General features: G+C 41.4%; 76 protein-coding genes and 18 tRNA genes (1 of these 94 running past the window's edge). 49 read left to right on the forward strand and 45 right to left on the reverse strand.

The annotated features are described in order from the left end of the window. From ACROAE_RS11150 to gltX, 11 genes are all read right to left on the reverse strand, one after another. Positions 1–930, reverse strand: the 5' portion of a protein-coding gene (locus tag ACROAE_RS11150) for a TRAP transporter large permease (protein WP_432401723.1). Its footprint begins 468 nt before the window's first position; the window shows 930 of its 1,398 coding nt (coding positions 1–930); the start codon lies at positions 928–930; its stop codon lies off the left edge, out of view. Beyond that, on the reverse strand, positions 930–1,583 hold the full coding sequence (locus tag ACROAE_RS11155; RefSeq protein WP_432401725.1) for a TRAP transporter small permease: 654 nt from the start codon (positions 1,581–1,583) through the stop codon (positions 930–932). The genes ACROAE_RS11150 and ACROAE_RS11155 overlap by 1 nt, the downstream gene beginning before the upstream one ends. Before the next feature lie 72 nt (positions 1,584–1,655). Beyond that, positions 1,656–2,675 carry a TRAP transporter substrate-binding protein gene (locus ACROAE_RS11160; protein WP_432401727.1) on the reverse strand — a complete coding sequence of 340 codons (1,020 nt, stop codon included), beginning with the start codon at positions 2,673–2,675 and terminating at the stop codon, positions 1,656–1,658. A gap of 373 nt (positions 2,676–3,048) precedes the next feature. Further along, positions 3,049–3,124 (reverse strand) — tRNA-Ala (locus tag ACROAE_RS11165). Positions 3,125–3,160: 36 nt separating this feature from the next. After that, positions 3,161–3,236: transfer RNA gene (locus ACROAE_RS11170), tRNA-Glu, on the reverse strand. 134 nt (positions 3,237–3,370) lie between these two features. Beyond that, positions 3,371–3,446 (reverse strand) — tRNA-Glu (locus ACROAE_RS11175). 309 nt (positions 3,447–3,755) lie between these two features. Further along, positions 3,756–3,831: transfer RNA gene (locus ACROAE_RS11180), tRNA-Glu, on the reverse strand. A gap of 284 nt (positions 3,832–4,115) precedes the next feature. Next, positions 4,116–4,191, reverse strand: a tRNA-Glu gene (locus tag ACROAE_RS11185). A 489-nt stretch (positions 4,192–4,680) separates the two neighbouring features. After that, positions 4,681–4,756: transfer RNA gene (locus tag ACROAE_RS11190), tRNA-Glu, on the reverse strand. A gap of 621 nt (positions 4,757–5,377) precedes the next feature. Continuing rightward, positions 5,378–5,453, reverse strand: a tRNA-Ala gene (locus ACROAE_RS11195). A 104-nt stretch (positions 5,454–5,557) separates the two neighbouring features. Continuing rightward, positions 5,558–6,967, reverse strand: coding sequence for a glutamate--tRNA ligase (gltX, locus tag ACROAE_RS11200; protein ID WP_432401729.1), 1,410 nt, complete (start codon positions 6,965–6,967; stop codon positions 5,558–5,560). Positions 6,968–7,352: 385 nt separating this feature from the next. Between gltX and ACROAE_RS11205 the strand changes: the two genes are divergently transcribed. The 6 genes from ACROAE_RS11205 to ACROAE_RS11230 all read left to right on the forward strand — a co-directional run bounded on the left by ACROAE_RS11205 (position 7,353) and on the right by ACROAE_RS11230 (position 7,986). Continuing rightward, positions 7,353–7,428: transfer RNA gene (locus tag ACROAE_RS11205), tRNA-Val, on the forward strand. Positions 7,429–7,470: 42 nt separating this feature from the next. Further along, positions 7,471–7,546: transfer RNA gene (locus ACROAE_RS11210), tRNA-Val, on the forward strand. 32 nt (positions 7,547–7,578) lie between these two features. Then, positions 7,579–7,654: transfer RNA gene (locus tag ACROAE_RS11215), tRNA-Val, on the forward strand. Positions 7,655–7,696: 42 nt separating this feature from the next. Beyond that, positions 7,697–7,772 (forward strand) — tRNA-Val (locus tag ACROAE_RS11220). Between the two features lie 31 nt (positions 7,773–7,803). Then, positions 7,804–7,879 (forward strand) — tRNA-Val (locus ACROAE_RS11225). Between the two features lie 31 nt (positions 7,880–7,910). Next, positions 7,911–7,986: transfer RNA gene (locus ACROAE_RS11230), tRNA-Val, on the forward strand. A 206-nt stretch (positions 7,987–8,192) separates the two neighbouring features. Here the strand turns inward: ACROAE_RS11230 and ACROAE_RS11235 are convergent. After that, positions 8,193–10,022: an ABC transporter ATP-binding protein gene (locus ACROAE_RS11235; RefSeq protein WP_432401731.1), complete on the reverse strand. Its 1,830-nt coding sequence runs from the start codon at positions 10,020–10,022 to the stop codon at positions 8,193–8,195. Positions 10,023–10,280: 258 nt separating this feature from the next. On the opposite strand from ACROAE_RS11235, the gene ACROAE_RS11240 reads away from it, so the two are divergent. The 6 genes from ACROAE_RS11240 (at position 10,281) to sstT (ending at position 16,986) form a co-directional block, all read left to right on the forward strand. Continuing rightward, entirely contained in the window at positions 10,281–11,780 is a 1,500-nt protein-coding gene (locus tag ACROAE_RS11240) for a DNA-3-methyladenine glycosylase 2 family protein (RefSeq protein WP_432401733.1), read from the forward strand. Positions 11,781–11,817: 37 nt separating this feature from the next. Beyond that, entirely contained in the window at positions 11,818–12,321 is a 504-nt protein-coding gene (locus tag ACROAE_RS11245; protein WP_432401735.1) for a methylated-DNA--[protein]-cysteine S-methyltransferase, read from the forward strand. A 77-nt stretch (positions 12,322–12,398) separates the two neighbouring features. Next, positions 12,399–13,685, forward strand: a complete 1,287-nt coding sequence (locus ACROAE_RS11250) for a DEAD/DEAH box helicase (protein ID WP_432401737.1) — start codon at positions 12,399–12,401, stop codon at positions 13,683–13,685. Between the two features lie 11 nt (positions 13,686–13,696). After that, the gene (locus ACROAE_RS11255) at positions 13,697–14,176 is read left to right on the forward strand and encodes a protein-tyrosine phosphatase family protein (protein WP_432401739.1); all 480 of its coding nucleotides are present in this window, start codon (positions 13,697–13,699) and stop codon (positions 14,174–14,176) included. 237 nt (positions 14,177–14,413) lie between these two features. Further along, entirely contained in the window at positions 14,414–15,316 is a 903-nt protein-coding gene (locus ACROAE_RS11260) for a chemotaxis protein (RefSeq protein WP_432401741.1), read from the forward strand. A 437-nt stretch (positions 15,317–15,753) separates the two neighbouring features. Further along, complete coding sequence (gene sstT, locus ACROAE_RS11265; protein WP_432401743.1) at positions 15,754–16,986, forward strand: serine/threonine transporter SstT; 1,233 nt, start codon at positions 15,754–15,756, stop codon at positions 16,984–16,986. A gap of 98 nt (positions 16,987–17,084) precedes the next feature. Here the strand turns inward: sstT and ACROAE_RS11270 are convergent, their stop codons facing one another. From ACROAE_RS11270 to ACROAE_RS11280, 3 genes are all read right to left on the reverse strand, one after another. After that, positions 17,085–17,738, reverse strand: a complete 654-nt coding sequence (locus ACROAE_RS11270) for an RluA family pseudouridine synthase (protein WP_432401745.1) — start codon at positions 17,736–17,738, stop codon at positions 17,085–17,087. A gap of 169 nt (positions 17,739–17,907) precedes the next feature. Beyond that, positions 17,908–18,516: a protein disulfide oxidoreductase gene (locus tag ACROAE_RS11275; protein ID WP_432401747.1), complete on the reverse strand. Its 609-nt coding sequence runs from the start codon at positions 18,514–18,516 to the stop codon at positions 17,908–17,910. 19 nt (positions 18,517–18,535) lie between these two features. Further along, positions 18,536–19,132, reverse strand: a complete 597-nt coding sequence (locus tag ACROAE_RS11280) for an ACP phosphodiesterase (RefSeq protein WP_432401749.1) — start codon at positions 19,130–19,132, stop codon at positions 18,536–18,538. 204 nt (positions 19,133–19,336) lie between these two features. Here ACROAE_RS11280 and ACROAE_RS11285 point away from each other — a divergent pair, with 204 nt between their 5' ends. From ACROAE_RS11285 to secF, 6 genes are all read left to right on the forward strand, one after another. Further along, the gene (locus ACROAE_RS11285; RefSeq protein WP_432401751.1) at positions 19,337–19,525 is read left to right on the forward strand and encodes a hypothetical protein; all 189 of its coding nucleotides are present in this window, start codon (positions 19,337–19,339) and stop codon (positions 19,523–19,525) included. Positions 19,526–19,593: 68 nt separating this feature from the next. Beyond that, positions 19,594–20,634 (forward strand): tRNA preQ1(34) S-adenosylmethionine ribosyltransferase-isomerase QueA, encoded by a 1,041-nt coding sequence (gene queA, locus ACROAE_RS11290; protein WP_432401753.1) that lies wholly within the window; start codon positions 19,594–19,596, stop codon positions 20,632–20,634. A gap of 153 nt (positions 20,635–20,787) precedes the next feature. Continuing rightward, entirely contained in the window at positions 20,788–21,912 is a 1,125-nt protein-coding gene (tgt, locus tag ACROAE_RS11295; RefSeq protein ID WP_432401755.1) for a tRNA guanosine(34) transglycosylase Tgt, read from the forward strand. Between the two features lie 25 nt (positions 21,913–21,937). After that, entirely contained in the window at positions 21,938–22,270 is a 333-nt protein-coding gene (yajC, locus tag ACROAE_RS11300) for a preprotein translocase subunit YajC (RefSeq protein ID WP_432401757.1), read from the forward strand. A gap of 17 nt (positions 22,271–22,287) precedes the next feature. Continuing rightward, on the forward strand, positions 22,288–24,138 hold the full coding sequence (secD, locus tag ACROAE_RS11305; RefSeq protein ID WP_432401759.1) for a protein translocase subunit SecD: 1,851 nt from the start codon (positions 22,288–22,290) through the stop codon (positions 24,136–24,138). Positions 24,139–24,152: 14 nt separating this feature from the next. Beyond that, positions 24,153–25,100, forward strand: a complete 948-nt coding sequence (gene secF / locus ACROAE_RS11310) for a protein translocase subunit SecF (RefSeq protein WP_160055624.1) — start codon at positions 24,153–24,155, stop codon at positions 25,098–25,100. Positions 25,101–25,382: 282 nt separating this feature from the next. Here secF and ACROAE_RS11315 read toward each other — a convergent pair whose 3' ends face one another. The 3 genes from ACROAE_RS11315 to ACROAE_RS11325 form a co-directional block, all read right to left on the reverse strand. Then, a complete protein-coding gene (locus ACROAE_RS11315; RefSeq protein WP_432401761.1) occupies positions 25,383–25,622 on the reverse strand; it encodes a hypothetical protein in 240 nt (79 codons plus the stop codon). Positions 25,623–25,671: 49 nt separating this feature from the next. Next, on the reverse strand, positions 25,672–27,612 hold the full coding sequence (locus ACROAE_RS11320) for a putative bifunctional diguanylate cyclase/phosphodiesterase (RefSeq protein WP_432401763.1): 1,941 nt from the start codon (positions 27,610–27,612) through the stop codon (positions 25,672–25,674). Between the two features lie 560 nt (positions 27,613–28,172). Next, entirely contained in the window at positions 28,173–28,574 is a 402-nt protein-coding gene (locus tag ACROAE_RS11325; RefSeq protein WP_432401765.1) for a DUF3224 domain-containing protein, read from the reverse strand. Between the two features lie 424 nt (positions 28,575–28,998). Between ACROAE_RS11325 and ACROAE_RS11330 the strand changes: the two genes are divergently transcribed. The 5 genes from ACROAE_RS11330 (at position 28,999) to ACROAE_RS11350 (ending at position 32,597) form a co-directional block, all read left to right on the forward strand. Next, the gene (locus ACROAE_RS11330; protein ID WP_432401767.1) at positions 28,999–29,316 is read left to right on the forward strand and encodes a DUF2007 domain-containing protein; all 318 of its coding nucleotides are present in this window, start codon (positions 28,999–29,001) and stop codon (positions 29,314–29,316) included. Positions 29,317–29,575: 259 nt separating this feature from the next. After that, positions 29,576–29,935 carry a rhodanese-like domain-containing protein gene (locus tag ACROAE_RS11335; RefSeq protein ID WP_432401769.1) on the forward strand — a complete coding sequence of 120 codons (360 nt, stop codon included), beginning with the start codon at positions 29,576–29,578 and terminating at the stop codon, positions 29,933–29,935. Between the two features lie 7 nt (positions 29,936–29,942). Then, positions 29,943–30,854, forward strand: a complete 912-nt coding sequence (locus ACROAE_RS11340) for a precorrin-2 dehydrogenase/sirohydrochlorin ferrochelatase family protein (protein WP_432401771.1) — start codon at positions 29,943–29,945, stop codon at positions 30,852–30,854. A 79-nt stretch (positions 30,855–30,933) separates the two neighbouring features. Further along, positions 30,934–31,470 (forward strand): YaeQ family protein, encoded by a 537-nt coding sequence (locus ACROAE_RS11345; protein ID WP_432401773.1) that lies wholly within the window; start codon positions 30,934–30,936, stop codon positions 31,468–31,470. A gap of 524 nt (positions 31,471–31,994) precedes the next feature. After that, positions 31,995–32,597 carry a CBS domain-containing protein gene (locus tag ACROAE_RS11350; RefSeq protein WP_432401775.1) on the forward strand — a complete coding sequence of 201 codons (603 nt, stop codon included), beginning with the start codon at positions 31,995–31,997 and terminating at the stop codon, positions 32,595–32,597. Positions 32,598–32,664: 67 nt separating this feature from the next. Here the strand turns inward: ACROAE_RS11350 and ACROAE_RS11355 are convergent, their stop codons facing one another. The 15 genes from ACROAE_RS11355 to ACROAE_RS11425 all read right to left on the reverse strand — a co-directional run bounded on the left by ACROAE_RS11355 (position 32,665) and on the right by ACROAE_RS11425 (position 52,650). Continuing rightward, positions 32,665–35,109: a S8 family serine peptidase gene (locus tag ACROAE_RS11355; protein ID WP_432401777.1), complete on the reverse strand. Its 2,445-nt coding sequence runs from the start codon at positions 35,107–35,109 to the stop codon at positions 32,665–32,667. 446 nt (positions 35,110–35,555) lie between these two features. Continuing rightward, on the reverse strand, positions 35,556–35,936 hold the full coding sequence (locus tag ACROAE_RS11360) for a rhodanese-like domain-containing protein (protein WP_432401779.1): 381 nt from the start codon (positions 35,934–35,936) through the stop codon (positions 35,556–35,558). A gap of 30 nt (positions 35,937–35,966) precedes the next feature. Next, positions 35,967–36,179 carry a YgaP family membrane protein gene (locus ACROAE_RS11365; protein WP_432401781.1) on the reverse strand — a complete coding sequence of 71 codons (213 nt, stop codon included), beginning with the start codon at positions 36,177–36,179 and terminating at the stop codon, positions 35,967–35,969. A 39-nt stretch (positions 36,180–36,218) separates the two neighbouring features. Beyond that, positions 36,219–39,461 (reverse strand): efflux RND transporter permease subunit, encoded by a 3,243-nt coding sequence (locus ACROAE_RS11370; protein ID WP_432401783.1) that lies wholly within the window; start codon positions 39,459–39,461, stop codon positions 36,219–36,221. Between the two features lie 3 nt (positions 39,462–39,464). Beyond that, positions 39,465–40,517, reverse strand: coding sequence for an efflux RND transporter periplasmic adaptor subunit (locus tag ACROAE_RS11375; protein ID WP_432401785.1), 1,053 nt, complete (start codon positions 40,515–40,517; stop codon positions 39,465–39,467). A gap of 208 nt (positions 40,518–40,725) precedes the next feature. Beyond that, entirely contained in the window at positions 40,726–42,009 is a 1,284-nt protein-coding gene (locus ACROAE_RS11380; protein WP_432401787.1) for an OmpP1/FadL family transporter, read from the reverse strand. 413 nt (positions 42,010–42,422) lie between these two features. After that, entirely contained in the window at positions 42,423–43,880 is a 1,458-nt protein-coding gene (gene putP / locus ACROAE_RS11385) for a sodium/proline symporter PutP (RefSeq protein WP_432401789.1), read from the reverse strand. Positions 43,881–44,014: 134 nt separating this feature from the next. Continuing rightward, positions 44,015–44,722, reverse strand: coding sequence for a DUF3379 domain-containing protein (locus tag ACROAE_RS11390; RefSeq protein WP_160055596.1), 708 nt, complete (start codon positions 44,720–44,722; stop codon positions 44,015–44,017). Then, positions 44,715–45,278 (reverse strand): sigma-70 family RNA polymerase sigma factor, encoded by a 564-nt coding sequence (locus ACROAE_RS11395; protein WP_432401792.1) that lies wholly within the window; start codon positions 45,276–45,278, stop codon positions 44,715–44,717. The genes ACROAE_RS11390 and ACROAE_RS11395 overlap by 8 nt, the downstream gene beginning before the upstream one ends. 134 nt (positions 45,279–45,412) lie before the next feature. After that, complete coding sequence (locus tag ACROAE_RS11400; protein ID WP_432401794.1) at positions 45,413–47,044, reverse strand: BatD family protein; 1,632 nt, start codon at positions 47,042–47,044, stop codon at positions 45,413–45,415. After that, on the reverse strand, positions 47,038–49,182 hold the full coding sequence (locus ACROAE_RS11405) for a vWA domain-containing protein (RefSeq protein WP_432401871.1): 2,145 nt from the start codon (positions 49,180–49,182) through the stop codon (positions 47,038–47,040). The genes ACROAE_RS11400 and ACROAE_RS11405 overlap by 7 nt, the downstream gene beginning before the upstream one ends. Further along, the gene (locus ACROAE_RS11410; RefSeq protein WP_432401796.1) at positions 49,182–50,174 is read right to left on the reverse strand and encodes a vWA domain-containing protein; all 993 of its coding nucleotides are present in this window, start codon (positions 50,172–50,174) and stop codon (positions 49,182–49,184) included. The genes ACROAE_RS11405 and ACROAE_RS11410 overlap by 1 nt, the downstream gene beginning before the upstream one ends. After that, positions 50,174–50,716 (reverse strand): DUF4381 domain-containing protein, encoded by a 543-nt coding sequence (locus ACROAE_RS11415; RefSeq protein WP_432401798.1) that lies wholly within the window; start codon positions 50,714–50,716, stop codon positions 50,174–50,176. The genes ACROAE_RS11410 and ACROAE_RS11415 overlap by 1 nt, the downstream gene beginning before the upstream one ends. Then, a complete protein-coding gene (locus ACROAE_RS11420) occupies positions 50,717–51,652 on the reverse strand; it encodes a DUF58 domain-containing protein (protein ID WP_432401800.1) in 936 nt (311 codons plus the stop codon). It abuts the gene before it with no gap. A gap of 41 nt (positions 51,653–51,693) precedes the next feature. Then, the gene (locus tag ACROAE_RS11425; RefSeq protein WP_432401802.1) at positions 51,694–52,650 is read right to left on the reverse strand and encodes an AAA family ATPase; all 957 of its coding nucleotides are present in this window, start codon (positions 52,648–52,650) and stop codon (positions 51,694–51,696) included. Positions 52,651–52,899: 249 nt separating this feature from the next. Here ACROAE_RS11425 and fadI point away from each other — a divergent pair, with 249 nt between their 5' ends. From fadI to ACROAE_RS11440, 3 genes are all read left to right on the forward strand, one after another. After that, entirely contained in the window at positions 52,900–54,210 is a 1,311-nt protein-coding gene (gene fadI / locus ACROAE_RS11430) for an acetyl-CoA C-acyltransferase FadI (RefSeq protein WP_432401804.1), read from the forward strand. A gap of 5 nt (positions 54,211–54,215) precedes the next feature. Then, on the forward strand, positions 54,216–56,342 hold the full coding sequence (gene fadJ / locus ACROAE_RS11435; RefSeq protein ID WP_432401806.1) for a fatty acid oxidation complex subunit alpha FadJ: 2,127 nt from the start codon (positions 54,216–54,218) through the stop codon (positions 56,340–56,342). A 508-nt stretch (positions 56,343–56,850) separates the two neighbouring features. After that, the gene (locus ACROAE_RS11440) at positions 56,851–57,084 is read left to right on the forward strand and encodes a hypothetical protein (protein ID WP_432401808.1); all 234 of its coding nucleotides are present in this window, start codon (positions 56,851–56,853) and stop codon (positions 57,082–57,084) included. Positions 57,085–57,318: 234 nt separating this feature from the next. Here the strand turns inward: ACROAE_RS11440 and ACROAE_RS11445 are convergent, their stop codons facing one another. The 3 genes from ACROAE_RS11445 to ACROAE_RS11455 all read right to left on the reverse strand — a co-directional run bounded on the left by ACROAE_RS11445 (position 57,319) and on the right by ACROAE_RS11455 (position 65,494). Beyond that, a complete protein-coding gene (locus ACROAE_RS11445) occupies positions 57,319–57,762 on the reverse strand; it encodes a hypothetical protein (protein ID WP_432401810.1) in 444 nt (147 codons plus the stop codon). A 105-nt stretch (positions 57,763–57,867) separates the two neighbouring features. After that, positions 57,868–62,184: an EAL domain-containing protein gene (locus tag ACROAE_RS11450; protein ID WP_432401812.1), complete on the reverse strand. Its 4,317-nt coding sequence runs from the start codon at positions 62,182–62,184 to the stop codon at positions 57,868–57,870. 520 nt (positions 62,185–62,704) lie between these two features. After that, complete coding sequence (locus ACROAE_RS11455) at positions 62,705–65,494, reverse strand: insulinase family protein (protein ID WP_432401814.1); 2,790 nt, start codon at positions 65,492–65,494, stop codon at positions 62,705–62,707. Positions 65,495–65,683: 189 nt separating this feature from the next. Between ACROAE_RS11455 and sixA the strand changes: the two genes are divergently transcribed. Then, entirely contained in the window at positions 65,684–66,157 is a 474-nt protein-coding gene (gene sixA, locus ACROAE_RS11460) for a phosphohistidine phosphatase SixA (RefSeq protein ID WP_160055573.1), read from the forward strand. Between the two features lie 149 nt (positions 66,158–66,306). On the opposite strand, the gene smrB is transcribed toward sixA, so the two are convergent. Beyond that, the gene (gene smrB, locus ACROAE_RS11465) at positions 66,307–66,834 is read right to left on the reverse strand and encodes an endonuclease SmrB (RefSeq protein WP_432401817.1); all 528 of its coding nucleotides are present in this window, start codon (positions 66,832–66,834) and stop codon (positions 66,307–66,309) included. A 79-nt stretch (positions 66,835–66,913) separates the two neighbouring features. Here smrB and prmB point away from each other — a divergent pair, with 79 nt between their 5' ends. The 8 genes from prmB to ACROAE_RS11505 all read left to right on the forward strand — a co-directional run bounded on the left by prmB (position 66,914) and on the right by ACROAE_RS11505 (position 73,426). After that, entirely contained in the window at positions 66,914–67,858 is a 945-nt protein-coding gene (gene prmB, locus ACROAE_RS11470) for a 50S ribosomal protein L3 N(5)-glutamine methyltransferase (RefSeq protein ID WP_432401819.1), read from the forward strand. A gap of 51 nt (positions 67,859–67,909) precedes the next feature. Then, the gene (gene aroC, locus ACROAE_RS11475) at positions 67,910–69,004 is read left to right on the forward strand and encodes a chorismate synthase (RefSeq protein WP_432401821.1); all 1,095 of its coding nucleotides are present in this window, start codon (positions 67,910–67,912) and stop codon (positions 69,002–69,004) included. Beyond that, positions 69,004–70,185, forward strand: coding sequence for an MFS transporter (locus ACROAE_RS11480; protein WP_432401823.1), 1,182 nt, complete (start codon positions 69,004–69,006; stop codon positions 70,183–70,185). The genes aroC and ACROAE_RS11480 overlap by 1 nt, the downstream gene beginning before the upstream one ends. A 28-nt stretch (positions 70,186–70,213) precedes the next feature. After that, positions 70,214–71,350: an ATP-NAD kinase family protein gene (locus tag ACROAE_RS11485; protein WP_432401825.1), complete on the forward strand. Its 1,137-nt coding sequence runs from the start codon at positions 70,214–70,216 to the stop codon at positions 71,348–71,350. Between the two features lie 3 nt (positions 71,351–71,353). After that, positions 71,354–71,632 (forward strand): YfcL family protein, encoded by a 279-nt coding sequence (locus tag ACROAE_RS11490; protein WP_432401827.1) that lies wholly within the window; start codon positions 71,354–71,356, stop codon positions 71,630–71,632. Between the two features lie 23 nt (positions 71,633–71,655). Beyond that, the gene (locus ACROAE_RS11495; protein ID WP_432401830.1) at positions 71,656–72,195 is read left to right on the forward strand and encodes an RNA methyltransferase; all 540 of its coding nucleotides are present in this window, start codon (positions 71,656–71,658) and stop codon (positions 72,193–72,195) included. 145 nt (positions 72,196–72,340) lie between these two features. Next, positions 72,341–72,712 (forward strand): rhodanese-like domain-containing protein, encoded by a 372-nt coding sequence (locus tag ACROAE_RS11500; protein WP_432401832.1) that lies wholly within the window; start codon positions 72,341–72,343, stop codon positions 72,710–72,712. 18 nt (positions 72,713–72,730) lie between these two features. Next, positions 72,731–73,426 carry an alpha/beta fold hydrolase gene (locus ACROAE_RS11505; protein WP_432401834.1) on the forward strand — a complete coding sequence of 232 codons (696 nt, stop codon included), beginning with the start codon at positions 72,731–72,733 and terminating at the stop codon, positions 73,424–73,426. 474 nt (positions 73,427–73,900) lie between these two features. On the opposite strand, the gene ACROAE_RS11510 is transcribed toward ACROAE_RS11505, so the two are convergent. From ACROAE_RS11510 to ACROAE_RS11525, 4 genes are all read right to left on the reverse strand, one after another. Next, positions 73,901–73,976: transfer RNA gene (locus ACROAE_RS11510), tRNA-Met, on the reverse strand. Positions 73,977–74,162: 186 nt separating this feature from the next. Beyond that, a tRNA-Met gene (locus ACROAE_RS11515) sits at positions 74,163–74,238 on the reverse strand. Between the two features lie 86 nt (positions 74,239–74,324). Next, positions 74,325–74,400, reverse strand: a tRNA-Met gene (locus ACROAE_RS11520). A gap of 84 nt (positions 74,401–74,484) precedes the next feature. After that, positions 74,485–74,560, reverse strand: a tRNA-Met gene (locus ACROAE_RS11525). A gap of 292 nt (positions 74,561–74,852) precedes the next feature. On the opposite strand from ACROAE_RS11525, the gene rlmKL reads away from it, so the two are divergent. From rlmKL to rmf, 5 genes are all read left to right on the forward strand, one after another. Beyond that, positions 74,853–76,988, forward strand: coding sequence for a bifunctional 23S rRNA (guanine(2069)-N(7))-methyltransferase RlmK/23S rRNA (guanine(2445)-N(2))-methyltransferase RlmL (rlmKL, locus tag ACROAE_RS11530; RefSeq protein WP_432401836.1), 2,136 nt, complete (start codon positions 74,853–74,855; stop codon positions 76,986–76,988). Then, positions 76,978–77,211, forward strand: coding sequence for a glutaredoxin family protein (locus ACROAE_RS11535; RefSeq protein WP_432401839.1), 234 nt, complete (start codon positions 76,978–76,980; stop codon positions 77,209–77,211). Before rlmKL ends, ACROAE_RS11535 begins: the two co-directional genes overlap by 11 nt. 1 nt (position 77,212) lies before the next feature. Continuing rightward, on the forward strand, positions 77,213–79,129 hold the full coding sequence (locus ACROAE_RS11540; RefSeq protein WP_432401841.1) for an ABC transporter ATP-binding protein: 1,917 nt from the start codon (positions 77,213–77,215) through the stop codon (positions 79,127–79,129). A gap of 25 nt (positions 79,130–79,154) precedes the next feature. Further along, positions 79,155–81,050 (forward strand): DUF3466 family protein, encoded by a 1,896-nt coding sequence (locus tag ACROAE_RS11545; RefSeq protein ID WP_432401843.1) that lies wholly within the window; start codon positions 79,155–79,157, stop codon positions 81,048–81,050. 229 nt (positions 81,051–81,279) lie between these two features. Next, positions 81,280–81,456 carry a ribosome modulation factor gene (gene rmf, locus ACROAE_RS11550; RefSeq protein WP_160053401.1) on the forward strand — a complete coding sequence of 59 codons (177 nt, stop codon included), beginning with the start codon at positions 81,280–81,282 and terminating at the stop codon, positions 81,454–81,456. 62 nt (positions 81,457–81,518) lie between these two features. Here the strand turns inward: rmf and fabA are convergent, their stop codons facing one another. Both fabA and ACROAE_RS11560 read right to left on the reverse strand, forming a co-directional pair. Then, entirely contained in the window at positions 81,519–82,034 is a 516-nt protein-coding gene (gene fabA / locus ACROAE_RS11555) for a bifunctional 3-hydroxydecanoyl-ACP dehydratase/trans-2-decenoyl-ACP isomerase (RefSeq protein ID WP_432401845.1), read from the reverse strand. Positions 82,035–82,109: 75 nt separating this feature from the next. Next, positions 82,110–83,849 carry a S16 family serine protease gene (locus tag ACROAE_RS11560; protein ID WP_432401873.1) on the reverse strand — a complete coding sequence of 580 codons (1,740 nt, stop codon included), beginning with the start codon at positions 83,847–83,849 and terminating at the stop codon, positions 82,110–82,112. 249 nt (positions 83,850–84,098) lie between these two features. Here ACROAE_RS11560 and ACROAE_RS11565 point away from each other — a divergent pair. The 5 genes from ACROAE_RS11565 to ACROAE_RS11585 all read left to right on the forward strand — a co-directional run bounded on the left by ACROAE_RS11565 (position 84,099) and on the right by ACROAE_RS11585 (position 89,958). After that, positions 84,099–84,188 (forward strand) — tRNA-Ser (locus ACROAE_RS11565). A gap of 87 nt (positions 84,189–84,275) precedes the next feature. Next, positions 84,276–85,607, forward strand: coding sequence for a site-specific integrase (locus tag ACROAE_RS11570; RefSeq protein WP_432401847.1), 1,332 nt, complete (start codon positions 84,276–84,278; stop codon positions 85,605–85,607). Between the two features lie 998 nt (positions 85,608–86,605). Further along, complete coding sequence (locus ACROAE_RS11575; RefSeq protein ID WP_432401849.1) at positions 86,606–87,937, forward strand: hypothetical protein; 1,332 nt, start codon at positions 86,606–86,608, stop codon at positions 87,935–87,937. A 328-nt stretch (positions 87,938–88,265) separates the two neighbouring features. Next, positions 88,266–88,604 carry a hypothetical protein gene (locus tag ACROAE_RS11580; RefSeq protein WP_432401851.1) on the forward strand — a complete coding sequence of 113 codons (339 nt, stop codon included), beginning with the start codon at positions 88,266–88,268 and terminating at the stop codon, positions 88,602–88,604. A gap of 34 nt (positions 88,605–88,638) precedes the next feature. Then, a complete protein-coding gene (locus ACROAE_RS11585; RefSeq protein WP_432401853.1) occupies positions 88,639–89,958 on the forward strand; it encodes a hypothetical protein in 1,320 nt (439 codons plus the stop codon). Between the two features lie 100 nt (positions 89,959–90,058). Here the strand turns inward: ACROAE_RS11585 and ACROAE_RS11590 are convergent, their stop codons facing one another. Further along, positions 90,059–90,667, reverse strand: coding sequence for a sigma-70 family RNA polymerase sigma factor (locus ACROAE_RS11590; RefSeq protein WP_432401855.1), 609 nt, complete (start codon positions 90,665–90,667; stop codon positions 90,059–90,061). A gap of 23 nt (positions 90,668–90,690) precedes the next feature. Next, positions 90,691–93,543 carry a protein kinase domain-containing protein gene (locus tag ACROAE_RS11595; RefSeq protein WP_432401857.1) on the reverse strand — a complete coding sequence of 951 codons (2,853 nt, stop codon included), beginning with the start codon at positions 93,541–93,543 and terminating at the stop codon, positions 90,691–90,693. Between the two features lie 563 nt (positions 93,544–94,106). Between ACROAE_RS11595 and ACROAE_RS11600 the strand changes: the two genes are divergently transcribed. The 4 genes from ACROAE_RS11600 to ACROAE_RS11615 all read left to right on the forward strand — a co-directional run. Then, on the forward strand, positions 94,107–95,246 hold the full coding sequence (locus tag ACROAE_RS11600; RefSeq protein ID WP_432401859.1) for a hypothetical protein: 1,140 nt from the start codon (positions 94,107–94,109) through the stop codon (positions 95,244–95,246). Between the two features lie 335 nt (positions 95,247–95,581). Continuing rightward, positions 95,582–96,532, forward strand: a complete 951-nt coding sequence (locus tag ACROAE_RS11605; RefSeq protein ID WP_432401861.1) for a hypothetical protein — start codon at positions 95,582–95,584, stop codon at positions 96,530–96,532. A gap of 22 nt (positions 96,533–96,554) precedes the next feature. Then, positions 96,555–98,060: a S8 family serine peptidase gene (locus ACROAE_RS11610; RefSeq protein WP_432401863.1), complete on the forward strand. Its 1,506-nt coding sequence runs from the start codon at positions 96,555–96,557 to the stop codon at positions 98,058–98,060. A gap of 136 nt (positions 98,061–98,196) precedes the next feature. Then, the coding region (locus tag ACROAE_RS11615; RefSeq protein ID WP_432401865.1) for a transposase family protein at positions 98,197–98,382 on the forward strand (186 nt) is incomplete at its 3' end.

Raw genomic sequence — 98,382 nt, forward strand, 5'->3', positions numbered from 1 at the left:
GCTGACTTTAGCGCCATCACGCACTACATGACGGATCTCTTTATCTGCCGGGGTTTTGATTACCGCAAGTAACATATAACCCATATTACGTACCGAAGCGCCAATAATAGATTCACGCGGATTTCGCCATGCCACATTTTTAAGTGGCCCAATATCGCGATAACCAAATACTGCGATAAAGTATGCATATACACAGGCTACCGCGGCCGCTTCAGTAGGACTGGCAACACCACCGTAAATAGAACCAAGCACAATAAGAATGAGCGCTAATCCGCCCATTGCTTTAGCACTTGATATTGCGAGTGCTTTAACACCAGGGAAAGGGCGTGAAGGCAGTTTTTTAATGCGGGCCACAATATAGATGGCGATCATTAAAATACAGCCCATCATTAGCCCTGGAATGAGCCCAGCCATAAACATTCTGGCGGCTGACACTTCAGTTGCTGCGGCGTACACGAGCATCACAATAGAAGGGGGAATTAAAATACCCAATGTGCCTGAGGTTGTGATAACACCCGCAGCAAACTTTTCTGGGTAACCTGCACGCACCATCCCGACAATCACAATAGAACCGATGGCGGCTACGGTTGCAGGAGATGAACCAGACACTGCAGCAAAGAGCATACAAGCCATAACGGATGCCATGGCTAAACCACCACGAATGTGGCCAACACTGTCCATTGCAAAGTCAATGATCCGCCGTGCAACACCACCGGTTGACAGAAACGCTGATGACAAAATAAAGAATGGAATTGCCAGTAAGGTGTAATGCTCAGATGTGGATTCGTAAAGTTTTAAAACAATAGAGGCAAGTGAGTCATTAGAGAATAATAAAATCGTCAGCATGCTTGAGAAGCCTAATGCAATCGCAATAGGCATACCAATCATCATGCAGATAAGCAGAGTGATAAATAACGTTGCGATAGTCATTATGTCGCGTCCTTATCATTTTTTTCTTGTTGTGCTAATGATGCCGAAATCGCTGCTTCGTCGATGAGGTGCATGCTATCTTTTGCTTCATCTGCCAGTTGAAAGCCCACAGCCTGATTTTTCAAAATGGCAATAAATAACTCAACAAAACGCCAGGTTAACATTGAAAAACCAATTAATAAGATGCTTTGAGACAACCAGATTGGCACCGCGCCATCTTCTACATCAATACGCAATGTTTCCCATGCATAATCAGGATCTAATTGATGAATAAACCAAGCTGGAAAATCGATATCTTCCATTGGAATACCAATTTGATACATTTGGCTTAAGTAATCCCACGAGCCCTTTAAAAACATTGCACAATATACAACGCAACATAAGCACGCAAAAATGGCCACAATTTTTTGAGGTTTGCCAGATAGCTTGGAAACAAACGCATCAACCCCAATGTGTGCACCCACTTTTACGCCATAAGACATCCCGAATAACACAAACCAACCGCATAAGGTCAGCGTCAGTTCTTGGATCCATAAAAAACCGGTATTAAAGAAAAAGCGAGCTATCACTTCACCAAATACAAGTAGGGTCATCAAAGTGATGAGCAGGTTGAGAAAACCCTCTTCAAAATAACCAAATAGTCTCGATATCACGGTTATACTCCTCGAATAGAAAAGGATGGTACTGAAACATACTGGATTTCAGTACCACGTTAAGTATTAAGACTATTTCGTGTTTGCAGCTACGGCCGCATCAATCATGTCTTTACCGATTTGGCCTTCAAATTTAGCCCAAACTGGCTTCATAGCATTAACCCATTGCTGACGCTCAGCCTGGGTTAATGTCACTAACTTAGAGCGCTTAGAATCAATGATTGCCTGTCTGTCTTCATTGTCCTTTTCTGCTGCAATTTTATTACCAAGAGCAATTGCTTCATCAAGAGAGGTTTTAAATACAGCTCGTTTATCAGCTGAAAGGCCTTTCCAAAATGTATTTGATGAAACGACCATATAATCGAGTACGGCATGATTACTTTCAGTAATGTGGCTTTGCACTTCATAAAACTTCATTGAATACGTATTTGACCAAGTATTTTCCTGACCATCAATTGCACGAGTTTGTAGTAAGGTAAAGACTTCAGAGAAAGGTTTTTTAACTGGAATGGCACCGACAGCGTCAAACTGAGCGGCAATAACATCGGATGCCATAATGCGGAATTTTTTACCATTAGCATCTTTTGGTAGCGTAAGTGGGTCGTTAGCTGAAAATTGTTTCATACCGTTATGAAGGTAACCTAAGCCAACGACTCCTTTACGGTTCATTGAGTTGAGTAGCTTTTGGCCAGATTCAGATTGTTGAAAACGGTCAACGGCTGCCATGTCTTCAAACAAAAATGGCAAATCAAAGATTTGCAGTTTTTTGGTATAGCGTTCAAATTTAGATAATGAAGGGGCTACAAACTGTACGTCATTCAATAACAACGCGGCTAATTCATTATTGTCACCAAATAACTGTGAGTTAGGGAATACGTTAACAACATATTCACCAGGTAAACGTTGTTCGATTAATTCTTTAAACTTGAGTGCCATTTGCCCTTTAGGCGTATTTTCTGCCACAACATGTGAAAATTTAATTTCTATAGGCTCTGCAAATACATTAAAGCTCGCCGCAAGAATTGAGGCGATAGTTGCCAGTTTTGCTATTGATTTTAATGGGTGTGTAAAAGTACTTGTCGATTTTTTCATGAGGTTTAGCTTCCTTTTTTTAGTGTTATATATTCCTCACGGAGGGCACATGTTCCCAGAACAAGTGAACCATAAACGCGTTATGAGGATGTATAAAACATAGCAAGCAGTGGGCCACAATGTTAATTATTTGTATCTTTATGAATTTGTTAGTTTTAATTTAATGTGAGTTATGCGGAAGCTATTTTGTGTGTGGATTGTCACACAGTAGGCCTATTTTAATGGGTGGAAAGTCACACATTTAATTAGGATGTGATATGCAGATTAGGATTGATATGAGTCATTAAAGTAAGGATATAAATAAAAAAGATAAAAAAACCACCTTTCGGTGGTTAATTTATTATGCACATACATGCATTAGGTACCAATTAAATGGTGGAGCTACACGGGATCGAACCGTGGACCTCTTCACTGCCAGCGAAGCGCTCTCCCAGCTGAGCTATAGCCCCAAATTCTAGTATTACTAAACTAAAATTTGAATAATATGGTATCCCATAGGGGATTCGAACCCCTGTTACCGCCGTGAAAGGGCGGTGTCCTAGGCCTCTAGACGAATGGGACACATTTGATACGTTATACTCTGTATCGAGTGAATACTCACTAATGTCTGTAGGCTAAACATTGGTGCTTTTAGACTGTTAAACGCTTTTTCTAAAACAATAATAGTTTCGAATTATGTTCAACCATCTTAAATATGGTATCCCATAGGGGATTCGAACCCCTGTTACCGCCGTGAAAGGGCGGTGTCCTAGGCCTCTAGACGAATGGGACACATTTGATACGTTATACTCTGTATCGAGTGAATACTCATTGGTGTCTGTAGGCTAAACACCAGTGCTAATCACCTATAATGAAGCACAAAACCCTAAGGATTCGAACCCCTGTTACCGCCGACTCTTTATAAACCAAGTGGGCGATGTCCTAATCTCTATTTCTAGACGAATGGGACACATTTGACACGTTATACTCTGTATCGAGTGAATACTCACTAATGTCTGTAGGCTAAACATTGGTGCTTTTAGATTGTTAAACGCTTTTTCTAAAACAATAGTTTCGAATTATGTTCAACCATCTTAAATATGGTATCCCATAGGGGATTCGAACCCCTGTTACCGCCGTGAAAGGGCGGTGTCCTAGGCCTCTAGACGAATGGGACACATTTGATACGTTATACTCTGTATCGAGTGAATACTCACTAATGTCTGTAGGCTAAACACCAGTGCTAATTACCTATAATGAAGCACAAAATCCTAAGGATTCGAACCCCTGTTACCGCCGACTCTTTATAAACCAAGTGGGCGATGTCCTAATCTCTATTTCTAGACGAATGGGACACATTTGATACGTTATACTCTGTATCGAGTGAATACTCACTAATGTCTGTAGGCTAAACATTGGTGCTATCGAATCGTTAACTTTACAGTCAACCACTCAAGAAAGTGGTATCCCATAGGGGATTCGAACCCCTGTTACCGCCGTGAAAGGGCGGTGTCCTAGGCCTCTAGACGAATGGGACACATTTGATACGTTATACTCAGTATCGAGTGAATACTCATTGATGTCTGTAGGCTAAACACCAGTGCTAATTACCTATAATGAAGCACAAAACCCTAAGGATTCGAACCCCTGTTACCGCCGACTCTTTATAAACCAAGTGGGCGATGTCCTAATCTCTATTTCTAGACGAATGGGACACATTTGATACGTTATACTCTGTATCGAGTGAATACTCACTAATGTCTGTAGGCTAAACACCAGTGCTAATTACCTATAATGAAGCACAAAACCCTAAGGATTCGACCCCCTGTTACCGCCGACTCTTTATAAACCAAAGTGGGCGATGTCCTAAGTTCTATTTCTAGACGAATGGGACACATTTGATACGTTATACTCTGTATCGAGTGAATACTCATTGATGTCTGTAGGCTAAACATCGATGCTATATAGATCATTAAACGCATTTTCTAAAACAAACGTTTCGAATTATGTTCAACCATCTTAAATATGGTATCCCATAGGGGATTCGAACCCCTGTTACCGCCGTGAAAGGGCGGTGTCCTAGGCCTCTAGACGAATGGGACACATTTGATACGTTATACTCTGTATCGAGTGAATACTCATCAATGTCTGTAGGCTAAACATTGGTGCTAATTGCTACAAATCAACAAGGATTCGAACCCCTGTTACCGCCGACTCTTTATAAATCAAAGTGGGCGATGTCCTAAGCTCTATTTCTAGACGAATGGGACACATTTGATACGTTATACTCTGTATCGAGTGAATACTCATTGGTGTCTGTAGGCTAAACACCAGTGCTAATTACCTATAATGAAGAACAAAACCCTAAGGATTCGAACCCCTGTTACCGCCGACTCTTTATAAACCAAGTGGGCGATGTCCTAATCTCTATTTCTAGACGAATGGGACACATTTGATACGTTATACTCTGTATCGAGTGAATACTCACTAGTGTCTGTAGGCTAAACACCAGTGCTAATTACCTATAATGAAGCACAAAATCCTAAGGATTCGAACCCCTGTTACCGCCGACTCTTTATAAACCAAGTGGGCGATGTCCTAATCTCTATTTCTAGACGAATGGGACACAATTGATACGTTATACTCTGTATCGAGTGAATACTCATTAATGTCTGTAGGCTAAACATCAATGCTAATTATCTACTTAAAGACTGTTAAGTAAGTGGTGGAGCTACACGGGATCGAACCGTGGACCTCTTCACTGCCAGCGAAGCGCTCTCCCAGCTGAGCTATAACCCCGTCTTACTTAATGCTTTTGAATATGCTACTAGAAAAAATCTAACATCATGTCTCAACTGCGAGGCGCATTCTATGCAGCATACCCAAAAGTGTCAACTCGTTTTTTAGGAATTTATTCTATCTGCTACAAATTCAATCGCTTTGGATATTCTTTGTGCAGATCTTTCTTTTCCGATTAAGAACAAGGTTAAATCTAACGCAGGAGACTGTCCTGCGCCAGTAACCGCAACGCGTAAAGGCATACCGACTTTACCCATGCCCACATCAAGTTCTGTCGCTGTCGCTTCAATAACGTTGTGAATATTCTCTACACTCCAATCATTTAGTTCAGATAACTTTTGATTGAACAATGTTAAAGGCTCTAGTGCCACGCCGCGTAGATGCTTCTTAGCTTGTGCTTCATCGAAGTTATCAAAATCTTCATAGAAGTAACGGCTTGAAGCGGCTAATTCTTTTAATGTTTTTGCTCGTTCAGATAATGCGGTAACAATTTCAGTTAACGCTGGACCATTACTAGTATCAATTTTCTGATCTTCCATATGCCATTGCAAATGTGATGCGACATAAACAGGATCGAGAGACTTGATATAATGTTGGTTTAACCAAATGAGCTTATCAGTATTAAAAGCTGAAGCAGCTTTATTGATATCATCTAACTTAAACAGCGTTTTCAACTCTTCCATTGAAAATATTTCTTGATCGCCATGAGACCAACCTAAGCGAACAAGATAGTTTAATAGTGCTTCTGGTAGATACCCATCATCACGGTATTGCATAACGCCCACAGCACCATGACGTTTAGATAGCTTGGCGCCATCGTCACCTAGAATCATCGACACATGTGCATATTCAGGGATCGGTGCGCCTAATGCTTTAAGGATATTGATTTGGCGTGGCGTATTATTAATATGATCTTCACCGCGTACAACGCAGGTAATACCCATGTCCCAGTCATCTACTACAACACAGAAATTATAGGTCGGTACGCCATCGGTACGCTTAATGATTAAATCATCAAGCATATCGTTAGAAATTTCGATTCGACCACGAACGTGATCATCAAATATAACACTGCCTTCAATTGGGTTTTTAAAGCGAATGACAAAAGGTTCGTCAGTGTCACGAGGTGCAAGGTTACGACAACAACCGTCATATTTTTGTTGCAAACCTTGCGCAGCCTGATCTTCACGCATGCTCTCAATGCGTTCACGCGAGCAATAGCATTTGTATGCAGTGCCGGTATCTAGCATTTGCTCGATAATTTCGTTGTAACGATCAAAACGTTTAGTTTGGTAATAAGGGCCTTCATCCCATGTTAGTCCTAACCAGTTCATACCATCAAGAATGGCATCACATGCTTCTTGAGTTGAACGTTCAATGTCAGTGTCTTCAATACGAAGCACGAATTCACCATTGTTAGCACGTGCGTGCAACCATGAATAAAGTGCAGTACGAGCACCACCTACATGAAGAAAGCCTGTTGGACTTGGAGCAAAACGCGTCTTAGTAGTCATAATCGGACACTAACCTATTTATAAACGTCTAAATAAAGACAAACAAAAAAATGTGCTGCTATTCTAACAGTCAAATTCAGTAGTTGAAATGGTGAGGGGGGCAAACCTGAGGTAGTTTTTAAATTTACTTAATCTATTGTGAAAAGAATAGGCTTGAATGCTTGACGATAGTAATCCATTTTGGCCATTGAATACAAAGTTTGTTATTGCTATTTATAAGAGCGATTAATCAATTCAAGTTTGATTATGAATATAAATAATCTATAACAATCTATTGATTAACAAAGCATCAAAGCGAACAATTTTAGGTCGACTGACATTTTTTTAATTAAAAAGCGTTGACAGGTTTTACTTGCCCCCTATAATACGGCCCCACACAGCATGAGGTCGCTTAGCTCAGCTGGGAGAGCACCTCCCTTACAAGGAGGGGGTCACTGGTTCGAGCCCAGTAGCGACCACCATATCTTCATTGATGAAGATATTCTTATGTTGATTACATCCCAGGTCGCTTAGCTCAGCTGGGAGAGCACCTCCCTTACAAGGAGGGGGTCACTGGTTCGAGCCCAGTAGCGACCACCATGTAATCTGATAAAATGATGTGTAGAGTCCCAGGTCGCTTAGCTCAGCTGGGAGAGCACCTCCCTTACAAGGAGGGGGTCACTGGTTCGAGCCCAGTAGCGACCACCATTTCTCCAATAGAAAGGTCGGACTCAAACGTAAAATATCCCAGGTCGCTTAGCTCAGCTGGGAGAGCACCTCCCTTACAAGGAGGGGGTCACTGGTTCGAGCCCAGTAGCGACCACCATATTTTATGCTTTTTAAAGTTTGATATCCCAGGTCGCTTAGCTCAGCTGGGAGAGCACCTCCCTTACAAGGAGGGGGTCACTGGTTCGAGCCCAGTAGCGACCACCATATCAAACCATAATATCTACGTTATATCCCAGGTCGCTTAGCTCAGCTGGGAGAGCACCTCCCTTACAAGGAGGGGGTCACTGGTTCGAGCCCAGTAGCGACCACCATATTCTTCGTTATGCCCTCAAATTTAGTCAATATCCTTCCATATTTAAGAAACTCATATCTCATTTTGGTAATTAAATTTTGTTTAGATTATTCTAATCCGATTGTTACAATTCAATTGTACTGATAATTTTCTTCATATTTTGGCCGTAAAAAAGCCACTCAAATAGAATGGCTTTCTGGTGTTACAACGCTGAAAATTATGACATTAATCTAACCCTAAAAAACCACCAGTTTGATGTGACCAGAGTTGTGAATATATTCCATTAGCTTTAATCAGCTCTTGATGAGAGCCTTGTTCTACAATTTTACCTTGGTCCAATACAATCAGACGATCCATTGCTGCAATGGTGGATAACCTATGGGCAATCGCAATAACTGTTTTACCTTCCATTAATTCGTATAAAGACTCTTGAATAGCTGCTTCGACTTCTGAGTCGAGCGCTGAAGTGGCTTCATCGAGTAATAATATCGGGGCGTTTTTAAGTAAGACTCTTGCAATTGCGATACGCTGGCGTTGACCACCAGACAGCTTAACGCCGCGCTCACCAACCTGTGCATCTAAGCCTTTATTACCGAAAGGATCCGTTAACGTATCAATAAAATCAAATGCTTGGGCTTGAGTAATTGCGGCCATCAATTTTTCTTCGCTAGCGTGTGGATCGCCATAAAGAATATTTTCGCGAATCGAGCGATGTAATAGTGATGTATCTTGAGTCACCATGCCAATGTTGGCACGTAATGAATCTTGAGTAATGTCCGTTAATGGTTGGCCGTCAATAATAATTTGTCCCTGCTCGACATCATGAAAACGCATCAGTAAGTTCACTAATGTCGATTTTCCTGCACCTGAACGACCCACTAAACCGACTTTTTCACCTGGTTTAATATGTAAGTCAAGCGCATCGATAACCCCTTTTTTCTCACCGTAATGAAAACTTACCTGGTTAAAATCAATTTGACCGTGGTTAACAACAATGTCCTTTGCATCTAGTTTATCTTGAATCGCAATGGGTTTTGACAAAGTATTCATGCCGTCAGTTACGGTACCAATATTTTCAAATAACGAGCTAATTTCCCACATAATCCATTGAGACATGCCGTTCAAACGCAGCGCTAAGCTCACAGCAATTGCTATTGCGCCAACGGTAATGGCACTGTCTGCCCATAGCCAAATTGAAACAGCAGTGATAGTGAATGCCAATAAATAATTAATGATTTGAACTAACACGTTAATTACTGTGACTAAACGCATTTGGCCATAAACCGTGTTTAAAAAAATGCTCATACTGTCGCGCGCATAATCCGCTTCTTGCTTGGTATGAGAAAACAATTTTACGGTGGAAATATTGGTGTAACTGTCAACAATACGGCCCGTCATTGTTGAACGGGCATCAGCTTGCTCAGTGGCTACAGCTTTTAGTTTAGGCACTAATTTCCATTGAATAGCAACATAGGCGGCTAACCAAATCAGCATAGGTAATACAAGGCGTACATCGGCGCTGGCAATCATGACTAACATCGAGGTGAAATAAATCAAAATGTACATCAGCACATCTAATAATTTCATGACTGTTTCGCGCACAGCTAGCGAGGTTTGCATCACTTTAGTGGCTACGCGGCCAGCAAAATCGTCCTGATAAAACGAAATACTCTGCTTAAGTAAATAACGGTGTGCCTGCCAGCGAATGGCCATTGGGTAGTTGCCGAGCAACGTTTGATAGACAATGGATGCATGCAACCAGACTAAAAAAGGGATAACAAATATTACAATAATGGACATACCAATTAAGGTTACATGTTCATCTTGCCATAATGTCTGTGGGTTCTTAGTGACTAACCAATCAACTAATTTTCCCATAAATCCAAATAACGACACTTCGAGAATGGCAAGCATTGCCGTGAGTACAGACATCACAATTAATGGCCAACCAAACCCGCGAGTATAATGACGACAGAATGCGTACAAGGTATTCGGCGGCTGAGTCGGTTCTTCTGGTGGTAAAGCTTGGGTCAAGGATTCAAAAAATTTAAACATCTATTGCTCTAACATGGTTAGTGAGATTTCTGGTGCATAGGATAACGTAAAAATGACAAATGTAATGGGTTAAATTGTTACCGTATACAAATGCGATTGAGTTCCGTTTTCCGCTAGGTGTGGTACTTTGCCTTAGGTAAAATAACCCAATGGCACGTTATACGAGACTCTTAAGATGAATGTTCAATATGCTTTTTATTTTTATTCAGTTGCAGGTATAGGTTATGCCAATTGATGGGGGCTTCAGTAGATTGCACATTGACAGCACAAGTATGCCAGCAGGCTAGGCTTAGTCGCGACGCACGTTTTGATGGTCAATTCTTTACCGGAGTGCTAACAACAGGGATTTATTGTCGATCAATTTGTCCGGCTCCGCCCCCTCATGAAAAAAACGTCCGCTATTTTGATTCTGCAATAAAAGCCGCTAATGCAGGTTTACGACCTTGCCTTAGATGTCGTCCCGATAGCGCACCCAGTTCGCATGCTTGGCGGGGTACTGACACCACATTAAATCGCGCCATTACATTAATTGAGCAGGGATTTTTAAGTGGTGATAATGCAGGAACGATCACTGAGCTTGCTGATCGGCTTGGGATCACTAGTCGATATTTAAGCCAGCTTTTTAATCAAGGTGTCGGCACCTCGCCTAAACGGTTTGCGATTTATCAGCAATTGATGTTTGCAAAACAACTTATTCATCAAACGTCATTATCTATGACTGATGTCGCTATGGCGGCAGGTTTTAATAGTATTCGACGTTTTAATGAAGTATTTAAACAAGAGCTTATGCTTACACCATCAGATTTACGCAAACAGCATAATACACTGACACTAACGAAAATCCATTCGGATAATGAAGTCATGTCAGTGAACCCTATTCAGATCGCCTTAGCCTATCGACCGCCACTTAATTGGCAAAAAATGAATCGCTTTTATGCTTTTCGCCAAGTCGAACACATGGAGGCCATTGATGGAAACGGCGGTTATGCGAGAAGCTTTTCGTTCTTTGGTGTTAACGGTGTCTTTTCGGTGAGTCCGAATGCCCAAAAATCGCAACTTGATGTGAGCATTTATTTTGTTAACGTAGACGACGTGAAGCATTTGCACAAAATTGTTACCAAAATCAGGTCTATATTCGACTTGGATGCAGATATGCAGGTCATTGAAAAAGCATTCGTTCCTATTTCATCTCTAGGGGCTAAAGTGGATGCTGGTTTACGGATCCCTGGCACAGGTAATGTATTTGAAGCTGCATGTAGGGCGGTTTTAGGGCAGCAAGTCAGTGTGGTGCAAGCGACTAAGTTACTCAATACGTTAGTGCAGTATTATGGTGACGCACTCACCATAAACGGCAAAACGTGGCGACTCTTTCCTTCACCCCAAGTCATCGCCCAAGCCTCACTTGATGAGTTAAAAATGCCTGGCGCACGTAAACTCGCATTGATTGCTTTGGGCCAATTTGTTGAGCAATATCCAGACTCTACACCACAAGATTGGCTAGCGGTTAAAGGTATTGGTCCATGGACGGTGGCTTATGCTCAAATGCGAGGCTTAAGTGACCCCAATGTATTTTTAGCCACAGATTTGGTGATAAAAAATCGCCTTTATGCGTTGCATCAACTCGCTAACAAACCTATTGAATCAACTAAAATATATGCCAAAATAGCCAAAGAAATTAGCCAACTTGCCAGCCCTTGGGGCAGTTATTTAACCTTTCAGTTATGGGATGAAGACCCACTGAACCCAACAGAAGAGTAAAATGATGCCAATAATTGCTCCCCTAAGAATACACGCTATGGTTTCTAGCCCAGTGGGTTTGCTTTCGCTCAAAGCATCCGAGCATGGTTTAACCCATTTACAAGTTGATGATTTAGCGCTGATTTGTGCAGATGTGATGATTCAATCATCGACAACGTTAATGAATCATCACGAAGATGACTCATTAACCGCTGAAGCAAAACGACATATTGAGGTGACAATCCAGCAGTTAGCAGAGTATTTTTCTGGCACAAGGCCGCAGTTTAGTGTCACGCTAGCCGCCAAAGGTACTGAGTTTCAACAACAAGTGTGGCAAGCATTAAGTGAACTGGCTTTTGGTGAAAGCTGCAGTTACAGCGATATAGCCAATATCATAGGTCGGCCCAAAGCGGTAAGGGCCGTTGGTGCGGCTAATGGCGCTAATCCTATCGCTATTATTGTTCCGTGCCACCGTGTGATAGGTAAAGGTGGTAAGTTAACCGGTTATGCTTATGGTCTGGACATGAAGCAATGGTTGCTTAACCTAGAAGCGAGCGAATAAATCGTAATTAATCTGACTGATGCGCCAAAGTGCGGTAAAATGTCCGATTGTTATCCATTGTTGAGCGCATCAGATCCATGACACAAGCTTCATTAGCTACCACCTTTGCAGAATTTGGCCTAAACACTCCGTTGTTGGCTCGATTGGCAGAGCTTCAATATCTTCAGCCTACGCCGATTCAAGCCCACACAATACCCAGTATTTTAGCGGGCAAAGATTTATTAGCAGGCGCTAATACTGGCTCAGGTAAAACCGCAGCGTTTGCATTGCCGATATTGCAGCAGTTAATGAAACGCACCAATGTTAATGCCACCAAAGGAAACTTTGTCAGTGCTTTGGTATTAGTGCCGACACGCGAGCTTGCCAAACAGGTCGCCGACAGTTTTAAATCTTATGCCGTGCACTTAAATGGCGACATCAAAGTGGTTGCTGCGTTTGGTGGTGTATCGGTTAATACTCAAATGCTCGCTTTACGTGGCGGTGCTGATGTTGTTGTGGCAACACCTGGTAGATTATTAGATTTAGTGTCATCCAATGCGATTAAGTTATCTGCAGTGACCACATTAGTGCTTGATGAAGCCGACAGAATGCTCAGTTTGGGCTTTACTGAAGAGTTATCGCAACTTATCGCCTTACTGCCAAAGAAAAAGCAAACACTGCTGTTTTCAGCCACATTTCCTGAAGAAGTGCGCCAGTTAACTCAAGCGTTATTGGTTGAGCCTTTAGAAGTACAGTTACAAAGCGCTGAAGCAAGTACTCTGGTACAACGTGTTATGACGGTTAACCGCGAGAAGAAAACCGCTTTGCTTGCGCATTTATTACTAGAACATCAGTGGCGCCAAGTATTGATTTTTGTCAGTGCTAAAAATAGCTGTAATCACTTAGCGCAAAAGTTGGCTAAACGTGGCATTAGCGCTGAAGTGTTTCACGGTGATAAAGCGCAAGGTGCACGTAGTCGAGTACTCGAAAGCTTTAAAGCTGGAGAGATACAGGTATTGATTGCAACCGACATTGCGGCGCGGGGTTTGGACATTGAAAAACTGCCCGTAGTAATTAATTTTGACTTACCACGCAGTCCAGCAGATTATATGCATCGCATTGGCCGAAGTGGCCGTGCAGGAGAGGTCGGTTTAGCGTTAACCTTGTTATCGCATGATGAGTATCATCATTTCTCAGTTATTGAGAAAAAGAATAAAATTCGTCTTGAACGTGAACAAGTTGGCGGATTCGAAGCCGACGAGAATATGCCTGATGTTGTGTTAGAACAACCTAAACCCGTTGCAAAAGCGGAAGGTACAGGTAAGAAAAAACGCAAAAAGTCACCCCCAATTAATGTTGATATTTGGGCTAAAAAACCAGATTAGTAGTAGGTAATATGAAACATATTTTTTGGTTAGTTGATGATCAAATCGCAGGGCGAAGTGGTCCTAATAAAGATGCATGGGACTTAGCAGAGTTAAAGCAAGCCGGGTTTGGCGCGATTGCATCATTAAACAATGGTGAAGGCTGTGATACTGCTGCCATGGCACAATTAGGTTTAAAGCATAGGGTCTTTAATTTACCAGACAACATTCCACCTAAACCGCAAGATTTAGCGGTATGTGCGGAAATTTTGCCGCAAATTTTGGCCTTTATTCGTCAATGTGAAGCTGAGGGATTACCGGTATTATTGCATTGTCGCTCTGGTATTAACCGCACCGAAATGGTGATGGCGTATTACATGATGGAAAATGGTGCCGCCCCTGTACATGCAGTAAGCCAGGTGCGTAATGCCAGTGGTTTAGCATTTGATGCAGATGGCTGGGATCAATTTGTTTATGATGTGCTTTATGAGTTACAGTCAGCATCAAATTAATAAGTCATTCTGTTTGTTAAGGTACTTGCAAACAGATTGAATACACACTCAACATTGAGTGTAAGGGAAACATCAAGATAGATCGTTAAGATTTATCTCAATGTTTCCCTTTATTTTTTGTGAAATCGTCATCACTGTGAATTTTTTTGTATTGTGATCCGTATGTGTTAAAGGCACGCTAAACTTTGGCGATAAATGCTATAGTGAAAAAGATAAACGTGTGAACAAGGGGAAACGATGAGTCCAAAAATGAGCAAAGCGAATCAATCGCAAGGTCTATTGCTTTTTAGGTTGAACCAAACCCAACAGTTTGCATTGGGAACCTTAAAAATTCGTGAGCTTGTTCCGTATACGCCGTTAACCAAAATTCCTCATTCTCATCCCGCTATTATGGGCGCAGCAACAATCCGTGGCATGACGATTCCTGTTATTGATATGGCTGCTGGCATTGGCTTTAAGCCTGTGACAGATCAAGAACGTCAAGATTGTTACATCATCATTACCGATTGCCAACGCATGGTGATTGGTTTTTTAGTGCGAGCAATCGATAAAATCATTGAGTGTAATTGGCGCAACATTGAGGCACCTTCAGATAATTTAGGCAAAAATGCTTTTTTAACTGGAGTGACTCGGTTTGATGACAAGTTAGTACAGCTTCTTGACGTAGAGTTATTATTATCAAAAATATTTCCTGACGATCCCATCACTAATCGCGCTATTTTGACCGACGTTCAACGAGAGAAACTCAAACCGTTACGCATTCTCTTAGTCGATGATTCAAAAGTGGCTCGTAAGCAGTTATCTGATGCATTAGATTCAATCAACATTGCCTACCAAGTGACATCAGACGGCCACGAAGCATTGCAAATGATGTTGCAAGCTGCAAAAGAGCGTGCGCCGATAGATTTACTTGTCAGTGATATTGAAATGCCTGGCTTAGATGGTTATGAACTCGCGTTCGAAGTTAAAAATAATCCCGATATCGCCAATGCTTATATTATCCTGCACACATCATTATCTAGTGAGATCAGCGTGAGTCAGGCTAAGCAAGTTGGGGCTAATGAAGCATTAACTAAGTTTGATGCCAAAGAGTTGATTGACGCTATGTTGCGCGGCGCTCAAACAAAACAAGTTGTTTGATAAACAGTAAAAACATCAATATTTTCTATAGCCTTGGGCTTGCAACATGTTTAACAACTTGATTGCATTTTATATAGAACAGATAAATTATTGTTCATTTAAACCACAACGATTGATTTTTTTTACTCTTTTGTGCTCAACACTAGACTTCTTATGTTCCATCCTGATATATAGCTACAAGGCTTTTTCGGTGCACCGCGCCTAGTGATAGCCTAAAGCTAAAACCGTTGAGTTATTTCTGAAACACTTATGTTGAGTTAAATTGTTAACATGGATGCCAACAACATAATAATTTTCAGTGATATAGGTTAATTTGTGTATCGCTTTATAGGCTAACAACAGTTGTTTTATAAGGTACTACGCTCTTAACCACGGCATTAGCTTTAGCGACTACTAACGATTAAAAAGCCATTAATATAATAATCATAGGTTAAGCAATGAATCAGAAAAAATCACTGTTAGCTCGAATCGCTAGCGGTAGCTTAGTGCTACAAATTATCAGCGGGATCATTTTGGGAGTGATCTTAGCCAGTGTTTCAACAACCGGTGCCCACAGTGTGGCATTTTTAGGTTCGCTGTTTGTTGGCGCACTAAAAGCCATTGCACCCGTACTGGTATTTGTATTGGTCGCATCATCGATTGCTAATCAAAAGAAAAACAGCCACACCAATATGCGCCCAATCATTGGTTTATACCTTTTAGGGACCTTTGCTGCGGCGTTTACTGCGGTTATTTTCAGTTTTGCATTTCCAACGACATTATTACTGGCAACCGGAATTGAAGGTTCTAACCCACCTCAAGGTATTACCGAGGTGTTAAATACATTATTATTTAAAATTGTCGATAACCCAGTCAATGCATTGTTAACTGGTAACTATATCGGTATTTTAGTGTGGGGCGCAGGGTTAGGTATTACCATGCATCACGCCAATGAAAGCACTAAGCAAATGCTGTCAGATCTAAGCGATGCCGTATCCAATATTGTTCGCTTTGTGATTCGCTTAGCCCCAATCGGTATTTTCGGTTTAGTGGCCGCTACATTTGCTGAAACAGGTTTCGAAGCACTAGCAGGTTATGCTCAGTTATTAGCGGTACTCGTTGGCGCAATGTTATTTATTGCTTTAGTGGTTAATCCACTCATTGTATTTGCTAAAATTAAGCGCAACCCTTATCCATTGGTTTTAAAGTGCTTACGTGAAAGTGGCGTAACGGCCTTCTTTACTCGTTCGAGTGCAGCCAATATTCCAGTTAACATGGCGTTGTGTGAAGAGTTAAAGTTGCATAAAGACACTTACTCTGTATCTATCCCATTAGGCGCGACCATCAACATGGGCGGCGCGGCTATTACCATTACCGTGCTAACCCTTGCTGCAGCGCACACACTTAACATTCCTGTCGACTTTATGACCGCGTTGTTATTGAGTATTGTTGCTTCGGTATCAGCTTGTGGTGCGTCTGGTGTGGCTGGTGGATCGTTATTGTTAATTCCATTAGCTTGTGGCTTATTTGGTATTTCAAATGACGTTGCAATGCAGGTTGTCGCGGTAGGCTTTATTATTGGTGTTATTCAAGACTCAGCAGAAACTGCGTTAAACAGCTCTACTGACGTTATCTTTACGGCTGCGGCATGTGAAGCTGCCGAAGCGAAAGAAGCGGCTCAAGCAAGTTAAATTATAGCGTACAAAAAAATGCCGGCCCATGGGATAACTGTGGCGCCGGCATTTTTGTGCTTAATTTATACCGTTATTCTTATTCTGAATTCAGGCTTTTAGAATGGATGTTGGCTAAAAAAGGTCATTTCAACTTGGGTGTACGGGTGTGTAATGGTTAATGATTGCGCATGTAAATTGAGGCGTTTACTGGCTTGTATGATTTCTGCATCGCCATAAAACTCATCACCTAATATAGGATGACCCAGCGCCAGCATGTGCACCCTTAATTGGTGGGTGCGGCCAGTATGAGGCTTAAGTTCCATTAAAGTTGAATTTTTGCGGAGTTCTAGCACACTAAAATAAGTCAGCGCTGCTTTACCTGACTCGGTTAACATCTGAAAAGGGGGGGTATCAGGGTTTGGCCCGAGTGCAAAATTCACTTTACCTTGTTGTTCCAATACCTGGCCAAATACTTCAGCAATATACACTTTTTTGGCTTGGCGGTTCTGAAACTGAATTTTTAAGTGAGATTCCGCTTTTTTGGTACGCGCAAAAATCATAATGCCAGAAGTATCACAATCTAAACGGTGGATTAAAATCGCTTCTGGGTAACGTTGCTGTAAGCGAGTAATTGCAGTGTCATGAGTGTCTGGTGAGCGCCCCGGATTTGATAACAATCCAGAAGGTTTATTAATCACAATAATATCACGGTCTTTATAACGGATGTCCAACCAAGGAATTGACGGTGGTCGATAAGTAAAGATGTGCATGATGGAATTGTCTCTTTAATAAACTAAAGTTATGCCTGAAAGTAACGCGCGCATACTAACAAAATTTGTTAAGCAACGAAAATAAGATAACGTCAATAGGGGGATATAAGTGGAATGTTTAGGATCAAATGACAACATGCTGCCATTTAATATCTCAAGTAGAGGTTAACTACAAGCTTGCAAACCACAAGCGAAGAGACATGCCCCAACTGCTGGTGACCCCCGATGTCACAAAGCGAATTTGATTGTTACTGTCGACAATATAAATTGCAGGTAGGGCGGTTGCCCCCCATTGTTGGCTATAATCGTTGCCATTGATGTTTTGATTGATGACCGCAAATTGGTAATCATTATGTTGCATAAAAGCGTCAATGTCGGCATTTGAACCAGAAGCGACAGCAACAGAAATAACGGGGTAATCTTGAGCGTTAGCCACATTGTTGACCATCGGCGAGGTGACTTTACACACTGGGCACCATGTTCCCCAAAAATACACTAAGGTTGCTTTATTGGCCCGCGCAGCAGTATTAAAGAGTGACACCTTATCGTTGTTGATAAAATGGTTATTGACCAAGCTACTTTTTATTAAGTCGCCCTTTACTAAGCTGGCATTAATAGGAGGAGCGGTACCTGTTTGCATGTCACGTTGAAGGTAACTGGCAACGGCAAACATCAGCACCGCGAATATTGCGCTGTCTCGTAAGGCCAATAGCCAAAAACGCGGTGAACGAACGTTGCTACCGACAGTCTTTATTACACGGGTTATCCATATTGGCATATTGAGAGCTTACTTCATCTTAGGGTAAATATTGGCTTGGGGTTTTACGACTGTATATCTTGCTGTAAGCCATTAACTGTGGGTAAAAAGTTCGAAACGCTATTTCAATCTCAACGTAAAGTTTATCAACGTCACGTATCGCATGGTCAAATAGTTCCGGTTTTGACAATCTCTGGCTAACCCCTTTTATCGCTTGATTTAACCCTTGCTTCGTTTGATAGCTACTCAACCAATCCTGTTGGATTATTTTAGGTGCGATAGCTTGTAAACTTGCAGGTAATTCAGCGGTGGTATTAAGTTCCTGGTAGGCTTTTTGGCAAAAGACATCAAGTTCTTGATGATGATATTCTTCCCAATAATACGCTAAGTAATGGTCAAAGGTTAAATCGATTAATATCGGGGCGACTCGGCGAGACGTTTTAGGGAATTGTTTCAATAAATCGATAATAATTTCATGGCTATCAGTGACTTGATCTATTTGACGATGCAACCAAATTCCTTGTTGAAGATGTTGAGGGTGATCTTCAATTTTTCCTTTGGCGAAATCACCGCACAAATTAGCGACTAGATGGGTATCGCTTATGTCAGCTAAATGTAAGTGAGCTAAAAAGTTCATATTTTGTGCTTCTAATTTTATTATTTTACAGTATGATACAAGCCGTTTGTAACAAAGCATTACAATAATGACAAGCTGCTTGGTTCAATCATAACGCTTTATACACAAATGTCATGGAGTATTGTGTACTGTGTTGGAATAACGGCGATAAATTAGTGTTGGCTAATTGATTATAAAAATTAAGGCTTTATTTAGGGATCATGGATGATGAAAGACTGGCTTAAAAAAATATTCGGCAGGCCGATTGCGGCTAAAACAAATAAAGTACAGATTGATATGCGTTACGAAGTTCATTCTTTTAAGTCTGATAAAACGACAGCGCAGCCAACAACGGCAACGTTGGAACACAACAGTCTCAACTCTCCCACATCACCACAAAAGCCGACAAAGTAATCAGTAAACTTGATCTTAACTTGCGCTCGCCATAGACTAGCGGCCGTTTTTACTGTTGAGATATTACTATGCGCGTTGCTGACTTTTCTTTTGACCTTCCAGATGAGCTTATTGCTCGCTATCCAACGGCACAACGCAATGCGTCGCGTCTATTAACCCTTAATGGTATAGACGGACAGTTAGCGGATAAGCAATTTACTGATTTACTTGAGTTAATTAACCCAGGTGACTTAATGGTGTTCAATAACACCCGAGTGATCCCAGCACGCTTATTTGGCCAAAAAGCCACAGGTGGCAAGCTTGAAATCCTAGTTGAGCGTATGCTTGATGATAAGCGTATCCTTGCCCATGTTCGTAGTTCAAAATCGCCAAAAGTGGATACATTAATTCACTTAGATGCAGGTTATCAAATGAAGATGCTTGCGCGTCATGATGCTTTATTTGAACTAGAATTATTAGGCGATAACACTATTTTAGCCGTGCTTGAGCAAGTCGGCCATATGCCTCTTCCTCCCTATATCGACCGTCCTGATGAAGATGCGGACAAAGAGCGTTATCAAACTGTTTATAATCAAACACCAGGAGCCGTAGCTGCGCCTACCGCTGGTTTGCATTTTGACGAAGCAATGTTAGCCGCGTTAAAAGAAAAGGGCGTCAATGTTGCCTTTGTTACTTTGCATGTTGGTGCGGGGACATTTCAGCCTGTTCGTGTTGATAATGTGCTTGAACATAAAATGCATTCTGAATGGGCAAATGTTTCGCAAGATGTTGTCGATCTTATTGCACAAACGAAAGCCAATGGTCACCGCGTTGTCGCCGTTGGTACGACGTCAGTACGTTCGCTAGAAAGTGCTGCTCGCGCTTGTGGTGATGCGCCTCTTGAAACGTTTAGCGGCGATACTGATATCTTCATCTATCCTGGTTATCAGTTTAAGATTGTTGATGCGATGGTGACTAACTTCCACTTACCCGAGTCAACGTTAATCATGTTACTCAGTGCATTTGCTGGTTACGATGAGGTCATGGCTGCGTATCAACATGCTATAGCGCAAAAATATCGCTTTTTTAGCTATGGCGATGCCATGTTTGTGACGAAAAAAGCCCCCTAATAGCCGAAATTGATTTACAATAGCCGCCAATAAACGCCCGCAAACAGTGGGCGTTTTGATGTTTTAATGTGTTCTTAACCTTGAAGCATTAAAATTTGCCCTCATTACTATAGAAACTAAACAAGTCAGACTGTTTATCTGGCAAGGTGATTTATGAAATTTGAATTAGACACAACGGATGGACGTGCGCGTCGCGGACGTTTGATATTTGACCGTGGCACAGTAGAAACGCCAGCATTTATGCCTGTAGGTACTTACGGTACCGTTAAAGGTATGACGCCTGAAGAAGTGCGTGCCACTGGTGCAGACATTTTATTGGGTAATACTTTCCATTTATGGCTACGCCCTGGCGAAGAAATCATGCGCAAACATGGTGACTTGCATGACTTTATGAACTGGCAACGTCCAATATTGACTGATTCGGGTGGATTTCAGGTGTTTAGCTTAGGCGACATTCGTAAAATCACCGAAGAAGGCGTGCATTTTCGTTCACCGATTAACGGTGAAAAAATCTTTTTAGATCCAGAAAAATCAATGCAAATTCAAGATTCATTGGGTTCTGATGTTGTGATGATTTTTGACGAATGTACGCCATACCCAGCAACACATGACGAAGCGCGTAAATCAATGCAAATGTCACTACGCTGGGCAAAACGTTCGCGTGATGAGTTTGACCGCTTAGAAAATCCTAACTCACTGTTTGGCATTATCCAGGGCGGTGTTTACGAAGATTTGCGCGATGAAAGTGTCAAAGGATTATTAGACATTGGCTTTGATGGTTATGCCGTTGGTGGCTTAGCGGTTGGTGAGCCTAAAGCAGATATGCACCGCATTTTAGAGCATGTTTGTCCGCAGATCCCTGCTGATAAGCCTCGCTATTTAATGGGTGTAGGTAAACCAGAAGATTTAGTAGAAGGTGTGCGTCGTGGTGTTGACATGTTCGACTGTGTCATGCCAACACGTAATGCCCGTAATGGCCATTTGTTTACCAGTGAAGGGGTAATCAAAATCCGTAATGCGCGTCATCGTGATGATACCGCAACGCTTGACGCTAAATGTGATTGTTATACCTGTAAAAACTATTCACGTGCTTATTTATACCATTTAGATCGTTGTAATGAGATTCTCGGTGCGCGTTTAAACACCATTCACAACCTACGTTACTACCAAATGTTGATGGAAGGTTTGCGCGGCGCAATTCAGACAGGTACATTAGACGCCTTTGTGAAGGAGTTCTATACCAGTCTTGGTCGTGAAGTACCTGAGTTAATCGATTAATTTTAGCTAATAAGAAGAGAGAACTATGTTAATTTCAAATGCTTATGCAAGCCCAATGGGTGGCGCTGCCGGTGGCGAAACCATGCAGTTAATTTTTATGCTTGTGATGTTCGGGTTGATTTTCTACTTCATGATTTTCCGTCCACAGTCAAAGCGCGTTAAAGAACACAAAAACCTAATGGCAGCAATTTCAAAAGGTGATGAAGTGTTAACTAGCGGTGGTATTTTAGGCAAAGTAACCAAAATCAGCGAAGAAAGTGATTACGTGTTATTAGCTATTAACGATAACAACCAAATTACGATTAAAAAGGATTACATCGCAGCGGTATTACCTAAAGGTTCTATCCAGTCGTTATAAGCCAAGAGGGCTATGGTGTGTTAAATAAATACCCAATGTGGAAAAACATCATGGTGGTGCTTGTCATCGCCATTGGTGGTTTTTATGCCATACCGAATCTGTTTGGTGAAGACCATGCAGTTCAGGTAGTGGCAACTCGTGGTGCAGAAGTGACTGCGTCAACTCAAGCCAACGTTGTACAAATGTTAGAAGGTAAAGGCATTGCGATTAAGCGTGCTGAGCTTGAAAACGGACAATTGTTAGTTCGAGTACAAAACCCTGAGCAACAGTTAGTGGCTAAAGAGGCCATTGCTGAGCAACTCGGACAAAAATTTACCGTCGCACTTAACTTAGCGCCAGCAACCCCTGAATGGCTTGAAGCTGTTGGTGGTTCGCCAATGAAGTTAGGTTTGGACTTACGTGGTGGTGTTCACTTCTTAATGGAAGTGGATATGGGCGAAGCGATCCGCAAAATGGAAGAAGCCAAAGTGGCTGATTTCCGTAGCCAACTTCGTGAAGAAAACATCCGTTACGCTGGTGTTCGTAAAACCCCTAAAGGCATTGCAATTAAGTTTCGTGATGCTGATACGGTTAGCAAAGCTGAGAATTATTTAAAAACTCGCAGCAACGATATGGTCTATACCGATGCAAGCACTGATAAAGAGTTTGTATTACTGGCAACGATGAGTGATGTATACCTTAAGCAAATTAAGGAAGAAGCATTACAGCAAAACATCACGACTATTCGTAACCGTGTTAACGAGTTAGGTGTTGCCGAACCGGTAGTACAACGTCAAGGCGCTGAGCGCATTATTGTTGAACTACCTGGTGTGCAAGATACCGCCCGTGCAAAAGAGATTCTAGGTGCAACAGCATCGATTGAGTTTCGTATGGTTGACGACAAAGCTGATGTGAGTGCAGCGGCGAGTGGCCGCGTACCAGCCGGAGCTGAAGTGTATCAGCGCCGTGAAGGTGGCATTGCCGTTCTGAAAAAAGAAGTGATGCTAACGGGTGATCATATTACCGGAGCACAACCGGCATTTGATGAATACAGCCGTCCGCAAGTTGCGATTAATCTTGACGCGAAAGGTGGCTCGATTTTCTCTAACGTGACCAAAGACAACATCGGTAAACCAATGGCAACATTGTTTATTGAGTACAAAGACAGCGGCTTACGTAATCCTGATGGCACCGTTAAAATGACACGTATTGAAGAAGTCATTTCGGTTGCGACGATCCAGGCGCGTTTAGGTCGTAACTTTGTGATTACGGGTCTTGAGCACAGTGAAGCCCAGAGCCTTGCATTACTGCTTCGTGCTGGTGCGCTTATTGCGCCAGTGACAATCGTAGAAGAACGTACAATTGGTCCAAGCCTAGGTGCTGAAAACATCGAGAACGGTGTACAAGCAATGGTATGGGGCATGGTTGTTGTGCTGGTATTTATGATGGTTTACTACCGTGCATTTGGCTTTATCGCCAACCTTGCATTGATGGCTAACTTGATTATGGTTGTGGGCGTAATGTCGATGATCCCTGGTGCGGTATTAACCTTGCCTGGTATTGCTGGCATGGTGCTAACAGTCGGTATGGCTGTTGACGGAAACGTGCTTATTTTTGAACGTATCCGAGAAGAAATTCTAGGCGGTCGTAGCGTACAACAAGCCATTCATGAAGGTTATGGTAATGCGTTTTCAACTATTGCCGATGCTAACATCACCACCTTTATGACAGCACTTATCTTGTTTGCTGTGGGTACCGGTGCGGTCAAAGGCTTTGCTGTTACCTTAATGATAGGTATCGCGACTTCGATGTTTACAGCCATTGTTGGCACACGCTCAATCGTCAATGCGATTTGGGGTGGTAAGCGCGTTAAGTCATTATCTATCTAAAGGAGAAGTTGAATATGTTTCAGATATTTTCAGTAAAAAACACAGTCGACTTTCTTCGTCATGCATTTCCTATCAGTGTTATGTCGCTTATCTTAGTGATTGCTTCTTTTGTGTCGCTAGGCGTGCAGGGCATTAACTGGGGATTAGACTTCACTGGCGGTACTGTTGTTGAGATGGAGTTTTCAGCACCGGTTGACTTAAATGCGTTGCGTGCAACCATGACAACGGATGACGCTGAAGGCGCAGTGGTACAGAACTTTGGTTCTAGCCGCGACGTTTTAGTGCGTTTACCTGTAAGAAGCGAACTGAAAAGTGATGCTCAGGTGGCTGCAGTATTAACGGCAGCTCAATCAATTGATGCTGGTGTAGTGCAAAAACGTGTTGAGTTTGTGGGTCCACAAGTCGGTAAAGAGTTAGCAGAACAAGGCGGCCTCGCGGTTATCGTTGCCTTAATCTGTATTCTTATTTACGTTTCATTTCGTTTTGAGTGGCGCCTAGCAGCAGGTTCTGTTGCGGCACTCGCTCACGACGTGATTGTGACCTTAGGGGTGTTTTCGGTATTACAGCTGGAGTTTGACTTAACGGTATTAGCCGGTTTGTTAACGGTTGTCGGTTACTCACTTAACGATACCATCGTAGTGTATGACCGTATTCGTGAAAACTTCTTGAAAATGCGTAAAGGCACACCTGAAGAAATTGTGAATACCTCAATTACTCAAACCATGAGCCGTACTGTTATTACTACCGGTACGACCTTGATTACGGTTATTGCGCTATTCCTTAAAGGTGGCACCATGATCCACGGCTTTGCAACTGCATTGCTATTGGGTATTTTTGTGGGTACATACTCATCAATTTACGTGGCGAGTTATTTAGCCATTAAATTGGGTATTAACCGCGAACACATGCTACCGGTAGAGATTGAGAAAGAGGGCGCAGATCAGCCTTCAATGGTGCCTTAACACGCATTGTTACAGCTCAATTGCTCACAACAAACCCCAGCTTGCTGGGGTTTGTTGTTTTATCGTTATCAATTATTAAATGTGTTTTAACTCTCGCCTGAAAGCAATGCCCCAGCAGCTTTTTTTTTGCGTACTCGCTATGTGCAAGGGAACAACCATAACTACATTGCGACGTCTTAACCAAACACCACTGAGCACATCCTTAGTGGTCACTTATTAATGCGGATTGGTATAAAACGTTATCGTTGCTAGCATGAAGTATTAGGCTGGATGTTGTTGGTTTTATCGTTGAGCAGATTGTTCACGAAGATGTTGTTCACAGGCGGTAACCAGGGTTTGATACCAAGGCGTGTCAGTTTCGATGAGTAAGGCTTCCCAGCCATCGGTACTCAATATCTCTACGGTAATTAATTTAAGTGAGCGCTCATTGTTTACCGTTAGCCTAAATGTTCCTGCCGCAGTGTTTAATCGACTAATGTTAATCAGTTTGCGGTTAGCGGTTTGAGTATTTATGCTTATCATCGCCTAACGTCCTTTATCACGACGTAATGTCGTTGATATCATAAAACATCTAACCCGCTTTTATTTGTACTACAGGAGCTTTAGTGGCTTGCGGCGCATATACACCAGTGCCTGTCATTGCAATATGATTAAAATTTTTGCTAATCATTTTACTGCCGACATCTTTAGATGTTTCTGGACGGCTAATTAAATAGCCTTGAATGCAATCAATGCCGAGCTTTTTCACTAATTCAAACTGTGGCGCGGTTTCAACACCTTCTGCAACAATTTTTAAATCAAGGGTTTTACCCAAGCCACTAATTGAATTTAAAATCTTTTCATATTTTGGGTTAATGTTAGCTTGGTCAATAAACAGTTTATCAATTTTAATTACATCCACAGGTAAATTAGCCAAGGTGGACAGCGAACTAAAGCCAGTACCAAAGTCATCAATGGCAATTAACACTCCGGCTTGACGCAGTTTTTCTAAATCTGATATCACGTTTTCAGAAGCATCAATAAAGCAAGACTCGGTGATTTCCAATAATAGTGCTTTAGGCGGTAATCCGACCTTATTAATGATTTCCATCACCCAATCATGAAGCGGGATATGGGCTAATTGCACCCCAGAAATATTGACAGATATTCTTACCTTATTCATACCTGCATTATACCAAGCCGCCATTTGGCGACAGGCTTCAATCATGATCCAATTACCCAGTTCTAAGATTAAGTTAGAGTCTTCTGCAATGGGAATAAATTCAGCAGGCGAAATAGAGCCTTCTGTTGGATGGTGCCAGCGTACGAGACATTCAAAGTAATCGATGCTGAAATCGTTCACATTCACAATGGGTTGAAAGGATAAACTAAAGTTTTGGCTCGCCATAGCCAGGCGCATTTCTTCAAGTAAATAGTGATAACGACGCATTTTATTGCCCATTTCAGGCGAATAAACACGGTAAATACCTCGTCCATCCGTTTTAGCGCGATACATTGCAACATCGGCCATTTGTAATAAGGTGTTGGGATTTGCCGCACTGTCGGGATAAACCGCAATCCCAATGCTTGCACCAATTTTAATTAATTTATTGCCTAATACAAAATCGCCTTCTATTTCTTGTAATACATTTTGAGCGACTTCTATAGCGATGTTTTCATCTTGTAAGTCTTCAATAAATATCGAGAACTCATCACCACCTAATCGCGATAAACTTAACTCCAAGCCTAATGTTGGTGCAAAATGACTGAGTTTGCGGTTTCGCACCACAGTCGCAAGTCGTTGGGCTACCTGAATTAATACTTCATCACCAAAACTGTGGCCAAACGAGTCATTCACCTGTTTAAAGCCATCAAGGTCGATAAACAATAATGCCTGTTTTATCTTTAGGGTTTGGGCTTTTTCAAGTTGAGTTTGCAGGTGTTGTAAATAGGCATGACGGTCAATCAGTCCTGTCAATTTATCTTGATGTTGGCTAATGATATTTTTATGCTGTTGCTCATGAATTTGTTTATTGAGCTCAATCAGAGCAAGGCTCAGTTTAGAGATAGTATTTTGTTGTTCAACCTGAGGCGGAGTAATATTAAAGGCTGCCAATAGCTTATTGGTTTCGTTGTTGACCACTTCTAAAGACTTATCAAGCTTTCTCTTTTGTCGGCGAGTAATGTAAAACGGAATGCCTATGGCAAAACTGCCTAAAAGCAACAAAGGCAAGTTGCTGAATAGCATAATGTTATTAAAGGCTTCATCAAGACTGATTACTTTTATTTTATTATCAATTTTTGACAACACAACATAGTTTTTTTCGTTGTCGGACACAATTTTGTAGTTCAACAACATGTTTGCCCAATGATTGTTTACTGGGGTCACATTACGTTTATCGAATTGTTGTAAATTGACGTTGTTATTATCGCGATTAAAGACTTGTAAACTTTGGTTTAGCGTTAATATAACTAAAAGATATAACCCGACCAATAAACTTAAACAAAGCAAGATTATTTTGGATATCCGCATTAGTCAGGGCTCTTAATAGTGAATTATATTGGTTTTTTGACGGGCTATGAATTGAAGTAACCCGTTTATAATGAATTTCTGAGTGTAGAGTATATGTCACCATTTAACAATTGAGTCAGTGGCTTTTTATTCGTTTTTTTAATGAGTATGGTTGAGGTCAGAAATATTTTTTATTTATGTAAATCAACAATGAGTTAGCCTCAAGTCGAGACCAGCACTCAAAGCCTGACTTAGATCAGAACTTAGATCAGATCTTAGACCAGAACTTAAACTAGAGCTTACGATCATAACTGAAAATTAAGGTTGGTCAGCGTTCAGACTTTAATTAAGATATAAACTTGCTACTCATAATGAGGCATCTATTTAAATCTAAGCCATTGATACACCGTTTTTGTGCCATTGCGTTCAAGTGTTCAAAATACTCTCTTTGAAATAAAGTCATTATCTATGTGTAGGCTAATACTTTTTACTGACAAATAAGCATGGCGATAATAATTTTATTTTATAGCGTGTTTTATAGCGTGATATAACGCGAACGTTATGCAGTGATTAATCCACCATTAAGGTAAGTTAAACGTAATCACATATTCAGCTTGACCATTCTCGGTTGACGTAAACTCGCCTTGACCAATATATTCTGCCAGATTTTGTGTGCCAGAACCCGCAATAACCGTAAATTGGCTTTGAGCTACGCCTGCGATAAATGTTCCATTATGCTGAAATATGATCCGGCCTGTGATTTCTGGTGTTGTAACCGTTAGCTCCTCTATACCGGTAAATACCGCAGTAGTATCTTGTTGATATGACATTACATAACGGATCTCCGCCAAGCCGGTGATGTCTCCAGAGTAAGTTTGTTTTATGCTTGCAATCGTTTGCTTCGTGCCATCTTCATGCTCTGCGTATGACTTTTCATTCCATTGGGTGATTTGAAAAACGCCTTTTAAGACAACCTTGGTCATGTTGAGTCCTTTTGAACACGAGCTTTGCTCTATGTTATCGATAAGCTTAAGGTAATCATTGTTTAACAGAAATGTCCAATTTATACCATTCCATGCTAATAAGTGATGATTAAGCGAGAGTGTAAAAGGGCTTAAATAAGGCGCATGAATGAATAGTGGTTCTCTTTCGAAGTCATACAATGCAATGTAAGCCCTTTTTATACTCGCCTGAAAGGAATGCCCCTGCAGTTTTACTTTGCGTTGTCGCTATTTGAAAGGGAACATCCATGACAGCATTGCTATGCCGTAATCAAAAAACGCTGGACGCATTCTGAGTGGTTACTTATTAATGCGGATTGGTAATATAAACAATACTCGACAGATTTTAGTTGAGGCAGTAGGATTAAACAAAATTTGCCAGTAGAGCAATGCAGTAGGATAACGCATGGAACAACGAAAAGTATTATTGGCCGGTGGCAATCTGTTACAGGCTCACACATGGAAAGGGCTACTGGAAACCAGTGGTATTGAAGTTGATCTTAAAGGTGAAGCGCTGATAGGTGGCGTGGGTGGCCTTCCTATCGAAATGCAAACTGTCGAATTATGGGTGATGAACACCCAGTTAGCCGCTGCACAAACGTTACTTGATGCCCTCGAAATAGAACAGCCACAATGGCAATGTGTTCAGTGCCATGAAATAAATGAAGGCAGCTTTGAATTATGCTGGCAGTGCAGCGCGCAAAAGAGTGAAACGCATAACTGAATGTTATAGCCAAGTGGGTGACTGTGATTGGGTATACACTCATAAGCTATATCAATTAACTGATATTAATCCACCCACTGTTATTTTAATGAGTGATTAACGAATATTACGTAACATTCACTGAAACAGACAGATAAAATCTATCTAAACACTTGTATAAAATTGTTATTTTCTTAAGCTATTGAATAAACCTTTTTTATGGTTTTGACGTATGTAGGTGCCATTGTATCAAGTGGCGTTATCTTTTTAAGGACTCGTTATGCAAGCCTCTCCTGCATTTGCTCGTTTAGTTGAATCAGTTATGCCCCATGTTACGTTAGTGACTATCGAGCAGTATCAGCAACAAGAACAATGGCAATTAATCGATGTACGTGAAGACAATGAATGGTTGCAGGGGCATTTGCCCAATGCCAAGCATGTAAGTCGCGGTATTATTGAACGAGATATTGAACACCGTTTTCCGGATAAAAATACGCCAGTTTTGCTCTACTGCGGTGCAGGCCAGCGTGCTGCATTGGCAGCTTATAATTTGCAATTGATGGGCTATACCCAAGTTGCTTCTATGGTTGGGGGTTATCGAGCCTGGATCCAACATCAATTCCCTATTGTTCAAGACTGAGATTTAAATGCAATATTTTCCACTGTTTGTCGATACTCAAGGTTTACGTGTGTTGCTTGTTGGCGCAGGTGAGGTGGCAACGAGAAAGCTCGATTTGTTGTCGCGTACAGATGCCATTATTCATGTTATTGCACCTGACGTTGCTAAAGATATTGAGACCTATCATGCAAAGGGTCGTATTACGTTATCACGTCGTGCAGTGACAGATGCCGATATTGCACATGTGGATATCGTGTATTTAGCCACAGCAAATGAACAGCTTAATATGGATTTTGCTGACTTAGCCAATGAACGTGGTATCTGGGTCAATGTGGTCGATAATCCGTCGTATTGTCGCTTTATTACCCCTTCAATTGTCGACCGTGGCCGCTTAGTTGTTGCGATTAGCACCGCGGGTGCTGCGCCTGTATTTGCTCGGACTATCCGCTCACGTTTAGAAACCATGCTGCCGTCATCATTGACCCCATTATTTGACTTTGTGGCCAGTAAACGCGAGGAGGTTCAGCAAACCCTCGCCGATGGTAAAGACCGCCGACTCTTTTGGGAGCGCTTCTTTAACAGCAATCAAGATAAATTCGATAATCTCACTGAGCAGCGTTATGCAGATGCTTTTCAAGAGATGAGTCGACAAGGTGAAATTTTATTGTTGACCGAGCACACTCCAGCAAACTTGTTACCGATAGCGGCAATGCCATTATTGCAAAAACTGGATGTGATTTTTAGTGATGAAGCCGTTGATAGCGATACCAATGAGTTGTTGCGCCGAGATGCAAATAGAACCTCTATTCCTAAATTAAGTGAGATTGCGGATCATTATGAGCAAGGCGAGCGTATGCTGATTGTCGCCAGCCCTGAAAAAGTGGCTCAGTTAATTGCTTATTTCCCGATGGCAAAACATTTGCGACCGGGTGCGTTATAATGTTTTAAGCGTGCTCAACTAACACGCCGAGTCTAGTTTGTAGTAGACTCGGCTTTTTTATGCCTATTGAGATCGCCTAATGGCCGCCAAAGCTACCGTATACAAAGTTGCACTTCAAATTGCTGATATGGATCGTCATTACTATGCTGATCATGCTATTACACTTGCTCAGCACCCTTCAGAAACCGATACGCGGATGATGGTTCGATTATTAGCCTATGCACTAAATGCATCGGAGTCATTAGCGTTTAGCAAAGGGTTATGTGTCGATGACGAAGCCGAATTATGGGATAAAAGTTTAAGCGATGAAATTAACTTGTGGGTTGAGTTTGGCCAAGCTGATGAAAAGTGGTTACGTAAAGCCAGTGGTCGAGCCAAGCAAGTTATTTTGTATACCTATGGCGGGCGCAGTGTGCCTATTTGGTGGCAACAAAACCAACAAGCATTAAGTCGTTATGACAACTTGTCGGTAGTTAACTTTCCTGAAGAAGCCGTTAAGCAACTCGAGGTCTTTGTCACTCGTAATATGGCGCTTCAAGTCAGTATTAGTGAAGGGCAAGTATGGTTTTCTGACAAAGACAACAGCGTCATGATAGAACCTGAAAAGCTTAAGTAATGAGCACTTGGGTTACTCGACCTCTGGTTATTCGCATTAGGCCTACTTTATCCTGAGGGAGTCAGGCAGTGAATATTAACGCTTCCTCTCGCGTTAAGGCTCAAACATTATTTAGTCAAACACAGCGATGTCTCATCGCTGTGTTAACTCTGCACTATTTATCATATTAATTGGTTATCACATCTTATTAGTTATCAGGTTAGTTAGCAGATTAATTAGCATATGAGCCAGGCATTTATCTCACCAAAACATTCGCTTTTTAAACATCAAGATAAGCTTTTAATGATAAGCGCCTTTTAATGCGACTACTTTAATGCCGCTAAGCGCCTAGCACATTGCTTATCATTGCAATGTGAATTTAACCTTAATTTACTAATTATGAATAAAGTTTAATCCAAAGGGTATTGTACTAATAAAATCGCAGGCAGATAATCAAAGCATGTTTCAAACAATATGTTTATCTTATCCGTTTGATTAACAATGATTTTGTTATTCTGCGGTGGTAGTTGATTAAGGATGTTATTGTGAAAAAATTAGCATTATACCCAGTAGAGAAAATCGACGAGTTAACCTCTCCAGAAGCACACGAAGATATCTCAATCCTTTCTTCTGCTGTCAATATCTTCACTGACTTTAAGAAAGTGACCCCGTTAGTGATTGAATCTAATGCATCTGCTGTAGAAGTTGAAAGCTTGATGCAAAAGTCTCATGTACGTCTTAAATTAGTGGTTAATCATAAAAATGAATTTATTGGCTTGATAAGCTTTGAATCGTTACACAACCAAGAGATTTTAAAACGCGTCGCTGAAGGGCATCAACGTGAACAACTTAAAGTCACAGACTTTATGATTGCCAAAGATCAGTTAAAAGCTATCGATTATGACGACTTAAGCTATGCCAGAATTGGCGACGTAATTGAAACGTTAAAGTCAGCGGGCCAGCAGCATTGTTTAGTGTTAGATAGAAAAAATCATGCTATTCGTGGTGTGCTATCAGCTAATGATATTGCTCGCAGATTAAAATTAGCGGTCGATGTCAGTACTCCCAATTCATTTGCAGCGATTTTTGATGTGATCAGTAAAATTCAACAGCCTGCGGTACTCAATACATTACAACCACACTTTTAATATTTTACGCATTGTTGAACAAAAAAATAGCCACATAATGTGGCTATTTTTAATTCAACCAAGACTGTTACTGAAAGCTTAAAGTCCAAGTATCAATATAACCCGTATCTTTGTTAGCGTTATCAACCGCTTTCAGTGTCCATACACCGCTCGACTCAACGCCTGTCATGTTTGCGCTGTACGTTTGGGTAATATTGTCGGTTCCGCCACCGGTATTGTTATGTAACACAACGGTTTGGCCTGTTGGGCTAATCAGTTGGATTTTTAAATCGCCAATATAGGTGTGGATCACACCTAACGACACCGATACCGTTCCAGAGTTGCCCGTACGGCTTACCGTGATAGGGCTAGTGATCCCCGTGGTGTTGTTATCTGGGATGGTATAGTTGTTTGTATTGGTGTAAATCGCTGGACCACCCGTTCCGCTGCCAGAACTTGCCGCAGTATAATTAGCCACTAAGCTTACGCCGCTAAAGGCACTGTAACCTTGTACCATCACGTAATAGGTTCCTGATTGCGCCGTAGCAATAGGGCAAGACTCTGCATTACCGCTTTTCCACGGACGACAATCGTAACTGCTCGTGGTTGGCGAAGCGCCATACTGCACATACATGTCAGCATCACCCGTACCACCACTCATGGTAAAGCTTAGATTTGTTGCCCCTGCTGGTACATCAAGCGAATAATAAAGTTCATCATTTTTTGCCCCAGCTAAACCGGTTTTAACTACCCCTTTTTCAAGCTCGTTATCACCTGAGCCGGTACCCGGATCTGTAGGGCCAGTACATGATTCATCTAGATAAGCTTTTGCAGCAGTAGCATTGACCATACCAAAGCCAGTTTTGTTGTCGCGGCCTGCGACATTTAAGTCATCTGCCGTTGCATTTAGTGCTGCACGGATCTGAGTCGCACTACATTCTGGGTGGTAACTCCACACTAATGTTGCGACGCCCGACACATGCGGTGTCGCCATTGACGTGCCGTTATAGTATTCATAATCTTGATTGCCTAAGTTTGAAACCGTAGCCGATTGGCCAATTTTGGCTCGTAGCGCTAAACCTGTTGCGCGGTCAACAGACATAGATGGCACTGTAATTTCACTGTTTGCATCAACCAAAAAGGGATTCTGTAAGCCAGGCAATGCGGTGTTACTGTAAACAATAATGCCTTTTGCACCTGCGGTTTTACACGCTTTAACGGCGTTGATTTCTGGGTAGCTAGCGCCTTGATTACCTACACGCTCCACCAAACAAATTTTATTACTCATGCTGCCACAATTAAAGCTTGTGCCATTGACGCTACACTCTGCCAATGTCGCAGTAGCGCTTGCGTTAATGGGTGCTGACGCATAGCTACTGCCAGATGGCGTTAAGCGGTTATGCGGAACAACACCATTATTAAAGTAAGATTGGCCAGCAATAGTGATATCTGCAGTGCGGCCTTCGCCGACAGTCACCGTTGATAAAATCGCTTCACCCGGGCCAGAAATCTCAACTTGGTCGGTGTATTGTGAAAATGCAGCATGGTCGCGATTGCTGTCTACCGCAGCAACAGACATCACGCTGTCATACGATGCAGGGTAACTGTAACTGCTGTCACCGGCGTTACCTGCAGCAGCAATCAATAATACGCCATTATTGAAATGGGTATTTAATGCATTACGCTCGGTGGTGGTTGAGCCGCTGCCGCCCAAACTCATTGTGACCACATCCGCGCCACCTGAATTAACACAGGTATCGATAGCCGCAACAAGTGAAGAAGAATAACCCCATCCGGCTTCGTTAAACACCTTAACTACATGAATATTGGCATTTTGGTTTGGCATAACACCCACCACGCCTTCATTGTTGGCAATCGCCGCTATGGTGCCCGCAACGTGCGTACCGTGCGCATTATTATTGCCTGGCTGATACCAGTTGCCGGTACCTGAGTTATTGGTCCCCGTGACATTATTGCCGCTTAGGTCGTTGTGACTGCGATCGTAACCCGAATCAATAATACAAATGGTACGGTTTCCTGCTTGGCTGTCACTCAATACTGTCGCGCCGACATAAGTTTGCCCCCACGGGGTGGTTTCGGCTAATAAGCGACGCGGTAAATCTTCTTCTACGTACTCGACATCTTGGCGCAGACGCAATGCCCTAATAGACGTGCTGTCGAGCTTGGTTGAATAACTATTGCTTCGACCTATTCGTTTCATTTCTCGTGCTTTAACACTGTTAAGCGCTCTTAGCTGGCTGAAGACTTCATTGGTACGAGGTTGATAGTCCATACTACTGGTATCAGTGACATCGTTAGCGCTTTGGCTAAGTGCAATATCACTCATCACTTGCGCTGCATTGTCGTTTCTAAATTTAACGATATAACGCTTAGGCAAAGGGGACTGTTGTTCAATTTGTTGATTTGTTAAAGAAAGGGTTAACGGGCTTGGTGCGGCATTGACTTGAGTTGAGATGGCTAACGCCAATGCTGTCATGCTAAGCACAACAGCCTTATGTTGATTTTTTTTCATTTTATCTTCCATGTTATCAGGGTTAAATATTGTCTTTCTAATTATGTTTTATCGATAAGCTATGTTTGCTTAACAGAATAAAATGTAATCAAAAATTAACCTATTGTAAATAAAATGTTAACAAAATATCTTTTTGAACAAGTGTTCTAACATGTTGATTTTGAATTTTTATTAGTTTTTATTGAATTAGTATTCTCTTGTGGAGTGAGGTTATTGCGTGGTTTTACTGCATTTGTAGCGGGTTGTGTTCGATGAAAGCGCTTAACTAAAAAGTTGGATTATGTGACACTTATTCGTGTATTTTTATTTGGCATCAGCTAGTCAGTCAGAAGGTCATCATTAAGAAGATAAAACATGACGAGTTGCAATGGCTGTAGTATCGACATTCGATTGTGAGGCTATCATGTAGAAATATATGGCCCTAATGTAATTAAGGCCATAAATGATTATTGTGCAGACATTAATGAGTCAATTCCACCCGCATTGTATGTGGCGGTATAACCTTGATCGACTAATGCACTTTGAGCAATACCGCTGCGGCGACCACTGCGGCAATACAATACGACTTCAGTATCTTTGGCGAGGTTGAGTTTTCCGAGCTCTGTCACAATATTTTCAAATGGAATATTAATCGCCCCTTTCACATGACCCGCTGCAAATTCTTCAGGGGTGCGCACATCGATTAACGTTGCGCTATTATTAATTTTTTGCCATGCCACATTGGGTTGTTGCTCTACTGCCAACGCCGGTGTTGCACACCACGCCGACACCATAAACAATGCTGCCAATATTGGTTTTATTGTGATTAGAATAGATTTTTTCAACACAAGATTCCTTATTGTTAACCTTTGTAGAGGTTATTTGTTTAAGGCTATTTGCGCTGCAGTTTTAATCCCTAATTTCTTCATGATCATCGCTGCAGGGCAAAAACCTGTAAATGCACTTTGGAATAGGTTAGCGCCAACAAACACAGTAAGCCAGATAAAATGTTGGCTAACGGTTGCCATAAGCACTAAAGACAACAAAATCATAAAGCCAGCAAAGGCCATAATACTTCTTTCTAACGACATCGAGAGCTCCTTTGGGCTTAATGCCCAATAACAAAATAACTACTGAGTAATTTTTGCAGCCATTTTTGATTTCATCACTGAAAAATACAGTATTGGGATCACAATTAGCGTCAAAATGGTTGAGATAAAAATTCCGAAAATTAAGCTTATCGCTAACCCATTAAAAATAGGGTCGTCGATAATAAATAGGGCACCAATAATGGCCGCCATCGCGGTTAACATAATCGGTTTGGCTCTGACCGCGCCAGAGTGAATGACAGCCTGCTCTAATGGCAAGCCGGCAGCCGTTTGCTGGTTAATAAAATCGACCAGCAAAATCGAGTTTCGAACAATAATCCCGGCGAGTGCAATCATGCCAATCATTGACGGAGCGGTAAATTGCGCCCCTAATAATGCATGACCCGGCATAACACCAATAATGGTTAATGGAATAGGAGCCATAATCACTAAGGGGACGACATAAGACTTAAATTGTCCGACGACCAGTAAGTAAATCGCAATCATACCAACGGCATAAGCAATGCCCATATCTCTGAAGGTTTCGTAGGTGATTTTCCATTCGCCATCCCATAAAATGGCCACATCAGTTAACCCATCAGGCTGGTTAACTAAATGTTGTTCAATAGGGTAATTAAGCTCGCCTTGTTCTGTTTCATGGTTAATTTGGCTCACCATGTCAAACATCCCATACAATGGACTACCCGTAGGGCCAGCCATATCAGCAACAACCATGATCATCGGGACCATGTTTTTGTGAACAATAGGTGCATCAATGGTGCGTTGTTTAACTGTAACCAGTTCGGTAAGGGCAATTTGAGCGCCGTTTTGACTTGCCACCCGCAATTGCAGTACTTGCTGTAAATTCACTTTTGCAGCTTCATCGACTTGTAAGCGAATTGGTGTAGGGTGCTTACGTTCAGGTATGTGCAAATAACTGGCGTCATTGCCATTAACTGCACTGTTAATCGCATCGATAATGCTGCTGTAAGACACGCCAAGTAAACGCGCTTTACTGCGGTCTATCACGACTTGCCATTGCTGTTGTTGAGCGGGTAAGAAGATGTCCATATCGACAACATAATCAGTATTTTTAAACCGCTGTAATAAGTCATTGGCGGCTTGCTCTCGTAATTGTGTTGTTGGAGCATACACTTCCGCCACAATAGGTGACCACACCGGTGGTCCAGGGGGCACTTCAACAATTTTTACGTTGGCGTTATATTGCAAGGCAATACGTTGTAAGGGTTCACGTACTGATGATGCAATAGTGTGACTGTCGCGATCGCGGTGCTTTTTATCCACCAAATTGACTTGAATATCGCCTAGTTCTTGGCTGCTGCGTAAAAAGTAATGTCTTACCAAACCGTTAAAATTCATCGGTGCATGAGTACCAGCGTAAAGCTGAATGTGCTCAATTTCTTCAACGGTTGTCAGGTATTGACTTAACTCTTGCAGTACACGCTGAGTTTGCTCAACTGGCGTGCCCTCAGGCATATCAACCATTACTTGAAACTCAGACTTATTATCAAACGGCAGCATTTTGAGCACTACCGCTTGAAATACCGGTAACGCCACGGCAAATGCAATAAGCAACGTGATAACAAGCATTAATCCTTTACGGGCTTTAGAGGCATGTTCACCGATTAAAAATGGACTCATTAACGTTGTAAAAAAGCGGGAAAGTGCCGTTTCTTGTTCGGTATTATGATCATCATTGCTGTGATGTTTATGTGGTTTGAGCAAGTGACTACTTAACCAGGGGGTCATGATAAAAGCAATTAACAATGATATCAGCATACCCATACTGGCATTAATAGGAATAGGGCTCATGTAAGGCCCCATCAAGCCTGACACGAACGCCATCGGCAGTAACGCCGCGATAACAGTGAACGTTGCTAGAATAGTAGGGCCACCCACTTCATCGACAGCATGCGGAATAAGCTCGCTGATGGATTTATTACTGAGTGCCATATGACGGTGGATATTCTCAACCACCACAATGGCATCGTCGACCAAAATCCCGATGGAAAAGATAAGCGCAAATAACGAGATACGATTTAAGGTAAATCCCCACGCCCACGAGGCAAACAAAGTGATCGCGAGGGTAATGATAATTGCAATACCCACCACCGCGGACTCGCGAACTCCCATAGTGAACAGCACTAATAGCACTACAGCAGAAGTCGCAAATATCAGTTTAAAAATAAGCGTGTTTGACTTGTCACCGGCGGTTTGGCCGTAATTACGTGAGATAGCCACCTCAACATTATCAGGGATCAGCACATTATTGACCGCCTCAACTTTGGCCAACACTGCATTGGCAATATCGACGGCATTTTGGCCAGCTTGTTTACCGATGGCAATGGTTACTGCGGGGTAACTGCCTTGTTGATTAACATGCCATACACTTTGTTTAGGAATGTCGCTTTGTAATTGAATGTCGGCAACATCTGCCAAATACACTACGCCAGCAGCGCCCTTTGTGGTGGCTTGATTGACCTTGATTAATAAATTCTTTACATCATCGATATTGCGTAAAAACTCGCCGGTTTGCAGTTTGATTTCTTGATTGTATTGCGTGAGTGACCCTAATGCAGACGTCTGATTATTGTCTTGTAACGCGCTGCTGATGTCGGTAAATGTGATGCCATAACTGTTCATCTTGATGGGGTCTAAGCGCACATTTAACACCAACTCATGTTGGCCCTGGCTGTATATCTCGCGGGTGCCAGGGATCCGTTTAAGCTCCGTTTCTACCACAGAGGCTACCGAGGTTAGCTGCTCCGCTGTCATGTTAGGGTCTTTCGACCATAAAGTGAGTCCGACAATCGGCACATCATCGATACCACGAGGCTTGATGAGCGGTTCACCAATTCCGGCAGCATAATTAAATTTATCACTATTGGAATATAACTGGTTGTAGAGGTTAACCACGGCTTCATCTCGCGGTACACCGACATCAAAAATCGCAATAATTAATGCCCCGTCAGGTTGCGAAAATGAGTACAGGGTATCAATGCCTTTAATTTCTGAAATAATCTGTTCAGCCGGAAGGGTAACTTGGTTTTCAACTTCGGTTGGCGTAGCGCCAGGATAAGGGATGAATACATCGGCAAAGGTCACATCGATTTGCGGCTCTTCTTCCTTAGGGGTAATGATGACGGCAAAAATACCTAACAATAACCCCAATATGGCTAATAAAGGCGTTATTGCACTGTGTTGAAACGCACTGGCGATTTTGCCTGAGATGCCTAAACGAGATGAGCGCTCTGAAGGTGACATAAATTACTCCTTCACCTTGGTGACATTGGCATTAATTAAGTATTGTGCCGCGTCGATGATGATCTCATCCGATGGCATCAAACCCGATAACACTTCAGCTTGTTGTTTGGCGCTATCCATAAACCCTAATCGTACTTGGCTGAGTACAATTTTGTCACCGTTTTTACGGTATACAGAGGTGAGATCACCTACCTGATGAATCGCAGACATTGGCACCATTAAGCTTGGTTGACTCGTTTGCTCAAACAATACTTTTACCCATTGCCCAACAAGGTGGTCGGTGTCGTTTGGGTTAATAAAATTGACGCGTACAGCATGGCTGTGAGTGATCGGGTCGGCAAAGTTAAATGGATTGATATCGTTCGCCTCAATGACCTTGCCGTTAGCTAATTGAATGCGGATATTCTCAAGTTGTTGAATGCTGGGTAAATCTTGCTGTGATACTTGAAACACCGCTCTAAGATGTTGAGTGTCGTAACCAGAAAACAGTGCCTGACCGTATGAAATGGTTTCGCCTTGTTCGACAAAACGCTGGGTAACACGGCCACTAAAAGGCGCACTGACAATCGTGTAATTTAAGCTTTCGTTGGCTTTAACAAGCTGAGCTTTAGCACTGCTTACTGCTTGTGCGGATGATTTTGCTTTTGCTGTTGCTTCATCCATCGCCCCTTTTGATATGGCACCTTTGGGAAATAATTCTTTATAACGCGTGTACTGTGCTTGAGCTTCACTGTTTACGGCTTCGGCTTTTGCGAGTTCTGCCTCTGCGCCTGCCAGTCCTGCACCCTGTTCTTTATTGGTAATTTCAAGTAATGCAGCGCCTTGAGGTACCAAATCATTCACATCGTAATGAATATTAATAATTCGACCAGAGGTTTGTGCTGATACCGTAGCCGCTTTAACTGCTTCTACTTTTGCGTCAAATACGCGTGGCTGTGCATGAGTAGAATATTGTATTGTCAGCGTATCAAATGCTTCAGATGCCGCAAATATCGGAAAAGAAACCGCAGTGCATAGTGCACCAATAAGAGAGAATGACGTGAGTAAGCGAGACATAATGGTAGCACCTATATAAAGTCTATAAGAAAATTCTAATGGACTTTGGTTTTTTACGCAATAGGTGTATTAGAAAAATTTATATATTAGTCCTAATAGATATAAAAAAACCGCCAATTAAAGGCGGTTTAGTTGGATAGATCAGAAGTGGTAAACCCTATTAGTGTTTACCACTGCTGCATGTTAGGCATTTAACATGCCGACAGGCTTAAAAACTGTAGTTGTACTGCACTGAGTAATACACCGCATTTGAGCGAGTTTGTGCTGAAATCTCGCTGTCTAATCCCGGTACCATAGGCAGGATGGCACTGTTTTCTAATACGGTAACATCTTCACCGCGCACAAATGCAATGCCAAAATCAATGCTAGATTGATTGGTTAAATCATAGCTAACGCCGGCGGTATACCAGGTGCGATCAGAATCTGGGATTGACAATGATGAGTGCTGATCAACAACACCTTCATCTGAGGCAATACCTGCACGTAATGTCCAATCTTCTGTAAGATTGTAGGTCGCGCCTAAACTTAAGAACCACGAGTCTTTCCAGTGGTATTCTTTTAAGTCAGTTTGCGAAACACCGTTGTCGCCGTCGATCACTTCTATGCGGTCAAACTTGCTCCAGTTAGTCCATTGTGCGGTGTAATGCACTGCAAAATCATTGGTTAGCTGGTGAAAACCGGCAAACTGAGCAATATCGGCAATTGGGATATCAATTTCGTTATATTCTGAATAAGCATAATTAACATCACCCTTAGCGGTTAATGTTGGGCTTAAACGGTAGCTTAGGCTAAAACGATTATTTTCATTCATTTCATATACCACACCAGCAATACCGCCTAACGCCCAACCATCGGCTTCAACGTCAACAATACTGCCTATTTGTGGGTTTTCTGTGGTACGAGTCAACGTACCGCTGCCATATACGGCATCAAGTCCTAAACCTAAGCTCCACTGCTCGTTTATACGGTACGACACACTGGTGTTTAAGTTAATTGTAACCACTTCGGTGTTACCCAGTAAGTCTACCGGTGTTGGTAATGGCACAGCATTACCGCCAACGGTTGGCGTTCTGTCTGCTAATGCAGTTAAATCTGTACCTGTACCATAGTTACTAAATGCAGCGACACCAAAGGCCCATTTATCATCGATTGGATTAATATAATAAAAATTAGGAATGACTTTTGAGTCTGCAGCATCGTGTTCGCTGCCATAGTCAACAGCCTGGCCGCCGTATGAACCCGTTACATCAGACACAGACACATCGATATCGGCGTACACAGCACCTAGAGATAATGAGGTGTTATCAAATAATGCCATTGCTGCTGGGTTACGTGATAACACTGAGGCATTGTCGGCAATAACTGCATCGCCGGCCATTGCACGGCCAATGCCTGTTGCTGATTGGCTATTAAGTTGAAAGCCTGCAGCAGAAGCTTGAGTGCTAGCAAGTAATACTGCTGTAGCAAGAAGAGTCTTGTTGAACTTATTCATTATTATTTCCCATTTATTATTACTGTGACGAACAAGAATTAACTTGTTGGACCACTCACAGCGTAAAGTCTGGTGCATCTTAGGTAAGTGGTATGCCACTAACAACTCCGACCAGATGTTAGTTGTTGTTAATATTAAGTTAATTATGCTTTGTGACTGTGTCCTAGGTGTTTGATAGCATGGCAGTATATGTAAATACGCTTCACTCACATTTTTAAGAAATACATTAATTAAAAAACATTCATTTGTACAAAATGTAATATAAACGTTAAAAAACAAGAGGGTAAATAAGCTGGTGGGAAAGGAAACACAACCTCAGGGCGAGATTGTGTTTCCCAAGTGCAATTGTGTTATCCAAATGCGAATGGTGGATTAGGCGCTAATGATTAATTAAGCGCAAAGTCGTTAGCAAATTATGATTTTAACGCAGCATTAAAGTTATCAAAATCAGCCATTGTTTTAGGGGCAGGAGGTGACAGTTTACTCACCACAACGCCAACTAATGTGGCTAATAAAAAGCCCGGAACGATTTCATATAAATCGAATAAGCCGCCAGTAAGCTGTTTCCATACCACCACGGTAATCGCTCCAACAAGAATGGTTAATATTGCACCATTGCGGCTATAGCCACGCCAAAACAATGACATTAAGACCACCGGCCCAAATGCTGCACCAAAGCCTGCCCAAGCGTAGCTCACTAACCCTAGCACACTGCTGTCAGGGTTTAAGGCCACAATGCCAGCCACTAAGGCAATGGCGATAACACCAAAGCGTCCTACCAGCATCAGCTCTTTGTCACTGGCTTTAGGGCGTAACCATTTAAGGTAAAAATCTTCGGTAATCACACTCGAGCAAACCAGCAGTTGCGAGTCGATCGTGCTCATAATAGCCGATAAAATGGCGGCAATCAGTAAGCCACCAATCCATGGGTTAAAGGCAACATGTGCTAAGTTAATGAAAACCGTTTCTGCGTTTTCTAATGGCTCAGCGGCAAAGTACAAACTGCCAGCTATCCCAGTGGCCAAGGCGCCAACTAACGATAACATCATCCAGCTCATGGCAATACGACGAGACAGCACTAAATCTTTTGGATCGCCAATGGCCATAAAACGCGACAAAATATGCGGTTGACCAAAATAACCCAAGCCCCAAGCCAATAAAGACACTAAACCTAAAACCGTGGTGTTGTCGTTAATAAATGACAACATCTCAGGGTCTATTTGTTCAAAACCAACTTGTGTATCGGGCTGACTAAATATGGCTACGGGGACAATAATCAAGGCCAATAACATTAAACAACCTTGGAAAAAATCAGTCCAACTTACGGCAAAAAAACCACCAACAAATGTGTATGACACAATAATGAACGAGCCAATAATCAATGCGACGTTATAATCGAGACCGAAAACTTTTTCAAACAATATTGCGCCACCTACCATGCCTGAAGATGCATAAAATGTGAAAAACACTAAAATGGTCACAGCAGACACTAATCTTAATAAACCATGACTGTCGTTAAAACGATTTTCGAAAAAGTCTGGCAATGTGAGGGCGTTATCTGCCATTTGGGTGTAAATACGTAAGCGCTTGGCGACAAATAACCAGTTTAGCCATGCACCAAAAATTAACCCAAAGCCAATCCATGCTTCGCCTAAACCGCTGAGATAGACCGCGCCGGGTAAGCCTAGTAATAGCCAGCCTGACATGTCGGAAGCACCCACACTCAGTGCTGTTACGGCCGGGCCCATTTTCCTGCCGCCAAGTATATAGTCGTCTACCGTGTCTGTTTTACGATAAGCCCAGTAGCCTATGCCCATCATGAGGATTAAATATCCAACAAATGTAATGATGATTGGTGTTTGAATTTCCATATTTTCGTCCTGTAGATTATTTTTATGTCGCAATCCTAGCAGAACTTTGCGCTGGCTCACACTTTGATTTTTTCATGATCAAAAAAATCCGCTATTCAATGGAATAGCGGATTTTTAGTGATACAACTTCAGTGTTAAATAAAGGTGTTTTCGACTTCTTTTTTGACAAAATCTAAGTCAGATGCAGGCTCGCCAACAAGAACCATATAGGCATTTGCTGTTTGAAAGCTTTGTCCTTTGTATTGATTGTCTGCAAAGGCTTCTTCTAATACCATGCGACTTTCAGCAGGCACAATAAATAAAGTGACTTTATTACCTAATTCATCCGCCATCACCAAGTGCAGTGATTTTACCCCTTGGAAATCACAATATGAGGTGTAAAACACTCGTCCCGGTTGTTTGATGAATTTAGAGTCGCTCAGACCTTTTAGGCTAGCCAGTTTAAAATTAACATCATTAAAGCCTATGTCTTGTTCCATCACTAATGCTTTAGTTTCATGGTGAACGTGTGCTAATGAGTTCTCAGATAAATTCACTGGGGTAAACCGTAACATGCTAAAACTGACGCCCACGACAAAAGCAACCGATGCTGCCATGGCCATCATATATCGGCCACGCTTTTTGGTCTGTTGGTGTTGGCTTAATTGCTGTCGCAATAATAATTTATCAGCCAGTCCTTCAGGTACATCAATAGCCAATGCCTGAGTCAATTTTTGGTCAAATGCTTTTAGGTCTTTGACAAATTTAGCATCGTCTTCATTTTCAGCAAGGTGCGCTAAAAACTCGTCGGATTGATTGTTTGGATCGCCATATGCTTGACGACGAAATTGTAGATCATCCATTTGATTGACCTCTTACCTCTGGTGCTTCTAATGCTTCTTTTAATTGGTTTCTAGCTCTGAATAGGCGCGTCATGACCGTATTGCGGTTCAATTCGAGCATGTCGGCAATTTCATCGCCACTAAATCCACCAATCAGTTGCAATAACAAAGGTTCTCGGTATTCGATATCGAGCTTACCTATTTGGCGACGAAGCCAATATTGTTCTGTTTGATCTTCATTACTTGACGAAAAAACATCTTCAAGTAACTCTTGTTCAACATCACTATAGTCAAATTGTTTGCGCTCAAAACGTCTGGCATTTTCCCGTCGTAAAATGGTAATGAGCCAGGCTTTTGCGGCTTTATCATCTTTTAAAGAATCCAAAGCACGCCACGCTCGTAAGAACGTTTCTTGAGTGATATCTTCTGCAACATGTTTATCTCCGCATAGCCAAAAGGCGTAACGGAAAATGTCGGTGTGAAGTGCCCTGACAAGGCTATCGTATCGTCGTTGTTTTGTTACCATGTCAGATAAGACCGCGACATCTGTCTTTTTCTTTCGTAGGGATCCGAACATTTTTTAACTTTTTCTAGTTAAACATGTCCAGTAGCTTAAAAAGCCCGAGCGGCAATAGCAAGATAAATCACCTCAGCACCATCGTTCATGCTTTACTTATCCGTTACTGGACACTGAGGTGAAAGACTAAGCCATTAAGGATTTAGGTCTGCGATGAGGGATGTTGATTTGGAATGAGGCTGCTCTTTATACGCCAAAATAGCATCCATCAATGATTTTTTATCCATCGCTTGAGGCTGACGGCTGTATTTGTCTGCTTGCAATTTATTAATGGCAAGGGCTAAGGCCGGTGATAATTCGCTGATTTGGCTTAAGGTCATGGTAGTACCACAGCGTTCGCTAAAATAGGCTTGTACTGCAGTAATGGCCGCGCTGCTGTCATTTCTGTCACATGCATGAATAATCGCGTTTAACCCTGTGGTGGCTGTTTTTCGTGGTGTATTCGCTTTTTTTGGGCTTTCATCTTGGTTGAACAAGTAACTTGCCGCCACTGCTCTGCGCCATAAGACGAGAGTGATTAACCACAGCACCGCAAACACAGCACTGACGATTGGCCAGTATTCACTGTTTGTTGTTGGAGTGAAACTATCTGCTGCGGGAATATCGGTAGTGGTTGCGCTACTGCCAATCACTGTGATGGTGCGTTGTGGCAAGGTGGCAAACTGTTGCTTTTTAAGGTGCGGGTTCCACCATGGCACGCGAATTTCAGGTAGGACATACGTGCCAGGTTTTGTTGGCACTATGGCAGTCGTCAGGCTGTATTGCGATACCACTTGATTGTCGCGCACAAAAGTTTGTCTAAGCGGTTTTTCTGGGTATGCTTTTAATCCTTCCGCTAGCGGAATATCAATATCGGGCAGGCTAGTGTCGTCAGTATTAGAGGCAATAAGGCTAATGGTACGGGTAATTGGGCTACCGACCTCAAATTCGGTGACATCTTCTGGCCAGGTTTCTTTTAACATGGCGATGTCGCTCACCAACCATTTACCTTGATAACTGGGTGGCGTTGAGTTGATTTGAATCACTTCACGCTCGGCTTCTGTTTGCATCGGTCTGCTTTCATTAAAGCCAAACATGCCACCACGACGCTGCGCTTCAACTAAGACATCACCGGAAAAACTTGCGCCATTGATGACAAGCTCGCCAGGCAGATCGGCAATAATGCCGTAGGTGCGCTCAATGACTCTAAAGCGACGTCCGTCGAGTATTTCACTGCCGTCTTTGTCTTCGCCAATTTGTTTAATTTGAGCGCCTTCAACGGCAGGGGCACTTAACACGCCACGCTGTAGCTCTACTGCCAGATACAATTTAACTTTGTATGTAATTAATTGGCCCACATACGCTTCAGAAGCATTGGTTTGTACTTTAATGAAGACATTTTGTACTTCATCTGCTGATGCGCCCGATGGCATCACTTTTAAGGCAATGGGTGTTGAGCTGACATCTTTGATACTAAATGCCGGGATGATGACAGTCCCGGTGGTTTTTGGTGACAGTAAGACTTGCCAGCGGGTTTCGCGCGTGGTGTCAAAGTTAACCATTTTAGTGCTGCGACCTACACTGGTTCTACCAACAATAAAATCATCAAGTAAGACGGATGTGTCGAGTGCACCGGCATTGAGATCGTCATCGGCCACGATATCCAATACAAAGTATTCACCTTCAGCCACGGGATTTCTATCGACGGTGGCTTGCACTTGGCTAAGTGCAAAAGCGGGTGAAGCAATAATAAATAGCAATAGGCTAAATAGAGTTCTGATTACCACTGTTCATTATCCTTTGACGGTTGACTATTTTGACGACGCTTTTGATATTCAAGCTGCATTTTGTTGCGAATGAGCACTTGTGGATCTTCGTTTATGGCTCGCAATGCCCGTTGCATATCTGCAGGTAAATCATTTGGATTCACTTGCGATGCTGAAATCACTTCAGAAGATGTTTCTGATGGTTTTTCTGTCGGCGCTTGTGGTGCTGCGTTTGCACTCATTTGCTGCTGTTGCTGATTAGCTTGCTCTTCGGCGGCTTCAGTTGCAGCTTGCATGCTGGCTTCGTTACTCAATGGTTCACTGTCGCTAGGCTGTTGGCCTGTTTGTTGTGACTGTGGATCATTTTGCCCGCTGTCGGCAGCAGATTGCTCATCTGACGCTGGGTTAGTGTCATTAGGCTGTTGCTCTTTATCCGCTTGTTGTTCAGAGCCTGATTGTTGCTGGTTATCTTGCTGTGAATCATCTGAAGCATTATTTTGTGGGTCATTGTTTTGTTGAACACTGTTTTGTGATTGATTGCTTTGTGAGTCATTAGTTTGCTCACTAGCATCATCTTGCGGCGATTGCTGTTGTTGATTGTCAGCATCGCTTTGTTGAGTATTGTCTGATTGCTGCCCATCTTGTTGATCGCCGGCCTCATCAGATTGTGATTGCTCAGACGATGATGAATTATCTTGGCTAGATTGATCTGAGTTTGAATCGTTTGATTGCTCACCTTCGCCAGATTGATCTTGATTTGACGATTGTTCTTGTTCTTGTTTTTGTTGGTCAAGCAGCTGCTTTGCTAACTCAAGGATTTTCTGTGCTTCACTAAACGGCGATTGTAATTCAATAGCTTGTTGATAACGATTAATGGCTTCTTGATAGTCGTTAAGCTGCATCAGCGCATTACCCTGATTATATAAACCATTGGCGCTGCTATCTTGCTCAAAACCTTCAAGAGCTTGCTGATAATCACCGGCTTTGTAATGAGCCGATGCCTGCCATAGAGGGTCTTTAAAGGTGTCAGCCGCTCGGGTGAAGTCGCCTTGTTCAAACGCCGATTGTGCTTGTTGATCTTGAGTCTGCCATAAATCTTGCCAAAGCGATGCGTGAGCAGGTTGGCTATTGATAGCCGTTAACCCCATTAGGCTGCCAAGTAAAAAAGCGGGATTTAATAGAAGTGTCAATAATCCCTGGCGAAAACTGATGAGCATAGGTAATACCAATAACATTGCGAGGTAAGGTCCTAAATCTTGCCAAGATTCACCGGCAAGTTCTGTTTCGGTGGCATCACCATCAATGGCTAACCAGTCGGTGAGAGTGTTGATATCGCTGCCGTCGGTTTGTGCGGGCACTAAAATCCCTTGGTGTTGTTGAGCTAACTTTTGCAATAAACCGTAATCTGTTTTAGCCACCACCACTTCATTGCTGTTGTCGCGCAGTAATTGGCCATCACCTAAACTAATTGGCGCACCTTGTTTACTTCCAAATGCCATAATGGATAAGCGGTAGCGGCTATTTTTTAATGCTTTAGCGGCTTGATTGAATTGGGCATCTGACACTCCGTCGGTCATTAAAATAATATCACCACGTACATGTCCGCCTTGTACCAGTAGATTTTCGGCAAGTGTCAGTGCTGAAGAGAGGTTAGATCCTTTTGTCGGCATAATCTCTGGTGATAGTGTCGGTAATAAATTAAGAATGGTAGCCGTGTCGCGGGTTAAAGGACTGATGGTATATGCATCACCAGCGTAGGCAATAAGGCCGGTTTCACCTTCTTTTAACTCTGCTAATAAGTCAGTGGCTCTAAAGCGCGCATAGGACAAACGATTGGGACTTAAATCGGTGGCGTACATCGATAATGACATGTCCATGATCAACACTCGGCCTTGCTCTGTCGCAAATACGGGTAAGTTTTGTTTATTAACAGCAGGTCCCGCTAAGGCAATAACCGCGATAATCCAGCACGCGATTAACAACCATTTAGGCTGGCTTTTATTGTCTGTACCTTGCGTAATTAGCAGCTGACTTAGATGAGGCGCGATGTATTGCTTCCACGCCGACTGCTGGCTGTGTCTGCGCCAAAACAATAAGCTGACTAAGGCTACTGGGAGTAGGGCAAACAACCACTCGGGTCGAATAAAATGCAACATAATCAGTTTGTCTCCTTGGTTTTAGGAGTAAAAACCGTTGGCCATTGCTGTTGTAACACAATGAATAAACTGATGAGCAATGACAATAATAAAGGCCAATAGAACAATTCACTTTTAGGGCGATAACTTAGTTGGTCGCGACTGACCGGTTCTAGTTTATCGATTTGTTGATAAATGCTGTTTAATTCTTCACTGTTGCGGGCTCTGAAATAATAACCATTGGTCATTTCGGCTAATTTTTTCAATTGCGTTTCATCTAAATCCATTGAGGGGTTAATACGCTCTTTACCAAAGATAGTGCGGCGTTCAAGTACTTCTGCACCGACACCAATAGTGTAAATGGTGATGTTACGCTTAGCTGCAATTTGCGCTGCCACTTCAGGTTCAATATTACCGGCGTTGTTTGAGCCATCGGTTAATAAAATTAATACGCGGTTACTCTCGTCGACTTGATCGAAGCGTTTTACCGCCAGTGCGATAGCTTCGCCAATTGCCGTTTGTTTACCGACTAAACCTATTTGGGCATCGTCTAAAAAAGTCGCTACTGAGCGTCTGTCTTGGGTTAAGGGTGCTTGCAAATAAGCATGATCGGCAAACAAGATAAGCCCGAGTCGGTCGCCTTTACGACGCTCAATAAAATCACTGAGTACGTGTTGAATTAAGGTAAAGCGATTAACGGTTTGGCCATTAATTTCCATGTCTTCAATTTGCATGCTACCTGAAAGGTCAACGGCCATCATTAAATCGCGGCCTTTTGAAGGCAACTCAATGGGATCGCCTAACCATTGCGGTCTGGCGATGGCAAGTAATAACAAGGTCCACATTACCCAGTAACGTTTTCGGCTTTGTTTATTTTTATGGGTATGAGTCACCGTGGTGGTTGTCGCAATACCGGGTATGTGTAAGTGTCCGCCGACATCAGTGGTTTTGGTTTGTTTTATCAAAAGTGGTAAAGGCAGTAACAGCAGTAACCATGGCCAATATAAAGCTAACATTAGGCCTCCTGAACATTATTGTTAAGCGTTAACGAAGCGTCGCTAAAGGTGTGTTTGTTGCTAAGCCATGTTTTTGCAAGTGACGCCAATTGTTGTTTTTCGTCCAACGTTAGACCACTGGCCTGGTGACGCTTAACCAGTAATGGGCCTATGATTTGCTGTTGTTTGTCAGGCAGGCGGGTATCTAACCAATCAAACCACGGTTGACCATTGAGTTTGGCTAGGTTTTCGCGAGGCAAATAAGTCATCGCGGTACGTTTAAGTAAGCTGTTGACCTGCGCGGCAAAGCCATCGTCGTTAATGTCGTATTGATTCAACAGGGTGAGTGCCATTCTTCTTGGCGCATGATATTGATATTTTTTATAAAGTTGATAACCAAGCCAAATCGCAACGGCAATAATGAATACGGCAATTATCCAATAACCGGGTGCGATTGGCATTGAGCTAATCTGTTCAGGAAGTTTGATGTCTTGCAACTGTGCTAATGGCGACGCATTGGCATCGGTTGTTATTGGCGGCATTGGCGAATTTGAGGTTGTCATTTAACGTAAAATATCCAATTGGGCACTGAGCGGTTTTGCTGCATCAATTAATTTAGGTTGTACTTTAATTAAATTCATTAGGTTAATAAATTGCTGTTGTTGTGATTGCTGGTTTGCCAACCATGCTTCATAGCTTTGGCGAGTTAACGTTAGCTGTTGTTGGCCATCTCGCACGGGTAAAGTGAACTGCTTGGGCAAAGCTAATGTGCCTTGCCTGAGAGGATCGGTGACCACAAATGCGCCTATATCACAGTGGCGAGATAGCTCTGTAAGCGGGGCTAAACACTGCTGATTAATATGTTGGCCGTCACTAATAATCCAAATCAATGACCCCGGCTTAGCAATACGTTGTAACCGCTGACACGCTTTAAACATATGGTCAGGGTCTGACACAAGCTGATTAATTTGGCTTAACTGTTGTTGATGAACGTCAATTAACCCTGAGGTTAACTGCAAAATACCCTGGCGACGACTGCGAGGTTTAAGTTCTAAATGAGTAGATTCACTGGCAATCAGTGCGCCTAGGCGGTCGCCATGGTTAATCGCATTCCAGCCTAGCGTAGTAGCAAGGTGAGCAATTTGCACAGATTGCAGTAGGAGTTGTGAGCCAAAATAAGCACTGTGGCTTAAATCTATCAGCAGCAGAATAGGGCGTTCGCGCTCTTCAACAAACAATTTTGTGTGTGCCACACCAGTACGCGCAGTGACACGCCAGTCAATAGTGCGGACGTCATCGCCATTTTGGTAATGACGTACTTCAGCAAACTCCATACCGCGGCCTTTAATCAGGCTACTACGATGCCCTGACAAGGCGGCTTTAGCCCGCGATTGACGATCGGGGATCGCCCGCGACAGACTTTGGCAGGCAATGAGTTCTTGCTCGGTGAGGTTCACACCATCGCTATAAAGCGGCAATGATTGAGTATCGTGAATCATAGCGCGAGTATACTTACTAATATCAACATGCAATTGCGCCTTTAAGGTACGGCTACTTGGCTAAGAATATGGTTGATAACCTGATCCGCTGTCACACCCTCTGCTTGTGCTTGATAGCTCAATAACAGACGGTGGCGTAATACATTAGGTGCAACGGCTTGAATATCTTCAGGTGATACAAAGTCACGGTTGTGTAACCACGCGCGGGCGCGGGCACAGCGCTCTAATGAAATAGTTGCACGCGGACTGACGCCATATTCTAACCATTTGGCTAACTCGGCGCTGTAACGTGCTGGCTGACGAGTGGCCATAATAATTTCAACGATGTACTGCTCTAGCGGATCGGCTAAATAAATCTCTAATGCTTGATCGCGCGCCGCAAAAACATCTGCTTGAGCAACTGGGTCGATTGTTGGCAGTTGATGCGTTTGTGCTTCTTTACGCGATTGACGCAAAATAAGGCACTCAGTTTCGGCACTAGGATAATCAAGGTTTAAGTGCATTAAAAAACGGTCAAGCTGCGCTTCAGGCAGTGGGTACGTGCCTTCGTTTTCTAATGGGTTTTGTGTCGCCATGACTAAAAAGAGTGGTGGTAATGGGTAACTGGTTTTGCCCACTGTCACTTGGCCTTCTGCCATCGCTTCTAATAATGCTGATTGTACTTTTGCCGGTGCACGGTTAATTTCGTCAGCTAAAATAAGATTATGGAAAATCGGCCCCGCTTCAAATTCGAATGTACCGGTTTGTTGACGATAAATATCGGTGCCAGTTAAATCGGCAGGCAATAAGTCTGGCGTAAATTGAATGCGATGAAACTCACCTTCAACCCCGTCGCAAAGTGCTTTAACTGCACGGGTTTTTGCTAAACCTGGAGGGCCTTCAACTAATAAGTGGCCATTGGCAATAAGTGCAATTAATAGGTTTTCGGTTAATACGGGCTGACCTAAGACAACAGTATCTAAATAGGCGCGCAGTGAGTGGAAACGACTTAACGGCATAGCTGTACTCAATTTATTTAGTTGGCATTGGGGTTATTGAAGCCTATGTTATGAATTCTATGGGTTTTTGGCTAGTAGGATTAACATATTTTAACTATTAATGAATCAGATAGTTGTAAACGCCTGTTTAAAACTATTCAATAAAAAGTTAGAATCAGATCACACTTTGATGGTCTGACCAGATAATCTGGCAAAATAGAATACTTATCGGCTCTGCCTTGATGAGCTAACAATAATAGAGGATGACATATGAGTGATAGACAACAGGTAACGAATTCCCGGGGCGAACGCATTGCGATTGTTGCCGGTTTACGAACTCCATTTGCTAAACAAGCCACTGCTTTCCATGGTGTTTCTGCGCTGGACATGGGCAAAATGGTGGTGAATGAGTTGCTGTCTCGCTCTGAAATAGACCCTCAACTTATTGAACAATTAGTCTATGGCCAGGTTGTTCAAATGCCTGCAGCGCCAAATATTGCTCGTGAAATCGTATTGGGTACCGGTATGAATGTCACCACCGATGCATATTCAGTTACCCGTGCTTGTGCGACGAGTTTCCAGTCGGCGGTCAACGTGGCTGAGTCAATTATGACCGGAAATATTGAAATCGGTCTAGCGGGTGGGTCAGATTCATCGTCTGTATTACCCATCGGCGTGTCAAAAAAATTAGCTCATGCATTGGTCGACCTTAATAAAGCACGCACATTTAAGCAAAAGTTTGCGATAGCACGTCGTTTAGGCTTAAAAGATTTAATGCCAGTACCGCCAGCGGTAGCAGAATATTCAACCGGTTTGTCTATGGGGCAAACAGCTGAACAAATGGCTAAGACATACAATATTAGCCGCGCAGATCAAGATGCATTAGCCCATCGGTCACACACTTTAGCGACTGAGACATGGAATTCTGGCGTGCTTCAACAAGAAGTGATGACGGCACATATTCCACCTTATAAACAGTTTATCGATCGCGATAATAATATCCGCGAAAATTCTGTGCTTGAGTCTTATGCCAAATTACGTCCTGCGTTTGACCGCAAGCACGGCACAGTGACAGCCGCAAACAGTACGCCTTTAACCGATGGTGCATCGGCGATTATTTTAATGAGCGAAGGCCGTGCTAAAGCATTAGGTTATCAACCAATAGGCTACATTAAGAGTTATGCTTTTACCGCTATCGATGTATGGCAAGACATGTTAATGGGCCCGTCTTATGCAACGCCATTAGCGCTTAAGCGTGCGGGTATGGAATTAGAAGATTTAACCTTAATTGAAATGCATGAAGCATTTGCTGCACAAACATTAGCTAACATGCAGATGTTTGGGTCTAAAAAGTTTGCTGAAGAGAAGCTAGGGCGCAATCGCGCGATTGGCGAAATCGATATGAGTAAGTTTAACGTGCTAGGTGGTTCGTTAGCCTATGGTCACCCATTTGCAGCCACTGGCACTCGCTTGATTACTCAAGTGTGTCGTGAACTTAAACGTCGTGGCGGTGGTACTGGTTTGGCAACAGCTTGTGCCGCTGGTGGTTTAGGCGCAGCAATGATTTTAGAGGTGGAGTAATGAGCATGGAAAAGACATTTAATTTAGCGCGTCGTGAAGATGGTATTGCCATTTTAACTATGGATGTTCCTGGTGAAACCATGAACACCTTAAAAGAACAATTTGGGCCTGAAATCACCGAAATACTGGCTGAGATCAAAGCTGACAGTAGCATTAAAGGTTTGGTTGTGACTTCAGGTAAGGCTGATTCGTTCGTTGCCGGCGCTGATATTACCATGCTAGCAGCATGTAAAAGTGAAGCCGACGCGAAAGCTTTGTCTCAACAAGGTCATGTGGTTTTTTCTGAACTTGAAGGGTTGTCTATTCCTGTTGTAGCCGCCATTAATGGTGCGTGTTTAGGTGGCGGTTTAGAGTTAGCGTTAGCGTGTCATTTACGTGTATGCAGTGACGATAAAAAAACAATGTTAGGTGTGCCAGAAGTGCAATTAGGTTTATTGCCTGGTGGCGGTGGAACACAGCGTTTACCTCGATTAGTCGGCATTGCGACTGCATTAGATATGATGCTGACAGGCAAACAAATTCGTCCTAAACAAGCGTTAAAAATGGGTTTAGTGAATGACGTGGTGCCAAATTCAATTTTAATTGAAACCGCAGTAGAACTGGCTAAAAAAGGCAAGCAAGCTGCTAAACCTGTTAAGCAATCTAAAATTAACCAGTTTTTAGAGTCTAGTTCGTTTACGCGCGACATCATGTTCGATCAAGCTCGCAAACAAGTGATGAAGAAAACCCAGGGTAATTACCCTGCGCCAGCTAAGATTATTGATTGTGTCCGTCAAGGTATGAACAAAGGCATGGTGCAAGGTCTTGAGGTTGAAGCGACTCATTTTGCTAATTTAGTGATGTCAAAAGAATCTGCTGCATTACGTAGTTTGTTTTTTGCCACTACGGAAATGAAGAAAGAAACCGGCGCTGAAGGTGCTTTACCGCGTAAAGTGAAAAAAGTGATGGTGATAGGCGGTGGCTTAATGGGTGGCGGTATTGCCTCTGTTACCACGACCAAAGCGAAAATTCCTGCCCGCGTTAAAGATATCTCAGAGCAGGGTTTAAGCAACGCATTATCGTATGCTTATAAATTATTAGATAAAGGCGTTAAACGTCGTCATATGACGCCAATTGCCCGTGATAATATTATGTCGTTGATGACCACAACCACAGAATACACCGGCATCAAAGACGCTGATATTGTTGTTGAAGCGGTATTTGAAGACTTAGCGCTTAAGCATCAGATGGTTAAAGATGTAGAGCGTGAATGTGGTGAACATACTATTTTTGCATCAAACACCTCATCATTACCTATTGGCCAAATTGCTGCAGCGGCAAGTCGTCCTGAAAATGTGATTGGTTTGCATTACTTCTCTCCGGTAGAAAAAATGCCGCTAGTTGAAGTCATTGCCCATAAAACCACGTCGCCTGAAACTATTGCTACGACAGTGGCATTTGCACGCAAGCAGGGTAAAACCCCGATTGTTGTTCAAGACGGTGCCGGTTTTTATGTTAACCGCATCTTAGCTTTGTATATGAACGAAGCCGCTCAACTGTTATTAGAAGGTCAGCGCATTGAGCATTTAGATCGTGCTCTAGTGAAGTTTGGTTTCCCTGTCGGCCCGATGACATTACTTGATGAAGTAGGCATCGACGTTGGCGCTAAGATTTCACCTATTTTAGAGAAAGAGCTCGGTGAGCGATTTAAAGCACCTGCCGCGTTCGATAAGTTATTGGCTGACGATCGCAAGGGTCGCAAAAATGGTAAAGGCTTCTATCAATATGGCCCTAAAGCCAAAAAAGCAAAACTGGTTGATGAGTCGGTTTACAAAGTGCTCGATATCTTAATTGCTTCAGATAAAGAATCTAAAGATGTCGCTGAACGTTGTACCATCCAAATGCTAAACGAAGCGGTTCGTTGTTTAGAAGAGGGCATCATTGCTTCTGCAAGAGATGGTGATATAGGGGCAATTTTTGGTATTGGATTCCCACCATTCTTAGGTGGACCGTTCCGTTATATCGACACATTAGGTGCTAAGAACCTGGTTGACACATTACATGGCTATCAGTCACTTTACGGTGATCGTTTTGCGCCGTGTGACACACTAGTCAAGATGGCGAGTGACGGCAGCCAGTTTTACAATAGCTAATTACTGAAAGACGTTAACCTAAAACCGCTCATCATGAGCGGTTTTTTATTGCCCTACCATTAGCGGTATAAAGATATCATCGCTCGGTAAGAATTAAGGGTGTTTGCTTGTTTGCTTGTTTGCTTTTGTGCGGAAAGGTCTGATAATAAAAATCATCATTTCTGATTCAGTTGCCATAAAAGATGTGATCAAAATACATACGGAGTCTATTTTTGCCGATTAGCGGTGTGTCAAACTTTTGGCTGACCTTTATTTTAGTAAGTAACAATCCGGCAACAATTTGCCGCTTATTTGTTATCGTATGGCATACCTTTGCCTGATTTTTAATCGAATAACGTCATTGGTTAGCGTATGATACTCATTCTTTAGTCTAGTCTTTCGGTTTAACGTTTTAGTTTAAAAAGGCTTATTTGTTTTGATTGTCTAGAGTGCCTTGAGTGTATAATGAGTGAGTTCAACTTCCTGAGGTTTGATAACTTCTTTGGTGTACGTCCTAAGGACGATATTTTTGATAGCAGAGGTTAGTGGTATGCCGGTGAGTTTGTTGGTGATTCTTGTATTATCGAGTGCAAGCAGTTGTATCGCATTTGCATTGGCAGCTTATAAGCAAGGATTAGCGGTGAAACGATGGGCATGCTTAGCATTGTTACTCGGTCCGCTGACTTATCCCTTATTTAGCGCTCATAAGCGCCTTGCTGATGTAAAGTTATTGCGTCATGGAAAGTATCGAATCGAATGCTAATGATTACGGATTACGGATTAATGATTGCTGATAGTCATAATGTAGATTAATAAAAAAGGAGCATAAGCTCCTTTTTTATTGGGTATCACGATTGGACATCGTGTGAATTACTTCCACCAAGCTTTGGCTTGGATAACTTCTAAATGATTCAACCCTTCAGGTAGCTTCACCTTTTTACGTGCTGGTTTGGCTAAACCAAGTGCGATTTTAAGAGAAGTAAACATCATATTCTCCTTAAGCTGTTTGGGTGTCTAGGACTTTAAGACCAGGAATTTGTGCAACTTGAGTATCTAACACTTTAAGACCAGGAATTTGTGCAACTTGAGTATCTAGGACTTTCAGGCCAGGAATTTGTGCAACTTGAGTGTCTAGGACTTTCAGGCCAGGAATTTGTGCAACTTGAGTGTCTAGGACTTTCAGGCCAGGAATTTGTGCAACTTGAGTGTCTAGGACTTTCAGGCCAGGAATTTGTGCAATTTGAGTGTCTAAGACTTTCAGACCAGGAATTTGTGCAACTTGAGTGTCTAGGACTTTCAGGCCAGGAATTTGTGTAATTTGAGTGTCTAGGACTTTCAGACCAGGAATTTGCGGTGTCTTGAAATTGTTTCCGTTAACAGATGCAAGATAACCAACAGACAATGCAGATAAAACTGCTAGTGTAATTATTCCTTTAATCATTTTTATTCTCTCTTTTATAATTCAAGCTCAGGGTTAAATAACAATATTATTTTGACAACTGAGTCTTAATTAGCATTTACCATGCCAAATCTTAAAGAGAATGATTTATTTTTTCATTATTGTCTGTTCAAACGTATCAAATTTGAGTTTCTCTGCTGTCAACATTAATTCAAAGTCAGCTTCCTTTATTGGTTTACTGTATATATATCCTTGAATTTCTTCGCAATTTAATGCTTTTAGTATGTTAAGTTGCGCAGTTTGTTCTACCCCTTCACCAACAACCGTTAAACCCATATTGTGCGCAATGGTAATAATTGAATCGACCATTTTAAGGTCGCGATCAGACTTGTCGATATCATCAACAAAAGTCTTATCAATTTTTAAACAATTGATTGGGAAGCGTTTTAAATACGATAATGATGAGTAACCGGTACCAAAATCATCAAGTGCCAAGCTGACGCCCATCTTAGCCAGCTGCTGCATCACCTTAATGGCTTGTTCAGGGTTTTTGATTACAGTGCCTTCTGTTATTTCTAACTCTAAATGCTTTGCTGGCAGTTTTGTCAGTCGTAAAATTGACTCTATGCGTTGTTGCAAGTCTATGAGAGCAAACTGTTTTGACGATAAATTAACAGCAACACGGCCCGTAAATAATCCAGACTCCAACCATTTTTGCGCAGCAAAACAGGCTTTGCGTAATACCACGTCACCAATTTCTACAATAAGACCATTTTCTTCAGCTAAAGGAATAAATTCATTGGGGCCAATCAAACCTAGCGTCGGGTGATTTAAGCGAACCAGCGCTTCCATGCCTGTGAGGCGATCTTTTTTAACGTCAATTTTAGGCTGATAGTAAACCTCAAATAAGTCGTCTTTTAATGCTTCTCTAATCAGATTTTCAATTTCTAATTGGCGCAAGGCATTTTGGTTTAATGATTCTGAGTAGAATTGATAACGACTCCCACCTGCTGATTTAGCATGATACATCGCGATATCGGCCTTACGCAGTAAGGCTTGCTCATTTTGTTCATCTTCAGGATAGAGCACTATCCCAATACTGATCCCCAATACCAGTGATTCGTTGTTCAGATTAAATGCGGGTTTTAAACAATTAATCACTTGAGTGGCGATAGCGGCACATGAACCGATATCTGGATGCTGATCAACAAGCAGGGCAAATTCATCTCCGCCCAATCGATAAAGACTTGCGTGCTTGGGTATAGCTAGTTTGATCCGCTCAGCTACGCCAATAAGCAAATCATCACCGATTTGATGCCCTAACGAATCATTTATGCGCTTAAAATTATCTAAATCCAACACCATCAGAGTATGATGAATGTCTTTCTTAACCAGGTTACTTAAAGTGACTTGTAAGCTCGAGCGGTTAGGTAGTCCGGTTAGCAAATCATTGTTAGTTAGTTTTCTAAGCTCTTCTTCTTGTTGCTTACGGCGGGTAATGTCTGAGAACACTCCCACGTAATGACTGGTTTCGCCTTGCTCGTTGTAGATGGCGTCAATGGTGATCTCCATCAAGAAAAAATCATCTGTGCCTTTGCAAGATTCGATTTCGCCACTCCAACGACCCTGTTGCTTTAGAATTGTGCGAATTTGTTCTGAATAACTGTCAGGGTAACGATTAAAACTCAGTGTTTCGTTAAGGTATTTCTCTTGAGTCGATGCGGTTAGTTCACAACAAGCATCATTGACTTCAACAAACTGGTATTTTTCGTTGAGGATGAACATTCCTTCTGAAATGTTCTCAATGGCGCGAGCAAATAATCGCAGTTGTTCTTCGGCTTGCTTAATATTATTGATATCTTTAATCGTGCCTGTCATACGTAGAGGTTGATCTTTTTGATCGCGTTCTACAATTTTAGCGCGGTCTAAAATCCATACCCATTGTTGGTTACGTGCTTTAACCCGATATGCTATTTCGAAATGATCTGTTAACGCATTAAAATGATCATTTAAAGCTTTAGTGACACGCTCTCTATCGAGTGGGTGAATATTACTTTCTTCGTCAGGGTTTCCTGAACGGCGACCGTCTTGAGGGAAGTCTAGTGAGCCCCATATATTAGAGCGATAAATTTTGCCACTTTCAATATCCCAATCCCACATTTCATCGCCACTGCCCCAGAGCGATAACTTTAACCTTTCTTCGCTTTGTGCGATTTGTTTTTGTATTTGCCTGCGCTTGTTAATAGCCCTTATAGTAAATAATATAATTATAAGAATAAGAGTTGAGTAAATACCTATCGCTACATTTGACAACCACCATGGTGGTGTTATTTTTATTTTTAAACTTCTTACACCCGTTTTTAAGCCTGTCAGTCTATTCTCAGCAAAGATTTGGAATGTGTATTTCCCTGCTGATAAGTTAGTATAAGTAACCGAATTATTTCCATTCGTTGACAACCAGTTGCTCTCTAAATCCTCTAAGTAATAAAAGAATTCAAAGTTACTTTTGTCTTCACCAAGGACGTTAAATTTTATTGTAAAAGGGTAGTCAGAATATTTTAATATTATTTCGTTTGAATTGTTGATGGATTTATTTAGTATTTTTCCATCAATATCTACAGGGGCGTTAAAGAGGTATAATTCTTGAAGGTTTATTTCTTTTGGTTTTTCATTAATTAAAGAGTCTATTATTTCTCTTGGTTTTATAATGCTTATGCCTTCAGCACCACCTAAAAGAACTTGGTCTCCAATTGTTAATGATGCTTGTGTGTTATACTCTTTGAGCGAACCATTATTTAATTCAAGAGTGTAGTTGTTTTTTGTTTTTGTATCAATCAAGTTAACTTCTCTATTCGAAGCGGATATTATTATAGAGTCTATTTTGCTAAGAGAGTAGATGATTTTTTTTCTATCTAAAACTATTTTTGGTTTTGCTTTTAAATCCGCATCCATGGAGTAGATTGTATTTCTAGTGCCGAAGTATATCTCACCATTCATTTCTAATAAGTTGAAAACAAAATCTTTATTAAATATGTTAGTTGTTACTCCATTTCTGTAATGGATTAAACCATTTTGTGAAGCAATCCAAAGATCTCCATTTAAAAATAATGTATCGTATATAGGGTATTCTCTTTCTGTTACAACTTCTTCGACAATATCACCTTGAAAATTAAGTATATAAACTTTCCCATCGGAAGTTGATGCATATACTCTATTGTCAAATTTATTTAAACTATATATAGGGGTATATATTACTTGCCTAACAGACTTATCCGAATTTTTTTGAATGTATAATCCTGTAGTAGTACCTATGAATGTTTTGTTTTTAAGCAGAATTAATGATTTAGGACCATGTGGCAGCTCCGCTTTTTCTGTAGATATGATTTTAAAGTTTTTGTTATAAGTTTCTATATCGCTTTCATCATTTAATATTTTAATATTTTTATTAGAATCTTTAGCTATAGCCCAAATGTTTTTATTTTTAATGTTTATTTTTTTTATATAATTATTTTTGTTAGATATTTTAAAGAAACCTTCTATATAATTTGATATGTAAGTGCTTTCATTATTGTGCTCGATAAAACTTTTGTTTAGCTTTTCTTTTTCAATATCTAGAGAACCAATTTGTTCAATAAAGTATTCGTTAATTAACTTGTGTAATTTGAAAACCTTATTATCAGATATAGCTGTGATTTCATTGTCATCGTGTGAATTTGCTTTTAAGCTTGTAAATATTGTTTTAGTTATAGGCTCTTTTTTTAATATGTTAAATAAGCCTTTTTTTGTTGCTATTAATATATCTCCACTGTTAAATTCCATATCAATACTTTCTTTGAAAAAGCTAATTAGTTTTTCATCGGAAAGTAAAAAAACTATTCCTTCGTAGTTTCTAATATAATATTTGTTATCGATTCTTATTGTTTTTTTTACTTCTTTTAATAATCCACTGTCATACTTATGTGTTATTTTTAATGTTCTATTATCATAAGATAAAAACTGATTATTCAACCCGATGAATATTTCATTGCCTTGTTGCGATATAGACCAAATGGCTTGTTCACCAATTTGATTTGAGATGCTGTTTGGGTGAAATGATTCTGTCTCTTTATTAAATTCGACTAGGCCTTTGTCTGTACCGACAAGTAGAGTGCCGTTATTATCAATGAGCAAGTTACGGATAAATGAGCTGGGTAATGATTTACCATCATCAGCAGCATAAAACTGTGTAAATTCATTGCCATCAAAGCGGTTTAAGCCATTAATGGTACCAACCCAAACGTATCCTTCTTGATCTTCAACGATAGCGGTGACCGTATCTTGTGACAGCCCGTCTGCTACACCGTAATTGGTATGGTTGAGTAGCAGGTCAAAGTTTGATTCCGTGCTCTTGTCATCAAAGGCATGTGCTAATGAACAAAAGAGTAAGCTGGCATAGACGCAGATAAAGAGTAAAATTTTAGGCATAATTGTTATTTTTGTTCTCAGTCGATGCCGCAATAAAATAGAATAATTGTCTACTTTTTCAGAAACCTGCGTCTTTGTCAAAAGCATGTTAACAAAAAAAACGAGATTGATAGATTATTGAGCAATTATTCTAAAGAAGTTGGTGTAGAGTTACTTTTTTATCAATAACTTAAGTAGCACTAAAGTTTTATATAGCATGCAGTTCAGTAAGTTGTGTTTACACTCTTTACATTGGAGAGCTTTTCAATGTTAGGGTAATACCCAGCGTTAATCACAGGGCGGTATACCTGTTTGCTCAAAAAGTAATCTGTTTAGTTAGTTCATCGTGTCAGATTGTAGAGTTGAGTTAATATTAATCAATTTGCGCATTAACATTGAGTGAATCCATTTCAATGGCTAAATGGGCTGCTTATTATATTCTTTAAATACAATAAGCATACTTAAATGATAATGTTTCGCCCAATGTTAAGTCTCTATGATCAACAAACTCATCTTGAACGCTTACGTAAAAACCGATTGATTAAAATTGAAACTTATCGGCTTGTTCCTTGAAGGCTTTTAAATCGACAATCATGTTATCAGAACGAAGGCTAGCCTGACTGTGATGTTGTTCACCACAGCTGAATAATACAAGGCGATCACAGTTTTTGCTGCGCATATGAGTCACCATAAATTTAATTAAATCTGCTCTGGTGAGTTTCATGACTTCAGCAACCACGGTTTCTCGTTGGTTAAACTGATAATCTCGGTTTCCTAAACTTACCCAGTAACGTTGGCTGCGGGTTTTTAAGTTAGTGTCATTTTCCATTATTTGGCTAATCATGCCTTGCTTGGTACTTTCCCACTGCTCATTGGTGATTTGCATCACAGCATAGTTAAAGTCAGCGATAAACTCATCAATGGCTTCAAGGAGCTGCCTAGGTCCAGTTGTAGGGGACTGTACATAAAAGATAATCCCAGGGTGCCGATTTAGTGGTAAGTAACCCGTACCAACCATATAGCCGAGTTGTTGCTTAGTGCGTAACTCGTGGAAGAATGTGGAGGACATGGTGTGATTTAGCAAACTAAATAGCGCCATTCGCTCTGGTGTTGCCGCTCGTGATTGATAATAAACGATGATGGCACTGTCTTGATGAGCAATGCTTTTTTCTCGTAGTAACGAGCCTCTTTTGTCTAAATTGACTAACTCTCTAGCAGACTCTGCACTGGGTTTAGTGACTAACGACAATAAATGCTGTAATCGTTTGCCTAGATCCAGTGTCTCTTGTTCTAACCAATCACCATAGACCAGCCCTTCAAGATAGACTTTTTTGTAGAATGCACTGACATGGTTATGCAAGTCTTCTAATGTGAAATCGGCTAACTCTTCCGCCATTCTGCCAGGTTCAAAGCTTCTTTGTTGTAATGTGACGGTAAGACTAGTAAAGAGTTGTGATATCGGCTTAGCTTGGGCTACGTTATTCCAGCTGCGCAGAATTTGCTTTTTGATCATGTTAAAGCGCTGTTCGGTAAAGTTACGTTCGCGTGCTTTATTAATAATCAAGGTTAACAGTTTTTCTTGATTACCTGTAAACCCTGTGAGGTGCAGGGTGATACCGCCTTGATGCGGATAAATATTGTAATTAAGTCCTGCTACTTCAGCTTGATAAGTCGGCTCAGTTAAATAGTCGATGAGCATTTCAACATAAAGACGTGTTAATGCCGCCTGTCTTGGTGTTGAGCTGGCTTGATCTGAGTCCAGTGATAGATACAGGTGGCCTTTCGGCACATTAAATTCATCATCCTTTTTGTGCCATATCCGGTAGCCTTCACCCTCGGCGACAATCTTAGGGGCGAAGGTATTACTTTTATCGGATCTCGCTTGCGGATTAGCGACAATAAATGGGTTTTTTTCAGGTAACTTAAGGGCTGACCTTGTAGTCACAGAGGCCCATTTTTCAAGTTGTTCTGCAGCTATTGGATTGACTTTGTAAGGTGTGTCGTACCATGCGGCTTGTTTTTCGACTTGTGATTCTTTTGCCACGGTCATTAAACGCATGTTATCGGCAGACATCATCGATAATAACTGTTTGGTTTCATGCTCCAGCATTTCATCCATACGATAGTCACCGTAAATAATGTCTTCGACGTCGTAATGATGCATGTTAATGCTGAGATGACTGGCTAAATCCAGGGTTTTAATTTGTTCTTGAAATCGAAATGCGGTGTCTAATAAGCTCGCACGTTCTTGATATCGCCATGCGGTTAAGCCATGTTGTTTAATGAGTTCAATATATTCAAATACGCAGGTGACGACTTCTTCTAATTCAGCATAGCCTTTGTCTGTGAGTTGAATACTGATTGAGTAATCTTTGAAGTTGTAACCATTAACGCCACCACCGGCAGATAAATTATTCGCCAGTCCCTGTAATTTTAAATACGACAACAAACTACCAGGACTTTCATTGCCCAGAAGGTGGCTGATGAAAGTCAGAGGTTTACGTTTGTAAAATTGATCTATTTCAGGAAGGGTAAAACAGATGCTGACCCGTTTTTGATCTTTGAGCGGTACAATTTGAATATGTTTATGTTGTTGGTCTTTATTTAATAAGGCTTCTAACGGATAGTGTTTACTTACATTTCTGTTTTTAATACCTGAAAAATATTGGTTAACAATAACCTCTAGTTCAGCAATTGGCCGTGGGGCGACAACGCAAAGCGTCATAATATTAGCGCTGTAATGCTGCTGGTAAAATGCTAATAGCTCTTGGCGAATATCTGCCTGTTTACCGGCTAAAGTGGCCAGGTTACCCACAGAAAACTTCGAAAATGGATGCTTTGGATTAACGGTTTCTTTTTGAACTTGATAAACCCGGCGAATATCATCTTTAAGCTTTAGGCTAAATTCGGATTCAATAGCATGTCTTTCGCGGTCAACTAATTCTAAATCAAATTTAGGCGCGATAAAAAATTGACTGAAACGGTCTAATGAGCCCTCTAAAGCGTCGGCATTAATGCTGTAAAAAAAGTTTGTTTGTTCTGTGCCTGTCCATGCATTGTTATTGCCGCCATGTTGATTAATGTAAGCATGGTACTCACCCGAATCTGGGTATTTTTCAGTACCTAGAAACAACATGTGTTCAAGAAAATGTGCCATGCCAGGGCGTTCAACAGGATCGTCAAAATGACCAACGCTGACCGCCATTGAAGCAGCGGCTTGGTTTGATTGCATATCTTCAACCAAAAGCACTCGTAATTGATTGCTTAATACTCGGTATTGATATTGACGATGATCGTTTTGGCTTTTATAAACTGCTGGATAATCAGGCAAAAGGAGGCTCCAGAAAACATAACTTGTTATATATTGATCTTCTTATGGGTTTTTAGCAAATAGCCGGGGCAAGTTTTATGCTTTTATCGACTAAAGTTTAGCTAAATATCGGCGATAGTAGGGTATGTTGTTACGCTATTTAGCGCTACAATTGACTCAGAATGATAATAAAAACATCCAGAGAGAAGTATGCAACTATTTTTGATGCGACATGGCGAAGCTAGTTTTGATGCACCGTCAGACAGAGAGCGTAAGTTAACTGAAATAGGCCGTATTCACAGTGGGTATATGGCTAATTGGTTAGTAAAAAATATTAGCCACTTTGATTTAGTGATTGTAAGCCCCTATTTGCGTGCGCAGCAAACGTGGCAAGAAGTCAGTAAGCATTTACCTGAGCCCCGCAAGCTGGTTGTACTTGATGACGTCACTCCCTCTGGTGATGCTAAAAGAGCCACAGATGTTGTGCTTGCTTACGCAGAGCAATACAAAGCAGACCATGTGTTAGTGATTGCTCATATGCCTATTCTCGGTTTTATGGTCAGCGAATTAGTTGCTGGTATCGAGCCGCCATTATTTGCCACGTCTGCTATTGCTCAAATAGATAAACACATGCAGCAGTGTAGCTTTGTTGCCATGACGGCCCCGCACCAAGTTGTTTCTTGATAAATTGATTGATCAATATATTTGTCTGAGATTGAATTCCAACACATAAGGTAAGTCATCACTTACCTTCATCACAGGTATAACACGACAGCTTTTATCGCTTGCACTTGACGTGGTTTAATTTCGCTTTGGATGAATCACGTTAAAGGTTAACGTCGATGAGGCTGTTCACCTATATCTATCAGTACCAGTAACGCCGCATCGCCGCCCCATTCTCTAGGCGCTTGATGAAACGCTTTTACCTTAGGGTGCTGCGCTAACCACAAAGGCAGTTGCTGCTTTAAAATCCCCGTACCGAAACCGTGCATAACACAACAGCAAATACTGCTTTGTTTAACACATGCTTGGATAAGTGCTGCTAGTTCGAGTTTGGCTTCAGATTGCCTTAAACCATGTAAGTCGAGTAATAAGTCGGGCGAATAATCACCTCGCCTTAAGCGTTTTAGCTCAAGCTTATCTGCACTGTCATTTATCCAGCGCATAGGGCCTTCGACCGGCAGCAGCGGCTGATAAGTATCCGAAAAATAGCTATCAACGTGGATTTGACGCTCTTTAAATTCGAATTGTTGTTTGGCTTTGACTGGCTGTTTAAAATGGTGGGTATCTTGCTTAAGCGGTTTGATACCGTCTATCAGTTGACTAAACAGCGACGTGTCTGAGTAATTTTCGTCTTTCATGGCGGTATTGTATTGAATTCTAGGTCATCTTAATAGACATCAGTTACAATACGGCAGAACAATTTTTTAGGAGTGTGTTTTGGATAAGATCTTTGTAGATGAAGCTGTCACTGAGTTAAGTACCATAGGTGATATGTTGCGCTGGGCGGTTAGCCGTTTTAATGATGCCAATATTTATTATGGCCACGGTACTGATAATGCTTGGGACGAAGCCATTGCATTGGTTTTTCATGCTTTACACTTACCTGAAGAAATCGGTCAGCAAGTTATTTTAAGTAACCTGACTAGCAGTGAAAAACATAAAATTGTTGAGTTAATTATTCGTCGTGTACGTGAGCGTTTACCTGTGCCGTATTTAACCAACAAAGCGCGTTTTGCCGGGCTTGAATTTTATGTTGATGAGCGTGTGTTAGTGCCTCGCTCACCGATTGCAGAAATGATTAATAACCATTTTAGCCCGTGGTTATATAACAAGCCTGTGAATCGTATTATGGATTTATGTACGGGCAGTGCTTGTATAGCTATTGCCTGTGCTCATGCATTCGAAAATGCCGAAGTTGATGCACTTGATATTAGTGAAGATGCATTAGAAGTGGCGCAGATTAACATCGAGTCACTTGATGTGCTTGAGCGTGTTTTCCCTATTCAGTCAGATTTATTCTCGGCAATTCCTAAAGGGCCGCATTACGATTTAATCGTTTCAAACCCGCCGTATGTTGATGCTGAAGATATCGGTGACATGCCAGATGAGTATCACCACGAGCCAGCGATTGGTTTAGCGTCAGGGCGTGATGGTTTAGATTTAACCAAACGCATCTTAGCTAATGCGGCCGATTACTTAACCGAAAATGGCGTATTAGTCGTTGAAGTGGGTAACTCAATGGTGCATTTAATTGAGCAATTCCCTGATGTTCCATTTACCTGGGTTGATTTTGAATTTGGCGGTGACGGCGTATTTGTATTGACCCGTGATCAGCTAGTTGAAAATGAATCACTTTTCTCTGTATACAAAGATTTTGAATAATAGAGAATAAGTTAAGGTTGATTGAATAAAATATAGAGGTAGTTAACGCGCATGTCAGGAAACAGTATTGGTCAAAATTTTGTTGTGACAACCTTTGGTGAAAGCCATGGTGTTGCCTTGGGTTGTATTATTGACGGTTGTCCACCAGGACTCGAATTAACCGTTGAAGACATGCAACATGATTTAGACAGACGACGTCCAGGTACATCGCGCTACACCACCGCTAGACGTGAAGCGGATGAAGTGAAAATTTTATCGGGTGTGTTTGAAGGTAAAACGACAGGCACCTCAATTGGTCTATTGATTGAAAATACCGATCAACGCAGCCAAGATTATTCAGACATTAAAGACACCTTCCGCCCTGGTCATGCTGATTATACTTACCAGCAAAAATATGGCATGCGTGATTACCGCGGTGGTGGACGCTCATCGGCGCGTGAAACCGCTATGCGTGTTGCGGCTGGTGCAGTGGCTAAAAAATACCTTAAGCAAGTGCATGGTATTGAGATTCACGGCTACCTTGCTCAATTAGGACCTATTTGTGCTGAAACTATCGATTTAACCCAGATTGAACAAAACGCATTTTTCTTCCCTGATGCCACCAAGCTAGAAGCATTAGATGAGTACATGCGTGGTTTACGTAAATCGGGTGACTCAATTGGCGCTAAAATTACGGTAGCGGCCACAGGCGTGCCAGTGGGTCTAGGTGAGCCTGTATTTGATCGACTCGATGCTGATATTGCTCATGCGCTTATGGGCATTAATGCCGTTAAAGGTGTTGAAATCGGTGATGGTTTTGGCGTGGTTACCCAAAAAGGCTCTGAAGGTCGTGACTTAATGTCACCAGAGGGCTTTGCCTCAAATCATGCTGGTGGTGTATTAGGCGGTATTTCATCAGGGCAACCTGTAGTGGCCCATATTGCGTTAAAGCCAACATCCAGCATTAGCGTGCCAGGGCAGAGCATGACAGTGCAGGGTGACACGGTCGATATGATCACCAAAGGTCGACACGATCCTTGTGTGGGTATTCGAGCAGTTCCTATTGCAGAAGCCATGCTGGCGATTGTATTAATGGACCATCTATTAAGACATCGCGCGCAAAACCAAGATGTTGTTCGTCAAACTCCTGTGATTGGAATGCGTTAATGTCCTTAAGTCAACGCGCTGAACCAGATTTACGCTGGCTCGGCGCCTGCTATTTCTTCTTCTTTTCTATTCTCGGCATCATGGTTCCTTATTTAGGGGTCTTCTTTGACAGCCGAGGTTTCAACGCGCAAGAGATTGGTTTTTTGTTGGCTATTTTAATGGCCACGCGCATTGTCGCACCTAATATTTGGGCGGCAGTGGCTGACCGAACCGGAATGCGTGCGGAACTGATTAAACTCGGGTCGTTCGCGGCTGCAATTACGTACATTAGTTTTTTCTTTGATGGCAGCTTTTTATATCTCGCGGTTAGCTTGGCTATCTACACCTTTTTTTGGAATTCAATTCTGGCGCAGTTAGAAGTAATCACCTTAGAAACCTTAGGTGATAAAGCTGAACGTTATGGCGCTATTCGTAGCTGGGGCAGTGTCGGATATATTGTGTTAGTGATAAGCGGTGGTTTTGCCATTGATTATTGGGGCCCTGAAGTGCTGCCTTATATGGGCATGATATTATTTCTTGGTTTGTTTGCCTGTTCATTACCGTTACCGGCTAATCGCAGTGTCGTACTCAATAAGTCTGACCGTCCCAAATTAACGTTCGATGCCTCACTCATTTGGTTTATGTTATCTGCGATGCTATTGCAGATGAGTGTCGGACCATTTTATGGCTTCTTTGTACTGTACTTAAAGCAATTTGGTTATTCAGAAACCGTTGCGGGTATGTTGGTGGCATTAGGTGTACTTGCCGAAATTGTGATTTTCTTTTATTCATCTCGATTAATTCGCCAATATGGTATTCGAGTCTTGCTGGTGGTGAGTATGTTACTGACTGCAGTGCGCTGGCTGTTATTGGCTTTTGGTGTCGACTCAGTTTTAATGTTGATTATTAGCCAACTGCTACACGCGTTTACATTTGGTTTAGTGCATGCTGCGTCCATTCATTTTATTCATCGCCATTTTAATGTTAGCCACCGCAGCACAGGGCAGGCGTTATATGCCAGTGTCAGTTTTGGTGTGGGTGGTGCGTTAGGTACCTGGATAAGTGGCATGATTTGGGGCGATGGTAGCCAAACCATGTGGGTCTGGGTCTTTGCCGCTAGCTGCGCGTTTTTATCTATGATTGCGGTATTGATGATCCCAAATATTAATGGTGAAGCCGTCGCTAATGCAGCACAAGATTAATATCTAAAAAGAGTCGCAAGGAGCTATCGTGAAACGTTTTCGCTTAGGGGTAATCATCAATCCATTGGCTGGATTAGGTGGCAGTGTTGGCCTAAAAGGCTCAGACGGTGTGGCATTAGAGGCCATCGCTAAAGGCGCAATACCTAAAGCTCAAATGCGTATGCAGCAAGCGTTAGCAGTAATATTACCTTTTGCAGATAACATTGACATCATTACCGCCTCGGGCGACATGGGCGCAAACTTATGCCGCCAAATGGGATTTACGACTAGTGAAGTTTATCGCTGCGACAATACCACCTCCGCACAAGATACCCAAAATGCAGTCACGTGCTTACTCGAACAACCATTAGATTTGCTGCTGTTTGCCGGCGGTGATGGCACTGCACGAGATATTTATGCTGTTGTTGAAGATAAGTTACCCGTATTAGGCGTGCCTGCTGGCGTTAAAATTCACTCGGGGGTTTACGGTATTACACCACATGCTTCTGGTCTGGTGGTGAGTCTGTTGTTAAAAGGTGAGCTTGTCAGTTTAATGTCGGCCGATGTGATGGACATTGATGAAGTTGCCTTTAGACAAGGCACGGTAAGAGCAAAACGATTTGGTGAAATGACCGTACCCGCAGAGCCTCGCTATATCCAAGCGGTGAAAATGGGTGGTAAAGAAGTTGACGAGTTAGTGTTAGCAGACATCGCGGCAGATATTATTGAATCAATGGACGATGAATTATTTATTATGGGCTCGGGCAGTACCGTTGCCGCCGTGATGGAAGATTTAGGAATAGGCAATACCTTACTCGGTGTTGATGTTATTCAAGACAAAACGTTAATCGCTCAAGATGTCAGCGCGAATCAGTTACTCGAATTCACCAAAGATATACCTGCCGACAAGGTTAAATTGGTGATCACTCTTATTGGTGGGCAAGGGCATATATTGGGGCGCGGTAACCAACAATTGTCACCTGAGCTGATAAAACGCATCCCAAAAGACAATATTTTAATCTTAGCCACAAAAACTAAGCTTAAAGCACTTGAAGGTCGACCATTAATTGTGGATAGTGGCGACCCTGAATTAGACAAAGCACTCACAGGCTATTACAAAATAGTCACTGGCTACCGTGATTACGTGATGTATCAAGTAGCCAACCCAGATTTAGTGGAGAACTAAACCATGTTAGAACAGTACGATGCAGCATTAGAGTCTTGGATTGAAGAAAGCGTAAATAACAGTGACGATGATGCATTGTTTGCTTGTGGTTACTTACAAGGTCATATCGCTGTTGTGTTAGCTGAATTAGAAATAGAAGCTGAGCAAGATTTAGCCGCTCTCGATCAAAAAATATTAACCTGTTTAGCGTTAGCGGATAAAGAATTAAATGCAGACGACTTCGCGCTAGTAGAAGCTGCCTGGCAACAACTGCGTCAACGTATCGTTGCGCAAGCTGCGTAAACTTGGAATAGATAAACAGTGTTATGGTAAATCCGTCTTCGCAAGTGACTATTGGTTTAGTCAACCCTAAAACGCCGGTAAACGTTGGTGGGATTATGCGCGCTGCAGGCTGTTATCGTGTCGACAGTGTCTGTTATACCGGCAAACGTTACGAGTTAGCGGCTAAGTCTGGTGATGCACAATATGATGTCGACACTAAAGATGCAGCTAAACGCATTCCATTAGTAGGTGTTGAGTCATTACTTGAAAATGTCCCTCAAGGTGCAACTATTGTATGTGTTGACTTAGTAGTTGGCGCGACACCGTTGCCATTATTTACTCATCCCGATAATGCGTTTTATATCTTCGGCCCTGAAGATGGCACTATTCCGCAGCAATTAATTGATGCGGCTACCGATGTTGTTTATGTGCCGACTGTAGGTTGTATGAATTTAGCGGCATCAGTCAATGTACTACTTTATGATCGCCTTGCTAAAATGACTCAAGTCGAAGCGGATGATGAATTGATTAAACAAAGTCGTGATAATAATAACCGGACCAAAGTGAAGCATTGGTTGAAGTAAGTAGGTTCAATAGCATATTAAATTGAACATGCCGGATGAGAAATCATCCGGCATTTTTTTCAGCTGCATTGCTATTATTAGATTGAATAAAAGTCTTAACATAATGTAGTTTAAGCTAACTACTTGTTATGTTAAGGAACTACCTATGTCACTCATCAGTCGACTATCTCAGTGGCTACCATTTGGTCATGTGCCAGAAATGGATGCCAATACTGTTTTCCAACACCTTGAAAATAACAATATTCAAATTGTAGATGTGCGCACTACGCTGGAGTGGGGTAAATCACACATCAAAGGGGCTATTAACCTTCCTATTACTCATTTTTCGGCTGATTCCGTTAAACAACTACAGCTTAATACAGACCAGAAAGTTATCGTTATTTGTCTCTCTGCCCATCGAAGTATTCCAGCCGTTAGAAAACTTAAGCAGTTTGGTTTTAATGATGTTTATCAACTCAAAGGTGGAATGTTGAGTTGGTGGAAAGCGAAACTTCCGACATTATCGACTCAAGACTAGCAAACAAGGCTTATCAATATGACGTTACTCTTTTTACATGGCTCGGGTTGTACGCATGTTGTTTGGCAGCACCAACAACAGTTTTTTGAACATAGCCTTGCTATTGATTACCCCGGCCACCCAGAGGGTCAAACACTGACTAATGTGGATGTGTTAACACAATGGTTAGCAGATTATATTGTGCTGCATCAGTTAGATGATGTGGTATTAGTTGGGCATTCTTTAGGCAGTGCCATAGCAATGCAGCTCGCTATCTCAGCAAAGGCAAAGATACAATTAAAGGCGTTAGTATTAATTGGCGCAGGAGCTCGGCTCAAAGTGATGCCTCAGCTTTTACAATCACTATCAACACTTGTCGAGTCGGCACTGCCATTACCAGACTATTTGCTGGTAGCAAATCAAAATATTGCCGAGCCTTTACAATCACAAATCAACACTTCAATTATCAATAATGGCGTTAACGTCATGCTGACTGATTTCACTATGTGCGACCAATTTGATGTTATCGAGCAGCTGCCGCAAATTGATGTGCCGACGTTAATTATTGTGGGCGATGCAGATCAAATGACACCGATAAAATATGCCACATTTTTACAGCAGCATATCCCCAACGCGCAAATTGCCATTATAGAGAAGGGTACTCACATGGTTTTTGCTGAACAACCCGATACGGTAAATCAATGTATCGAAACCTTTCTTAATACACTCGATTAAGCATGAGATGACATATGTTGAGTGTATTCATGTAGCTGAATCGTATGCGCGGGCGATTTTTGATGAGAGAAAATGGTTGCGAAAGCAGGGCTTGATAAGAAGAAAGAGCGACGACCTTCAGCTTTGGCTTATAAAAAAGAGCTGTTTATAAAATTCGGCGGTTTATGAAAAGCTGAGTCTGACGAGCTATCAATTGTTTTGGTTTTAGCCTGATAACACAAGAATAGATTGGATATGAAGATTTGGATTGGATATAGAAGAGTCGATCATTTTCAAAATGGTTGCGGGAGCAGGACTTGATAAAAAGAAAGAGCAACGACCTTCGCTTTGGCTTATAAAAAGAGCGGTTTATGAAAAGCTGAGCTCGACGAGCTACCAAATGCTTTGGTATTGGTCTGGTAATTACAGAATTCTAATTGGAGTTAAGTATGGGGGGGATTGTATATGAGGGTTAAATATAATGATTTTTCAAAATGGTTGCGGGAGCAGGACTTGAACCTACGACCTTCGGGTTATGAGCCCGACGAGCTACCAACTGCTCCATCCCGCGACTGATTTTGATTACGTTTATCTATATTCTTGTTGAACAAAAAAATGGTTGCGGGAGCAGGACTTGATAGAAAAGCTACGACCTTCGACTCTTGTTTATAAAAAGCTGAGCCCGACGAGCTATCAATTGTGCTATTCCGCGTCCGATAAACGCTATCAATTATTTTAATTCTATTGACTAAAGAATTGGTTGCGGGAGCAGGACTTGAACCTACGACCTTCGGGTTATGAGCCCGACGAGCTACCAACTGCTCCATCCCGCGTCCGATAAACGCTATCAATTGTTTTAATTCTATTGACAAAGAATGTATTACTAATCGTTTATCTTTATTCTTGTTAAACAAGAAAATGGTTGCGGGAGCAGGACTTGAACCTACGACCTTCGGGTTATGAGCCCGACGAGCTACCAACTGCTCCATCCCGCGTCCGATAAACGCTATCAATTGTTTTAATTCTATTGATAAAGAATGTATTACTAATCGTTTATCTTTTTTCTTGTTAAAAGAAAATGGTTGCGGGAGCAGGACTTGAACCTACGACCTTCGGGTTATGAGCCCGACGAGCTACCAACTGCTCCATCCCGCGTCCGATAAACGCTGCTTTGTTGATTCTGAGTTACATGCCAGTTGGCGTGTAAACCTGTCTGCTTCAAAGCGGAGCGAACTATAGCGATCCCCATTTGTCTTTGCAAGTAAAATCGGAATAATTCCTTTTGTTTGCTGGTTAATTAAGCGTGCAGTGCTGTAATCAAATGAGATTGATCATTAATGGGACAAATTGGATAATTTATAGCCCCTTTTCGATAAGTCGTTGGGGATATGTGTTTGAGCAGGTATAATGTTGCACTGAATTTTGTGTAACGATGACTGACTAATACATGTTTAATTTTTTTGCTGCAGCCCCTAAGGGTTTTGAATATAGCCTAGCCTCTGAATTGAAAGATTTTGGCGCTACCGATGTTAAAGAAAGCGTTGCCGGTGTGTACTTTTCTGCGCCGCTTGAACTGGCATATCGGATCACCCTATGGACCCGCCTAGCGAGCCGTATCGTATTAGTTATTTATAAAGGAGCTTGTGAATCTGCCGAGCAACTTTATAACGCTGCGTATTGTATCGATTGGCCATCGCACTTCTCACATAAAAAAACCTTCAGTATCGATTTCCATGGTACCGGTGGTTTTATCAATAATACTCAATTTGGTGCGCTAAAAATCAAAGATGCGGTTGTTGACCGTTTTCGTGATGATGGTACACCTCGCCCGGATGTTGAGCGCGTTAATCCCGATTTTAAAATCGATGCTCACTTCCGTAATGGCCAAGTCACCATTTCGATGAACTTTTCGGGTGCATCGTTACATCAACGTGGTTACCGTTCAACAACAGGCGAAGCCCCGTTAAAAGAAAACCTGGCAGCCAATATGTTGGTGCGCAGTGGTTGGCAAGCAAATCAAACGACTATCCTTGACCCATTTTGTGGTAGCGGTACGGTATTGATTGAAGCCGCTTTAATGGCCGCCGATATTGCACCTGGTTTGAAACGTGAAAAATTTGGTTTTGAAAATTGGCAAAGTCATAACAAAGCGATGTGGCAAACCATTTTTGAAGAAGCTCAGGCTCGTGCCACTTTAGGTAAGACACGTTGTAAAATTAAGTTTTACGGCTCTGATATTGAAGCGCACCTCGTTTCAATTGCTAAACGTAATGCTGAAAATGCGGGTGTAGCAGAGTTTATTGAATTTACTGTTTCTGACGCATTAGATGTCTCGCCACCAGTAAGCGAAGGCTTTTTAATCTCTAACCCGCCATACGGTGAGCGTTTAGGTAATGTCACTGAACTACTACAACTTTACTACCAGCTTGGTGATAAGTTGAAAAAAGAGTTCGGTGGTTGGAAAATTGCCATGCTGTGTAGCGATATAGAGTTAATATCATCGCTCAAGCTTAAAGCCGATAAACAAATGAAAATGTTCAATGGTGCATTAGAGTGTGCATTTAACATTTATACTTTGCATGCTAATAGCACGCGTCGTGAAGCGGTTGCTCTTCCTGACGGTGTCGATCTCATCGATATTGCGCCAGCATTTGTTAACCGCATTAAAAAGAATGTTAAGCAGCTTGAAAAGTGGGCTAAAAAAGAGCGTATCGACAGCTATCGTTTATATGATGCCGATTTGCCTGAATACAATGTCGCCATTGATAAATACGTTGATTATGTCGTTATTCAAGAATACTCAGCTCCGGCAACCATTCCAGAAGCTGTGACAAAGCGTCGTATTAGTGATGTACTGTTAGCACTACCAAGTGCCTTAGGTATTCACCCCGATCGCGTGACATTAAAAACGCGCGAACGTCAAAAAGGTGCGAGTCAGTATCAAAAATTAGATGAGCGTAAAGTTGAAGTTATCACCGAAGAATATGGTGCCAGATTTAAACTTAACCTTACGGGTTACCTCGACACAGGCTTGTTTTTAGATCACCGAGTAACCCGTAAATTAGTGGGTGACAAATCTAAAGGCAAACGCGTACTTAACTTATTTGCTTATACAGGTTCAGCTTCTGTGCATGCGGCTATTGGCGGCGCTAAAACAGTCACCACTATTGATATGTCAAATACCTATATCAACTGGGCGAAAGAAAACTTTGCGCTAAATGGTTTATCTGGGGCTAAATACGACTTTATCCAGGCGGATTGTTTGCAGTGGATAAAAGACAATAGCCATCAGCAATTTGATTTGATTTTTATTGACCCTCCCACGTTTTCAAATTCAAAACGTATGGAAGACAGCTGGGATGTACAGCGTGATCACGCCGAAATGTTAGGCGGATTGATTAAGCTACTGTCTCCAACGGGTGAGCTTATTTTCTCTAACAACAAACGTAAATTTAAGATGGATATTGAAGCGTTAAACCAAGTTGGCATTAACGTGACAAATATCGATAATTTATGTTTACCGTTAGATTATAAGCGCAACCCACATATTCATAATGTTTGGTTACTCACGCATGCCAAGTAGTGCTTTGCCCTACATTTTATATCACACAGATGGCTGCCATCTGTGTGATATTGCTTTGGCACTCGTTGAACAAACTGACATTGATTTTCAACACATTGATATTTGTGATGACGCCGCGTTAGCTGAGCGTTATGGCATAAGCATACCTGTGCTAGCACAGGGTAAGCGTGAATTATTTTGGCCTTTTGATGGCGAACAATTACAAGAGTTTATAGGAGTTTAGATTGAGTCTGGTTCGGATAAATAATGGCTCGTTAGCCTACGGTTATACTCCTTTACTGCAAAATGCAGATTTTACCATTGAGCCTGGCGAGCGAGTGTGTATCGTTGGCCGAAACGGCACAGGCAAATCCACTTTAATGAAAGTGTTGTCAAAAGACGTACTGCTTGACGAAGGCGAGTTTAATATCGCTAACGACGTCAATGTCAGTCGCCTACAACAAGACCCGCCTAAAGCCGAAACTGGCTCGGTTTATTCTTATATTGCAGCAGCATTAAAAGATATTGGTGAAGCGTTAGAGAAGTATCATCAATTATCGCACGACGTAGCAGACGCAAATCCTGATGATATGGAACGCATGCTAAATGAAATGCAGCGTATCCAAGAGGTGTTAGACCATAACAATGGTTGGCAACTTGACTCACGTATTATTCAAAACTGTCAATTATTGGGTTTAGATCCTGACAAACCACTGAATGAACTATCAGGTGGTTGGCAGCGTAAAGTCGCCTTGGCACGAGCCTTGGTTGTAAACCCTGATTTGTTGTTACTCGACGAACCGACCAACCACTTAGACATTGATACCATCGAGTGGTTAGAGCAGTTTTTATTAAGCTTTAAAGGTGCCATTGTATTTGTAAGTCACGACCGTGGCTTTATTCAACGCATGGCAACCAGAATTGTAGATTTAGACCGCGGTGTAGTGATCTCATTCCCAGGTAATTACCAGGCCTATTTAGATGGTAAGCAAGAATGGCTTCGTGTTGAAGCTGAAAAAAATGCCCATTTCGATAAGAAATTAGCTGACGAAGAAGTGTGGATCCGCCAAGGTGTTAAAGCGCGTCGTACTCGTAACGAAGGCCGCGTTCGAGCGTTAAAAGCATTACGCGCTGAGCGTGGAGAGCGACTGAATCGTCAAGGTAATGCCAAAATGGCTGTGTCTGACACCGAGCGTTCTGGCAAGTTAGTGTTTGATGTTAAAGACGTCAACTACAATTTACCCGATAAAAATTTAGTTAAAAACTTCAGCACTACCGTGATGCGCGGTGACCGAATTGCATTAATTGGTCCTAATGGCTGTGGTAAATCAACATTAATTAAGTTATTGATTGAAAAGTTACAACCTCAATCGGGCGAAATTAAAGTCGGTACTAAGCTAGAAGTGGCTTATTTCGATCAGTATCGCGAAGCACTTGATCCTGAAAAAACCGTTGAAGAAAACGTTGGCGAAGGTAAAAGTACCGTTACGATTAATGGCCAAGACCGCCATATTTTAAGTTACTTACAAGATTTCTTATTTTCTCCAATGCGTGCACGCACGCCAGTTAAAGCACTGTCTGGTGGCGAAAAGAACCGTTTGTTATTGGCGCGGTTGTTACTACGCCCAGCAAACCTTATTATTCTCGATGAACCAACAAACGATCTTGATATTGAGACTTTAGAATTGCTAGAGTCTTTGCTTGCAGATTTTGAAGGTACGTTATTGATAGTGAGCCACGACAGAGCATTTATCGACAATACCGTCACCAGTAGCTGGTGGTTTGCTGGTAATGGACACTGGGCTGAATATGTTGGTGGCTACCAAGATGCAATTTCTCAGGGGGCAAAATTTTATTCTGAGGAACCTGTCGCAACAACTGTTGTCCAACCAACACCTGTTGTTGAAACAAAGCCTACAGCAGCACCTGAAAAGTCAGCTAAAAAGCTCTCTTATAAATTACAAAAAGAGCTAGAAGCACTTCCAAGTCAAATGGAACAGCTTGAGCAAGACATAGAAGTATTACAACAAACTGTAAGCAGTGCTGATTTTTATAATCAACCAGCTGACACGGTTAACAAGGCTCTGCAAACATTAGCAGAGAAAGAACAAAATTTAGAGCTGTGCTTCCAACGCTGGGAAGAACTTGAGTCACTGAAGTAAAGCATAATAAAACAGGAATGGTTACATGAAGTTAAAGTTTGATAAAGCCTTGTCATTAGTTGCAATAGGCGTATTAAGTGTTATCGGTTCGGCTCAAGCCGCCTCTGTATATGAAATTGTTAACATCGAAGATTACGATTTAAATGGCACATTAGATGGCACACGAAATGGCTATGCCATGGCCGTTAATGATGAAGATGAACTTGTTGGTATTTCGAAAGGCAAAAACAAGTTAAGCATCGACGACGTTGATGATTCTGTGATTGATATCGAAGACGGTATTACCGCAGCAGAGTCAATCACGTATTCTGTTTACTCTGAAATCGAAGCCAACAACTTTACTTTTATATCAAGCGATAATGCTTCAGTGGGCTCTTGGGTTCCTGAATTCTTTAGCATGGCAGGCACATTTGATCCTGCTAGCACAGAAACAGATTCAGATGATGAGTTAATCGTAAATGATGTCGATACCTTTTTTTATGGCATTAATAATAATGGCGTAAAAGTCGGTGCTTATACTGGTCCAGAGCTAACCTTAGATTATGAAGGCACCAGTACGACGCAAGAATATTTTTATTACCGTGAATTTGAAATGCGCGGTATTGCGGTAAAAAATGATGTCGAATACCCGTTATTACCTTCATTTACCACTTACGATCGCGAGCAAACCGCTGACGTAGATGCCGCTACAGTTGAAGTCGGTGGTTGGTCACTTGCTTCTAGAGTAAATAATAATAATCTAGTGGTAGGTTATGGCAGTACAGCGCTTGCTTCATCTAGTGAGACTCGTATCGATAAATGTATTGAAGATGCTGAAGATACCGATGCCAGCAATCCAATCCCTACTGATATTTGTGTGCAAGCATGGCAGTACCCAGATACTAATGGTACGCGCTATATTCAATATCAAACTCGCGGTATGGTTTGGGATCTTGATAACATAGATGAAAATGGTTTAGCTCAGAGCACAGAGTTACCGCTTGGATTAACTCCTGATGAAGACTCAACGCTCATTTTTACTTCGCAAGGTTTAGGGATTAACTCAGCTGGTGATGTAGCGGGTCGTTCACATGTTTATCGTAATGGCGATGACGATGATTTATATTTTGATGCCGCATATTGGAAAAAAGACAGTAATGGCAACTACCAGTACAACTGGGTAGAAATGGATGATAAAGTTTATTACTCAATTGCTTATGATATCAACGATTCAGGTATTTTAGTTGGTAGCTACAGCAAGTACATTAGTGGTTATTTGCGTAGTAAGTTCTTTATGCTGGATACTAATAATCCAGAAGAGGGCATCACAACGCCAAATGATTTCCAAACGTCATTGTCTGATTTAAGCAGTAAACCAAAAGACATTAACAATAAAGGCCAGGTTGTTGGTTATATTGAGTCGACATACGACAAAGAAAAGCCTCGTCCGAAAGTGGCTTTCTTGTATGACAGCACTACTGCGGAATTCGTTAACTTAAATAATCAATTGACCTGTGAGTCAAAAGGTTATGAAAGAAACACCGAAGGTGACTGGGTTCGTCATAGCGTAAGTGTTCAAGACGGTACCGGTGAAATATTAACTTACAACACCGAAATTTCAGTTGTAGAAGCCAATAGCATTAACGAAGACGGCACTATTGTCGGTACTGCGTTTATTCTAAAACCTGAATACCAATATGACTCGACAACGGGCGACTTAATTATTGGTGAAAATGGTTTACCGCTATTTGAGTTAGATGGTAACGGTGAGCCTGTAACCTCTTATTTACCCCGTATGGTGGTATTAAAAGCAACCGCAGGTGAACCATGCTCAACATCAGATGCGGTTGAAGACGTTGCCTATGAGCGTAAAGGCGCAGCAAGCTTTGCCTGGTTATTCGCATTACCTTTGTTATGGCTTCGTCGCAGAGTAAAAAAATAACGCTGAGTCTAGTTAACATTTGTATCAGTTTGCTAGATACAAATGACTAATCAAAAAATCGAGGAATTATTCCTCGATTTTTTTAATTTATATCTCAATACCTTAATAAAAAATCCATAAATTGGTCATTTTTTTAATTGATTTTGGTTAAAAAAGCGTCTATTTCTATATTTATGGCTTCAGCTTCATCCCGTTAAACAGAAGCCTGTAAATGGAAGAGGACGCATGAATGAAAAGACAGAAAAGAGATCGTTTAGACAGAGCTTTTTCAAAAGGATTTCAGGCTGGGATAGGAGGGCGTTCAAAAGAAGTTTGCCCTCACGCTAATCTTGACTCACGGTCTCAATGGCTTGGCGGATGGCGAGAAGGCGTTGATGGTCGACTCAGTGGCTTATTTAACAAATAATGCCCAACAAAATGCCCTCAAATGAGGGCATTGTTGTAATAGGGTAAAACACAATAATACGTTTAGAACGTCGAAGTATCACTAAAAATACCGACTTTTAAATCAGTGGCAGAATAAATTTGGCGGCCATCGACTTCCATCGTGGCATCTGCAATGCCCATCACTAATTTGCGATGTATTTTACGTTTAATATTGAGTTTGTAAGTCACTTTTTTGGCATCTGGCAATACTTGTCCGGTAAATTTAACTTCACCAACACCTAAAGCTCGACCTTTACCTTCAGCGCCTTCCCAGCCTAAATAGAAACCCACTAACTGCCACATAGCATCTAAACCTAAGCAACCCGGCATAACAGGGTCTGTTTTAAAGTGGCAATCAAAAAACCATAAGTCAGGAGTGATATCAAGTTCGGCAACAATTTCACCTTTACCAAATTCACCACCATTTTCATTGATGGTAATAATGCGGTCAATCATCAACATGTTATCGACAGGTAAGCGAGGTCTGTTAGGGCCTAAAAGATTACCGTTACCACAGGCGATAAGTTGTTCTTTAGTGAAACTGTTAGCTTTTTCCATTTAATTCTTTACCACTCTATAAACTATTAATCCAAACAAGATAGCGAACACGTGTAAGCTAAACAACTCCGATCACTATATAATCCGTAATCTAGCTAACAATTTAGCAAAAAAGTTGAGCTCAATATCATCATCATCTTGTCCTGCGAGTTTATCCAGCCGTTGTTGTACCAAACCATAAAGGGTATCTGCTGCAAAGTCGTTATCTTCATTGGCAACGCCTGCTGGCATTTGCATTAAAATCTCAACAGCCTGGTCCAAGTGTTCAATGGCATGGATATGAAATAAGCCTTTGTTTACCGCATCAATCACAGCGGGTTCTAAATTGAGCTGTAATACGTTCGCTTTAGGAATAATTACACCTTGCTCGCCGCTGAGTCCACGACGTTGGCATAAGGTATAAAATCCTTCAATCTTTTCATTTACGCCGCCAATGGCTTGTACGTTACCAAATTGGTCTAATGCTCCCGTCACTGCGAGGCTCTGCACAATGGGTTGCTCAGCAATGGCAGACATCAAACAGCAATATTCAGCTAATGAAGCACTGTCACCGTCGATTTCTTGGTATGACTGTTCAAACACAATGTTAGCATTCAAATGCAGCGGCGCATCACGGCCAAAGATACGATATAAACAAGCTGACAAAATCATCATACCTTTAGTATGAATATTGCCGCCTAATTCAGACTTTCTTTCAATATCTGCAACTTCACCATCACCATAATGCACTGACGTGGTAATACGAGCGGGTTCACCGTAGGTGTAATCGCCAGTATCAATGACTGTCAGTCCATTAATTTGCCCTACCATAGCACCTTTAGTTGGCAGATTTATGAAATTATCGTCAAAACTCTGGGCAGAATACACTTCAGAACTATTATGGCGAAACTTGAGCTTCTCCAGCGCTTTAGCAATCGCAGCGGCATTAAGAGATGACTTACCAGCATAAGCTTTGGCTTGAGCAATGAGTTGCTTAATCTCCAGCATGTTTAAACTTAAGCGTTGCTGGTGCTCAACTTGACGAGAGCTAAACCAAAACAGCGGTAATAAACTCGACGGTTCTAATTCGGCAGCTTCATCTTTAGCCAAGACACTCAGCCATTGCACATAAGCAGATTCAGGGTGCTGAGTTAAATCAACCTCGTTGCTCATCTCTGCAAGTATAGGGAAGTGGCGGTTAAATTTGCGGTCTTCTGATCGTAATTGGCCATAAGCAAGCCCTGAACCAACCAAAATAATTTTGCAATTAACCGGTATAGGAGCCAGCTCGTTATTGATACGATAGTAACCGTCATGCAGGATTTGCATTAACAAGTCCCACAGGTTTTCACGTTGCCAAATAGACTCTAAACAAATAAAAACCATATGATTACTTGCCAAAGCCCCCGGTTTGTAAACACTGGCTTTGTCTGTCTTAATCATTCGGCCTAATAAATCCGCACGGCGCAGTGTGCCTTGTAAATAACACGACAATGATTCTTGCTTAGCAATAATACCGACATTTTGCGCAGGCATTGCAGCTTGCCATTTGAACTGGATCTCTGCATCGTCAGACAACTTTTTCGTCGCCACTAAGTAGTTATTTGACGGCGTATCAGCCTGAGACACTAATGCCTTGATAAATAATGGTCTATCAACACCCGAAAAATCACCAAGAAACAAATGTTGCGAATCGATTTTGGTCATTAATTTAAATGCGTCAACAACGCGCTCTTGTCCGAGCAGTAAATGGCTTGGAAAAAAGGTCGATGTGGCCGTTTCTGGTAAATGATATTGAGGGGCAAGTTTGGCACTAGGCAATAACGTTGGGTTCATAGAGTAATAATCGGGCCATAGCAACGAAAAATAGTCTGATGATATTAGCATAAAGCACCACAAAAGCCTTAGCTGATTCTCAGTCCAAATCGATTAAGTCACTAACGAATTTAACCTGTTACCGCTTAACACCTTAATAGTGCGAATGCATAAAATCATAGCAGGATGATTAAATGCTAAACATTCAGCCATTTTTTTGAAATTTATGGTTTACAAGCAAACGAGTTACTTATATTATTCACGCCGTTCGGAGGGATGGCAGAGTGGTCGAATGCACCGGTCTTGAAAACCGGCAACGGTTTATCCCGTTCTAGGGTTCAAATCCCTATCCCTCCGCCACATTAAATACGAGAAAAGCCGTTGATTATCAACGGCTTTTTTTGTTTTTGGCGTTTGAGGGGCTCTCCATAAGGATTGACTCAGACAATGTATCTTTATCGAGCACCCAACAACGTATACTTCACGCGCATCTGTTTAGCCAAATATTTACGCGACAAGGGCTTTCCCTTTGACGTAAAAGTCTCCTTACTGACTCGTGACAGAGCAGAAGCAGTCATCCGTAACATTGATGTTGCCGGAGCACTTAAAAAAATCATCAAGTCTATTGACCATCAAACCCGTATAAATGACTTTATTCGCTACGTTGATGAGGTCATTAACCATCTCAGAGCTCAGTTTGATGCAGCTGATTCTGATATTACGTTCAATATCACGCCTAAATCTCATGCTATCCCCATTAGAGAGACTAAATTGTCTCAGCATCGTGAAACTACCGCTGTGGCGCAAGCAAAGCCTGTTATTGGGTTAAACGAAGCATTAAGCGCATTTATTATCTCAAAACAAAAATCAGCCATTAGGCCTCTGTCTATCAAGCAGCTTGAGCAGCGTACTCGGCATTTTATTGATACCGTATCATCAAAATCCATTCTTAAAACCAAGCTTAAAACTGATGATAAATGTGTGCATGACATCACCAGTGCTGATGCGATGACCTATCGCGATGAGTTACTGACCCAAGGCCGAAGCTACAAAAGCAATAAAGAGTACTTAGCTGCCATATTTCAGTTCTTTAAGTGGTGCCAGTTAATGAACTATTGCAACCACAACCCCTTTGAAAGCGTTACTGTCGGACAAAAACTAAAAGCTAAACCGAATCAAGCTAGAGACCGCTGGACGCACACTGAACTTAAACGACTACTTCGCAGCTCATCATTCAAGGCTTCAACAACCGATTTCAAATGGGTCACCCGATTAATGCTTTATGGTGGTTTAAGGCCTTCAGAAGCTTGCCAGCTCAAACCTGCAGATATCAAACTAATCGATGGTATACACTGCATTAGCGTTGATGACAGCGGTGCTGTACAGCGATTAAAGAACCTCAACGCTAAACGTTATGTGCCTATTCACAAATACTTGCTTGAGCTTGGCTTTATTGCGTTTGTTGAGCAAAGAAAAGCAACACATACCCAGCTGTTTGATTATAAACCTGTCGGCATCATTGAAGATTGGTCAAAAACTTACTGCAAACAGCTCGCCAAACTTCAAACCGAGATAGGCATGCAAGCTAACCAGCGTCCAACCGCCTACGGCCTCAGACACACGTTTGTCGATGAAATGAAGCAACTGGATATCAGCGAGCATATCGTGGCGCAAATCGTCGGTCACGCTAATCCCAACATCACATATAGCCGTTACGACAAAGATATAAACGTTGCTGCATTGCTTAAGGATATTGAGAAAATTGACTATCAAATTTGATGATCGGGTGTGGTTAATAAATAAACTTTAAACCTAAATTAACAATCTGTCTCGATTGGCAGTAACAGTGTCAGTTGAGGCACAAACACTGCCAAAGCTGTCATTATTTCGCTACAGCAGAGAGCGAGAGATTAGGCTGTTGAAAATGGCTCGCAGTCGGTGAGTGCGAAGCAAAAAACAGCCCACAATTATGTGGGACTAGTACGTAACCCGGTACGCTTGTATCCCACTTTTTGTTCCAAAAAGATCGGATACAAGCTCGGGCAAGGGGAAACCCCTTTGAACCCAAAAGCTACATGCTGCGCATGTGAGAAAAGCAAAGTACAAGCCACAGCCTATTGTCATTCAATGGTTTGCCAATAGACGGCACAGTATTGACATCTTCTTGTCGTTTAAATCAAGGTAAATTGAGAATTGACTTTGAATGCCATACAGGGACTTTCTGTCATGAATCTTAATAAATTACTGTCTATTTAGTAATTCAAATTAGAAAGGGTACTTGTTTATAAATCATAATCGCTGTAGTAGCACCGTTAGTTTGACCACACAGGAATGGTTCTTCAAGCATGCTAAAAGCAATTGTAAACACACTAATGTACAAAATTGAAGTCACAATCAAGCTAAACCCATCACAGTGTGATGATATATAGAAGTACAGTAAGTATTAATCAAATAAAGACAGATTTCTCTGCCTAAAAAATAATTGAGGGAAAAGATCTTTATTGCCTAATAAAGGCGATATCTCATTACTTTTGAACAATGTGACACAGGATTATTGAAACGTCATTGGTATGGCATATCAAGTTTCTCCTGTATGTATTAAAAAAAATTGTGGTTTTTTTTCAAAAATACGTCTGTAGCAACAGACTTAACACCAAGGTATTTTCGTTAGCTATGTTGGTTTAGCATGACCTTTAATACTCATTATTTGACATAAAATTAAGTAGTTAGTTAAAGGTTGTGATTTGATAAACAAATTATGCAAAAGGGTTAATTAGATGACAAATATCTTTAAATTTTCTACTGTAGTCGCTGCAATTTTTATAGCCCAAGGTTGTACTCAAGGCCCTGATATTGGCAAGATAGATGATTCATCAATGCGTTATTTAGGCTCGAGTAAAGTCGATATTTATACACTCGATTCATCGGCAATCGAGGATTGGGCTGAAGCTAAAGCAGACTTCAAACAAAGGATGGAAGAAGTCACGGGCACTAAGGATTTAAGTGATGCAAAAGCCTTCGTTGAAGCCGTTGACGATTTAATTGATGAAATGGATCTTGCTGATTTAGTCGATGACGTAAAGCCTTTTAACCTAGTAGAGGCTAAAGCAAAACTGAAAGCGACCTATCAAGCACAACTTGATAACGAATTAGCACAGCTAGCAGCGAGTAAAGCTGAAAAAGATTCATTTCTTCCCACTTACAATGAGTCTTTTGCTGCCTTTGAAAAGGGGAGATCTGATATTGAGTCATTTAAATCTCAAAGAGTAGCGTTAAATGATGCGTTTCAATTGGCAAAAACAGAAGCCATTAAAAGTCTGGCTGATGTAGGAGTTGACTCGACTGGAAACATAAGTAAAAGATTAGGTAATGACAGATTTTATAATACGTATTCGTATAATTTCACAGAGGCATTAAAAGATAAAACGTGTCGCGATTTAGATAGAAATGCAGGAAATAAACCAAATGCTATTTATTATTCAGATGCACGTATAACAGACGATAAATCAGAATTGGTTTGCACAAAAATTACATTCCCTTCTAGTTATGCGTCTGATAATGCACAAAACCAGAAACTTAAAGAACCTCAAATTAACGCAATTAAACTTGCCTTAAATAAAGCTCAATCGTATTTGCGAGACGGAAATCAGTTAATAAAACAATCCAACTCGTATTACCAAGACCATCCTCAGATAGCTGATTTACATAACAGATACCAACGTAATGACAGAAGAATGCTAGAAAGCCTTGAAACCAAAGTGAAATGGGCTCAAGACGCAGTGGATAGAGTGATAATTCCTAGTGATGAAAAAATAGCTAACGAAGTTGCTTTTGAACATATGCGTACTTTGAATTTGTATTCGGAGTTTCACTACAATAATATTCTTTTAAATCAGCTAGATTATGTGTCTACTGTTAGCGCGGATGGGCGATTTAAGCTTGATAATAGTGAAAAATTTAATTTATTAATTGCACGTCCAGAGAGAAAAATTAATCAAAAAGCCGCTTATAAAATAATTCGACTTGCTGAATTTGATGACAAAGCTTTAGTCACCATAGGGCTGAATGATATTTTGACATCAAAAGAATTCCAAACTATTACACTATAAACTTGACCGATGGAGCCTGAAAATAATTTACAGGCTCCAAAAAACTAAAACGGTAATACCCCTCATATAAATCATTTATAGGACTTTTTTAGTCAAATGAGTTTGGCCATGCCGCAACTGTAATTCTTCAAATACTGTCGAACATCGCTCACTTTGCAATGAAATCATTATCTAACTCAAAATTTGATAAAAACAATTGTGGTTTTTTTTAAAAACGACGTCTGTAGCAAACGGCACCTTTTCTAGGTATTTTTATCTGCTCGCATCGTCTGACATCGGCTTTTACACCCTCTAGATGATTTATATTTGAGTTCGCAAAGGAAAATTTATGCTGAAAAAATCTTTTATCGTTGCAGGTTTATCACTTTTACTCGCAGCTTGCGGGGGACATGGCTATGAAGGTCAATATGAATCAAGCATCGAGGCTACCGGATTAGGCAGCTTAAATAGCATGATGCCTAAAACAACAATGTACATCGGCACTGATTACATTGAATCAAATGGTCAAAAAATAGAAGTCGAAAAAATCTACGTCAAAGAACAAGGCGACAGAAAAATTTTAATCATGCAAACACAAGAAGGCGATCAGGCCTACATCATCGATAAAGACGGTTCATTACTGATTAAATCAGGTATTGCAACCATAAAATTTACTAAAGTTGATTAATGACACACTGACCATGAAGAAAGTTGAAAATAATATGAAAAAATATACATCGTTAATCAGTATCGCATTATTATCTGCAGGATTAACTGCATGTGGTGGCAGCGACAGCAATGAAAACACCGACGACTCAGTCAATACACCTAGCAAAGGCAACGGCTCTTCTTCTGAGCAAAGTGTCTATATGGCCCCAACAGGTGAACTTGCTCAAAAAATGCTGGCGATAACCCCATCGGTATCAGATAACAGCGTAGAATCTCAATGTTCGACAACAAGCAGTGTCTATGAAACGACAGACTTGTATGTAGGTTTCAGCTCAAGCGCCAAAAGTGATGGGAATGACGCTGATTTAATTTATGCAGCACAACTTACTCAAATAGCCTTAAATGAACTGATAACTGCGACGGGCTTAAATAAAAGTAATGACCTAAATTTAGATGGACAAAATAAGTGGGTAATTTGTCTCGATAACAATCAAACGGGTAATGGAACAGGCTCAATTGCCAGTATGACATTTAGCCCTATTGAACTTAACGCTAGCGGTTTTAAACTAGCAAAACACGAGCTATTCCATGTTGTTCAAACTGAATTACTTGGAAAAAATACAATATACCATCACTTACCTCGTTGGTTCCAAGAAGGCAGTGCGGAGTATTTTGCTTCAATGGATTCAAGTAATGTAAGCCGTTCATTATTAATGAACTTTACAAGCGATCTGGCAAGTAATCCCTCATTACAAGGGTTGCAATCAGCTTATGGCATTAACACCTATAACCACCAACAAGATATCTTAGAAGCCTATCCACAATACGATAATAAACTATACTCAATCTATAAAACCTCGGTTAACTACTTAGTAGACAAAGGGTTAACTGATCAAGCACTTATCTCACTCATTAGAAATTCGTATCAAGCAGGACAAGATCCTCAAACAATGCCACAGTTTCACAGTGAAATCGCAATGTTGCAAGCAACAGGCGCATTCACACTGCCTTCTGGCTATGACTACACAGACCTATTAACAACAGAAGGATACAGTGAACTAATCCTAAATGACTGGCTGAATACAGATCAATATTCAGCATCATTTACATCTGTTTCAGCGACAGTCACCATCGCCAGATTGTTTCTAATACCAACACTGGATCAAGAAAATGAGTATGAAGTTACGGTAAATACAGATCAGAGCGGCTATAGCTATGCCGTTGGCAGCATTCCAGATGGCGACTACCAAATTTACGCCATCGACACCGCTGATGAAAATGCTTATGGTCCAATGACACAATCCGTTGTTAATGGTGAATTAGGTGATATTGATTTCACCGGTGTTAACGTTTGTGAAACTTGTAATGACTGATCTTTATTCGTTAGTTAAATGAGTTCAATAAAAAACCAGACAGCTTGTCTGGTTTTTTATTGGTGGTTAAACGTATCTTAAATCACTATCACAACACCGTTTATGCAAACTCTCTAGACGGTTGAACAGACGGCTGCATGCGTTGCTTTAACCATGCTTTGGCAAACCGTAAATCATTTTCTACCGTTCTTAAAGACACTCCGAGTAACCTGGCAATTTCTTTGTTACTCTTTTGAGCAAAATAGCGTAAATCCAGTGCCTCTGCCTGCCTGGCATAGTGCTTAGAAAAGCCGTCCATTTCGAGGTACAAAATGATGCTATTAAAGTCGTCCTCCAAAGGTTGGCCTTTTTGATTAATCGCGATGGTTGATGACACTTTACTCATCCCCCTCGCCTTGCTCTTTACCGTCTTACGATAATGATCAATAAATAGGTTTCTTACCGTTGAATTTAAATAACTGTAAAACTCACGTAATGTTTCAACAGGTAAAGTTGACTCGGCGACCAACAACTTTTCATAGCAATCATGCGTTAAATCCGTAACAGACAAAGATAAAAATGCAGTATTTACATCCTCAGGCAGATTGTCATAATGAATATTGGCATACTCTTTTATTTTAATATAAGCCAATTCCATCAATACCTTCGTTGGCTCAGGCTCGCCATTTTGCCAAGCTTTAATTAAACACAACACTTCACTTTCTGTCATTAACAAGCTCCTTTGAATCTATATTAACTGCTGCGTTTCGCTAAACCCACAGACCGTTCAGAAACGGCAACGTCATCCACCAGCTGCTGGTATTGCTTATACCAATTACTATTACTCTGAATATTTCGGTTATCTAACAGTGTTTTAATCTGGGTAATGTTGCGCTTTGAAAACGCTATATCGTGATAATTAAGTGCGATTTTGGCTTCTTTTATCAATACATCAAGACGATTAGCAGAATTGCGACGCTCTTTTGCTCCCCATGTAAACTGAGGTAATGCTGCTAACGCAATGTTAGGGGGCACTTCTGTGCTTGCGCTTTCACTCAGTAAATAGGCAAGTTCAAGTTGTTTCTTATTGTAAAAATAAACATCTCGCTTTGCTGTTGTAGTAAGCACATCTTGCGATTGCAAATAATCAATACGCGTTAGTGCTAAGTCCTGGCTTGTGACTAAATTCAGTAAATAAGTATTGAATGCGGGTGTAAATAGCGCTGTGGTTCGCTCTGGGATATTGTCTTTGCCACTCACCAGCCCATCAACATCATTTAAAATTTGAGTCACAATCGCGGGCAAGTGTTCAGGGGCTTTCCCAATAATAGACAAATACTCATCTATAATTTTTGCTGCTAACGTCACCGATGCAATGTCCCGCTTATCAGTACCAAGGGTTAAATACACATTAAACAACCGATTAGCATATTGTTGATATTGTTCAAAATCCCCTATGTTGTATAACGTGAACAACAGCACCTCAAGCGAATTCAGATATAAACCGGGGTTAGTCGCCAAATATGTTTCCGCTAACGTGACACCGTTTACCGCCGCTTGATAACTTAATTGCGGCGCATCATAAGCATAAAAACCAGCAATCATGCGATAAAAGTGAATATTATTAGGATGTTGTTCACCGACAATTTTTTTGTGGTTATTCAGCGCCTGACTCATTACACGCTGTCCTTCTTCAAATCTGTCTAATTCTATGTACGCCCGGCCTAATACTAACTGCTTTTTTAACACTTCAATTTGGTTATTCAAACCAGTATAAATCTCGACCGATTGATTAAGGGCAACAGCGGCTTCTTCAATAAGAGGTTTATATTGTGAGTCAAAAATGAGTTCATCTGTTTGCTCAAAGTTAAACTCAATGCCAATGGGTATTTGATTCTCTAACGCACCACCGAGTGCGCCAAGCACATTACCCTTAAGCTCATCGGTTAATTCATCCCAATAATGGGCTTTGATATTTCTCAGTAAATTAATGTGTTGTAGCCCCATATCGCTGGGCATACTTTGATATAAATGGTATTTCTGGCCATTAAGGTAATTATGATAAAAAATGGCTTGCAATGGTGTATCTGGTAACCCCTCAACACCCGAAAATGTTAAATGATCAAGTAACACACTTGTATTAGGGTCAATCAAACTAAATTCATTTGAATAGTTGTACAATTGCACTAATTGTCCGCCTGCTTTAAAAGCCATATCAGCGTCGCTTAATAATGCAACGCTATTTATCACTTCTTGATACAGAGTTTTAGCTTGTGCAATATTACCAATAGACTCATAACTATCAGCCAGAGTCAGTTTGATTTTCGCAATAGAATCGGCATTAAGGACTTTATCGTCTTTAACGATTTTTTTAGCATTATCTAATAAATCTACCGCGAGTAACTCTTTACCATTCGATTTTTTTAAGTCTGCCATTTCCAATAGCTCAGATAACTTTTTCACCACCAAGTCAGACTGATTCTTAGCCACTTTAAGGTCTTCAAACTGTATGTACAAATTCACAGTTAGATAAGTTATCGCGGCAAAAAAACTCACCGCTGTCAATGTCGGGATAGGATATCGCTTAAAAACAAACTTTGTTAATTTAAACCCATAACTGCCCGAATACGCAGTTACATTTTGATGACTTAAATAGCGTTCAATATCATATTTAAGATCTAAAACAGAAAGATAACGTAACGAACTATCAAGGCTGGATGCTTTATCAGCAATCGCATGTAATTCCACTCTTTTGCTATATTCATCTGAGCAAAGCAGTAAGTCTTTTAAAATTAACCCAAGTGAGTAAATATCACTTGTTGTATTGGCAAGCTCGCCGAGTTTAACTTCTGGGCTGGCATAAATAGGGGTTAACGCCTTAACATACGTTTTGTATATCTGTTGGCTTGGTTCATCACTATTACAAAAGATACGCGCAATACCAAAATCCAATACCTTTATTTGATTGCGATTATCGACCAGAATGTTAGCGGGTTTAAGATCTGCATGAACAATTTGATTTTGGTGCGCATGATGAATGGCGTCACACAAGCTACAAAAAACGCTTAACTTATCTTTTAGTCGAACGCTGTTATCGGCCCATAACGTTGAAATTGGCTTACCATCAACGAGCTCCATCACAATGTAAGAATAACCTTCAGCGGAGATCCCCGCGTCAAAAACCTTACCAATATTAGGATGATTGAGCTTTGCCATAAAGCTGGCTTCACGAATTAAGGCTTCTTTACCTATAAATGACTCTAATTGATGATTAATAATTTTAACAGCCACTTTCTGTTCAAATTTCTCATCAATTCTATCGGCTAAATAAACGGCTCCCATGCCACCTTGGCCAATGAGTTTCACCAATTTAAATGCACCCACAAAACAGCCTGTTAACGCGGTCACATGGTTAGATAAACTGTCAAACTGGTCTGCCATTAATCTTGACCAATCATGTTCAGCAAGCTCGTTATCATTGGTAATAAGCACATTAATTTCATCAATTAATGCTTGTTCACCTTCACACTGCTGATGAATAAATGCACGTTGTTGTGTAGCAGGAAGTGATATTGCTTGAATAAAAATATCGTAAAGTGAAGTCACGTTCCCGCCTGTGAATGAGAGTTATATCCGTATAAAGATGCCTAAAATGCTCAACAACACGCAAATAATAAAAACATATAAATACCAAAGTTATGTTTTTACTCTTTCACAAGTCAACATGTCGTTATTAGTGCTGCACAGTTAACATTTATGCAGCAACATAAGGTAATTGACTGCTTGAGCAAGTGTATCGCAGAGTCATCACAAAGTATGACACGGTGTAATTTGTGACTATATCCTTAACCGTTTAAAAGTCCATAACAGACTGATTTGAATGCTTAAAATTTGAGCTAAAACGCTATAATATAAAAAAATGTTCAATTCCTATGTGGTTTTTTTTAAAAAATCCGTCTGTAGTCATTCTCTGTAAATTGGGTTATTTTTTTATAAGGGTGTTTGTGTAATTCATGCCCCCTTTACTGCTCATGGCGAGTAATTAATTGGGGACTAAACACTGAGGCTGAAAACAACGAAGTATTGTTGTTTTTACATTAGCTTTTATCACCACACATTTAATGTGTGGATGGATATTAATGGCGTTATTGAGATTCTGTGACATTAAAATGAAAAAACATTCTTATACATTATTAGCGGCATTAGTGTTATCTGCCTGTGGTGGCGGTGGCGACTCAGAAAAAGAAACCGATGCTCCATCAGATACAACACCATCTAAAACCTATGTATCTGGTAATACGATGCAATCTGGTAGTGATGGCTATATCGAATATCCAACAGAAGATGTAGGTCAGGGTTATTACTGTAATGGTAGTTCTGACAAGTATTTTGAAAGCGAATTTGTACGAGTTTATGCTAACAGCGCAGTTGGCAATAATAACTTAATGGCTGTTGCAACACTTGTTCAGAACAACATGTCTTTTTCCTATGGGAAAATGAACTTTACCACGGCATCCCTAAAAGAATTTATGCCGCAATACGCACCAACTATCGCAAATCGTTTTTTACAAACAAGCGAATACAATGATGAACTTGCGTATAACTATGTCTATACCGGCATTCATAAAGATGTTGATTGGAAGTCAATGACCGCTAGCGATGTTATCTATGGCATTCCAGATCATTATCAGTCTCTTGACACTCAGGGCGCTATTGACACGGCTTTAATTCTAACCGAAAAGTTTAGCGAACTATCAGGAGCGGAAGTTGAAAAGCGCAGCGACAAAGTTATTGTCTGTCTTGCTGGACACATGAACAAAAGTCGTTTTGCTGAAGGGACATTTCACGGACTAAACTTCGCTGAGCCAGAAGCGGATAGTCGTGTATTAGAATCAGTTTACACCAAGCACGAGCTTATTCACCATGTTCAAATGCAACACTATCGAGTCACTGATGGTTCTGTTGTTGGCATATACAACCTTCCGAGCTGGCTTGTAGAAGGTCAAGCAGTGTATCTTTCAGGCCAATCGATAGCTAAACGAAGCGAAGTGTCAAATACATCAATTGATGATATGAACAACGCATCAGATAAAAATGCATACTATGAAGAATATGGTTTGGCCTATAGTTATCTTCACCTAAATAATGATGTTAGCACCATAAACAAGCTATATTCAAATACAGCAAGCGGCATCACTAGCTTTGAGTCAGCGTTTGATGCGCTTAATCTAAAAAATCATTACGGGCAAGTAATGACTTACAGTTCATTTAAATCAAATTATCAAACATGGGTAGCCGACTGGAAATAAGCTAAATCAACTTAATCAGCAGCCTTTACATAGGTTGCTGATATTTTACGTTATGACACATAAAGGCGTACACTTTCAATTTAATAAAATATTAATACTTATATTAAATTGAAACTTAACATTTCGCATTAAATGCAACAGCAATAGATAACACGCATATTAAAAGAGCTTAGCGCGCCTGTTAAAAATAAAAAATAATTCAACACCACAGAATTACTTTATTAATTTTTTCTCAACCAACTTGTTACCTTATTAAATTATCGCATTAAAATTAACAATTAGCTTATAACACAATAATCAACTTTACACTTCGTAATATTAATCGAGATTATATAATGAAAAAGAACATCGCTCTGTTTATTTATACTGCGGTTATAACCGTTTTTCTTTCTGCTTGTGGTGGGGGCAGTGACAGCGATGAAAATGATAGCTCCTCGGTAACACCAACGCCACCAGTAACCACACAGCCATCTCAACCAATGACAGTTAGCACGTCTTTGATTAGCACCTCAGTAGATGAGCTAGGCTCAGTTTCTGGCTCATTCTCAGCAAGCAATGTTAATGGCACACTGTCGGCAACAAGTAGCTATTCAGGCAAAGGAAAAGTCAAAATTGATGTTAGTGGTAATTCAGTTAATGTGACCTTTACTGCCCCTGAAATGAACAACGATCTCATTGAGCAGTTTGTCGTTACCGCTAAAGACAGCAAAACTTCACATACCGTTACGTTCACGGCCAATGTTAAAAACACATCAGCCGTCAGTAAGGTTTCGTTTTTAACCGCCTACGCATCATCAGTGAGCCAAAAATCATTATTTGCTGACATGACGAATATTTACCGCTTTTACAGTAGTGCTGCGGTGTATGTTGGCGAAACAACAGCATCCGATGCAGATGATTATCAAGATGCCTTTAGTGACGCGCAAACAGTGGCATACAGCACCTTAGCCAAAAACAGTTCTTACTCTTCAGCAGCAATCACCAAAATGCTTGCAGACTACAAGGCTGGCGCACTGAGTGAGACCGATATTGATTCGACTATAAGCGGCTTGCAAACCTACATTCTTTCAATCAACACCACTTTGGCGACAAAAATCAGTGATATTGCAGCGCTTTCAGACAAGCTACCGGTGTTTACTCCTGGTGAGTTAAGTATGACCTTGACTGGCATGTCATCTTTAATTGGTAATCCATCCATGGGCTCATATGTGAACAGCCAGTGGGTTTTTAATAGCGAATTTGCGTTAATCGGCAAAATCATTTCATCAACTTGTGCCGCAGAATAACGCTGTATTACCGGAGAATATCATGAAAAAATTAACTACCTTATCAATGGCAATACTCGCGTCTTTCGTAGCAACAGCAGCAATGTCTGCGCCAAAAGAAACGCAGATTACTGAACGTTACTTTACGCCACAGCTTGCGCCCCAGCCTACTGGTAAGCAGTCTGTGTCATCTGATGGCTCATTGCCTAACGATGCTGAGTTTCAGCGCCTACAGTATTCTTATATGCACTCTTCATTAACAGAGGCAACTGTCGGCAATCAATTTATTGGCTCGTGGCTAAAATCACAAACCAAGCAGACAAAAAAAATCCGTGTTGGACTTATTGATGCGGGATTTGCTCCGCATCCTGATATCAACTACGCGAGTGAAAGTGCAGACTTTTTTGAGCGTGACAGTGATGCATACAGTGAAAAGTTAATGCGCGAGATGTCATTGTGCGTCCCTCATGGAACGTATGTCGCTTCAATCATTGCAGCAAAAAGCAATAATGGAGTGGGAATCTTTGGTGCTGGCAATAACGTTGAAGTCGTCCCTGCTCGAGTGGCTGCCTGTAGTGAAGGAAGCGCCTTCGACTTAAATGACGGCATAGCTTGGCTGGCAGGGAAAAGTTTTGCTGATGAAGGTATCGCTGATATTAGTCATCCAGTTGATGTAATTAATATTAGTCGCGCCGGTTATTCTGACTGCCCTATTGAGGTTCAGGAATCAATTGATTATGCCATATCAAAAGGTATTACAGTTGTTGCTGGCGCAGGAAATGGCAGCGTCGAAACCGCACTTGCATTTCCGGCAAACTGCAAGGGTGTAATTGCTGTTTCTGCTACTGACATAAATGACAACCAGGCAAGCTTTACTAATTATGGATCTTTCAATGACATTACTGCTCGCGGAGATGACTTGGCCGTGTATGGATTAGATGACCCATCTCTGCCCAACAAGGCATACGTCGGTGATGGTACATCATTCTCAACTCCTCTTGTCTCAGCAGCGATTGCCAACGTGCTTAGTGTTACTGACGGGCTAACACCAGCAGAAGTGAAATACCTTCTTTTATCAACATCTACTGAGTTTAGTGACACCACAACGTGTACTGTTGATAGCTGTGGTGAAGGTCATCTTAACAACGACAAACTTGTTGAAGCGGGTGAGCTTTATCAGGCGGGTAATTTAAGCTACATCAAGCAGGCACTTCCTTATGGTAATGCATGTGATAAACAGCTACTAATTGAAACATTTGGCGAGTCACTTCCTTTATGCGGAATGCTTGAATTAACACTGAATGCGCTTGGTACGGAAAGAGATCATGTAACCTATAACGTCTATCGTGCACCAAAAGGCACCGCTATTGATGTGAATGACAGTGCCACTGAGTTATTCATCAGTGACACGAAAAAGACAACACAGCTAGTACCTGATTTCGATATCGAATCATTCGACTATGGATTTACAGTGTGCTTCTCAGATGATTGTTCTGATGATGTTATTCACATCACAACATACGAAGAAAAAGACGCTAGCTGCGATTAACAATGTTGTAAGTTAGATAATTTAGCTATGTATTAAGGCCAGGGCGAGATCGTGAATGTTTTTTGAACAATTTAACGCACTATTTGACGTTAACATCTCGCTATGATCTTATACTCCCTTTTTTCGGGAGCACACCATGCATATTGACCACTTCAAAGAGAATTTCCAAACAATAACAGACCAGCGTCAAGGGGGTAAAGTGACCTATTGCCTTTTTGAGGTACTGTTTGGTTCGCTATGTGCCGTTATCGCAGGCGCTAAAGGCTGGTTTGATATTCGCGAATACATTCTTGGGCATCATGATTGGTTTAAAAACAACAAC

Source organism: Shewanella sp. MF05960, assembly GCF_050849305.1.
GTDB lineage: Bacteria > Pseudomonadota > Gammaproteobacteria > Enterobacterales > Shewanellaceae > Shewanella.

Bases quoted from the DNA above. Each gene is read 5' to 3' on its own strand.
- ACROAE_RS11160 (WP_432401727.1), bottom strand. From the start codon at position 2,675: ATGAAAAAATCGACAAGTACTTTTACACACCCATTAAAATCAATAGCA.
- gltX (WP_432401729.1), bottom strand. From the start codon at position 6,967: ATGACTACTAAGACGCGTTTTGCTCCAAGTCCAACAGGCTTTCTTCAT.
- ACROAE_RS11235 (WP_432401731.1), bottom strand. From the start codon at position 10,022: ATGTTTAAATTTTTTGAATCCTTGACCCAAGCTTTACCACCAGAAGAA.
- ACROAE_RS11245 (WP_432401735.1), top strand. From the start codon at position 11,818: ATGGTTTCTAGCCCAGTGGGTTTGCTTTCGCTCAAAGCATCCGAGCAT.
- ACROAE_RS11250 (WP_432401737.1), top strand. From the start codon at position 12,399: ATGACACAAGCTTCATTAGCTACCACCTTTGCAGAATTTGGCCTAAAC.
- ACROAE_RS11255 (WP_432401739.1), top strand. From the start codon at position 13,697: ATGAAACATATTTTTTGGTTAGTTGATGATCAAATCGCAGGGCGAAGT.
- ACROAE_RS11260 (WP_432401741.1), top strand. From the start codon at position 14,414: ATGAGTCCAAAAATGAGCAAAGCGAATCAATCGCAAGGTCTATTGCTT.
- sstT (WP_432401743.1), top strand. From the start codon at position 15,754: ATGAATCAGAAAAAATCACTGTTAGCTCGAATCGCTAGCGGTAGCTTA.
- ACROAE_RS11270 (WP_432401745.1), bottom strand. From the start codon at position 17,738: ATGCACATCTTTACTTATCGACCACCGTCAATTCCTTGGTTGGACATC.
- ACROAE_RS11275 (WP_432401747.1), bottom strand. From the start codon at position 18,516: ATGCCAATATGGATAACCCGTGTAATAAAGACTGTCGGTAGCAACGTT.
- ACROAE_RS11280 (WP_432401749.1), bottom strand. From the start codon at position 19,132: ATGAACTTTTTAGCTCACTTACATTTAGCTGACATAAGCGATACCCAT.
- ACROAE_RS11285 (WP_432401751.1), top strand. From the start codon at position 19,337: ATGATGAAAGACTGGCTTAAAAAAATATTCGGCAGGCCGATTGCGGCT.
- queA (WP_432401753.1), top strand. From the start codon at position 19,594: ATGCGCGTTGCTGACTTTTCTTTTGACCTTCCAGATGAGCTTATTGCT.
- tgt (WP_432401755.1), top strand. From the start codon at position 20,788: ATGAAATTTGAATTAGACACAACGGATGGACGTGCGCGTCGCGGACGT.
- yajC (WP_432401757.1), top strand. From the start codon at position 21,938: ATGTTAATTTCAAATGCTTATGCAAGCCCAATGGGTGGCGCTGCCGGT.
- secF (WP_160055624.1), top strand. From the start codon at position 24,153: ATGTTTCAGATATTTTCAGTAAAAAACACAGTCGACTTTCTTCGTCAT.
- ACROAE_RS11315 (WP_432401761.1), bottom strand. From the start codon at position 25,622: ATGATAAGCATAAATACTCAAACCGCTAACCGCAAACTGATTAACATT.
- ACROAE_RS11320 (WP_432401763.1), bottom strand. From the start codon at position 27,612: ATGCGGATATCCAAAATAATCTTGCTTTGTTTAAGTTTATTGGTCGGG.
- ACROAE_RS11325 (WP_432401765.1), bottom strand. From the start codon at position 28,574: ATGACCAAGGTTGTCTTAAAAGGCGTTTTTCAAATCACCCAATGGAAT.
- ACROAE_RS11330 (WP_432401767.1), top strand. From the start codon at position 28,999: ATGGAACAACGAAAAGTATTATTGGCCGGTGGCAATCTGTTACAGGCT.
- ACROAE_RS11335 (WP_432401769.1), top strand. From the start codon at position 29,576: ATGCAAGCCTCTCCTGCATTTGCTCGTTTAGTTGAATCAGTTATGCCC.
- ACROAE_RS11340 (WP_432401771.1), top strand. From the start codon at position 29,943: ATGCAATATTTTCCACTGTTTGTCGATACTCAAGGTTTACGTGTGTTG.
- ACROAE_RS11345 (WP_432401773.1), top strand. From the start codon at position 30,934: ATGGCCGCCAAAGCTACCGTATACAAAGTTGCACTTCAAATTGCTGAT.
- ACROAE_RS11355 (WP_432401777.1), bottom strand. From the start codon at position 35,109: ATGAAAAAAAATCAACATAAGGCTGTTGTGCTTAGCATGACAGCATTG.
- ACROAE_RS11365 (WP_432401781.1), bottom strand. From the start codon at position 36,179: ATGTCGTTAGAAAGAAGTATTATGGCCTTTGCTGGCTTTATGATTTTG.
- ACROAE_RS11370 (WP_432401783.1), bottom strand. From the start codon at position 39,461: ATGTCACCTTCAGAGCGCTCATCTCGTTTAGGCATCTCAGGCAAAATC.
- ACROAE_RS11375 (WP_432401785.1), bottom strand. From the start codon at position 40,517: ATGTCTCGCTTACTCACGTCATTCTCTCTTATTGGTGCACTATGCACT.
- ACROAE_RS11380 (WP_432401787.1), bottom strand. From the start codon at position 42,009: ATGAATAAGTTCAACAAGACTCTTCTTGCTACAGCAGTATTACTTGCT.
- putP (WP_432401789.1), bottom strand. From the start codon at position 43,880: ATGGAAATTCAAACACCAATCATCATTACATTTGTTGGATATTTAATC.
- ACROAE_RS11390 (WP_160055596.1), bottom strand. From the start codon at position 44,722: ATGGATGATCTACAATTTCGTCGTCAAGCATATGGCGATCCAAACAAT.
- ACROAE_RS11395 (WP_432401792.1), bottom strand. From the start codon at position 45,278: ATGTTCGGATCCCTACGAAAGAAAAAGACAGATGTCGCGGTCTTATCT.
- ACROAE_RS11410 (WP_432401796.1), bottom strand. From the start codon at position 50,174: ATGTTAGCTTTATATTGGCCATGGTTACTGCTGTTACTGCCTTTACCA.
- ACROAE_RS11415 (WP_432401798.1), bottom strand. From the start codon at position 50,716: ATGACAACCTCAAATTCGCCAATGCCGCCAATAACAACCGATGCCAAT.
- ACROAE_RS11420 (WP_432401800.1), bottom strand. From the start codon at position 51,652: ATGATTCACGATACTCAATCATTGCCGCTTTATAGCGATGGTGTGAAC.
- ACROAE_RS11425 (WP_432401802.1), bottom strand. From the start codon at position 52,650: ATGCCGTTAAGTCGTTTCCACTCACTGCGCGCCTATTTAGATACTGTT.
- fadI (WP_432401804.1), top strand. From the start codon at position 52,900: ATGAGTGATAGACAACAGGTAACGAATTCCCGGGGCGAACGCATTGCG.
- fadJ (WP_432401806.1), top strand. From the start codon at position 54,216: ATGGAAAAGACATTTAATTTAGCGCGTCGTGAAGATGGTATTGCCATT.
- ACROAE_RS11445 (WP_432401810.1), bottom strand. From the start codon at position 57,762: ATGATTAAAGGAATAATTACACTAGCAGTTTTATCTGCATTGTCTGTT.
- ACROAE_RS11450 (WP_432401812.1), bottom strand. From the start codon at position 62,184: ATGCCTAAAATTTTACTCTTTATCTGCGTCTATGCCAGCTTACTCTTT.
- sixA (WP_160055573.1), top strand. From the start codon at position 65,684: ATGCAACTATTTTTGATGCGACATGGCGAAGCTAGTTTTGATGCACCG.
- smrB (WP_432401817.1), bottom strand. From the start codon at position 66,834: ATGAAAGACGAAAATTACTCAGACACGTCGCTGTTTAGTCAACTGATA.
- aroC (WP_432401821.1), top strand. From the start codon at position 67,910: ATGTCAGGAAACAGTATTGGTCAAAATTTTGTTGTGACAACCTTTGGT.
- ACROAE_RS11480 (WP_432401823.1), top strand. From the start codon at position 69,004: ATGTCCTTAAGTCAACGCGCTGAACCAGATTTACGCTGGCTCGGCGCC.
- ACROAE_RS11490 (WP_432401827.1), top strand. From the start codon at position 71,354: ATGTTAGAACAGTACGATGCAGCATTAGAGTCTTGGATTGAAGAAAGC.
- ACROAE_RS11495 (WP_432401830.1), top strand. From the start codon at position 71,656: ATGGTAAATCCGTCTTCGCAAGTGACTATTGGTTTAGTCAACCCTAAA.
- ACROAE_RS11500 (WP_432401832.1), top strand. From the start codon at position 72,341: ATGTCACTCATCAGTCGACTATCTCAGTGGCTACCATTTGGTCATGTG.
- ACROAE_RS11505 (WP_432401834.1), top strand. From the start codon at position 72,731: ATGACGTTACTCTTTTTACATGGCTCGGGTTGTACGCATGTTGTTTGG.
- rlmKL (WP_432401836.1), top strand. From the start codon at position 74,853: ATGTTTAATTTTTTTGCTGCAGCCCCTAAGGGTTTTGAATATAGCCTA.
- ACROAE_RS11535 (WP_432401839.1), top strand. From the start codon at position 76,978: ATGCCAAGTAGTGCTTTGCCCTACATTTTATATCACACAGATGGCTGC.
- ACROAE_RS11545 (WP_432401843.1), top strand. From the start codon at position 79,155: ATGAAGTTAAAGTTTGATAAAGCCTTGTCATTAGTTGCAATAGGCGTA.
- rmf (WP_160053401.1), top strand. From the start codon at position 81,280: ATGAAAAGACAGAAAAGAGATCGTTTAGACAGAGCTTTTTCAAAAGGA.
- fabA (WP_432401845.1), bottom strand. From the start codon at position 82,034: ATGGAAAAAGCTAACAGTTTCACTAAAGAACAACTTATCGCCTGTGGT.
- ACROAE_RS11560 (WP_432401873.1), bottom strand. From the start codon at position 83,849: ATGAACCCAACGTTATTGCCTAGTGCCAAACTTGCCCCTCAATATCAT.
- ACROAE_RS11570 (WP_432401847.1), top strand. From the start codon at position 84,276: ATGTATCTTTATCGAGCACCCAACAACGTATACTTCACGCGCATCTGT.
- ACROAE_RS11575 (WP_432401849.1), top strand. From the start codon at position 86,606: ATGACAAATATCTTTAAATTTTCTACTGTAGTCGCTGCAATTTTTATA.
- ACROAE_RS11580 (WP_432401851.1), top strand. From the start codon at position 88,266: ATGCTGAAAAAATCTTTTATCGTTGCAGGTTTATCACTTTTACTCGCA.
- ACROAE_RS11585 (WP_432401853.1), top strand. From the start codon at position 88,639: ATGAAAAAATATACATCGTTAATCAGTATCGCATTATTATCTGCAGGA.
- ACROAE_RS11590 (WP_432401855.1), bottom strand. From the start codon at position 90,667: ATGACAGAAAGTGAAGTGTTGTGTTTAATTAAAGCTTGGCAAAATGGC.
- ACROAE_RS11600 (WP_432401859.1), top strand. From the start codon at position 94,107: ATGAAAAAACATTCTTATACATTATTAGCGGCATTAGTGTTATCTGCC.
- ACROAE_RS11605 (WP_432401861.1), top strand. From the start codon at position 95,582: ATGAAAAAGAACATCGCTCTGTTTATTTATACTGCGGTTATAACCGTT.
- ACROAE_RS11610 (WP_432401863.1), top strand. From the start codon at position 96,555: ATGAAAAAATTAACTACCTTATCAATGGCAATACTCGCGTCTTTCGTA.